This is a genomic window from Cyanobium sp. ATX 6E8 (assembly GCF_024346335.1).
Classification (GTDB): domain Bacteria; phylum Cyanobacteriota; class Cyanobacteriia; order PCC-6307; family Cyanobiaceae; genus Cyanobium_A.
In genome coordinates this window covers 1-108,767 of record NZ_JAGQCT010000001.1, presented here as the reverse complement: position 1 = coordinate 108,767, position 108,767 = coordinate 1, and the positions used below count along the sequence as shown (strand labels likewise).

Here is a 108,767-nt window from a genome sequence, read left to right as displayed (position 1 = left end):
GGATCTAAGCATCCGCATGCCCTTCTGGCAGTCCTATGACGGCCGCTTCGGCGAGGTGGTGATCGGCCACACCCCCGGCCCCCAGGTGCGGCGCCTCGGGCAGATCGTGATGGTCGACACCGGCGCCTGCTACGGCGGCGAACTCTCCGCCTACTGCCCCGAAACCGGCGCCATCCATGCTGTGCCAGGCCTGCGCGACCGCAGGCTCACGCCCTTCAGCAAGCAGCTGGCGGGCTGTCTGCCCTGATGCCCCCCCGCTGAGCCCAATCCTTGCTCACCGTTTTCCGGGGCAACCGGGCTGAACACCTGGCCGAACTGCTGGCTGCCCAGCTGCGGCTGAACCCGCCAGACCCCTTCGCGTCGGTGCAGGTGGTGGTCAACACCTGGCCCACCAGCCGCTGGCTGGGCGAACAACTGGCCGTGCACCTGGGGGGGATCGCCGCCAACATCCGCTACCCGTTTCCGGGCAGCCAGCTGCGCCAGATCGTCAATGCCGTGCTGGGCGATGCCCCCGGCGACGAGGATCCCTGGCGCGCCAACCAACTGGTGTGGCCCGTGTTGGAGCTGCTGCCCGAGTTGCTCGAGCAGCCCGAGGCCGAGGCCCTGCGCCACTGGTGGAGCCGCCGCCAGGGCAGCAGCCAGCACCTGAACCTGGCCCAGTGGCAGCTGGGCCGCAGCATCGCCGATGCCCTCGACGACGCGGCCCTCTATCGGCCCGACCTGCTGGCGGCCTGGTGGCACGGGGAGGAGCGCCCTCCCCTGCCCCCCGAGCAGGCCTGGCAACGGCGACTGGTGACGTTGTTGCGCGAGCGACTGGAGGTGAAGCCCTTTGGCCTGCGGGTGCGCGACGCCATCACCCAACTGCAGCAGGGACCACCACCAGCGGGAAGCCTGCCCGACCCCTTGCGCCTGTTTGGGCTCAGCAGCCTGGCGCCGATCCAGGTGGAGCTGCTCCAGGCCCTGGGCCTGCACACCCAGGTGGACCTGTATCTGCTCACCCCGTGCCGCGATCTATGGCAGCGCTGCACCAGCCGCCGTCAGCTGCTCAGCGACGCCATCGCCCTGCGCCAGCCCCTCGATGGCGACTGGCTGCTGCAGGCCTCGGGACTGGAAGCCCGCTTTGGCCGACTGGGCGGCGAATTCCAGCAGTTGCTCGAGGGCAGCGGCGAGAGCCACCAGGGGCAGTGGGCGGAAAAGGACCTATTTTTCGCGCCCGCCGCGGCCCATGGCGGCCCGGAGCCGGCGCCCCTGCTGCATCAGCTGCAGCAACAATTGGCGGATCCGGCTGAACAACCCCGGCTGCAGCGGGCCACAGGAGATCGCTCCCTGGAGTTCCATCGCTGCCCCGGCCCCCTGCGCCAGGTGCAGATCGTGCGCGACCGGATCCTGCAGCTGATGGCGGCCGACGCCACGCTCCAACCCCGGGATGTGCTGGTGATGACCCCCCAGGTGGATGGCCTGGCGCCGCTGGTGGCGGCTGTATTTGGCGACAGCGAGGCCACCGGGGTGGACCTGCCGTGGCGACTCACCGACCGCAGCCAGCAGAGCGAGGCGAGCCTCAGCCGCAGCCTGCTGGAGCTGCTGGCGCTGGCGGGGGAGCGGTTCACCGCCTCGGCGCTGGAAACCCTGCTGGAGAGTCCGGCGTTGCAGGAGCACTTCCAGCTCAGCGGCGCCGAGATGGCGGCCCTGCATCCGCTGCTGCAGCGCTGCGGCTTCCGCTGGGGCCTCGATGCCGAAGAGCGCGGCGGGCTGGCCAGCGGCAGCCTGGCCTGGGCCATCGACCGGTTGCTGCTGGGGCTGGTGCTGCCCGAGGAGTCCGGCCTGGCCCCAGCCGACACCGCCCCCCTGGCCTGCGGCGAAGGGCTGGAGCTGTTGGGCCGCTGGCTGCACCTGCTCACCCGGCTGCGCCACTGGCTCATGGAGCTGCGGCGGCCGCGGCGCTGCGAGGCCTGGGCCAGCTGCCTGCGGGCCCTGCTCACCGACCTGTTTGGTGAGGGCGGCGATCAGGCCTGGGAGCTGCCCCTGGTGCTGGCCGCCATCGACGCCTGGCAGCAGGCCGCCGCCGGCTGCGCGCTGGAGCTCGCCGCACCGGTGGTGGCGGCCGTGCTCGATGAACGGCTGGCGGCCGATTCGGGCCGCTTCGGTCACCGCAGCGGCGCCCTCACCATCAGCGCCCTGGAGCCGATGCGAACCATTCCCCACCGGGTGGTGGTGTTGATGGGGCTGGATGCGGGCGCCTACCCGCGCCAACGCCAGCGGCCCGGCTTCCACCTGCTGGAGCAGCAGCGGCAGCTGGGCGACCCCAACCCGGCCGACCAGGACCGCTACGTGCTGCTGGAGGCCCTGCTCTCGGCCCGCGACCACCTGCTGGTGACCTGGAGCAGCCGCGACCCGCGCAAGGGGGAGGAGCTGCCGCCGGCCACACCGGTGCGTCAGTGGCTCGAATGGCTGCAGGGGCAACTGCCCTGCCAGGGCCAGGGGCTGGTGGTGGAGCACCCCGCCAACCCGCTCGACCGGGCCAATTTCCAGCCCATCGGCGAGCGGCCGCCCGGCAGCTGCGACCGGCGCCTGCTGGAGGCCCGGCAACTGCTCGATCAACAGCTCGATCAACCGGGGGGCGGCACGCTGCAGGCACCCTGCCCCCTCGCCGCGAGCGTTGCCCCTGGCGACACACCCGACGAGGAGGCTGACGCCTACAGCGACCTGCGCGACTGGCTGCAAGCCCCCCAGGCCAGCTGGCTGGCGAGCCTGGGGCTGCGGCCGCGGGAATGGGCCGACAGCCTCGACGATCTCGAGCCCCTCAGCCTCGACGAACGCCATCGGGCGGCGCTGCTGCGCCAGGCCCTCGACCAACCGGCAGGCGCACCCCTGGAGGAGCCGGGCAGCTGGTTGGAGCGCCACCGGGGTCAGGGCCTGCTGCCGCCCCTGGCGGCCGGGGAGCTGGAAGCCCGCGGCCTCAGCCAGCGCTGGCGCAGCCTGCAGGAGAGCCTCGCGACCCTGGGGCCTGAGCGCCGCCTGCTGGCCACCTGGCAGACCTGGCAGCAGGAGTTGCTGTGGCGGGGCTCCTCGCTGCTGCTGCTGCACACGGCCCGGGCCCGCTACCGCCAGCGGCTGGAGCTGTGGCTGGCCCTGCTGCTGGCCTCAGCCGCCGACCAGGCCCCGGCTGACGGGGTTCTGGTGGCCCGCAGTGACCAGGAGTTCAGCGTGGCCCTGCGCCTGAAGGCCCCGGATCGCGACACCGCCCGAGCGGAGCTGGAGCGCCTGGCGGACCTGCGCGAGCACTGGCGCCAGCGCTGCTGGCCGGTGCCCCCGGAAACGGGCTGGATGCTGCTGGAGAAGGGGGAAGGGCGGGCAATCGACACCTGGGAGGGCAATGCGCTGGTGCCCGGCGAACGCCAGGAGCCCGAGCAGACGCTCTGCTTCGGCGCCGACCTCAGCGGCAGCGCCCTACTGGCCAGCGGCCTGGTGGCCGAGCAGGCGGCGGTGTTGCTGGGCCCGCTGCGGGAGCGGCTGGCATGACGCACACCCCCAAGCGCGAGCAGCCTTTTGAGGCCAATGGCTTTCCCCTGGAGCCCGGCATCCGGCTGCTGGAAGCCAGCGCCGGCACCGGCAAAACCTTTGCCCTGGCCCAGCTGGTGCTGCGCTACGTGGGCGAGGCGGAGCTGGGCCTGCGCCAGCTCCTGGTGGTGACCTTCACCGAAGCCGCCGCCGCCGAGTTGCGCGATCGCATCGGCCAGCGGCTGCAGCTGGCCCTCTCTGGCCTGGAGGATCCGGCCTGGGAAGCACCCGATCCCACCCTGGCCACCTGGCTGGAGCGGCAGCGGCCCCGGGCCGACAGCCTGCGGGCCCGGCTGCTGCTGGCCCTCGAGGAGCTCGATGCCGCCGATATCACCACCATCCACGGCTTCTGCCGCCGCACCCTGCAGCGCCAGGCCCTGGAGGCCGGGCTTCCCCCCGAGCTGCAACTCGAAGACGACCAGAACACCCTGGTGCGGCAGGTGGCCCACGACTACTGGCAGCGGCAGGTGCTGCCCCTGGACAGCCACCTGCTGGCGGGGCTGCAGCAGCGGGTCCAGGGCCCCGAGCTGCTGGAGCAGCTGCTGCGCCAGCTCGATGGCGATCCGGCCCTGCAACTCGACCCCCTGCCGCCCCCGCTGCAGGCCGATGCCCCCCTGGCCCCCCAGCTCACGGCCCTCTGGGCGGAGGCCTGGGGTGGGTTTCAACAGCTCTGGTCCGAACGCGGTCGGACCCTGGAGGCGGCGTTCTGCGCGGCGGCCGCCCAGTGGCGCGGGCAGGGCGTCAAAACCACCACCCCCTACAGCCCCAAACCCACCAAGGACCGCTGCGCCCTGGTGGAGGCCTGGATTGCCGCCCAGCCCCCCGGCGGCGACTACGGCGCCACGGCGGGCCGCAGCGGCGGAGCCTGGGGGTTGCTGCGCGACTACTTCCATCCAGGCAGCTTCCTCAAGCTGGCCCGGGGCCTGGACAGCAGCAGCGAGGGCCCGGAGCCATCCCTGCCGGAGCGCCCCCTGCTGGAGGCGATCGCCCAGCTGCTGGATGGGCCGGCGGAGGCCCTGCTGCTGCACGCCTGCCACTGGGGCCGGGGCGAACTCAACCGTCGCCGCCGCCAGAGCGGACGCCTCGGCTTCGCCCAGCTGCTGGAGGGTCTCGACCCGGGGGACCTGGCCAGCACACCGCTGCTTCAGGCGGTGGGAGACCGCTATGCGGTGGCCCTGATCGATGAATTTCAGGACACCGACCCGATCCAGTGGCGGATCCTGTCGCGGGCGTTTCAGCCCGAACGGCACCGGCTGGTGATGGTGGGCGATCCCAAGCAGGCGATCTACCGCTTCCGAGGCGGCGAGCTGGCCACCTACCTGCGCGCCCGGGCCACGGCAAGCCAGGCCGGCGGAATCAGCAGCCTCACCGACAACTACCGCTCCAGCGAAGCCCTGATCAGCGGGCTGAATGCCCTGATGCACCCGGGCCTGCGCCGCAGCGGCCTGGCGGTGCCGCAGGTGCATCCCCGGATGGGGGACGCCGGCCTGGTGCTGCCCGCGGGCCAGCACCCCCTGCAGTTGCTCTGGCTGGGCTGGAAGCGTCAGGCCGGCCAGAAACCGCCGAGCCGCAGCGCCCTAGAGCGGCAACTCCCCGGCCAGATCGCCAGCTTCACAGCCGCGCTGCTCAACCGGGGGCTGGTCGAGCAGCGTCCCAACGGCAGCCGCCCCCTGAACCCGAACGACATCTGCCTGCTGGTCAGCACCCACCGCCAGGCCGAAACCCTGCGCGGCGAGCTGGAGGCCTGCGGCATCGCCAGCCGCCTGGTGAGCCAGGGGGATGTGCTGGACAGCGCCGGGGCCACGGCGCTGCAGCGGCTGCTGGATGCCCTGGCCGAGCCGGGCCGGGCCAACCGGCTACGGCTGCTGGCCGCCTCCCCCCTGCTGGGTTGGAGCGCCGCGCAGATCGCCGGCGCCAGCCCGGAGGACTGGAGCACCCTGGCGGCGCGCCTGGCCCAGCTGGCCCAGCAGCTGCCGCGCCGCGGACTGCTCGGGGTGCTGGCCAGCCTGCTGGAGCAGCGGGGCTTGGCCCGGCTCTCCCTGGGGGGGCGGTTGCTGGCCGATCTGCAGCAGTGCGCCGCGTTGGTGGCGGAGCGCCTCCACGCCGACAAGCTGGGGCCGGCGGCAGCGGCCGACTGGCTACGGCGCCGGCGGCTCGAGCCCGACCGGGACGTACCCGAAGCCCACCAGCCCCACAGCGACGTGGTCGATGCGGCGGTGTCGGTGGTGACGGTGCACCGCAGCAAGGGCCTGGAATACCCGGTGGTGATCTGCCCCTACCTCTGGCAAGCCCCGGGAGACGGCCGCGGGCCCCAGCGGATCGGCGTGCGCTGGCAGCCCGGCGGCAGCGATCCCGTGCTCGATCTGCATCTCAACGGCCACTGGCGGGCTGGGTTTGCCGCCCGGCAGCATCAGTTGCAGGCTGAGCTGCAGGAGCGGGAACGCCTCGCCTACGTGGCCGCCACCCGAGCGCGGCTGCTGCTGGTGCTGGCCTGGGGGCCGGCCCAGGGGCAGCAGGGCAACCCCCTCCACCCCTGGCTGTTTGACCAAGACGAGCCCCCCGCCGCCGATCACGACCCCTACGCAGGCCGCAGCGATGCCGACTGGCGCGAGCGGTTGCAGCAGGCTCTAGGCCGCCGACGCCTGCCCCTCACCCTGCTGGATCCCCCCACCCCCGGCGAACGCATCCGGCTGCTGGCCTGCCACGACAGCAGCAACGCGCCCTTGGCGCGGGGGCCCGTGCCCCGCGCCCCCTTCGACACCACCTGGGGCCGCAGCAGCTACACCAGCTGGACCCAGGGCAGCCACAGCGCTGCTCCCACGGCGCTGGAGGAGGGCCGCGAAACCGATGCCCTGGTGGCCGAACTCGACGCCTCAGCCGAGCCCGGCGGCGAGGCGCCGCAGCCCTGGCCAGACGACGGGCCATTGGCGGCGTTTCCCCGGGGGGCCCAAGCGGGCGATTGCCTGCACCGCATCCTCGAGCAGCTCGACTACCGCCAACCCGTGGCGGCCCAGGCGGAGCTCTGTGCCCGGGAACTGCAGCGGGCCGGCATCGCCGAGCAGCACGGCGCGGCGGCGGTGCTGGGGTTGGAGCAACTGCGGCAGACCCCCCTGGGGGGCGCCCTGGGGAGCTTTCAGCTGGCCGAGCTGGAGCACGGCGATCGCCTCAACGAGATGAATTTCGATCTGCCGCTGAGCCTGGTGCGGGCCCGGGCCCTGGCGCGTCCATTTGCCGACCACCCCGAAGGTTGGTTTGGGACGGCCTACGCCGAGCAGCTGGCCCAGCTGGACGTGGCCAGCCAGGGCTTCCTCACCGGCTCGATCGACCTGGTGTTCCGCCACGGTGAGCGCTGGTGGGTGGCCGACTGGAAGAGCAACTGGCTGGGCGAGCGCGACGCCCAGGGCCAACCGCTGCACTGCGGTCCGCGGCACTACACCTCGCCAGCAATGGCCGCGCTGATGGCCGCCAACCACTACCCGCTGCAGGCCCACCTGTATCTGGTGGCCCTGCACCGCTACCTGCGCTGGCGCCTGCCCGGCTACCGCCCCGACCAGCACCTGGGCGGCTACGTCTATGTGTTCCTGCGGGGGGTGCCCGGCCCACGGCCGCCAACCGCAACGGGCGGCGACGTGCCCGGCATGTTTGTGGAGCAACCGCCGCTGGCGCGGTTGCTGCAGCTCGACCGGGCCCTCGGGGGCACGCCATGAGCACCAGCCCCGTTGCCGATCAACCCGCGTGGCTGCAGGCCCTGGCCGCAGCCCTGAGCGAAGCCTTGCCGCGGCTGCACGCCACCAGCCCCGATCCCCTCGTGGGCGAGCTGATCGAGGCCCTGGCTGCAGCCCTGGCGGAGGGCCAGCTGGAGATCGCCGTGCCCAGCCCGGAGCATCGCCAGGCCCTGGAGGCCTCACCGCTCAGCGCCGAGCCCAATGGCCCCCTGGCCCTGGAGGGCGATCGGCTGCTGTGGCGGCGCTGGCAGCGCCAGCGCGAGGGCGTGCTTCAGGCCCTGATCAACCGGGCCCAACGGCCGCTCGATTCAGCCACACCAGCGCCCGCCGTCGAGATCGAGGACAGCAGCGGGCTCGATGCCGACCAACAACGGGCCGTAGCGGCGGTGCTGCGGCATGGGCTGGTGCTGCTCGAGGGCGGCCCCGGCACCGGCAAAACCAGCACCGTGGCCCGCATGCTGGCGGCGGTGCAGGCCCAGCAACCCGGCAGCCGCATCCACCTGGCCGCTCCCACCGGCAAGGCCGCCGCCCGGCTGCGGGCCGCCCTGGCCAATGCCGAGCTGCAGCTGCCTTGCAGCACCCTGCACCGGCTGCTGGAGAGCCGCGGCGAGCGGTTTGGCCGCAATCGCCACCACCCCCTGGCCCTCGACCTGCTGGTGGTGGATGAGGTGTCGATGGTCGACCTGCCCTTGATGGAGGCCCTGCTCGACGCCCTGCCGGCCAGCTGCCGGCTGGTGCTGGTGGGCGACGCCGCCCAGCTGCCGCCGGTGGGCCCCGGCAGCGTGCTGCTCGACCTGCAGGCCCCCGAGCGCCGCCGGGCCCTGGGGCCTGCGGCCATCACCCTGCGCACCACCTACCGCAACAACGGCACCATCGCCGCCGTGGCCGCCGCCCTGCGCGACGGCGACCAGCCCCTCGAACCCCTGCTGACAGGCCTGCTCGAGCCCCTGGATCCAGACGCCAACCTGGCCTGGATCCAGGCGGGGCCGCGGATGCTGCCAGCCACGCTGCTGGAGCGGCTGCGGCGGCACCAGCAACAGCTCGAGCAGCTCTGTCGCCAGAACGACCCCAACGATCCCGCCACGGCGGCCAGCCTGTTGGCCGCCCTCGACGCCTGCCTGGTGCTCACCCCGCTGCGCCGCGGCCGCTGGGGGGTGGAGGCGATCCACCAGGCCCTGCTGGGGGAGGCCACCGGGCGCTTGCCCCAGCACTGGCCGCTGGGCACACCGGTGCTGTGTCGCCACAACCTGACGGAACTGGGCCTCGCCAACGGCGACGTGGGCCTGGTGGTGGAGGGCCCAGGGGTCACCCGTGGGGAGCGCCGGCTGCTGTTCAACACGCCCGGCAGCCCCCAGCCGCTCTGGATTCACCCCGCCCAGTTGCCCGATGCAGAACCGGCCCTGGCCCTCACCGTGCACAAAGCCCAGGGCAGCGAGGCCGATGAGGTGTGGGTGCTGATGCCCGACACCGGCCGCCCCCAACGGCGCCTGCTCTACACCGCCATCACCCGGGCCCGGCGGCAGGCCCAGCTGATCACCCCCTTGCGGGCCCCGTCCGACAGCGCCAGCCTGATGGCGTGATCCACCCCAACCCCCACAACCCGGAAGGCCGGGTGGAGCGCCCCTGGGGCTGGTTCGAAACCTTGGCCAGCGGTGAGCAGTATCGGGTGAAACGGCTGCTGATCCACAGCGGCCAGAGGCTGAGCCTGCAGCGCCACCAGCACCGTTGCGAGCACTGGGTGGTGGTGGCGGGCACGGGCGAGCTGCAGGTGGTCGACGCTGTGATCGCGGCGGTGCCAGGAATCAGCGTGTTCATCCCCCAGGGGGCGCTTCACCGGGCCCAGGGCGGCAGCGAAGATCTGGAGATCGTCGAGGTGCAACGCGGCGCCTGGCTTAGCGAAACCGACATCGAACGACTGGCCGACGATTTTGGGCGGCTGTGAATGGCGAGCCATTGCGAGTGATAAAGTTCTGGTTCAGCCTTTTTCAAGGGCAGGGCAGTTTTGTTAGGTGCGGGCCAGAGCAACTGATTACCGGGTTCGGCAGTGCAGCGTTTTGTTGCTCCGCCACTGCCCATCGTTTCAGTCTTTCTTGCCTCCATTGGGTTTCTGCCGGCCTGCGTTGAAGGACCTCACCAGCCAGGACTTCACCAAGTTCTGCTTCACCAGGCCGAATTGAATCCAGTGACCGAACTTTCCAACGGCGGCAGTTTCACCTGCTCCGTCCAAATCAATGCGTCTGTAGAGGCGTCGACGGAAGCGTCCGCGCAGGCCTGCGTCGATCCATCCAACGACGTCTCCGACACCCCGATCGAGACGCCCACCGCTACTGCTTCGGCCCAAGAGGAGTCGAAGGCCAGCCAGGGCTTTGCCCGCTTTGGCTTCGGGCCCGAGCTGCTGAAGGCCCTTGAGGCCATCGGCTATCAGGAGCCCTCACCGATCCAGAAGGCCGCCATCCCCGAGCTGCTGCTCGGTCGCGACCTGGTGGGCCAAGCCCAAACGGGCACCGGCAAAACCGCAGCATTCGCCCTGCCGATGCTGGCCGCCCTCGATCCCGCCGAACGCAAGCCCCAAGTGCTGGTGCTCGCCCCCACCCGGGAGCTGGCCCTGCAGGTGGCCGACGCCTTCAACAGCTATGCCACCCACCTGAGCGGGGTGCGCACCCTGGCGATCTACGGCGGCGCCGACTTCCGCGAACAAATTCACCAGCTCAAGCGTGGCGTACAGATCGTGGTGGGCACCCCCGGTCGGGTGATGGACCACATGCGCCAGGGGACCCTCGACCTCTCCAATCTGCGAGCTCTGGTGCTCGACGAGGCCGATGAAATGCTGCGCATGGGCTTCATCGACGACGTCGAATGGGTGCTCGAGCAACTACCTGAAAAGCGTCAGGTAGTGCTGTTTTCCGCCACCATGCCGGCCGAAATCCGGCGGATCTCCCAGAAATATCTCAACGCGCCCGCCGAGATCACGATCAAACAGAAGGCCGCCGATGCCAGCCTCATCCGTCAGCGCTTCCTGATGGTGCATGCGCCCCACAAACTGGCTGCGCTGGAGCGGGTGCTCGAGGCCGAAACCAGCGAAGGGGTGATCATCTTTGCCCGCACCAAGGCGATCACGATCACCGTGGCCGAATCGCTGGAGCAACACGGCTACGACGTGGCGGTGCTCAACGGCGACGTACCCCAGGCCCAGCGGGAGCGCACCATCGAACGCCTCAAGAGCGGCCAGGTGGATGTGTTGGTGGCCACCGACGTGGCCGCCCGCGGCCTCGATGTGGAGCGCATCGGCCTGGTGATCAACTACGACATTCCCTTCGACTCCGAGGCCTACGTGCACCGGATCGGGCGCACGGGGCGGGCGGGCCGCAGCGGCGACGCCATTCTGTTTCTCACCCCCCGCGAGCGGCGCTTCCTGGGCAGCCTCGAGCGGGCCGTGGGCAAACCGATCGAAGAGATGGAGGTGCCCAGCAACGCCACCATCAACCAGAACCGGCTGGACCGGATGCGCACCAAACTGACCTGCTGCCTGCAAACACCCTCCAGCAGCGATCAGGAACGGGCCCTGCTCAGCGAAATCCTGCAACGGGTGGCCCAGGAGCTGGGCTCGAGCCCCGAGCAGCTGGCACTGGCCGCTCTCGAGCTGAGCCTGGCGGGCAAACCGCTGCTGCTCCAGGGCGAAGAGAATTTCCACCAGGTGCGTCCGAGTGGTCCCGGTCGGGATGGCGGACGGGATGGAGGACGGGACTTCGGGCGCGATCGGGGTCGGGGGCGCGAGCTGGGACGCGATGGGGATCGGGGTCCCCGGGGTGAGCGGCCCATGGGACCGCCGGAAGATCACATGGAGCGCTTCCGCGTCGAAGTGGGCTGGCGCGACCGGATCAAGCCCGGCAACATCGTGGGTGCCATAGCCAATGAGGCGGGTCTGAACGGTCGCTCGATCGGCCGCATCCAGATCTTCGACACCCACAGCACCGTGGACCTGCCCAAGGGCATGCCCGATGAGGTCTTCCAGGGCCTGAGGCAGCTGCGGGTGATGAACAAACCACTCCAGCTCTCCCGGCTGCAGGGTTAACCGTCTCGGGCGCCAGACATGCCCACCGCCCGACCCTGCTCCATGTCGCCCAGTCCTGTGCGAATCGTCCCCATTGGCCTGCTGTGGCTGGGGCTGGCCGGGCTGGGTCCATCCAGCCGGGGCATCAGCGTCTCGGAGGTGGTGAAAGCCTTCTGCCTATCGGCCTATCAGGCTGATCTGCAAAAGCAGGGCAAAAGTGTCTCGCTGGCGCAGCTGGATCGCACCTGTGGTTGCGTTGGGGAGCGAGTCGCCCAAGGCAGCGACGTGGAGGATGCCCACGTGGTGTGTGGGCGCCCTCAGGCGCAGAGACTGGTCACGTCTCCCACACTCACACTGGTTAACCCAGGCACCGAGAGCCTTTCGACAGCGGCGATCAGCGAGACCTGAACGTCCAAGCTTTCGCTGGTCACCAGGGTCTGCAGCAGGTCGAAACGATCCTGGGGAGCCAGCTCTCCATCCTCGCGCCAGGCGAGGCTCCAAGGGACAGGGGCCGTCATCACGGGGTCGCAGTTGATCAGGATTTGCTGACAATGGAACGTTACTGGGGATCGCCCAGGGAACTCCAGAGTCTCTTCAGAAGGGCTTCACGGTTCTCCATGATTCCCGCTCTCACGCCTTGGTCAGGCCCAGCAAACCGGTAGGCTTGAGGGTGATTCCAAGGCGTTCAGGCTCCCATCGGCGCGCTCAGTTCCCACTGGCATTCCCGAGGAAGCGCAGCACCAACCGAATCAGTTCCAGGATTTGCTCCATTAATGACCATTTACGTTGGCAACCTCTCGTTCCAAGCTGAACGCGAGGACCTGCTTGATCTCTTCGGCCAATACGGAGAGGTGCGCCAGTGCAGCCTGCCCCTTGACCGGGAAACCGGTCGCAAGCGCGGCTTCGCCTTTGTCGAACTGGCTGACGATGCAGCTGAACAGAAAGCCATCGACGACCTCCAGGACGTCGAATGGATGGGCCGCATGATTCGCGTCAACAAAGCCACCCCCCGTGAAGGCGGCGGAGGTGGTGGTGGCGGCGGCCGCGGCGGCTACGGCGGCGGCGGCGGCGGCGGCGGTGGCGGTGGAAACCGTGGCGGCGGCGGAGGCTATGGCGGTGGTGGTGGCGGCGGCTACGGCGGCGGCGGCAACCGCTGGTAAGTCATCCGACCAGCCCTGACCCTGGACCCCTGGCCGTGGATCACCCCACGGCCAGGGGTTTTTTGCTGGCCGAGATCGCACGGATCAGCATCGGGGGGCAACATCGTCACCAAGTTGTTCCCCAGCCGGCCATGTCGCCCCAGACCGCCACCAGCCCCACCACCCTGGAGCGGCTGTTGCGCACCCTCCGGCCGCACCGACGCCGGGTGTGGCTAGCCACCAGCTGCTCGGTGCTCAACAAACTCTTCGACCTGGCCCCACCGGTGCTGATCGGCTTGGCGGTGGATGTGGTGGTGCAGCAGGACACCTCCTGGCTGGCGGCCCTGGGCGTCACCTCCGTGCCAGGCCAGCTGGGTGTGCTGGCGGGGCTTTCGTTTGTGATCTGGAGCGCCGAATCCCTGTTCGAATACCTCTACGCCCTGCTCTGGCGCAACCTGGCCCAAACGGTGCAGCACGAGCTGCGGCTTGAGGCCTACGCCCATCTGCAGCAGCTGGAGATGGGCTTCTTTGAAGCCAGCAGCAGCGGCAGGCTGCTCACGATCCTCAACGACGACATCAACCAGCTGGAGCGCTTTCTCGACCACGGCGCCAACGAGATCCTGCAGCTGATCACCACGGTGCTGGCGGTGGGCGCCGCGATGCTGTGGCTCTCGCCACTGGTGGCGGGGGTGTCGTTCCTGCCGATTCCCGTCATCCTCTGGGGGTCGCTGCGCTTCCAGAAGCGGCTGGCCCCCCGTTACGCCGAGGTGCGCGAGCGGGCGGGGGATCTGGCCAGTCGCCTGGCCAACAACCTCGGCGGCATGCTCACGATCAAGAGCTACACGGCGGAGACCTGGGAAACCGCACGGCTCAGCGAGCAGAGCCAGGCTTACCGCAGCAGCAATGCCCGGGCCATCCGGCTCTCGGCAGCCTTCATTCCCCTGATTCGCTTCGCGATCCTGTTCGCCTTCCTGGCGATCCTGGTGATCGCCGGCTTGCAGGCCTGGCGCGGTGCCATCGCGGTGGGCACCTACAGCTTCCTGGTGTTCATCACCCAGCGACTGCTGTGGCCCCTCACCACCCTGGGCCGCACCCTCGACGACTACCAGCGGGCCATGGCCTCCACCAACCGGGTGCTCAACCTGCTCGACACCCCGATCGCCATCGCCAGCGGCCAACAGAGACTGCCTTTGGGCCAGGTGAAGGGAGAGCTCCGCTTTGAGGGCGTCAGTTTTGGCTACGCCGGTCGCGAGCCTCTGCTGCGCCACTTCAACCTGACGATCCCCACCGGCAGCACCCTCGGCATCGTGGGTGCCACGGGCTCTGGCAAGAGCACCCTGGTGAAACTGCTGCTGCGGCTCTACGCCATCCAGGAGGGCCGCATCCTGCTCGACGGCATCCCCCTCCACAGCCTGCAGCTCGACGACCTGCGCCGGGCCATCGGCCTGGTGAGCCAGGAGGTGTTTTTGTTTCACGGCACCGTGGCCGAAAACATCGGCTACGGCAGCTTCGAGGCACCCCGGGGCGCGATCGAACGGGCTGCCCAATTGGCAGAGGCGTCGAGTTTCATCGAGGCCCTACCCCAGGGTTACGACACGGTGGTGGGCGAGCGGGGCCAACGGCTCAGCGGCGGCCAGCGCCAGCGCATCGCCCTGGCCCGCGCCATCCTCAAAAACCCACCGGTGCTGATCCTCGATGAAGCCACGGCGGCGGTCGACAACGACACCGAAGCCGCCATCCAGCGCTCCCTCGATCTGATCACCGCCGAGCGCACCACCCTGGTGATCGCCCACCGGCTCTCCACCGTGCGCCACGCCGATCGGATCGTGGTGCTGGAGCAGGGCCAGATCGTGGAAAGCGGCCGCCACGACCAGCTGATCGCTGCCGATGGGGCCTATGCCAACCTCTGGCGGGTGCAGGCCGGTCTGCGCAGCGGCGAACCCCTGCGACTCTGAGCCCTGATCGTGCAATAGGTTTTGGGGGATGAGAACCCCTCAGGCCAAAGGCCCCCGCAAGCGCAGCCGACGCGGCTCCGTGCTGGTGGCGATCGGCGTGGGCTTGGGCGGGGGACTGCTGCTGGCGGGGCCGCTCTGGGAGCTGCTCAGCGAGAACGGCGCGGCCACCAACAACGCCATCACCAATCCCTTTGCCGCCTGGAGTGGCATCACCAACCAGGACATCCTGCTGCTCGGCACCGATGTGGGCGGTGGCAACACCGATGTGATCGCCAGCCTGCGGGTGGATGGCGGCATCACACGAATCACCCAGGTGCCCCGCGACACCTACATCGAAGCTGAGGGCTACGGCCCCCACAAAATCAATGCCCTCTACAGCCTGGGGGGCACCGACCTCGTAAAACGGGAATTGGCCCGCAAGCTAGGTCGGCCGATCACCCACCACGTGGTGGTGAACCTGGCGGCGATCCGGCGCATGGCCGATGCCCTGGGCGGCATCGAGGTGGATGTGCCCAAACGGATGGCCTACACCGACCACAGCCAGGGGCTCACCATCGATCTGCAACCGGGCCTGCAGACCCTCAAGGGCCGCGACCTGGAGGGATTCCTGCGCTTCCGCCACGATGCAATGGGCGACATCGGCCGCCTGGAGCGCCAGCAGCTGGCCCTGCAGGCCCTGTTCCGCAAGCTCACCCGGCCTGAGCATCTGGTGCGACTACCGGTGCTGCTGGCAGCAGCCGGCAAGGACCTCAAAACCGATCTCGGGCCCATGGAACTGGGTGGACTGATCACGGCCATGAGCACGACCCAACTGGAGACCAAGCGGCTGGGCGGGCGGCCCTTCTACCGCAACGACATCAGCTACTGGGACGCCGAATGGCCCCAGCCGGTGCTGGACAGCTCGGCCAGCGATGGCTCCGGGGAAGACGGCCGCTACCGCTTCCTCTTCTGATCCGCCGCCGGATCAACGGCGGGCGTTGGCCCGCCGTTGCTGCGCTGGGACAGGGTGATCAAGGCCAGCGCCAAAGCCACACCCGCCAGCAAGGGGGTGGAGGCGGCCACGGTCACCCCGAGGGCAGCCGTAAACCAGATCGAAGCGGCACTTGTGAGTCCGTGCACCTCGGGCCGGCCTTTCTTGAGGCCACCAGGAGGCACCAGGATCTCTCCGGCGCCGAGGAAGCCCACGCCCGTGGCCACCCCCTGAATCACCCGGCTGCGGGACTCGGGATCGGGACCGGCCGCCAGCACCATCAGACAAGCACTCAGCCCCACCAACACATGCACCCGCAGGCGGTTGGGGTGGGTGGTGGTGCCGTGGTGGGCGCGGTTGATGCCCACCGCCAAACCGCACAGCACCGCCAGACCCAGGCGCAGCAGGATCTGCAAGTCGGGGGTGAGCGCCGGCAGCCAGCTCATGGCCGCCCCCTCACAACAGCCAAGCGCAGCATGGCTGTTCCCCATAAGCTCCTGGCAACTGAGCGTTGCCGCGGCCCGTGCAGAACCTGCTGCTGCGCAACAGCCTCAAGTTGTTCGTGGCCGTGTTCATCACCGCGGCAATCGCTTCCTGGACCGAGCGCATCCAGTTTCTCTGGTATCCGCTGATGGCAGTGGTGATCGTTGTGGATGACAACGACGATCACACCGTTCAGGCTGCCACAAGCCGCATCCTTGGCACGGTGATCGGGGGCCTGATCACCTTCCTGGTGCACACGATGCTGAGCGGCTGGATCGGCGTGCTGGTGTCGTTGCTGGTGATGATCCCAGTGCTGCAACGGCTGGGCTGGCAAAGCGCCCTGGGCACCGCCGGGCTCACCGCCGTGATGTTTCTGATGATTCCCAGCCACGCCTCTCTCAATTGGGATTACGTGTTCAACCGCGGCCTCGACACCGTGGTGGGCTGCGTGGTAGCCATCGTGGTGGGGCTGCTGTTCTGGCCGCAGAACAGCAGCAGTGAACTCACAGCTGCCGATCGCCTCCTACGCCGGTTGCTGCAGGCCCAACTGCAGGCCTACAGCGACTGGCTGGGCCAGCGTCGCAGTCGCCCTGAGCCGCTCGATCCGGCACCGCTCACCAACGCCCTGCAGCGCATGGAGCAGCTGGTGGCCCAGGAGCGCAGCGGCCCCCGCCATCAGGCCCTCAAACGCAGCGGCTGGGAGCAACGGCTGCGGCTCTGGCAGCTGGCCCACTTTCACTGGATTGCCTGGGAGCGGCTGCTGGCCGGGCTGCCGGAGCAGCAGAGCCTGAAGGCCGATCCGCTGAGGCATGCCGTCGGGGACCTGCAGCGTCAGCTCAGCGAAGAGCCCACACCAACACCGCCGCGGCAACCCCAGCGCTGGCAGCAGCTGGCCCAGCAGCTTCAACTGCCGCTGCTGCCGCTGCTGGCCCTGGCGGAGGAAGGGCGTCCGCTGCATGCCTGCCTGGGCGGGCTGAACCGGATGGCCCCGCCGTGAGCAACCGCAACGCCCTGCGCACCGCCTTCACCGCCGGGCTCGGCAACGCCTTCGCCAGCCTGTCGGGGTTGGCCGACAGCCAGTACGTGGCCCTGTCGGTGTTGGCGGTATCCAGCGGCACCTACGGCGGCGCACTTTCCCTGGGGAGGCAGAGGCTGCTGGGCACCGTGCTCGGCTCGGTGCTGCTGCTGATCGGCTACGAGGGGTTGCGCCTCCTGCCGATGCCGTTGGGGATCGCCATCACCCTCGGCGCCCTGCGCCTGCTGGGCGGCCTGCTGAAACTGCAGGTGGGCTACAAGGTGGGCGGAATGATCATCGTGATGGGCTGGCTCGTGCACGAGGGCGGCCTGGCCAGCTGGATCCCGATCCGCTTCCTCTGGACCTGCTTCGGGGTGCTGATCACCCTGCTGGGCTTACGGCTGTTCTGGCCTGCCCGCGGACTCGACAGCAACCTGACCCAGGTCGCCGATCTGCTCGTCCAGCTGCAGAGCTGCTTCCGCGACCTGGCGGCGCGGGTTGATCCCGCCATGACGGGCCAGGTGGCCAATCCGGTGGGGATCGGCCGCTACCGGGCCCTGCGCAACCAGCTCGTTGCCATCCGGCGGCAACGGCCAGCACTGCTGCAGGAGCTGGGTTCGCTGCCGGAGCGCCATCCAGCCACACTGCTGATGGCCAACTTCGAGGCCACCAGCTCCCGCCTGATCACCCTGGTGGGGGGCCTGGTGCGCGAGCCCCCCACCCTCCAGGATCCCCAGCTGGTGGTGCAGCTGCATCGGGCCGAAGCGGAGTTGCTGCAAGCCATGGCTGGCCATCTGGGCCAGTGGGAACAGCAGATTCGTGGTCGCCGGGGGCTGCCCAAACCACCCGAAACCGAACTTCAGCTGCCGCGCAGCTGGCACGAGCTGGGCCAGGAGCTCAACAACCCCACCGCCAACTCAGCTTCCCTGGAGAGGCTGGAGCGGATCGCCAGCCGGCTGATGCTCTGCAGCCAGGCCGAGCAGGCCATCCGCTCGGCCGAAGCAAACTGGGTGGCAATTCTGGCCCGGGCCTGAATCACGCCAATCACCGCATCACGCAGATGACCGCATCACGCCAATGACGATGTCCATTGTGAGCAGCCTGCTGCAACAGCGGCATGCCCTCTACCGCGGCCTTCTGGCGGTGGAGGTGGTGGCCCTGGTGGGACTGCGCGGCCTCCAGCAGGCACCACGGCTGGTGAGCGTGATGTACCTGGTAATCTCCGCTGTGGCCGTGCTGATGGACTCTCCGCTGCTTCGCCAGAACCGCCTGGATCCCTCAGCCGTGCAGGCGATGCCCAGCGCCCTCGGACAGCGGGTGCAGCGGGTGCTGCTGGGCCGGCAGCACCAGATGATCTTCTGGATCGTGGCCCTGGCCGTGGAACTGCTCTGGCAGGCCGCCCTGATGCTCAACCCCAGCTTGGCCGTGCGCCTGAGCGTGCTCCATCTGGTGGTGTGGCTGGGGCTGATGCTGGTGCTGCTGTGGAGCCTGGTGAATGCCCTGGCCGAAGAACCGGTGTTCAACGGCGACCTGCTGATGGGGGCCGCAGCCGGGTATCTGCTGGTGGGCTTCACCGGCGGCATCGTGCTCAATTCGCTGCTGGTGCTCGACCCGGCGGCCTTCAACCTGCCGCCCCATGGCCACACCCTGCCGGATGGCATCGCCCATGCACCCACCATGCTGGGCGCCGCCTTCGCCAGTCTCACCACCGTCGGCAGCCCGGTGCTGAAAAGCGGCAGCCTCACCAGCCTCACCGCCAGCGTGGGGATCACGATCGTGGGCCAGCTCTATGTGGCCATCCTGATTGCCGGGGTGCTGGGAAAACCAAGGGTGCTGGGCAATCAGGAGGTGGTGGTCACGCCGAGTCAACCCGCTGCCGCCCCGGAAGCTGAACACCCCCGGGGCCAAAAAGCTGCTGCGCGAATCAAACTGCGTCTACCCAGGCGCTGATCCGCATCACCGTGGCAATGCGCAACCGCGCCCTAGCCCTGTTGTGGCTGGGGCTGATCCCGGCCCAGCTGGCCCCGGCCGCGCTAGCCCAGAACACAGAGCTGCTGGAGCGCAGCTGGCAGCGGCTGGATGCGGAGCTGCGGGCGCTCGATCGGCTGCTCCCCATCGAGCCCGAGCCTCCGGTGGGCGACGTGCTCAGCACACCGGAGCTGCCCGCCAATCTGATCCGGGCCAACCAACCCGCCAGCGGTCCGATCCAACCCGCCGACGCCGTGGCCGGTCCGCCCCTGGATCTGCCCACCCCCCAGCAGCTTCAGGCCGGCGGCGTCGCCAGCCTCAGCCTGGAGCAGGCCCTGGCCATCGCCTTTGCCAACAGCGCCACCCTGCAAGCCCAGCGCGAGCAGGTGGCCGCCGCCCTGGCCAGCCTCCAGGCCGCCATGGGCAGCTACTGGCCCACCATCAGCGCCTTTGCCAACGGCGGCTACGAGGGCAGCCGCAGCACCACCACTTCCAACAAGCCGAACGACAACCTGGGCTTTGGCCCGCTGTTTGACCCTGCGGGGCTACTCGACTCCGCCGGACAACCCACCGCTGGCCCCTACTACGTGCCCAATGGCGGTTCCGAGGCAGCCACGTCCGGGGAATGGGGGTTTGAGGGTGGCCTGCAACTCAACTACGCCCTGCTCGACTTTGCCCGCACACCCAAGGTGCGCGCGGCCCGCGCCAGCCTGGAGCAGCAGCGCAACACCTACGCCAACCAGCTGCGCTCCCTGCAGCTGCAGGTGAGTGAGGCTTACTACAAACTCCAGCAGGACGAGCAGCTGGTGCGCGTCTACGACGCCAACCTGCGCAACGATCTGGTGATCCTGCAGGACAGCCTCGACCTCAAACAGGCGGGCCTGGTGCCCCGGCTGGATGTGCTGCGGCGCCGCGCCATCCAAGCCTCCGATGAAGAAACCCTGATCCAGGCCCTGGCCGACCGGGCGGTGGCCCGCCGCCAACTGGCGGTGCTGCTCAACCTGCCCGCCAGCGTGACGCCCAGCCCCAGCGACCCGATCGTGGTGCAGCCCCGCTGGCCCCTCGATCTGGATGCCAGCCTGCTGGCGGCCTACCGGGGCAATCCCGAACTGGAATCAATCCTGGCCACCCGCACGGCCCTGGCCCAGCAGAGCCAGGCCACTGCGGCAGGTCTGCTGCCGAAACTCTCCCTGTTTGCCAGCGGCGGTGGCAGCAGCTCCCAAACCAGCCTGACCAACTTCGAGATTGGCGGAGGGGGCTGCTGCGGCGCCACCGCCCTGCCCCTGAGCACCACCAACGGCTGGGACTGGTCTGCAGGACTCACCCTCACCTGGCTGCTGTTTGATGCCGGCACCACCGCAGGGCAGGCCCGGGCCCTGGCCAAGCGGGAGGCGGCCACGGCCCAGCAGTACGCCGCCACGCGCAACGACATCCGCCTGCGGATCGAGCAGGCCTTCTTCAACCACGAGGCCAGCCTCGCCAAGCTCAGCTCGGCCCGCCGCGGGGTGGCCGCAGCCCTGGAGGCTTTCCGTGATGTGCGGCTGCGCTATCTCACCGGCCTCGACAGCGAGCTCAATGTCTCCAACACCCAGGACCGTCTGATCAACTCCCTGGTGCAGCGGCTCAACGCCACGGTGGCCGTCAACATCACCTACGCCAAGTTGTTGAAGGAGCTGCTGCCGATGCCCCGGGATCCCAACGCGCCGATCCAGCCCCAATTGCAACTCACCCAGCTGCAGCTCAGCAGCGCCACGGGTCAACCCTGAGCCGGCACACCACCATGGCCTTCGCCCTGCCTGTGCTGAGCCCCCTTTGGCGCAACAGCCTGCGGATCTGGCTGGCCACCACCCTCTCGATCGGGATTCTGCTCTGGTCGGGGCGTGAACAGGTGCTGGGGGTGGCGCTGGTGATGGCGGTGCTATTCGTGAATGAAAACGACTTCACCCCCGCCCGCAGCATCGGCCAGCTGCTGGCCGGGGCCCTGATCGGCATCCTCACCGCCACCGTGTTGCACGAGCTCTCCACCAACTGGGTGGTGCTCGGGATCGCCCTGCTACTCACCGGTGTGCTGATACGCATCCTCGGACTGCTCAAGGGCCTGGGCACGGGCTACCTGGGCTGTTGGGCCCTTGATCTGATGCACCGGGGCAACCAGGTGAACTGGGGGGTGATCTTCGATCTGGCCTTTGCGGCGGTGGTGGGGATCCTGATGGCCCAGATGGCCACCTGGGCCCTCTGGCCACGCCGGCCCCTGCAGCAACTGCCTGCCCTGGAAGCCCGGATCGCCAGCCAGCTTGAGACCCAGATCCGGGCCCTGCAGCAGTGGTTGGGCAGCGGCGGCACGCCGCCAGCGGTCCTGCGCTCGCAGGATCTGCTGCCGAGCATCCAGCAGCTGCAACAGCTGCGCGACCAAGATCAGGGCGTCGCCATGCCCGCCCACACCAAACGGCTGCTCTCCCGCTGGGCCCAGGCCGGCAGCCTCTGGCGGCAAGTGTTGCGCCAGTGGTTGCTGCTGGAGCCGCTGCTGCGCCAGCTGGCCACCCCCCTGCTAGACGACGCCCCCCAGCCCCTGCTCCACAGCACGCTCACCGATCTCGCCGAGCGTCTGCAGGTGCAGCCCAGCCTGGCTGCGGATCTGAGCAACGCGGAGCCCAACAACGTTGAGCCAAGCAACGCGGGCACAGCTCAGCTCTAACTGGAGCAAGCCGGCAGCCTGGGCGCCCCCCAGCTCCTGACATTGCTGGCCATCGGCCAGCAATGTCAGGAGCTGCACCAGCTTCTCCGCAGCCGGGCCCTACTCAACGCCGCACTGGCGCGGCTCACGGCGTTGCAGCGATGAACAGCGCTGCCCTGCGGGACACCCTGCGCCTCGCCGCCACCGTGACCGTGGTGAATGGCTTCACCAGCCTCACGGGCCTTCCCTTCGGGTTTTATGCCTCCCTGGCGGTGGTAAGCGTGACCGTGGGCACCTACGGCAACACCCTTGAACTGGGCCGGCAACGGCTGATCGGTACCGCCGTTGGCGCCATTGTGGCGTTCTTCGGCTACCGGGCCTGGGGCCACCTGCCGCTGATGGTGGCCCTGCCACTTGCCGTGCTGCTGGCCCGGCTGCTCGCCGGCTCCTTGCGGCTCACCGTGGGCTACGGGGTGTGTTGCTTCGTGGTGGTGATGGGCTGGCTCACCCATGAGCAGCAGCTCGACAGCTGGATTCCCATGCGCTTGGCCTGGACCGCCTTCGGCATCCTGATGGCCCTGCTCAGCCTGCGGCTGTTCTGGCCGTCCCAGGCCCGGCTCCAGCAGAACGAGGGCCTGCTGCAGCTGCTGGTGGATCTGGGGCACACCCTGCTCCAGGTGGTGCAGCACGCGCCTGAAGACCTCCAGCCCCAGACGCAACGCCGCCGGGATCTGGGGCAACAGATCCGCAGCCTGCGCAGCACCCTGCAGGGCCTGCGCGACCAACGCCAGGGCGCCCTGCTGGAACTGGGCAGCCTGGCGAGCAAGCATCCGCTGGCACAGCTGTGGGTGCTGTTCGACCAGGCCTGTGAAGCCCTGATTCTCGATCTCGATGAGCTGCGGCGCCTGCCCCATCCCGAGTGGCAGAGTTGGGGGCTTCAGGCCGACTACGACGCCGGCGAGGCCTTTGTTCAGGCGGTGAGCCAGCGGCTGCTCGGCTGGCAACAGCAGCTGGGCAGTTCCTCCCGGCTGCAGCCACCGCCGAGCCAACCCCAGCCGACGCTGCCCCTAGAGGCCCTGCAGTCGCCCGAATCCCGAGCCGCCTACCAGCAGCTCAGCCCCAAGCAACCTCAATGGGTGGCCGCGCAATGGATGGTGCTCAACCGCATGGACCACACCATCGCGAGCACCGAGCGCCAATGGCGCGCCGTCTTGAGTTCAACAGCCCTGTGAGCTGAGGGATCAGGCGTTGGGGCGCGACGACCACCAGCGCTCGACGCGATAGAGCAGCACCACCACCAGCACCACCAGCCAGAACCACAGCTCCGGCGGGTTGGCGTTGAACAGGATCAGCAGCAACACCACCTCGCTGACCAGCCAGGGGAACTCTTGGCGCAGCAGGGGGTTGCGGATCTGGAAACGGGGCTTGGCGTCCACGGGGCGGGTCACGACACAGTGTTGGGCTGGCGCAGGAAGGGCAGGTTCCAGCGCAGATCGATCCAAGGGGTGCGGAAGCCGCCGGTGAGGGAGCGCAGGCCCGGAATCACATAACTGATCGGCGAGCGCCACTCCACGTAGGCATGGGTCGACACCGTGAGGCCATCGCGGATCGGGAACACGCCGCTGCCCCCCGAGAGGGTCCAGCGGTAGCCATCCACGCTGGAGGGATCCCGCTCCAGCTCGATTTCACTGCGCATCACCGGACCGTTCTTGGTCAGCGCCTGGGCCAGCTGCGCGTTGCCGGTGGTGGTGGAGATGTCGGCTTCGGTGGCGGGCAGGGTGAGCACCTGCGTCACCTTGCCGACGATGCCGCCGAAACGGCCGCGCTGGTTCCACTGCGGCACCACCTCCACGGGCAGCCCAAGGGGCAGGCGGCGGGCATCAGCGGGTGCGAAGTAGGACACCACCCGCAGCGGGCGGTCTTTAGCGCTGGGTTGCTCAGGCCGGCCGATCGTGCCCAGCCGCTGGCCGGTGCCCACGGTCTGGCCAGCGATCACCTGCAGATCCAACACCGTGCCGTCCCGATCGGCATGCACCTTGCCGTCGTAGCCGATCTTGGCTTCGGTCACCTGGATCTGACGCTTGAGATCGTCGATCTGGTAGCGGCGTTGCAGGGCCTGGGTTTCGATGGTGAGCTTCACCTGCTGGTAGTTGGTCACCACGTTCTTCTCGTTGATCTTCACGTCATCGAGATTCACGCTGGTGCTGGTGAGCCCCTGCTCCGCCGACACCACCTCAGAAGACAGCGGCGCCACCACCTCGCGCTGGGCCAGGAAGTCGAGATTGCGCAGTTTGCTGGCGTACGTGGACTGCAGTTCGCCGTAGCGACGGCGATCGTCGGAATACTTGGCCAGGGACGTGTCCAGGGCCCGCTTCTCGGTCAGCAGCCGCAGGGCATCCCGCTCATCGAGCATGGCGTTGTGCCGCTGCAGTTGGCGCAGGTTGCCGCGCTGCTGGTCGAGCTGGCGCTCCAGCACGGGCAGATAGAGCTGCATCAGCACCTGGCCGCGCGCCACCGACTCACCCTCCTTGACGAACACCTCCCTCACCTGGCCGCCAGCACGGGCGTTGAGGATGCCGGCGTTGTTGGGGTAAATCATCACGCCCATGCCTTCCACCTCTGTGGGCACGGGCCAGACCAGGGCCCACAGCACCAGCACACCGCCCACCCCCGCCAGGCTCACGCCCACCTGGTTGTGATCGCTCAGCCCCTGCCAGCGCGTCTGCACCTGCTGCCATTGCCGGCGTGGCCACGGCTGGGCAGGGGCGGGGGTGGCCTGGGTCATGGAGCCCAGCTTGCAGGATTCAGCGACACCTGTCAGCCCCCACATGATCGGGCCGCCCCAGGCCCAGTTGGAGCAGGCGCCGCGTCGCCGCTTCCGCCTGTGCTCCGCCCGACACCAGGGCCTGGGCCAGCAGTGGCGCCAACACCGGCACCTGGCTGAACCCCGCACTGAAGCCAGTGAACATCCACAAGCCAGGCGCCTCCGCCAGCGGACCCACCAGGGGCACCCCCTCGCTGCAGAAGGCCACGGCCGCCTGGTGCAGCTGGCCCGGCAGCACCGCGAGGGGCGCCCCCCAGGACTGGCCCGCCAGCCCCTGGCGCAATTGCTGCTCCACCTCCGCAGACGGCGGCGGTACTCCCAATTCCAGGCCCGGCCGCACCAGGGTGTGCTGGCCCACCAGGGCCCCTGCACCCCAGGGCACCAGGCCGCCATCCACCAGCCACTCCGGCTCGCTCAGGCTGGCGGCGCGGCGCTCGAGGGCGGCCCGCCCAAAGCTCACCGGCAGCCAGGCGGCGGCTTGGCCCAGGAGCGCCGGGTAGGACGGCAGCTCCAGCACCCCGGCCCAGCTGCTGCGCAGCCGCGAAGGCAGGCCCGGCCAGAGCTGGCGGCAGTGGGCACCAGCCGCCAACACCAGCTTCGGGGTCTGCAGGCTGGTGCCATCGCTGAGGTGCAGCGCCCAGCCAGCGGTTGGTTGGGGATCCAGGCGCTCCACACGGGCCGCTTGGCACGTCACACCCGCCGCGGCCAGCACCAGCGGCAGGCGCGCGACCAACACCGCGGAATCCACCTGGGCAAACGGCAGCGGCCACCAGGCACTCAGCGCCCCCAACCCGGCGACCCCGCCGTGCAGCCGCAAGCGGCAGGGCCGCCAGCCCAACGCACCATGGCGCCGCTGCAGCCGGCGCCAGCGCCGGGATGCTCCCGCCGCCAAGCGCGCCAGGGGTGTGGGGGCCAGGGGCCAGCCGGGCAGGGCGCCATAGCTGATCGCCGACGCTGAGCGCAGGCCAGCTTGAGCTGAGGTTGGAGAGGTGGCATCGACCACGGTCACCGATGCCCCGAGCTCCCGCAAGTCCAGGGCCAGCAGGCCACCAGCCACCCCACCGCCAACGATCACCACATCGGCGGCGAGGGGAGCGGCCGTCACACCAACAGAGTGAACGAGGTGACCACCTGGTGGAACATGTCCTTCACCTTGGCCCAGCGGATCTCATTGGTGCTGGCAGCGAAGGTGTAGAGGCGGCCGCGGTCGAGCACCACGGTGGCCAGCTCGTGGCGGTCGCGGTCGTCGAGGTGCACCGCGTATTCCAGGTCGTAGAAGGTGCGAGGTCCCTCCTGACGCTCCGACGCTTCCACCAGCTCAGCGGCCCGGCCGCTGCCCTCGGGAGCAATCACCGTGCGGCGCAACTGCTCGCCCACAGCCACGGCGCTGCCCAGCTTCTCCAGATCATTGGTGGGATTGACCTCTGAGATGACCAGGCTGAGGGTTTCATCGCTGTTGATCAGGTCGTGAAACACAACCTGGGGGCCGCCACTCACCTGCACCCGGGTCCAGCCGGTGGGATAGAGAAAGGCGTAGCGGCCATCGGGGCTCTGGAAGCTGTTGAGCCCAGCTGCAGCGGCGCTGCAGGACACCAGCACCCCCGCCAACAGCACAGCAATGAAGCGCGGCAAAAGGTTGCGGAGAACGGCCAGATTGCGGGAAACAGCCATGGCTCAGGGCACGATGCGTGGCGCCATTCTGCTGGGCCATCAGCATGGGCCCGATCCACCCATCGCAGTGATGCCCCGCCAGCAACGTTCGGCCCGTCGGCCACAGCCCGATGGCCCACGGCCACAAAACTGGGCCCAACGGCAGCAACGGCGTCACGACTCGCGTTTGTTCCGGCTGCTCGACGGCTCCTTTGCCTTTCGCCTCGCGCTGTCGGCCGGCAGTGCCCTGGCCCTGCTGCTGGTGGTGAACAGCTACGCCACCTGCCGCAACCAAAACTGGAGCCAGGGCTGCCTGTTTCGAGATGCCGAGGCCCTGATCAGCGTCGGCAATGTGGAGTCGCTCAGCATCGTGACCGCAGCCTTCCTCTATCTGCTGGAAGGCCACAAGCGACGCCAGCGCGAAAACATAGAGGCCTATGACCTGTTGCAAACCTGCAACGCCTCCGGGGCACGCTGGTTGATGGGTCGCATCCACGCCCTCGAGAGCCTCAACAGTGCAGGCCTCTCACTCGCCGGCCAGCAGCTCGCCGGCTTCGATCTGCACAACCTGCAGGCCCCCCACGGCGACTGGCAGGAGGTGAATCTGGAAAACAGCGTGCTGCGCCAGGCCAACCTGGCCGGCAGCGATCTGCGCGGTGCCAACCTGCGCGGCTGCGATCTGCAGGACGCCAATCTGCGTGGGGCGAATCTGCGCGACGCCAACTTGGACGGGGCGGACCTGACAGGAGCCCAACTGGAGGGTGCTGAACTCAGCGGCACCCACCTGGAGGCCGCCAGCACCCATCCCGCCTGACGGGCAGGCCTGCCACAATTCAAATCACTTGGAGCGGAACGCTGAGCGGCTTCACGCGCCCGTTGGCCCGGCTGATCGACCAATTCGAGCGGCTGCCCGGCATCGGTCCCCGCACAGCCCAGCGACTGGCCCTGCACCTGCTGCGCCAGCCCGAAGAACAGATCCGCAGCTTCGCCGACGCCCTGCTGGACGCCCGCAGCCAGGTGGGCCAGTGTCAGCGCTGCTTCCATCTATCAGCGGAGCCCGTCTGCGAGATCTGCCGCAACAGCGAGCGCGGCAACGGCCAGCTGTGCGTGGTGGCCGATTCCCGCGACCTGCTCGCCATGGAGCGCACCCGGGAGTTCAAAGGGCACTACCACGTGCTTGGCGGCCTGATCTCGCCGATGGATGGCATCGGGCCGGAGCTGCTCCAGATCCAACCGCTGGTGCACCGCGTGGATGCGGAGGGCATCAGCGAAGTGATCCTTGCCCTCACCCCGAGCGTCGAGGGCGACACCACCAGCCTCTACCTGGCCCGCCTGCTCAAGCCCTTCACTGCAGTGAGCCGGATCGCCTACGGCCTGCCCGTGGGCAGCGAGCTCGAATACGCCGACGAAGTCACCCTGGCCCGGGCCTTCGAGGGACGGCGCCGGGTCGAGTAGCTCCCATGTCGCGCTACAGCGCCATCCCCCCTGCTGAACGGCTACCTGAGTGGCTGCAGCGTCCCGTTGGCAACGCCTCCGCGTTGGAGACGGTGCAGGGGTTGGTGAAGCAGCAGCGGCTGCACACCATCTGCGAGGAGGGCCGCTGCCCCAACCGGGCCGAGTGCTACGCCGCCGGCACCGCCACCTTCCTGCTGGGCGGCCCGATCTGCACCCGCAGCTGTGCCTTCTGCCAGGTGGAGAAGGGTCAGGCTCCCCACCCCGTGGACGCCGGTGAAGCGGAACGGGTGGCCGAAGCGGTGGCCACCCTGGGGCTCTCCTATGTGGTGCTGACGGCCGTCGCCCGCGATGACCGGGCCGACCACGGCACCAGCCTGTTCACCACCACCATGGCCGCCATCCGGCGCCGCACGCCCGGAATTGGCATCGAAGTGCTCACCCCCGACTTCTGGGGCGGCCATCGCAACGAACAGGAGGGGTTGGCCGCCCAACGCCAACGGCTCGCCGCGGTGCTCGCCGCCGAACCGGCCTGCTTCAACCACAACCTGGAAACCGTGGAGCGCCTCCAGGGCGAGGTGCGCCGTGGCGCCACCTACACGCGCTCCCTGGGGCTACTGGCGGCCGCCCGCGAGCTGGCCCCCCAGACCCCCACCAAGAGCGGCCTGATGCTGGGGCTGGGTGAAACCCACGCGGAGGTGGTGCAAACGCTGCGCGACCTCCGCAGCGTTGATTGCCAGCGGCTCACCCTGGGGCAATACTTGCGCCCATCGCTCGCGCACATCCCGGTTGCTCGCTACTGGAGTCCGGCGGAATTCGAGCAGCTGGGGGCTATCGCTCGTGAACTGGGATTCAGCCGGGTGCGCAGCGGGCCGCTGGTGCGCAGCAGCTATCACGCCGCCTCTTAGATCTTTTCAGCCCCACTGCATGCGCCGTGATCAGTTCCAAACCTTGGCCGTGATGACGAACCAAGGGTTTCGCTTGGTTCGTCACATTGTTATTGCAATGCAATAAAAGAGCGCTCAGCACAATGTAAGAACTGCAAGGTATGAAGACCCGAGGGGAATCCATTACCACAAGGAAACAGGGCTCACCGAATCGCTGGCGCAAGTTGGGTGATGAAGATCTGGCTCACGCCGGTGACCATGAACTGAACTCCCATCGCGGCCACCATCAAACCCATCACCCGCATCAAGATGTTGAGCCCGATCGGACCCACAACGGCCTTCAGCCAACGGCCAGCAAGAAAAATTGCCAACACAACAACAGAGAGCAGGAACGTACCCAGCACCAGCGCAGCACCATCTTGATCAGCACGATCTTTAGCGGCATACAAGATCACGTTGGCGATCACACCAGGGCCCACCAGCAAGGGCATCGCCAAGGGAATCACAATCTTCTGAAACACCGTTTCCGCCTCTTTCAGCTCGCCCACTTCAGCGCCAGCCCCTGACGCCTGAATATCCGAATCGCCTCCATCCCCGGACACAATTTTCAATCCCATCAGCAACAGGAGAATTCCCCCAGCGATGCGAAAGGCATCCATCGAGACGCCGAGGAACTGGAGGATGCTCTCGCCAACAAACAGAAAGACCAGCAGCAGGGCCAGCACCGTGAGAGAGACAAACAGAGCCACGAGGCGCTGAACCCCCCGGTTCTCCCGTGCCGTGAGGCCAATGAAAATCGGCAGCACACCGAGCGGGTTAAGCAACGCAAAGGTGGTGACCATGAAATTGATCAATTCTGATCCGTTCATTGAGGCTCAGGCAATTAGCGCAAGTTAAGACAACCCTGCGTCAACCGCAAGGCCTAGCAAGATTAAGTGATAAAATGAGCACCAACACGCGCAACCATAAGCTTATCGCGTGTCTCGACACCAAGCGATTTCTATCTCGCCATGGCGTACGGGTGATCTTCAATTAACATGGTGCACGCGAAGCGTTGGCCTGCCTTGATGGCCTGCCTTCCGATAGCGGAATCAGCGAAACCGCCAAAGCGCTAGAGACACAAAATACTATCAACTGATTGATTGTTTTTAATCACAAACAATTCAACTGGACTGAAGGCAACCGATCATGCCAAACCCTGATTGCCAAAACCACAATATTCAGCAATAATCGGGACCTCTGGTCGTCCTATGCCAGCTGGTCAATGGCACACGGCAAGAATGTCCAATGGCCTCATTGGAATCTGAGGAAGCAGTTCGCTGTTTGTTTTTTCGTTTTATGCCAACTGCCAGGGTTTTGTCAGTCCAGTGATGAGACCACGGCGCCCAAGCCTCAGCCAGAGGAGCCAGCACAACGCATTCAAACCAATGGTTCTTCCCTAAACGGATGGATCAAGCCACCTGAATGGCTTGATCTGCAACTGCAACTGCAAGCCCAGCCCCTGGGCAACCCCAGCGGCGGCACCCAGCAGAGCGCCAGCTGGATGCAGCAGTTGACTCTGGATGTCGTGGTGGGCTCAGGCCACACCAAACCAGTGAAGCTGCGGCAAGAAGCGGATCACTGGCGTGGCCACGTGCAGCTGATGCTGTTCAGCGGCGATCCCAACTACAGCCAGAGCATCGGCGCCGCCTTCCCTCTCCAGAACAGCAGCGACCCCACAGGGCTGTGGCTCACGGAAGCAAGTGTGGAGCGGCAGATGGGTAGCGGCCCTCTGGCCTTCAAGGCCGGAGTGTTGTCGATCGATCCGGGGTTTGTGAGTGCACCGGTGCTGGATGCCTATGTGCACTCCGCACTCAACAACACCCTCAACCTGTATGTGAGCGGTCTGCCGATCAACCCCTACATCGCACCGGGATTGAAGCTGCGTTGGCGACCAGAGTCCTCGGGCCGCTGGGGGGAATGGCACTACGGCGCCTTCTGGCTGGATCCGGAATTCAATTTGGCGAGTCTGTTTGGTGTGAAGCCCAACCAGCCAGCGCTGAACGGCCATAGCCAGTTGCTGCAGTGGAGCTACGACGCGCTGCCAGGCGCCCAAGCCTTGCGGCGGCCGATTGCCCATGGTCAGGAGCTGATCCAGCGGCAGCTGCCGCCGCCCCTGCTCCAAATCGGAGGGGGCTATGTGGACAACCGCAGCAACGACACGCTCAACAGCTTCATCACCGCCACCCTCACCCTGGTATCTCCTCTGTCAGTTGGTCTCGACACCCGCCTCTGGCTCGGGGCGAATGCCGGCTTTGAGTGGGACACCAATCCCGTACCCCTGTTTCTGAGTGGCGGCTGGCTGACGCAGGGGGTGGTACCAGGCCGCCCACTGGATGTGCTGGCCCTCGGCGTTGGCAGCAGCCGCTTCAGCCCCACCCTCTCGCCCGGCCAGGGCAGCGAAACCGTGCTGGAGCTCAACTACAGCTGGCTGGTGAACAGCAACCTCAGCCTCCAGCCGGTGCTGCAGCTGATCCTCAATCCCAGCGGCAGCAACGCCGAGCCGATCCTGGCCGCCGGCCTGCAACTGCAGCTGCAGTTCTGACTCAGCCCATCAGCAGCCGGTAGGCCGCCTCCAGCTGGTGAAACGCCTTGGCGTCACCGCCCAGATCGGGGTGGTGGGCCTTGGCCAGGCGGCGATAGGCGCGCTTGATCATCAGCTGACTGGCACCGGGGTCCAATCCCAGCAGCCGCAGGGAGTCAGCGCGGGGATCCGCAGACGCCGCCTCGCGTTTGGCGTGGGATTGATGGTTGGTGTGGGAGTGGTTCTCGGTGCGGGTGCCACGGCTGCGCTGGCCGAGGCGCTCCTCGCGGCGCAGGAGCTCCTCCACCACCTGCAAGGGCGCCTCGCTCAACCACTCCGGCGCCCGTTGGCCATAGAGGGCAAAGGCCGCCCGCACAGCCCAACGGGCCCGACTGTGGGGCCCCCGAAGCGCCTCAGCCAGCTCAGTGCCCAGGCCGGGGGAGCGGCGATCGAGCTCCTGCTCCAGGCTGAGCTCCGGATTCCACCAGCGACAGCGCAGCTCCTCGATCACGCCGCGCAAGCCGGCCGGTGGTCCGATCCGCAGAGCCTGCCAGCGGGGATGGCGGGCCATGGCCTGGCTCCAGCGCTCCACCAGATCGGGACTCAGGCCGAAGGCAACCCGCGTGTCCTCCTCCTTGGGGTGTTGCCGTTGCTCCAGCTGCAGTTGCTCCAGTCGGCGCCTCAGCGCCCGTACCTCCCGACGCAGGGCATCGTTCTCAGCCAGGAGGGCGTCCACGTTGCTGGTGACGGCAGGGCTGCCGGGAGCTGGACGCCAGCGACGGGGATCAAAGCCCATCCAGCCCCCCGAGGCCCAACCGCCGCGCACTGCGCCTCAGAACTTTGCTGGCATCGGCCCGCATCAGCAGGCCGGCGCCGCCCCAGAGCAGCCGCGGGGCCAGATCGGCCGGGCCGGCACCGAGCTCGCGCAGGGGCGTGAAGCCCAGCTGGCGGAAGTAGCGCACCAAGCGGCGATGTTGCTTCTCACTGTCTCGGATCGCCAGGATCGTGGCGCGGCGGCAGGGGGTGGCCTCCAAGGCCCAGGCGAAGGTGGCAGCGCAGATCAACGGAGCCACCGCAGCGGTCTGCTCACCCTGCACCCGCATGGTGTCGAGCCGCAGGCCATCGGCCGTGGCCAGGGCCCAACCCTTGAGCTCGCCGAGCAACAGCAGCCCGCCGCAAACCTCCTCCGGCTGCGGGCGTCGCGCCACCCCCACCCGCAGGGTCCAGGCCACCCCAGCCGGCCGGCGCACCTGCAGGCGCAGCAGCAGGCCCTGACGGCTGGCCTCGGCCTCCAGATCGGCGAGGGTCGGCACTGGCGCTGCGTTGGTCATGGCCGCCAAGGCTCCGCCAGGCGCACCGCCTCCAGGGGCAGGGGGCCATACAGGTGCGGGAACAACTCCGCGCCACGGGTGCCGCCAGGGGAACCATCAGGAGGCGCCGCCGGTTCGTGACGCACGGCCAGGCCTGCGGACGCCAGGTGCTGGGGATCGATGCTGAGCAGCAGCACCTCACCGGCAGGCAAATCGCCATAGAAATGGGCGGCGGTGGCTGGCACCTGATCGGCAGCGCTGAGGTGGATGAAACCCACCTCCTCGAGCGCCAGGCCGCGGCTGGAACGGCGGTAGATCCCCTCGGCCCGAGCCGCCTGCCACTCCTGCCGCAAGGCCAGGTGATACAGCCAGTGCGGAGACCGCCACGGCATCCGCGCCGCCCAGGGGGGTGCGAGCGCTGCCGCCAGCTCCGGGCCGCCGAGACATCGGCCCAGCCAGGTCTGGAGGGCCACCAGCTGCGGCGCCGCATCGAAGCCCGCCGGATCAGCCAGGCGGAACTGGCGCACGAAGGGCAGTAGAGCCCAGTCGGCCAGGGATGGCCGCTCGCCCAGCAGCCAGCCCCCCGCCTCCAGGCGGTCGTTCCAGCGGCGCAGAATCGCGAGCCCGGCGAGACGATGCACCTCCCACGGCTCGCTCAGATAGCGATCGGGATATTTGAAGCGGTCGAGGTGGTGCTTGAAGGGGCCGTCATTTTCGGTGATCAGACCCTCCATCTCCGCCACCTGCGCCCCGCTCCAACCCGCCAGCCAGCCGTGGGGATCGCAGCGCGCCAGGGCCCAGCCCATGATCGCCAGGCTTTCCTCCAGCACCGGCTCCTCCTCGGGCCCAGCAGCCGCCCCCACCAGCACCGGCACCGTGCCCTTGGCCGAGGCCGCCAACAGCTCAGGCGGCTTGGCCTTGAGGCTCACCTCCCGCAGCTCCAACGTCTCCCCCGGCCGAAACCCCGCCGCCGCCAGGGCAAGCCGCGCCCTGATGGCATAGGGGCAGCGGCGGAAGCTGTAGAGAACCGGCCGCGCGTCAGCCACCGCTGCGCTCACCGAGTTGGCCTTCACGGAGTTGGCGTTCACCGAGATGGCGCTCACCCCGTCCTCGGGCCCGCTCCATCTGGCGTTGGCGCTCCGCGAAGCGCGCCCGATCGGCATCGCTGAAGCGATCGCGGCAGTGGCGACAGCTCACGCCCACCACATAGCTGGGGAGCTGGCGGTCGGCCGGTGAGAGCGGCAGACCGCAGGCGTGGCAGAGGCTGTGCTCACCGGGCTCGAGCCGGTGGTTCACGGCCACCCGCTGATCAAACACGAAGCACTCACCGCGCCAGCTGCTGCCCTGCTCGGGGATCTCCTCGAGGTAGCGCAGGATGCCGCCCTGCAGATGATGCACCCCGGCAAAACCCTGCTGCTGCAGGTAGGCCGTGGCCTTCTCGCAGCGGATGCCGCCGGTGCAGAACATCGCGATCGCCTTGGGCTGGCGCTCCGCCACCAGCGGCCTGAGCTCGCGCTCCACCCACTGGGGAAACTCGCGAAAGCTCTCGGTGCCCGGATCGATCGCCCCAGCAAAGGTGCCGATCGCCACCTCGTAGGCGTTGCGGGTGTCGATCACCAGGGTGTCGGGGTCGGCGATCAGGCCATCCCACTGCTCGGGCGGCACGTGGGTGCCCACCGCCGAGGCCAGATAGGGCTGCACCTCGGGCTGGCCAAGGGAAACGATCTCGCGTTTGAGCCGCACCTTGAGGCGGTGAAACGCCTGCTCCCCGGCCCGGCTGAACTTGGCCTGCAGCTGCTCCAGCCCCGCCACCTGCTGCAGCCGCTGCAGCACCGCCTGCACGCCGGCATCGGGGCCCGAGATGGTGCCGTTCACCCCCTCGCCAGCCAGCAGGATCGTGCCGCACACGCCAGCGGCGTCGCCCAGCTGCAGCAGCTCGCGGCGCAGGGCCGGCAACGCCGCCAGGGCAGCAAAGCGGTAAAACGCCGCCACCAGCACGCTCATCTCATCTGCACACCCGCAGCTGCCAGCAGCTCCCGGTCGGCCTCGACCGCCGGATTGCCCGTGGTGAGCAAGGTGTCGCCATAAAAGATCGAATCGGCCCCGGCCAGCAGGCACAGGATCTGGGCCTCCCGGTTGAGCTGCTCGCGGCCAGCGCTGAGCCGCACCCGCGCGATGGGCATCAGGATGCGGGCGACAGCCACCATCCGCACCAGCTCCAGCGGGTCCACCGGCGGCAGCGCTTCCAAGGGCGTGCCCTCCACCGCCACCAGGGCATTGATCGGCACGCTTTCAGGATGGGGATCGAGGTTGGCCAGCACCTCCAGCAGCCCGGCGCGATCGCTGGGGCTTTCGCCCATGCCGATGATGCCGCCGCAGCACATCGAAATCCCGGCGCTGCGCACCCGCTGCAGGGTTTCGAGCCGCTCCTGGTAGGTGCGGGTGGTGATGATCCGGTCGTAGTGCTCGGGGCTGGTGTCGAGGTTGTGGTTGTAGGCGGTGAGCCCCGCCTCGGCCAGGCGCTCGGCCTGGGCATCGCTGAGCATCCCCGCGGTCACGCAGGCCTCCAGCCCCAGCTCCCGCACACCCCGCACCATCGCCAGCATCGCCTCAAACGGCGCCCCGTCGCGGATCTCGCGCCAGGCCCAGCCCATGCAGAAGCGATGGGCCCCGGCCTGCTTGGCCGCCCGCGCCCGCGCCAGCACAGGTTCCACCTCGAGCTCCGGCCGGCCCGTCACGTCGCTGCTGTTGTGCAGCGACTGGGGGCAGTAGGCGCAGTCTTCTTCGCAGCCGCCGGTCTTGACGCTGAGCAGGGAGGCCAGTTGCACGTGGTAGCCGGGGTTGGCGGCACGGTGCACCCGCTGGGCCTGCCAGAGCAACTCCATCAGGGGCAGCTCCAGCAGCGCCTGGATTTCAGAACGGGACCAATCGTGACGCGTGATCACAGGCAGCAACGGAGACAGTGGGGCAGGGAAGCGTGGAGACAGACGTGGAGCCAGAACCGGTCAGGCCAGGGGCTCGACCCCGCCGAAACGGCGCTGGCGGCCCTGGTAGTCGAGCAGGGCACCCCTCAGGGCCGCCTCATCGAAATCGGGCCAGAGCACATCGGTGATGTGGATTTCGGCGTAGGCCAGCTGCCAGAGCAGGAAGTTGCTAATGCGGTGCTCACCGCTGGTGCGGATCAGCAGGTCGGGATCGGGCTCGCCGGCGGTGTGGAGCTCACTGGCAAAGCTTTGCTCATCAATGGCGCGGGGATCGAGCGCACCGGCCGCGCAGCGCTCGGCCAGCCGCTGGGCGGCCCGCACCAACTCGGCCCGGCCGCCGTAGTTGGTGCACACGTTGAAGTGGATGCCGGTGTTGGCCGCGGTGCGTTCGGTGGCATCGGCAATCAGCCGTTTCAGGCCTTCGGGCAGCGGCTCGAGATCCCCCAGAAAGCGGATCCGCACCTGCCCCTGCTCTAGGGCGTGCAGCTCGCGGGCCAGCACCTGCTCAAACAGGGTCATCAAGAAGCTGACCTCCTCGCCAGGACGGCTCCAGTTTTCAGTGGAGAAGGCGTAGGCGGTGAGGGCCCCGATGCCCCAGTCGCTGCACAGCCGCAGGGTGCACCTGAGCGCCTCGACCCCCTCGCGATGGCCCATCACCCGCGGCAGGTTGCGCTGCTTGGCCCAGCGGCCATTGCCGTCCATGATCACGGCCACATGGCCGGGCAGCCGCGCCGGATCGAGGCCGGGCGGCATGGCCTGGGGGGCAGTCGCAGTGGTGGTCGCCAGGGCGCGACTCATCCGCGTGAATCCGGCGTGTCCTTTGCCACGCTACGCCCTGTGGGCAAGGCCAGGGCCTGGCTGAGCAGATCGTGCAAACGGCTGCTGGTGATCGGGCGCTCCAGCCGCCCCTGACTCGCCAGCGACAGGGTGCCGGTTTCCTCCGACACCACGATCGCCAGGCACTGGTCGAAGCGTTCGGTGAGGCCCAGGGCCGCCAGATGTCTGGTGCCGTAGCGGTTGATGCCCTGGCGCGAGAGGGGCAGGATCACACCGGCGGCGACAATCCGGTTGGCCTTCACCAGCACAGCCCCGTCGTGCAGGGGGGTGTCGGCCGCAAACAGGTTGAGCAGCAGGTCCACCGTGAGCTTGGCGTCGAGGCCGATGCCGGGATTGAGGAAGTCCTCGGGCCGCAGGTCGCTGCCCAGATCCACCACGATCAGCGCCCCGCGACGGGACTGGGAGAGGCGCCCGGCAGCCTCACTGAGCACGGCCACCGAGCCGGATCCCAGCTGGTCGCGGGTCCGGCTGCCGAACAACACGCCGAGGCGGCCGGTGCCGAGCAGCTCCATCAGCCGGCGCAGCTCCCCCTGCCACAGGATCGCCAGGGCCAGGCTGCAGGCCAGCACCAAGGCGTCCACCAGCTTGCTGGTGAGCGGCAGGTTGGCGTAGCGCTGCACCACCCAGGCCAGGGCTACCAGCAGCAGGTAGCCGCGCAGCAACCACAGGGTGCGCGCTTCGGTCACCCGGCCGAGCACCAACACGCCCAGGCCGGTTGCAAACAGCAAATCCAGGACCAGGCGCGGATCGATCAGCCGAAGCAACTCACCCAGTTGCGGCCCGGTCACAACCCACCCACTCGATCAACTCAGCCTACCGAGCGCAGGCGAGCCGGCAGCACGTCGTAGCGCAGTAAGTCCTCCGGCTGCTCCCGGCGCTGCACCAGGTCGGCCACCCCGTCGTGCACCAGCACCGCGGCGGGCCGTGGGATGCGGTTGTAGTTGGAGCTCATCGAGGCGTTGTAGGCACCGGTGGCAAACACCGCCAACACATCGCCGCTGGTGGCCGGCGGCAGGGAGACGTCCTTGAGCAACACATCGCCGGATTCGCAGTGCTTGCCCGCCACGGTGACGGTTTCGCTGGCCTCGGCGGTGGGGCGATCGGCCAGCACCGCCGTGTACTGCGATTGATAGGTGATCGGCCGGGGGTTGTCGCTCATGCCGCCATCCACCGACAGGTAGGTGCGCAGGCCGGGGATGTCCTTGCGACTGCCGATCGCGTAGACGGTGACGCCGGCGGTGGCCACCAGGGAGCGGCCGGGCTCACACAGCAGCCGGGGCAACGCCAGCCCCCGCTCCTGGCAAGCCGCCACCACCGCACCGGCCACGGTGCTCACCCAACCATCAATGCTCGGCGGATCGTCGCTGGCGACATAGCGGATGCCCAGTCCGCCGCCCACATTGAGATCCACCACCGGGTGGCCCATCGAACGGGCCAGGGCCAGGGCATCAGCCATCACACCGGCCAGGTCGCGGTGGGGCTGCAGCTCGAAGATCTGGGAGCCAATGTGGGCATGCAGGCCCGTGAGGCGGGCCCAAGGGCAGCCCGTCAGGTGCTGCAACACCCCCTCCAGTTGGTCGGGATCGAAGCCAAACTTGCTGTCGAGGTGGCCGGTGCGGATGTACTCATGGGTGTGGCACTCGATGCCCGGCGTGAAGCGCAGCATCAGCCGCACGGGCTCCGCCAATCCAGGCGCCAGCTCCGCCAGCAACTCCAGATCGCGCCAGTTGTCGGCCACCACGGTGACGCCCCGCTCGGCCGCCAGGGCCAGCTCTTCGCGGCTTTTGTTGTTGCCGTGCAACACGATCCGCTCCGCAGGCATGCCGCCCTGGAGAGCCGTGAGCAGTTCACCAGCCGACACCGCATCGAGGCCCAGGCCCTCGGCAGCCACCAAGGCGGTAATCGCCAGGGAGCTGTTGGCCTTCGATGCATAGAGGGCCAGGGCTTCGCCGGGGTAGTGCTTGGCCAGGGCCTCGCGGTAGGCGCTGCAGGTGCCCCGCAGGGTGGCCTCATCCAGCACATAAAGCGGTGTGCCGTAGGTGCGGGCCAGGTCGCTCAGGGCACACCCCGCCACCGTCAGCCGACCGTCGCTGTCGAGGGCTGTGGTGAGCGGCGTGAGGTTGCGGTTGGGACTGAGCGCATCCCGATCCGCTTCAAAGGGTTGGGCCAACGCGACGGGCTCACGGGAGATCACCATGGCTGGAGCCGCACTGGGGGAGAAGAGAACATGAATGTACGGAACGCCCCCATGCCGCTGCGCCACAGCACTCTCACCCCCTCACACCTGGAGCACTGCCTCGCCCTCGATCAGGCCAGCCTGCAGGGCCTCTGGAGCCGCAGCCAATGGCAGAGCGAGCTGGCCGAACCGCGGCGCCCCGGGGTGGGGCTGTGGCACGGGAACACCCTGGTGGCCATGGCCAGTGGCTGGCTGGTGGTGGATGAGCTGCACATCACCCTGGTGGCGGTGGCGCCCGAGCGGCGGCGCCAGGGGCTGGGCCGCCAGGTGCTGCAGGCCCTGCTGGACCATGCTCAGCAGCAGGGGGCCGCGCACGCCACATTGGAAGTAGCACCCGGCAACGCCGCCGCCGTCGCCCTCTACCGCGGCCTGGGCTTCCAGGATGCGGGCCTGCGTCGCGGTTACTACCGCAACGGAGACGACGCTCTGATCCAATGGCTGCGCTTAGTCCCGATCAATGATGCGCAGCCCGGGTGTGGATAACCGGCTTTTCTTATTGCTGAAAACCAGCAATTGCTTGGATTGAGATGTTGCCGAAAACTGGCCGAGCCCCTGCTGCTGCAGTGGATCTGCCTTTGATAGGGCGTAAACCACACCTCACCCTTCAACCCTGGTAGCTTGGTTTCACTTGCACAAGGCACTGCCCCATGTTCGAGCGGTTTACCGAGAAGGCCATCAAGGTGATCATGCTGGCCCAGGAAGAGGCTCGTCGCCTGGGTCACAACTTTGTGGGCACCGAACAGATCTTGCTGGGCTTGATCGGCGAGGGCACGGGCGTGGCCGCCAAGGTGCTCAAGTCGATGGGCGTCAACCTCAAGGATGCCCGCGTTGAGGTGGAGAAGATCATCGGCCGGGGCTCCGGTTTCGTGGCGGTGGAGATCCCCTTCACGCCCCGGGCCAAGCGCGTTTTGGAGCTGTCCCTGGAGGAAGCCCGCCAGCTCGGGCACAACTACATCGGCACGGAGCATCTGCTGCTCGGCTTGATCCGTGAAGGCGAGGGCGTGGCGGCCCGGGTGCTGGAAAACCTCGGCGTCGACCTGGCCAAGGTGCGCACCCAGGTGATTCGCATGCTGGGCGAGACCGCTGAGGTAGCCGCTGGCGGTGGCAGTGGTAAGGGTTCAACCAAAACCCCCACCCTGGATGAATTCGGCAGCAACCTCACCCAGCAAGCCGCCGACAGCAAGCTCGATCCGGTGGTCGGCCGACAAAACGAGATCGAGCGAGTGATTCAGATCCTGGGTCGCCGCACCAAAAACAACCCCGTACTGATCGGCGAACCTGGCGTCGGCAAGACGGCCATCGCCGAGGGCCTGGCCCAACGGATCAACTCCGGCGACATTCCGGACATCCTCGAGGAAAAGCGCGTTCTCACCCTCGACATCGGCTTGCTGGTGGCCGGTACGAAGTATCGGGGTGAATTTGAGGAGCGCCTCAAGAAAATCATGGAGGAGATCCGCAGCGCCGGAAACGTGATCCTCGTGATCGACGAGGTGCACACCCTGATTGGCGCCGGTGCCGCTGAAGGCGCCATTGACGCTGCCAACATCCTCAAACCGGCCCTGGCCCGCGGTGAGCTCCAGTGCATCGGCGCCACCACGCTGGACGAATACCGCAAGCACATTGAGCGGGATGCTGCCCTGGAGCGCCGTTTCCAACCGGTGATGGTGGGTGAACCCTCTGTCATCGACACAATCGAGATCCTGCGCGGCCTCAAGGAGCGCTATGAATCCCACCACCGCCTCAAGATTGCCGACGAGGCCCTGATCGCCGCCGCCACCCTGGGCGACCGCTACATCTCCGACCGCTTTTTGCCCGACAAGGCGATTGACCTGGTCGACGAAGCCGGCAGCCGGGTGAGGCTGATGAACTCCAAGCTGCCGCCGGCGGCCAAGGAAGTCGACAAGCAGCTGCGGGCCGTGCAAAAGGACAAGGAGGTGGCCGTGCGCGAGCAGGACTTCACCAAGGCCGGCGAACTGCGCGACAAGGAAGTGGAACTGCGCGAGCAGATCCGCTCGATCCTGCAATTCCGCAAGGACGAGGAGCCCGCGGCCGAGGCCAAGGCTGGCGACACCGAAGCCGGCGGGGCGGTCAGCGTCACCATCGCCGATGCGCCTGCCGACGCCGAACGCACGCCGATGGTGACCGAAGAGGACATCGCCCACATCGTGGCCTCCTGGACCGGCGTGCCGGTTCAGAAGCTCACCGAAAGCGAGTCGGCCAAGCTGCTCAACATGGAGGAAACCCTCCACCAGCGCCTGATCGGTCAGGACGAAGCGGTGAAGGCCGTGTCCCGCGCCATCCGTCGCGCCCGCGTGGGCCTCAAGAACCCCAACCGGCCGATCGCCAGCTTCATCTTCTCCGGCCCCACCGGCGTGGGCAAAACCGAGCTCACCAAGTCGCTGGCGGCCTACTTCTTCGGCAGCGAAGAGGCCATGATCCGCCTCGACATGTCGGAGTTCATGGAGCGCCACACGGTCAGCAAGCTGATCGGTTCGCCTCCGGGCTACGTGGGCTTCAACGAGGGAGGCCAGCTCACCGAAGCGGTGCGGCGCCGTCCCTACACTGTGGTGCTGTTCGACGAAATCGAGAAAGCCCATCCCGACGTGTTCAACCTGCTGCTACAGCTGCTCGAAGACGGTCGCCTGACCGACTCCAAGGGCCGTACGGTCGACTTCAAGAACACCTTGATCATCATGACCTCGAACATCGGTTCGAAGGTGATCGAGAAAGGCGGCGGCGGCCTCGGCTTCGAGTTCGGCGGCGGCGATGCGGATGAAACCAATTACAACCGCATCCGCTCGTTGGTGAATGAGGAGTTGAAGCAGTACTTCCGCCCAGAATTCCTCAACCGTCTTGACGAAATCATTGTTTTCCGTCAGCTCACCCGCGACGAGGTCAAGGAGATCGCGGAGATCATGCTCAAGGAGGTGTTTGGCCGCATGCTCGACAAGGGCATTGCCCTGTCGGTCACCGAGGCCTTCAAGGAGCGACTGGTGGAAGAGGGCTACAACCCCTCCTACGGCGCTCGTCCACTGCGCCGTGCCGTGATGCGCCTGCTGGAAGACTCCCTAGCCGAGGAGTTCCTCAGCGGCCGGATCAGCGACGGAGATGCCGCGTTGGTTGATGTCAACGACGACAAACAGGTGGTAATCCGCAAGCAGGCCGCCCTGCCTGCTGAACCTGAGCTGGCCGCTGCCGGCGTCTGAAGCAAGGATCGGGGGCCGGACACCGGCCCCTACCATCGGTTGGGGATGACAGCCACACCGGGATGAGTACCCCCCTGAGTCAACACGCGATCGCCCCAGCCGAGGTACTGCGGGGCCCGGGGGCCTGGGCCGAGGGGCTCGTGCGCATCCAAGGCCTCTGCCGCCGGCCCCTGGTACTGGGTCGCAGTGCTGCCACCGCCACTTTGCGGCAGCAGCTCCTCACAGAGCTGTTGGAAACAGGGCTGGAACCCCAAAGCGCCGAGCTTCAGCACGACTGCTGCGAGGAGGACCTCAGCCGGATCGGCGCCGTTTGCCACGAACAGGGTTGTGATGCCGTGATCGCCATCGGCGGCGGCAAGGTGCTCGATGCCGGCAAGCTGTTGGCCCACCGGCACGCTCTGCCCTGCATCACGGTGCCCACCAGTGCTGCCACCTGCGCCGGCTGGACGGCCCTGGCCAACGTGTACACACCCCGAGGGGCCTTCCAGGGGGATGTGGCGCTTGCCCGTTGCCCCGACCTGCTGATCTTTGACCACACCCTGGTGCGCCAGGCCCCGGCCCGCACCCTGGCCAGCGGCATCGCCGACGCCATGGCCAAGTGGTACGAGGCCTCCGTGAGCAGTGGCGCCAGCGGCGATGGCCTGGTGCAGCAGGCCGTGCAGATGGCCCGGGTGCTGCGCGATCAGCTGCTGCTCGAAGCGGAGGAAGCCCTGCGGGATCCCCACAGTGCCGCCTGGGAACGGGTGGTGGAGGCCTGCGGCCTCAGCGCCGGGCTGATCGGCGGCATCGGCGGAGCCCGCTGCCGCACGGTGGCGGCCCATGCCGTGCACAACGGCCTCACCCAGCTGGAGGCCAGCCACGGCCACCTGCATGGCGAGAAGGTGGGCTTTGGCGTCCTGGTGCAGCTACGGCTCGAAGAGGTGCTCGGCGGCAGCCAGCTCGCCGGCCAGGCGCGCCGCCAGCTGTTGCCGCTGTTTCGCCAACTAGGTTTGCCGGTGACCCTCGAAGACCTGGGCCTAGGCAAGGCCGGCCTGCATGAGCTCCAGCACGCCTGTACCTTCGCCTGCCGCGACGGCTCCGACCTGCACCACCTGCCCTTCGCCGTGGGTCCCAACGATCTGCTGGCCGCCCTGGTGAGCACCTGCAGCAGCGAGCGCCAGCCCGCGTGAATTCCGTCCGTGAGTCTGGCCAAGACCTGGTGAGCGAGGCCGCCCGCAGCCTGCTGGATCCCCAGGGCCGGGAGTTGGCGGCCCAGGTTCAGTGGTGGCAGCTGCCCGATCTCGATGCCGGGGACGGCACAGAGCCCTGGCCCGTGGCGGTGCTGGGAGAAGGCCCACCGGTGCTGCTGCTGCACGGCTTCGACAGCTCCTTTCTCGAATTCCGGCGGCTCGCCCCGCTGCTGGCTGGCGGCGCCCAGCTGTTCATCCCGGACCTGTTCGGCTTCGGCTTCAGCCCCCGGCCCGCCGGCGGCGACTACAGCCCCAAAGGCGTGCTGCGCCACCTGGAGGCCCTGGTGCAGGCCATTGGCCAACGCAATCCGGCCCCCCTCGGATTGATCGGCGCCTCGATGGGGGGCTCGGTGGCGGTGGAGCTGGCCCGGCGCCTACCGGATCAGGTGGAGCGCCTGCTGTTGCTGGCGCCCGCCGGCCTCACCGGCCGACCGATGCCCCTGCCGCCCCTGCTCGATGGGCTGGGGGTGCGCTTCTTGGCCCTACCGGGCGTGCGCCGGGGCCTTTGTCGCACCGCCTTCGCTGATCCAGAAGCCTCCGTGGGCGCTGCAGAGCTGGAGATCGCCTCCCTGCATCTTCAAAGCCCCGGCTGGGCCGTAGCCCTGCAGCGCTTTGCCCGCTCGGGCGGGTTTGCCGGCAGCGGCGCCCCGCTGCCCCACCAGCCCATCTCGGTGCTGTGGGGCGCCGACGACCGCATCCTGCGGGCGCCCCAGAAACGCGCCGCCCTGGCTCTGCTCGGGGAGCGGGTGCGCGAACTGGACGCCTGCGGCCACCTGCCGCACCTCGACCAACCCGCCACTGTGGCCGCCACCTGGCTAGCCAGCCCCCGCCACCCATGAGCAGCCCCGACGCCCGCGGCAACGGACCGGTGATGCAGCTGCTAGCCACCGGCCTGCAGCTCTGGATCCGTCAGCAGTGCCAAGCGATTGGCAGCCTCGACATCCAGCTGGAGGGATCGGCCCTGCAGCTGCTGCGGGGCCGGCTGACGGGGGTGCAACTGCTGGCGCGCCGGGTCGTGTATCGCGACCTGCACCTCGAGCTGGTGGAGCTGCGCAGTGGCCCGATCCAGGTGCACATCGGCAACCTGCTCAAGGGCCACCCGCTGCAGCTTGAGCATGCCTTCCAGATCCAGGGGCAGGTGAGCTTCACCCCCGACGGCCTGACCCGCTCCCTCAGCGATCCGATCTGGCGGAGCCTGGGGGACAACCTCAGCGAAGAGCTGCTCGGCATCGCCCCGCTGGTGGAGCTGCGCATGCACCGCGACAGCCTGGTGTTCACCGCCCGAGGCCTGGGAGCCCGCGACCTGGTTGAGCTGGAAACCAGCGTGGCTGCGGTGGAGGGCAGCGTGGAGATCCGCTCCCGGGCGGGCAACGTCAGCAGCCGGCTGCCCATGGATCCCGGCATCACCATCGAGGACGCCCGCCTGGAAGGGGGCATGCTGCAGCTGCTGGGCATCGCCAGGGTGAGCGTGTGAGCGCGGCGGGCTGAAGGGGCTCTTCAGCGCTGCAACAGCGGCAACACCAGGGTGACCAGCGAGTACACCACAGCCGGCACGAACAGGTAGCTGTCGATGCGATCGAGGATGCCGCCGTGGCCGGGGATCACATCGCCGGAATCCTTCACACCGGCATCGCGCTTCATCATCGACTCGGTGAGGTCACCCACCAAGGCGAACAGGGCCACCACCGCCCCCAGCACCGCACCGATTAACCAGCCCCAGCTCCAGCCGATCAAGGTGCCGCCGAAAGCACCCACCGCCACCGCACAGGCCACCCCGCCCAGGGCCCCCTCCACCGTCTTGCCGGGGGAGATCGGCGACAGCGGGTGGCGCCCGAGGCGGCGGCCGATCACATAGGAGCCGATGTCGGTGGCGACGATCAGGAAGCAGGCCAGCAGGGTGAGGGCGAGGCCAGGCCCCTCGAGCTCGCGCAGACGAATCCAGTAGCTGGGCAGAAAGCCGAGATAGAAGAGCCCAAAGATCGAGGCGGCAATGTCGGCGATCGTGCCGGTCACCGGCTGCAGCAGCAGCCAGCCGCAGATCACCGCCCCGGAGGCGGGCAGCACTGCAGCCGCCACGTCGCCGGCAAACCAGCCACCACCCATCCAGCCACTGCCACTGGCCAGTTGGGTGCTGACCAGCAGCAACTGCACCGCCACCAGGGTGGTTTTGGTGGCGGGCCGGATCCCTTTGAACTGGGCCATCCGGAAAAACTCCAGCAGGCCCAGGTGCACGATCACCCCCACGGCCGCCGTAAACCACCAGCCGCCCAGCATCACCACCACGAAGCCAAAGGCACCCGCCGCCCAGCCGCTGAGCAGCCGGGGCAGGGAGGTGGCGGTGCGGGTGCGGAACCGAGGGATCAAGACGCGGTGCTCAGGACGGCTCGACGTGGGCAGAGCGCTCGGCGGCAATCAGAAACAGGGGCTCCGCCGCCGCCAGCTTGGCCTGGCTGCCGCGCCGCTGCATCCGGTGCACGGTGGCCTGCACCACCTGCACATCCCGGGCCGCCAACTGGCCCAGGGTGTCGGTGGCATCCACCAGACCCTCCAGGCTGGCGGTGCTGATCACCAGTCGCCCCTGGGGCACCAAGGCCTCCCACACCGCCAGCAGCACATCCCCCAGGGGGCGCCCCACCTCCAGCAACACCCGGTCGGGGTGGGCAGGGAGTTGGGCCAGATCGGCCGGGGCGGCGCCGGCATGAATGTGCAGGTTGGTGATGCCGAACCGTCGGCGGTTCTGCTCCAGCAGCTCGATGGCGTCCGGATCCCGTTCGAGGGTGTGCACGGCGCCCTTGGGCATCAAGCGGGCGATTTCCAGGGCCAGGGCCCCGGTGCCTCCACCCACGTCCCACACCAGGGAATCGGGCCGGGGACGTAGATGGGCCAGCAGCATCACCCGCAGCTCCATCGGCGTTGGGCTGAAGCCCGGAGCCTCATCAAAGGCGCTGTCCGGCAGCCCCGGGGTAACGAAATCCCACTGGTAGGGAGCCTGGTGGGATGAAGCCTGGTGGGAAGGCTGATCAGGAGCCACCGATGCGTGCGAATCCATCGGCCTCCGATCCGGCCACAACCCTCACGGTATCAGCGATCTGGCCGGGCCAAAGTCGGGCCTGCTGCTGCAGCCAGGCCGTCCGGGCCAGATCGATCCGCTCGCCCGGCACCAGCAGGGGAATGCCGGGGGGGTAGGGGCAGAGCGGTTCGGCGGCGATCCGCCCGGCGGCGGCCACCAGGGGTACAGCCTCGGCGGCAGAACGCCAGGCTGCTCCGATCGGGAGCTCCGGCTCCGCCACCAGGGGCAGCGGTGGCGGACTGAACGGCGGCAGGGGATCGCCCCCCAGGGCCCGCCGCAGCCGCTGCAGCTGACTGGGCAGCCGCCACACCACCCCCGCCGGCGGCCCCAGCCCCAGGCAGAAGGTGAGCGCCCCCGGCTCGGGCAACTCGGCGATCACCCCCCGCTCCAGCAACCAGGCATCGGCCTCGAGGCCGTTGATGCCCAGGGCGGCGGTGTGGAGCACCAGCCGCAGGGGGTCGTCGCTGGCGATCAGGGGCAGCCCCAGCGCCTGGCAACGGCGCTGCAGCCGCTTACCAACCCGCCTCGCCCACTGCCAGCGGCGCAGCCCGTCCGGGCTGGTGAGCTCGTTGAGGGCGGCTTCCGCGGAGGCCAGCAGCAGGGCGCTGGGGCTGGAGGTCTGCAGCCACAACAGGGCCCGGGCCACAGCACCCTGCCCAACCCGCTGGCCCTGGAGCAGCAGGGCCGCGCTCTGGGCCAGGCCGCCGCCAGCCTTTTGGGCGGAGAGCACCACCAGATCAGACCCAGCAGCCAACGCCTCGCCGCGGCCATGGGCCTGATCCACCAGCACCGGCAGGCCGCGCCGATGGGCCAGGGCCACCAGGGCCGGCAGATCAGCCCGCTGGCCCTGGTAGCTCGGCGACACCAACACCAGCGCGGCCACTGGATCTGCCGGCGCCGGCAGCCCCGCCCCGACCGCATCCAGCACCGCGTCCAGGTGGGCCGGGCTGGGGGGCAGCCACAGGCCCGTGGCCGGATCAAAGGGCAGGTCGTAGAGCAGGGGGCGCAGCTGGCCCAGCACGCAGCCGTGCAGCAGCGAGCGGTGCAGGTTGCGGGGCAGCAGCACCCGGCTGCCGGGCGGAGCCAGGGCCAGCAGGGCTGCCTGCAGCAGGCCGCTGGCGCCATTGACGCCAAACCACACCGCCTCGGCCCCCAGCTGGCGGGCGCAACGCCGCTGGGCCTCCGCCACAGCGCCGCTCTCGATCAGAGGGCCGCCAAGCTCCGGCAGTTCCGGCAGATCCCAGCTGCCAGGGCGCTGGCGCAGCAACCGTTGCAGGGCCGGCGACAACCCCCTCCCGCGGCCATGGGCCGGCAGATGCAGCGGCAGGCCCATGGGGGAGCGGATCGCGTTTATAGAGTCTGGCAATCAACTGGCTGCCCTGCCCGTGACCATCGCCGAAGCCGCCAGCGGGCCGCGCTACGAGCCGGGCCGGGATCTGCGCTGGCTGCTGCTGCGCCCCTGGGTGTTGGTGAGCCGGCTGACGGTGGTGCTCTGGCAACTGGGCAGCCTGGCTCTGGTGCTGGTGGTGCAGGGCAGCAGCAGCAACGCCCGGGTGCAGGAGCAGCTGGGCCGGCGCATCCTCACCACCCTCACCGAGCTCGGCCCCTGCTTCATCAAGGTGGGCCAGGCCCTCTCCACCCGCCCCGACCTGGTGCGGCGCGACTGGCTCGAGCAGCTCACCCAGCTGCAGGACAACCTGCCCGCCTTCCCCCACGCCATCGCCCTTGCAACGATCGAGCGGGAGCTGGGGGCACCGGCCGACGAACTGTTTGAGCAGTTCCCCGACTACCCGGTGGCCGCCGCCAGCCTTGGGCAGGTGTACAAGGCCCAGCTGGTCGATGGACACTGGGTGGCCGTCAAGGTGCAGCGCCCGAATCTGCCCACGATTCTGCGGCGCGATCTGGTGATCATCCGCTTGCTGGGGGTGCTGACAGCTCCCTTCCTGCCCCTCAACCTGGGCTTCGGACTGGGCGACATCATCGATGAATTCGGCGCCACCCTGTTTGAAGAGATCGATTACCGGCTCGAGGCCAACAACGCCGAGCGGTTTGCCGACCTGTTTGCTCGCCAACCCGAAGTGATGGTGCCGCGGGTGGAGCGGCTGCTCTCCAGCGAGCACGTGCTCACCACCCAGTGGATCAACGGCACCAAGCTGCAGGAGCGCCAGGCCCTTGAGGCCCGCAACCTCGATCCAGCCGCGCTGATTCGCACCGGCGTGATCGCAGGACTGCAACAACTTCTGGAGTTTGGCTATTTCCATGCCGATCCCCACCCCGGCAACCTGTTTGCCCTCTCCGGCAAAACCGGTGCCCTGGGCCATGTCGCCTACGTGGATTTCGGCATGATGGATTCGATCAGCGACAGCGATCGCCTCACCCTCACCGGCGCGGTGGTGCACCTGATCAACCGCGATTTCAGGGCCCTGGCCCAGGACTTCGTCACCCTCGGCTTCCTCAACCCCAAAGCCGACCTGGAGCCGATCATCCCGGCCTTGGAGGAAGTGCTGGGTGGCGCCCTGGGCGACAACGTCGGCTCCTTCAACTTCAAGGCGATCACCGACCGCTTCTCGGAGTTGATGTATGCCTATCCCTTCCGGGTGCCAGCCCGCTTTGCCCTGATCATCCGGGCCGTGGTCAGCCAGGAAGGCCTGGCCCTGCGCCTGGATCCAGGCTTCAAAATCATCAATGTGGCCTACCCCTACGTGGCCCGGCGCCTGCTGGCCGGCGATACCAGCGACATGCGCGAGAAGCTGCTGGAGGTGCTGTTCGACCGTGACGGCCGGCTCCGCCTCGAACGGCTCGAGAACCTGCTGGCGGTGGTGGAAAACGACACCAGCAACCCCAACCTGTTGCCGGTGGCCGGCGCCGGCATGAAGCTGCTGCTCGGCCCAGAAGGCGCCAGCCTGCGGCAACGCCTGCTGCTCACCCTGGTGCGCAACGACCGACTGCACACCGACGACCTACGCGCCCTGTTCAGCCTGATGCAGCGCACCTTCTCGCCCCAAAAACTGATGGGCGGCATGCTGGCCCGTCTAGCCCCCCAGGCGGCCTAAGGCTTACACCACCGAAGGAATGGTGATCCAGCAGATGGTGATTGCCGCACCCCCGACCAGCACCACAAGCAAGGGCCAGACATCATCCAAGCGGTGCAGATGACGCAGCAGGGATGCTTTGTCGGCAGAATCCTCCATCGCTTCCATGGCGGCGTAACGACGCCCGATCCAAAGCACCAACACAAAGGCGGCCAGGGTCACCCCATAGGCCACCACATACACCTGGTCTAGAAAGGTGAGGAAGGGCAGCTCTGGCAATTCGGCGCGGTAGGTCTGCTGCAGGAACACCAGCGTCAACAACACCGTGACAGGAATGCTGGCCCGAGCATCCTGCTCATCGGGGCGCACCTTGAACACCAGCAACACCATCGCCATCAGCACAGCCAGAGGCAGCAGCAGGCGCCAGAACGATGCCCAGGAGGAGGTGCCGTAGGAGATCTCGAAGAGAATCTGACTGTAGTCATTCTCATCGCCGCCCAAGCCGAAATTCGTGGCGTAGTGGTGCCGGTACTCAGCAATCGACCAACCTACGTTTAACCAGCCAGTAATCCTGGAATAGAGCCCCATACCGCTATTTTGGATTTCCGGAATCAGCCGTAAATCGCCATAACCCAATTCGCCGTCCACATCGTTGGCCTCAATTGCCAACGGCAGGCTGATTGTCATAAAAGGATAGCGCCGAAAATTCGCGTGATCGACATAGTAGCGGCCCACGTAATTAAACAGCTGATAATAGCTGCCATCAGCCAGCCTTATAGGCACTTCGCCCACGGAATCAAGAGCTGAGTCCTTATCCGAAAGCAAGGTGTTTAACAGGATAAATAAGCGGGAGATATTGCCACCGTGGCTTTCCACATAGCGCTGCATGGGCTCCTCCCAGCGCAGCCACACGTAACCATTGCCGGAATAGCTCGGTACCCTCAGATCCAGCTCATAATTGCTGGTGGAGTACACCCCAACCTCCACCTTGAAGCGGGCCTGTTCCAGCTCGGAGCGATCCACCCGCGCCTCCCCATCGCTCAGCTGATCGCCCCGCAAGGAGCTCCAAAGCCCGAGCGTTTGTTTCTCACCCAGGGGCAGGGTGGTGAGGGCACGGGACGAGGACGACAGGCGCAGGGAGTCGCGGTTCTGAACCGGGCTGACATCGATCCGCCCAATCCCGAGAATGGCGAGGATGGCCGCTAGAACAATGGCAACGATCGCCAGAAGATTCCACCCGCGTTGCTTGCGCAGCACCATGCCCCTCAGCCGCTGTCTGCCGAAGCTAGGTCTGCTGGGGAGGATCGGTCTGAGCATCGTTCTGACCGCAGGCTTGCCAGTGCTGGCCACAGCGGGGATGCCGGCCCGGGCGGCCGTGGAGTTGCTGCTGGGCCAGTCGGCCGCCCTCAGCGGCCCTTCCGCCATGCTCGGGCGCGAATACCGCGATGGGGCCCTCGCTTACTTCACCGAAGTGAACCGACGGGGAGGCGTGCATGGCCGTCGCCTGCGGCTCATCAGCCTCGACGACCGCTACGAGCCTTCCCTCACCCTGGGCAACACCCGGCAGCTGATCGAGCGCGACAGGGTGTTTGCCCTGTTCGGCTACGTGGGGACCCCGACCGTCAAGGAGGTGCTACCCCTGGTGGAGAGCAACAAAATCCCGCTGATCGCCCCGCTCACCGGCGCCCAGCTGTTGCGCCAGCCCCACCGGCCGCTGGTGTTCAACCTGCGCACCAGCTACCAGGTGGAGATCGATCGCATGGTCAACTATCTGGTGCGCAGCGGCCGGCATCGGATCGCTGTGGTGGCCCAGAACGATGCCTTCGGCCAGGACGGCCAACGCGCCGCCCACCAGGCTCTCAGGCGCCATGGCCTCAAACCGGTGGCCACCGCCAGCGTGGAGCGCAACTCCAGCCAGGCCGTCGAAGCGGCCCGCGCCGTGCAGGCTGCTAATGCCAATGGGGTGCTGATCGTGGCCGCCTATCCCAGCTCGGCCGCCTTCACCCGCGAGCTGCGCCAGCACGGCAGCACGGCCCAGCTGATGAACGTGTCGTTTGTGGGCACCAGCGCCCTACAGGCCGCCCTGCCCAGCAACCAGGCCAGCGGCATCGGCATTGCCCAGGTGGTGCCCTTCCCCTGGAACGAGCGGGTGCCGGTGGTGAAGGAGTATCAGCAACTGATGCGCCGCCGGCAGGGCAACCCCCAGTTCGGCTTCACCAGCCTGGAGGGTTTTCTGGCCGCCAAAATGACGGTGGAGGGGCTGCGGCGATCTGGGCCGGCCCCCACCCGCCAGCGCTTCGTGACGGCCCTGGAGTCGATGCGGGACGTCGATCTCGGCGGCTACCGGGTGCAACTCGGACCCCAGGACCACAACGGCAGCACCTTTGTGGAGCTCACCTTCCTGGGCTCCCAGCGCTGGGAACCCTGAGGGCCTAGGGTCTCGGCCATCTTGCCGAGCTCCAGCCGATGGCCAGCCTGCCCGATCTGTCCCTGGCCATGGATGCCGCGGAGGCCGGGGATGCGACGGAAGCCGGCGCGCTGGCAGGGAGTTGGATGTTCGGTGACCTGGACGCCAGCGACATCCTGCTGGAGTACGCGCCGATCCTGCAGCCTCCCTACGTGGTGGCGGGGGTCGGCCTGGCGATCGGTGTGCTGTGTGGCCTCACCTTCGCCAAGCTGGTGCAGAACCGGCTCGAGGGTTGGAAACAGGATCGTCTGGCCCTGCTTCCCCTCGGCAACGTCGCCATCACGCTGCCCTACATCGGCGTGGTCATTGGCGTCACCCTGTTCATCGGCGGCAGCCTGCAGGTGTTTGGCTTCTCCTCAGGGGTAGCTCTGCTGGTGTCGTTCGTGCTGTCGGTCGGCACCGCCGGCGCCCTGTGGGTGCAGTTGGAGCGGCTGATGGGCCAGGTTCAGGACGGCACCTTCAGCGCTGTCGACTTCGACAACTTCGACCAGTTTTTCTAAGCTCCCAGGCTGTCAAGCAACCAGATAGCCCTCCAGCATCCGCGATTGGGCGCGCACGCCTTCGAGGGCCTTGCGCTCCAGATTGCGGGTTTTGTCGCGGCTCATGCCCAAGTGCTTGGCGATGGCACTGAGGCTCATCGGTTCGGATCGGCCCGGCACCTGATCGCAAGGGATGCCGTAGCGCATCTTCAGCACCCGACCCTGCAGCTCCGGCAGCTGCTCCAACAACGCCCGCAGGTCGCCCTTCAGGCACTCTCCATCCACCCGGTCCTCCGGCAGTTCCGCGTCACCCGCCAGCAGGTCCAGCAGTTCGGTGTCGTCGCCGTCGCCCACCTTCGTCTCCAGGCTCACCGGTTGGCGTGCACGGCACAGCAGGTCCTTCACCTCCTCTTCGGGGAGCTCCACCGCTTCCGCCAGTTCCGTCACCGTGGGGGTGCGGCCCAGCAGCTGGCTCAGTTCCCGCTGACCTTTTTTGAGCTTGTTGAGGGTTTCGGTGATGTGGATCGGCAGCCGGATCGTGCGGCTCTTTTCCGCAATCGCCCGCGTGATCCCCTGGCGGATCCACCAATACGCATAGGTCGAAAACTTGTAGCCCCGCGTTGGGTCGAACTTCTCCACGCCCCGCACCAGTCCGATCGTGCCCTCCTGGATCAGGTCCAGCAGCTCCATGTTCCGCCGCGTGTACTTCTTGGCCACGCTCACCACCAGCCGCAGGTTGGCCGCCACCATCCGCTCCTTGGCCCGCCGGCCCGCCTGCAACCGCTTTTTCAGCAGCGGTGCACTGAGGCCCGCCGCCTGGGCCAGTTCCGCCTGGCTCGGCTTGTTGCCCAACCGGCTCTCCAACTCCAGCTCCAGCTCCTCCAGCGCCACCAGCTCCTGCACCTGGCGCCCCAGCGTGATCTCCTGCTCGTGACTCAGCAGCGGCACCCGGCCGATGTCCCGCAGGTAGCTGCGCACCAGATCGCCGCCGCCCTGGGCAGAGGAGCTTTCCGACCCTGAACTGGAGCCAAGAACGGGCAGAGCGGGCATGGGAAGCCGGGTTTACGAAACTCTTTTGTTTCGTAAACCTACCATCCTTTGCCGGGCGGCAGCATGGGAGCCATGGCCCACGAACGCCTGCAAAAACTGATGGCCGCCGCTGGCCTCTGCTCGCGCCGGCAGGCCGAATCCCTGCTGCGTCAGGGGCTGGTGCAGGTGAACGGCGCCGTGGCCCAGCTGGGGGACCGGGCCGACCAACAGCGGGACCGGATCACGGTGCGGGGCGAGCCCCTGGCGGCCCGGCCGGAGCCGCTGCTGCTGCTGCTCAACAAGCCGGCGGGGGTGGTTTGCAGCTGCCACGACCCCGAAGGACGCCCCACGGTGCTCGACCTGCTGCCGGCCGACCTGCGCCAGGGCTGCGGGCTGCACCCGGTGGGGCGTCTCGACGCCGAAAGCCGCGGCGCCCTGCTGCTCAGCAACCAGGGCGACCTCACCCTGCGCCTCACCCACCCCCGCTACGGCCACCGCAAGACCTACCGGGTGTGGGTGCAGGGCCGGCCCGACGCCCCAACGCTGCAGCGCTGGGCCGCCGGCGTGCCCCTCGACGGCCAGGCCAGCCAACCGGTGGGGCTGCAAGTGCTCAGGCGCACACCACAAACCACCGAACTGGAGCTGCACATGGGGGAGGGGCGCAACCGCCAGATCCGGCGCACCGCCGCGCTGCTCGGCCATCCGGTGCGGGATCTGCAACGGCGATCGATCGGACCGCTTCAGCTCGGCGACCTGCCCGAGGGTCGCTGGCGGCGCCTCGATCGCCAAGAATGGGCAGCACTGACAACCCAGCCCTGACCCCCACCCCCCCGCTGCCACCCAAGCGCCCGCGGGGCCGCCTCGGCCGCTGGTGGCAGCGGGGTCCCCTGCCGGCCAGCAACGCTGCGGCGGAGCCGCCTGCCGATCCTCTGCTGGCAATTGGGCAGACGCTGCGGCAGCGGCGCGAAGAGCGCGGCCTGACCCTGCGGCAATTGGCCCTGGACACCCGCATCAGCACGGCGGTGCTGGAAGCCCTCGAGCGGGGCTGGCGCGACCGGCTGCCGGAGACCACCTACCTGCGCACCATGGTGCCGCTGATCGAGCGGCACCTCGACCTGCCCGCCGGCAGCCTGGAGACGGTGCTGCCCGACAGCGAACGGCTGCCCCAGGACCAGCGACGGCAACCGCTGCTGCGGCGCTTCACGCCGGGCAACATCGACGTGTTTACCACCTGGCAGGGCACGCTCCTCTACGGCGTGCTCACCCTGGGGCTGGTGTATGCGCTGAACCTGCAGCAGCAGCAGCTGGCTCTGCGGGGCCTGCTGGCGGTGCGGCCGATTCCACCCCTACCGGCGCAGGAGCAGGCCAAGCCGCCGCGGCCCGAGCAGGCCCTGCTGACGCTTTATCCCGAGCTGCGGCCGCTGGAGCTGGCCGCCCGAGGGCAGGGGGTCGCCCAGCTGCGGCGCACCAAACCCGCAGCCTCGCTGCGCTCAGGGCTGCTGGAGCTGGAGCTAAGCCAGCCCAGCCAGCTCAATCTGGAGAGCGCCAGCGGGGTGCGCACCAGCCTGCGCAACGCCAGCGGAAGCCTCAGCCTGCCCCTCAGCGGCGGTTTCCGTTTGGAGGTGCAGCCGGCCCCCGGCCCCGGCGACCGACTGAGCTGGAACGGGGCAGCACTCCAGCCCGTGAAGGGGCAGCCCGGCAGCTTTGCCGAGCCTTAAGCCCAGGCCCTAAGAGGTTGCTCGGCCGTAGCGGGCAGCCATGGCGCCATAGCCCTGAAGGGCCCCATCCAGGCTGGTGATGGGCTGCTCGAGGCGCCAGGTCCAGTTGCCGGAACTGGTGCCAGGGGTGTTGAAGCGGGCCCGGTCGTCGAGCTCGAGCAGATCCTGGAGGGGCGCCACGGCCAGATCGGCGGAGCTGGCCAGAGCCAGCTCGAGCAGCTGCCAGGCCGGAGCCGTGATCGGCACCCCCACCGCCTCGGCCACGCGCCGCCGGCCGCCCTCGTCGAGGCTCTGCCACCACCCCACGCTGGTGGCGTTGTCGTGGGTGCCGGTGTACACCACCCAGCGGCGGCCGCGGATGTTGGCAGGCAGGTAGGGGTTGGCAGGGTCACCATCGAAGGCGAACTGCAGGATTTTCATGCCCGGCAGGCGGAAGCCATCGCGCAGGGCTTCTACCGCCGGGGTGATGACGCCCAGGTCTTCAGCGATCAGGGGTAGGTGCAGGCCGCGCCGCAGCCACAGCAGCGCCAACAACGGCCAGCCCGGAAACCAGCGCCAGCGGCCATGTTCAGCGGTCGCGGCATCGCCGGGCACGCTCCAGAAGGCCTGCAGGGCTCGGAAGTGGTCGAGCCGCAGCCGATCAAACAGCTCAAATTGACGCTGCAGGCGAGCCAGCCACCAGCGAAAGCCGCTGAGCAGATGCATGGGCCAGCGGTACACCGGCGTGCCCCAGAGCTGACCGGTGGCGGAGAAATAGTCGGGCGGCACACCGCTCTGGGCGGTGAGGCTGCCATCAGCACGCAGGGAAAACAGGGCGCGGTGGGCCCACACGTCGGCGCTGTCGTGGGCCACGTAGAAGGGCAGATCACCGAGCAGTTGCACACCGGCACGCTCGGCCTGCTGGCGCAGCTGCTGCCACTGGCGCTGCAACTGCCACTGCAGCAGCTCCTCCTCCAGCAGCCAGCCGGCTTGCTCCCGGGCGATGCGGCGCAGGGCGGAGCGGCGGTGGCGGGCCAGGGGAGCCGGCCACTGCCACCAGGGCTGACCGCCCTGGAGCCGGCGGATCACCATGAACAGCGCATGGTCGGGCAGCCAGCCGCGCTCGCGGCGGCGCCAGCGGCGAAAGGCGCGCTGCTGCTGCACCGGCTGACCCGGCCAGCGGCGGGCCAAGGCCTCACCAAGCGCCCGGCTGCGGGCCGGCATCATCGCCAGATCCATCGGGCCAGGGCGGGCGGCGGCGCCGGGGAGGGCCTCGAGATCCGAGCGCTGCAAAAAGCCAGCCTGCACCAGGGCTTCGGCGTCGAGCAGCCAGGGATTGAGGGCCGAACCGCTGGGGGAGCTGTAGGGCGAGCCCGTGCTGTCGGTGGGAGCCAGGGGCAGCAGCTGCCAAACACCTATGCCATGGCGGCCAAGCAGCGCCAACCAGTCGTGGGCCGGCTGGCCAAAGCCGCCGCAGCCCCCAGGCCCCGGCAGGGACGTGGGATGGAGCAAAACGCCGGCGAGCCTCACGCTTCAGGCAGCCGGTAGCGGCTGATGATTGTCTGGGCGAAGGCCGGGATGTGGGCCGCCACCTTCTCGGGGTGATTGCGGCGCAGCCACAAGGCGTTGCGGGTGAAGTGGGAGTCGATCGAGAAGCGGCCGTATTCCAAGCCCTTCGGCCCCAGGCGCCCCACCACACAGCCGATCAGGTTGGCCAGCCAGAGGGGCAGCTTCACGGCCTTGTCGTAGGCCTCGATGCCCTGCTGCACCGCCGCCTGGCGGCTGCCGCTGCTGGTCACCGGCGCCACATCGAGCTCGCTCTCCACCAGATCCAGCAGCACCTGGCCTTTCGGGTTGCGCACTGTGAGCCATTGGCGCCCAAACGTCGCCCCCATGTAGCCCACCACCAGATCGGCTCCGGCGTTGGTGTAGTCGAAGCAGCTCAGACAGCTCGGCGCGAAGACGTCCTTGAGCTTGGGCGTGTCGAGCCCGAAGAAGGGCACCGTTTCCTCGCGGCCGTCGCTGTGGCGGAAGTGGATGCGGAAGTCCTGCATGAACTCGTAGTGCACCACCGTGTCGGGCGAGCTCACTGTGCTCTCCAGGAAGGTCTGCAACCCGGCGCGAGAGACGTTGTCAACGCAGGGCAACCCCAGCACATAGAGCTCATCGAGGGGCAGGGTGGACTGCACGGCTCGCAGGGCCTGGATCTGACAGCCCACGCCGATCGCCAACAGCCGGCGGATGCCGCTGCCCGGCAGCTGCTCAAGCACCTCCAGATTGGACGAGAGGGTGGGCTTGTTCACCCGGGCGCTGAGCACCTCCTCCGGCGTGCGGGCCAGCCGCGGCACAGGCGTGAAGCGATCCTCGTCGCTCTGGCCCACGCACAGCACCGCATCCACCAGGCCCGTTTCCAGGGCGCGCACGCCGATGCGGCTGACAATCCCGGTCCACTGGGCGCCGTCGATCGGCGGGGCCAAGCGGGCGGTGAGCATGCGCTGCTGCACGCCGAAATAGAGCTCGTCGTCGTTGTCCAGGTCGCGGCTGCGGCCATGGGCCAGCTCCTCCATCGCCTCAAAGCGCTGCTCGAGGAAGGCGCAGCTGTCCTTCACATAGGCCACCCAGCGGCTGTCGCAGAGGCCGCACTGGCTGCAGAGATCCTTGGCGGGGTAAACGCTGCCCTTGGCCAGGGGGCGGGCCCGCTCGTGGGGGGCCGGCGCGGTGGACGAGCCGCTTTGCGAAGAGCCGCTTACCGAAAACAGTGCTGCCATCAGCGGGTTCCCTCGCCCCATCAGCCAGGGCACAACCTATCGGGTTAGGCCAAAGTGAGTTGCCGCCGAGCCCCGATGCCCCGTCGTCCCGCCCAGCCCAAGCCCCGCCTGGGGCCCACCCTGCTGCGGCTGGGGGCGGCTGCCGCCGGAATCACCGCGGGCTTGGGGCTGCTCGGCCTGATCTGGCCCGAGCCCGATCGCGCCACCGAACCGGTGCGGCAGCTCAGCCCGGCCGACCTGGGCAAGGCGCCGAGCCGCAGCATCACTCTGCTGGTGATCGGTCTCGACAGCGAGCAGCCAGGCGATCCGATCAACCAAGCCGCCCCCCGCGGACCGGCCAATGCCGATGCCCTGCTGCTGGTGCGGGTGAACCCCCAGGGGCCGCTCCAGGTGCTCACCCTGCCGGCCAACCTGGCGGTGCAGCTGCCCGGCCAGACACGGCCCCAGAGCCTGGGCAGCCTCTACCGCCTTGGCGGCGCCGCCCTCACTGCCGATGCCGTGCGCAACCTGGTGGGGCTCGACTCCGGCGAACCGGATCGCTATCTGGTGCTCGGCCGAACGAGCCTGCGCAGCCTGGTGGATGGTCTCGGCAGCATCGCCGCCAACCCCACCCGGGCCCTGCGATACAACGACAAAAGCCAACGCTTCACCGTTGATCTGCAGGGTGGGCTGCAGCGGCTGAAGGGCAACGAGGTGGAACAACTGGTGCGCTACCGCGATCCCGCCCGTCCGGAGGACAGCCGCCAGGACAACCACCAGCTGGTGGTGCGCAGCCTGCTGCGAGAAATGGCACTGCCGGAGCAACTGGGCCGGCTCTCCTCACTGCTCCAATCTCTCCAGAACAAGGGCGTCGTCACCAACCTCAGCCAACCGGAAACCCTGAGCCTGCTGGCCTCCGGCCTGAGCCACGGCGAAACGGTGCAGTTCACCAGCGTGCCGCTGGCTCCCAGCAAAGCTGGCCAGCCCCTGCGCCAGATCGCCAGCAGCGCACCGAGTCCCCTCTGGCAGGCCCCGGGTGTTTCAGCAGCAGACCAGTAACGCAGGCAGACGCAAGGGGACTGAGTCGGGACCTAATTAGAGGCGATCTGACGCCAGCGCAGCGCCAGGGCGGCCGCCAGGGTTCCGGCCTCACCAGTTGCCGGATCGAGCCCACCCAGCCAGGGCAGACCATCGCCGCGGCGGGCCTCCGGGTCCCAGGCCCCATCGCATTGCACCAGTCCCACCAGCGGCACCTGCCACTGGTGCAACAGGGCCACCATCGCCGCCGGCAGGCCACTCTCCAGTTGCTCGCCCGCCAGCAGCAGCAGCACCGGCTGGCGCCAGGCCCCTAGGGCCTCAGCCCAGTGGCCGGCGCCGTTGAGGGGCAAGCCGGGATCGACCGGCAGGGGCACCAGGCACGGCCCCTGCGCGGCCAGGCCAGCCAGGGCGCGCTGGGGCTCCAGAGGATCCAAAGGGGCGCTCAAGGGCATGCCAAGGGCCCTGGCCAGCTGGGGCCCCAGTGGGTGCTGCAGCGCGACGACGGCTGCCGCGGGCCCAGCGGCCACCAGCACCAGCGACCGCGGCAAACCAGGCTTGGAAAGCGTCATGGATGTTTGCACTAGGGAGGGGGCCACGCTTCTACGATCGGGTTTCAGCCGACGCATCCGCGCCCGCCGTGACCAGTTTCTTGACCGCTGATCGCGTGGCGCCCCAAGGCAGCGCGACCCAGTCGACTCACGACACCCGCCGGCTGCGCCTGTTCAGCGGCACCGCCAACCAGGCCCTCGCCCGCGAAATCGGCGCCTACCTGGGCGTTCCCGACGGCCCGCGGGTGATCAAGCGCTTCGCCGATGGCGAGCTCTACATCCAGATCCAGGAATCGATTCGCGGCTGCGACGTGTTCCTGATCCAGCCCACCTGCGCTCCGGTGAACGATCACCTGATGGAGCTGCTGATCATGGTGGATGCCTGCAAACGGGCCTCCGCCCGTCAGATCACCGCCGTCATCCCCTACTACGGCTACGCCCGCGCCGACCGCAAGACGGCGGGCAGGGAGTCGATCACCGCCAAGCTGGTGGCCAACCTGTTGGCCAAGAGCGGCGTGGATCGTGTGCTGGCCATGGACCTGCACTCGGCCCAGATCCAGGGTTACTTCGACATCCCCTGCGACCACATCTACGGCTCGCCGGTGCTGGTGGATTATCTGCGCGCCCGCGACCTCGGCGAGGTGGTGGTGGTGTCTCCCGATGTGGGCGGTGTGGCCCGGGCCCGGGCCTTCGCCAAGCAGATGAACGATGCCCCCCTAGCGATCATCGACAAGCGCCGTTCGGGCCACAACGTGGCCGAAAGCCTCACGGTGATCGGCGATGTGGCCGGCAAGACGGCGATCCTGATCGACGACATGATCGATACCGGCGGCACCATCTGCGCCGGCGCCAAGCTGCTGCGCGATCGGGGCGCCATCCGGGTGCTGGCTGGCGCCACCCATGCCGTGTTTTCACCACCGGCGATCGAGCGGATGTCGGAGCCGGGCCTGTTTGAAGAGGTGCTCGTCACCAACAGCATCCCCCAGAACCACGATGGCCGCTTCCCCCAGCTGCAGGTGCTGTCGGTGGCCAACATGCTGGGCGAAGCCATCTGGCGCATCCACGATGAGAGCTCGGTGAGCTCGATGTTCCGCTGAAACCCGTTCCGCTGATATCCATTTCCCAGCTACGACCAGCCCGGTTGTGCCGCTTCGCCCGGTTCAAGGCCCTGCTGCCTGCGGCGGTGAGCGTGCTGCTCACCGTGCCCTGGGCTGCAGCCCAGCCGCTGCAGGCCCAACCCCTGCAGATCCCTCAGCGCCGGATCGGCGTGTGGCTCACCAACAGCCCCAGCCCCCTCTACTACGACTCCAGCCGCATCGACCGGGCGGTGAGCGAGCTGGCCAACGCCGGCTTTAACACCCTCTATCCCAACGTGTGGAGCCGGGGCACCACCTTCCACCGGTCCCGCCATGCGCCGCTGGAGCCGGCGCTGGAGAAGGCCAGCCCCAACCTCGATCCGATCTGCCGCTTCACCCGCGCCGCCCATCGGCGCGGGCTGCAGGTGATCCCCTGGTTTGAGTACGGCCTGATGGAGCCGGCCGATGCCGCAGTGGTGCGCCAGCACCCGGAGTGGGTGCTGCAACGCCGCGATGGCAGCAGCGAAATGGCCATGCACGGCAAGCCGATGGTGTGGCTCAACCCCGCCCACCCCGGCGTGCGCGAGCGCTTCATCGGCCTGATCACCGAGATCGTGCAGCGCTGCAGCGTCGACGGCATCCAGCTCGACGACCACTTTGCCTGGCCGGTGGAGCTTGGCTACGACCCCTTCAGCCGCGCCCTCTTCCTCAAGGACACCGGCCGCGAGCCCCCCGACAACCACACCGATCGGGCCTGGATGCGCTGGCGGCGCCAGCAGCTCACCGGGCTGCTGCGGGAGCTGCGGGGGCGACTGAAAACCCTGGAGGCCCCGGCGGGCTCCGTGCCCAAGCGCACGATCATCAGCCTGTCGCCCGGCCCCTTCCGCTTCGCCTACAACCACTGGCTCCAGGACTGGGAACTCTGGGCCCTCGGCGAGCTGATCGACGACCTAGTGGTGCAGAACTACGCCTACTCGGTGAAGGGCTTCGAGAAGGACCTCAACCAGCCCGCCCTGGTGAAGGCACGCAGCTGGGGCATGCCCGTGGAGATCGGAATCCTGGCCGGCTTCGGCGGTCGCACCCCCGACATGGCCACCCTGGCCCAGAAGACCCAACTGGCCACCAGCCGCGGCCACGGCGTGATCTATTTCTATTGGGAAGGCCTGTGGGGGCTGCACGCCGGAGCGGAAGGGGCGACCTACCGCCAAGCCGCCTTCCGCCAGCTGCACCAGAGCCTCAACGGCCCACTTCGCCCCCCACCGCCCCTCCCCCTGCCGGGCCAGCGCCGCTGAAGGGATTCAACAGGCGAACCCCACAACCCGCGAAGTCATGGGAGTTGCGGGTCACCACCGTGAGGCCATGCAAGAGGGCGATGGCGGCGATCTGCTTATCGATGGCGTGGTGGGGATCAGGCACCCGCAGACGCCCCCAGAGCTGAGCCGCATCTCCATCGAGCACCAACACCCGCTCGCCGTAGTGCTGGAGCACCTGCCCAAGCCAGTCTTCGAGCAGATCAGCCTGTTTGAGGTCGCCTCGATGGCGGATGAGATCCACGCCGCGGCGCAGTTCACCGATGGTGACGGCCGCCAGAAACAAGGGCGTGTTGCTGGCTGTCACCTCGGCCCAGAAGGCCATCACGCCTGGATCAGCACGACGCCCCTTGCGGGCTTCGCTGATCACATTGGTATCAACCAAAAACATCGGCGTCGCTACTGCTGTCGATCGGCCGCTGGAAATCGGCATCGCAGCCCACATCTGGCATGGCCGCCAACAGTTCAGCCAGGTCGCGCCTCGGAGGGCTCAGCAGTGCGTCGACCAGAAGTGCTCGATGTTCGGCCTCGGCACTGCGTCCATGGTCTCCCGCCCGCCGCTTGAGGGCCTGCACAATCGCCTCGTCCACCCCACGCACCAGCAGATCCGCCATCAGCCAAGCTCGCCTGATATCAATGCTATCGCCTCTGCCCAGCCGCGGCTTGCCGGCTCAGCTCCCCAGGCACTGCTGCACCACCTCGCCGGTGTTGGGCGAAAGGGGAGCGGCGGCCAGCTGCTCGAGGGCGGCATGCATGGCGGCCGCGCGAGCCGGGCCGTAGCTCTGCCAGCGGCTGAACACCTTGGCCAGGCGCGAAGCCGTGATCGGGTTGCGCTGGTCGAGCTCGGCGATCCGCGCCGCCATGAAGCGGTAGCCGGCGCCATCGGCGGCATGGAACACCGGCGCGTTGCCGGCCAGGCCGCCCAGCACGGCCCGCACCGAATTGGGCGCGGCCGGATCGAAGCGCGGGTGCTCCAGCAACCGCGCCACCCGCTCCAGGCCATCGGCAAAGGGGGCCGAAGCCTCCAGGGCAAACCAGGCATCGAGGATGACGGGCTTGTCCTGCCAGCGCTGGTAGAACGCCTCCACCGCCTGCTGGCGCTCCGGGATGGGATGGCACTGCAAGGCCCGCAGACCGGCGCGGGCCAGGGTCATCGAGGGGCCCCGCACCGCCGCCGCCGCTGCCGCGCAGACGGCCGAGTCGCCAGCCGCCACCCGCCAGCTCCACACCGTGCCGGTGAGCAGCCGGTCGCCGTTGCCCTCGGGCCAGGCCAGGCCCCATTGGGGGGTGCAGCGCTGCAGGGCCATCGCCAAGGGCTCAGCCAGGGCGGCACCAAAGCGCTGCTGCAGGGCCATCAGGGCCGCAAACAGGGCCGGCGGATCGGGCTCGCCACCTGCTGCAGCAGCGGCATCCTCGAGCTCGGGCAGACCTGGCAGCGCCATCAGCACGCTGCGGCTGGCCTCCGACAACGACGGGTCGGCCAGGATCCGGCCGAAGGCATCGATCAGTTCCTCCTCCAGCAGGGCGTCGGCCGCGCCGGCGGCGCGGGCCAGCACCGCCTGACGCAGCAGCACCTGGCCCGCATCCCAGCGGGCGAAGGGGTCGGCATCGGCGGCCAGCAGATGCACCAGCTCGGCGGTGGGGCGCCCCATCTCCAGGATCACCGGCGCCGAAAACCGGCGCAGCAGCGACAGGGCCGGCGGATGGTGCTGCCGCGGCAACCCCACCAACCGCAGGGTCTGCTGGGGCCGATCGATCACCACCAGGCGGGTGCCATCGCCGGCGTGCACGGCGGGCTTCGCCTCCCCCTCCAGTTGCACAGGCAGGGGCTCCCCGGCCTGGTCGAGCAGGCCCAGGGCCAGGGGAATCACCAAGGGCTGCTTATCGCTTTGGCCGGGGGTGGGCGGGGTGTGCTGCTCCACCTGCAGCTCCAACGCGCCGGCCTCCCCATCCCAGTGGCGCTGGATGTGCACGCGGGGGGTGCCGGCCTGGTGATACCAGCGGCGGAACTGGGCAAAATCAAAGGCAGGGATCGGGGCTCCCGATGCCCTGGCCTGCTCTCCGGCGTCCTGCATCGCCTGCACAAAGTCTTCGCAGGTGGCGGCGGTGCCGTCGTGACGGCTCACATACAGCGCCATCCCCCGCATGAACGTCTCCTCCCCAAGCAGGATGTGCAACATACGAATGAGTTCCGATCCCTTTTCGTAGATCGTGGTGGTGTAAAAGTTGTCGATCGCCTGGTAGGCATCGGGCTGCACGGGGTGGGCCGTGGGACCCGCATCTTCGCGGAACTGGGTGTTGCGCAGCATCGCCACGTTCTCGATGCGATTGAGGGCCGCGCCGTGCAGATCCTCCGTGAAACTCTGATCGCGGAACACCGTTAACCCTTCCTTGAGCGACAGCTGGAACCAGTCGCGGCAGGTGATGCGGTTGCCGGTCCAGTTGTGGAAATACTCGTGGGCAATCACGCTCTCGATGCGCTCGAGCTCGCCGTCGGTGGCGGTTTCGGCATCGGCCAGCACGAGCTTGGAGTTGAAGATGTTGAGGCTTTTGTTCTCCATCGCGCCCATGTTGAAATGGCGCACCGCCACGATGTTGAACTCATCGAGGTCGTATTCGAGGCCGTAGCGCTGCTCATCCCAGGCCATCGAGCGCTGCAGCGAGGCCATGGCGTGGGCGGTGTAGGGCGCATCGCCGGGCTCCACATGGATGCGCAGGGCCACCGGCCGGCCACTGGCGGTGGTGAAGCTGCCGCGCACCTCCTCCAGCTGGCCTGCAACCAGGGCAAACAGATAGGAGGGCTTGGGGAAGGGATCGTCCCAGATCGCATAGTGGCGCGCTGCCCCCGTGGCCGGATCGGGGAGCAGCACTCCGGTGTCGATGCAATTGCCGTTGGAGAGCAGCACCGGGCAGCTAGCGCGATCCGCCTCGATCCGCACCCGGAAGCGGCTGAGCAGATCGGGGCGGTCGGGATGGAAAGTGATGCGGCGGAAGCCCTCGGCCTCGCACTGGGTGGTGAACAGGCCGCCGCTCACGTAGAGGCCTTCGAGGGTGCTGTTGGTTTCCGGATGGATGCGCACCCGGCTCTCCAGCACAAACGGGCCCTGGTGCGGATGAACGATCCGCAACTGCTCTGGCGTGAGCTCGTAAGCCTCCGCGGCCAGGGGCACGCCATCGAGGCGCAACTCCAGCAACTCCAGATCCACACCCTGCAGCACCAGGGGCTCGGGCGACGGGGCCTCTGGGGAGGGGGCCTCTGGGTTGGGCACAAAGGCCAGCCGGGCCGCCACCTCGGTGTGGTCAGCCTGCAGCTGCACCGTCAGGTCGGTGCGCTCCAGCAGGAATGGCGCCGGGCGGTAATCGGCGAGGCGCACCAGGGCCATGGGGAATTACTTGCTGGGGGAGGGCTTGCTAGTGGAAGGTTTCGAAGGGGAGGGCTTGGCAGCGGGGGCAGGCTTAAGGGCCTCCTGCACCTTCGCCATCACATCGGCCGGCACCTCCTTGGGGCAGATCTCAGCAGCCCCGAGCACGGCGGAATTGATCGAGCCCTTGCGCAGGTCGTCGAGGCTGAGCGGCTTGGCTCCCACCTGGGTGATCACGCCGTCGTGCTGACCCTGAATCACCTGGGCGATGGTTTCGCCGGCGATGCCCACCGCCTTGTCAAAGGGCACGCCGGCCCCACGGGCAATGCAGACATTCACCGCCGCAATGCGGGTGTAGAGGTTCATGTCCGCCTCCGTGGCAGGGGCCGCCTGGGCCGCCGCCGGCGCCAGCAGCAGGGGCAGCACCAACAGCGGAGCCACCAGCCAGGAGGCAGCCAAGGGAGCGGAACGGCGGGAGGTCACAGCAGGAAACGGGTGTCTTGAGATGCAGCCATGCTGCTGCATCAGGCCAGGGCGTCGTGCGGGAGCGCAGCCCCGGCCTCCTCCACCCGGATTTCGTGGTGGGTTTCGGCCAGCTCCAGCGCGCCGTCCTTCCAGGAGTAGATCGAGCGGGCGCGGTAGCGGTCCTGGTCGACCAGGCGAACGTGTTCAAGGATGTCCCACTCCTGGTAGTGCGACTCAAAAATCAGCTCGTGCTCGTCCACCTGACGGATCTGGGTTTTGGTGGGCGTGCCACAGATGTAACCGCGGCTGCGCCACAGCTGATGCCCGCACAGGTAGGCCTCCATCGTTCCCGTCGGCACGAAACGGGGTTTCTTGTCGAAAAACTCGAACTCCTGCTCCGGCCACCAGGTGAAGCGATAAGCCGCATCGCCCTCCACCGGCTCGCTGAAGGTTTCCACTCGCAGCATCATGTCGACGCGCAGCGACTCGCCGTCGTCAAAGAAATACAACCGTCGCGAGCGCCACAAGCCAAGGTTGCGGGCAAACCAACGACGCAGGTTGCTGTCGAGCTGAATCCGCGGCCGAGCTGGGGTGGGGAGATCCGAAAGCATGCTCATGACATCCCGGCCCTTGGGCGCACGGCACTGGTTACCTCTGTCATAGCGAGGTTGGGCGGGTCTGGCCAAATCCCCATAGGGTGAACCACGTGAAGGCCGAGCAACCCACCACCGAAGCCCTGGCTGACGCTGCCGTCGCAAACAGCGCCGCAGCAGGCAGCGCCGCAGCAGGCAGTGCCGCAGCTGCTCGTGCGACGGAGCGTCAGGCCTTGAAGCTGCTGCTGGTGGCCGCCCAGCACCACCTGGCCAGCCCGGATCTGCGCAACCTGATTCAGTTCCTCAAAAGCGAGGAGTGCCGCTTCACGGTGAGCTTGGAGCTGGCCGACCCAGCCCGCCAACCGGAACTGCTGGAGCTGCATCGGCTGGTGGCCACACCGGCCCTGGTGAAGCTCGGCCCTCTGCCGAAGCAGGTGATCGCCGGCAATGCGATCACCCAGAAGCTGCGCAGCTGGCTGCCGCGCTGGCAGCAGATGGAGGTGGTGACCAGCCTGGGCATGAGCCTGCGGCCCGCCGAGATCGATGGCAGCCGTACCCGGCGGGAGCTGCAGCTGGAAGACCAGCTCCTGGTGCTGCGCCAGGAGAACGAAACCCTGATCGAGCGGCTGGGGGTGCAGGAACGGCTGCTGCGGATGGTGGCCCACGAACTGCGGACGCCCCTGACCGCGGCCAAACTCGCCCTGCAAAGCCACACCCTTGGCCAGATCGATGAGCCCCGCTTCCGCGACGTGCTCACCCGCCGCCTCGACGACATCCAGGAACTTTCCAAGGATCTGCTGGAGGTGGGCACGACCCGCTGGGAGGCCCTGTTCAACCCCCAGCGTCTGTCGCTCGGCAAGGTGGCCGCCGAGGCGATCCTCGAGCTTGAAAAGCTGTGGGTGGGTCGCGACCTGGAGCTGATCTCCGATATCCCCGCCGACCTGCCCGATGTGTTCGCCGATCAGCGGCGCATGCGCCAGGTGCTGCTCAACCTGCTGGAGAACGCCCTGAAATTCACCCCCAATCGGGGCCGGGTGCACCTGACCCTGCTGCACCGCACCGATCAATGGGTGCAGGTGAGCGTCTGCGACAGCGGACCGGGGATCCCCAAAGCCGAGCAGCAGCGAATCTTCCTGGATCGGGTGCGTCTGCCGCAAACCTCCGGCACCACCTCGGGCTACGGCGTGGGGCTGTCGGTGTGCCGACGCATCGCCGAGGTGCATGGCGGCCGCATCTGGGTGGTGTCCGAACCCGGTGAGGGGGCCTGTTTCCACGTCAGCGTTCCGGTCTGGAGCGGTCAGGCCCAACCCGCCTTGACGAAGGGTCCCCCTGACCCGTAGCTTCCAACACAGCAACGCCGAACAGCGTTGTGGCCTCGCCCCCATCGTCTAGAGGCCTAGGACACCTCCCTTTCACGGAGGCGACAGGGGTTCGAATCCCCTTGGGGGTATCACCAACCAAACAACGGCCCAAAGAGTTGCTTTTCGCAACGCTGAAGCCGGATCTCTTGACGAGCGATCGTGCTTCTCAAAGAGACATTTTTTTGCCGGTGTCGCGCTTGCCGACATCCACCCCAATCAAGCTGTTGAACAGGTTGTTCAACAAACAGAAATCCGCACAACCAACAGCACCTCCTGCCCAGCAGGGATGGTTCAGGACAAGGCGGCGCGGCGCTCGGCTTCGCGCTGCACCCCGCGCAGGTTGTTGGCCAGGTCTTCGCGCAGGCGCTGCTCGATCAGCCCGATCGGCATGCCCGGGCGACCCTGCACGGTGAGCTCATAGAAGAGATGGGTCACCCCGCCGGAGCGGCCGATCTGCCAAATGCCCTCGAACCGACGGAAGTCGCCGCGGCACATGCAGAACCGCAACTCGCCGGCGTCCCGATCTTCGACCAGCTCCAGTTCCACCTTGGCACTGAAGCTCAGACCACAAAATTGCTGGGTGCCCACCTGCTCAAGACCCACCCGGTTGCCCCGACGCCAGAGCTCGCGGGAGGAGGCCAGGTTGGGGATGTAGAGGTTGAGATTGGCGTAGTCGGTGAGCACGGCCCAAAGCCACTCCGGGTCGAGGGGCAGCCGCAGCTGCACCGCCAACCGCCGGGCTCCCTGGGGCAGCCGCTCCATCACCTGCTGGATGGTGTCGAGGCTGCAGGCGTCACTCACGACGGCCGAAGACGGGTCGCTGGGGGGCGGGTCGGAAGGGCGGGCCTGGGCGAGGAGCTGGGCCAAAGGAGCACTGTCGAAGTGTGCTAGCGCACAAACCTAGCGGTGTCTCCTGGAAAACCGCAGCGGAAAGGTTCCGTATGATCAGCGCGCTTTTGAGGTGGCTGAGTCTGCATGCGTGTTTCCACCGGTCGCGCCATCCAGTCGGACAGCCGCATGTTCACCGTCGTGGTGGAGGGCTTCGGCATCGGTCGCCAGCGCCAGGCTGAACGTCGCTTCACCGTGCCGTACAACCAGCTCCAGGGCTTGATGCAGTCCATCGCCCAGCAGGGCGGTCGGATCCGTGCCGTGCTGGCTGCCGACGGCCCCGGTGGCGACACGCCTGCCGCTGCACCAGCCCCGGCCGCACCCGCCCCCAAAGCCAAAGCCGCTCCTTCGAAACCCGCTGCCGTGTCCCACGCCGACGTCCCCGTCAACCTCTACAAGCCGAAGGACCCGTTCATCGGCACGGTGACTGAGAATTACAGCCTGCTTGCGGATGGGGCGATCGGTCGGGTCAACCACATCACCTTCGATCTCAAGGGTGGCGATCCCCAGCTGCACTACGTCGAAGGCCAGAGCATCGGCATCATTCCCGATGGCACCGATGCCAACGGCAAGCCCAACAAACTGCGCCTCTACTCGATCGCCAGCACCCGCCACGGCGACAACTTGGCCGGTGACACCGTCTCCCTGTGCGTGCGCCAGCTCCAGTACGAGAAGGACGGCGAAACGATCAACGGCGTCTGCTCCACCTTCCTCTGCGACATCGAACCCGGCGCCAAGGTGAAGATCACCGGTCCGGTGGGCAAAGAGATGCTCCTGCCTGCCGACGAAGACGCCAACGTGATCATGCTGGCCACGGGCACCGGCATCGCCCCGATGCGCACTTACCTGCGGCGCATGTTCGAGCCGTCCGAACGCGAAAAGAACGGCTGGACCTTCAAGGGCAAGGCCTGGCTGTTCATGGGCTCACCCACCACGGCCAACCTGCTCTACGACGACGACTTCAACCGCTATCAGACGGAGTTCCCCGACAACTTCCGCTACACCAAGGCCATCAGCCGCGAGCAGCAGAACGCCAGCGGCGGCCGGATGTACATCCAGGACCGCGTCAGCGAGAACGCCGAGGAGATCTTCTCCTGGATCGAAAACCCCAAGACCCACGTCTACATGTGCGGTCTGCGGGGCATGGAGCCTGGCATCGACGAAGCGATGGCCACCGCCGCCGCCGCCAAGGGACTGAACTGGGCCGAGCTGCGTCCCCAGCTCAAGAAAGCCGAGCGCTGGCACGTCGAGACCTATTGATATCGGGATGGACCCCCGGCAACGGTCGTCACCACCTCCCCTCAGCCCGCCTCCCCGGCGGGCTTTTTTTTGGCCAATCCCACACAGAAACCATCACAAAGTGGGCCAGCCGGTGGGCAGCGCCGCCTGGCCGGTTAAACCATGGGCACCGCGAAGGCATCCATGGGCAGCGTGCTCACCAATCCACTGCGGGTCGGCCTCCGCCAGGAGCGGGTGATTCCGCCCCAATGCCTGGTGATCTTCGGAGCCAGTGGCGACCTCACCCACCGCAAGCTGATCCCGGCACTCTTCGAGTTGTTCCGGCAGCGGCGCCTGCCCAGTGAATTCGCGGTGTTGGGCTGCGCCCGCCGCCCCTGGAGCGACGCAGAATTCCGCCAGCGCATGGCCGACGCGATGGCCAGCGAGGTGGCCGAGCACCGCATGGCCTGGGAGCAGTTTGCGGCGGGCCTCTTCTACGAGTCGGTGGATCTCCAGGATCCGCCCACGATGGTGCGGCTCGGCCAGCGGCTCGAAGGCATCGACCGGCAGCGGGCCACCCGCGGCAACCGCACCTTCTACCTGTCGGTGTCGCCGAATTTCTACGGCAGTGGCTGCCGGGCCCTGGCCGCCGCTGGGCTGCTCAGCGATCCCGCCCGCAGCCGGGTGGTGATCGAGAAGCCCTTCGGTCGCGACTACGGCAGCGCCCAGGAGCTCAACCGGGTGGTGCAGACCAGCGCCCAGGAAAACCAGATCTTCCGGATCGACCACTACCTGGGCAAGGAGACGGTCCAGAACATCCTGGTGATGCGCTTCGCCAACACGATCTTCGAGCCGATCTGGAACCGCAACTACATCTCCAGCGTGCAGATCACGGCGGCCGAAACCGTGGGTGTGGAGGAGCGGGCCGGCTACTACGAAAGCTCGGGCGCCCTGCGCGACATGGTGCAGAACCACCTCACCCAGATGCTGGCCCTCACCACGATGGAGGCGCCGGGCCGCTTCGATCCTGAGTCGATGCGCAACGAGAAGGCCAAGGTGATCCAGGCCGCGCGCCTGGCCAACGAGGACAAACCCTGGAAGTGTTGCGTGCGGGGCCAGTACGGACCCGGCGGCTCCAGCACCCGGCCGATCGCCGGCTACCGCCAGGAGCCGGGGGTGAATCCCGAGAGCACCACGGAGACCTACGTGGCGATGAAGCTGTTCATCAACAACTGGCGCTGGCAGGGTGTGCCCTTCTACCTGCGCACCGGCAAGCGGCTGCCCAAGCGGCTCTCCGAGGTGGTGCTCACCTTCCGGGAAGCACCGGTGCACCTGTTTGATGCCGCCGGCGGTGCCCCCACCCCCAACCAGCTGATCCTGCGGATCCAGCCCGATGAAGGGGCCGAATTCAAGTTTGAGGTAAAGGCCCCTGGCTCCGGCATGCGCAGCCGGCCGGTGGATATGGCCTTCTCCTACGACGACAGCTTCGGCGAGCCCAGCGATGAGGGCTATGTGCGTCTGCTGGCGGACGCCATGCTGGGGGATCCCACCCTGTACACCCGCAGCGACGAAGTGGAAGCCGCCTGGCGGCTGTACACCCCGTTGCTGGAGCTGATCGAAGACGCCCCGAACCAGCTGCCGGTGTACCCCTACGAGGCCCGCACCTGGGGCCCCGGCGCCGCCGACAGTCTGGTGGCCGAGGACGGCCTGGCCTGGCGTCGCCCCTAAGTTTTTTTCACCCCCTGCCCCCATGTCGACCCAGCTCACCCTCCAGGCCCCACTCGCCCTGCCGCCTGACGAGGTACCCAGCTACCTGGAGCGCCTCTGGAGCCAGGAACTGGGCAGTTCCCACGGAGCCGCCACCTTCACCCTGGTGGTGTGGGAGGGCTCCTGGCTGGAGCAGCAGCTGATGCGCTGCGGCCGTCTCGACGGCCCGATCACCGGCCTGCTCAACGAGACCGTGCTGGAGGCGGCCCGGGCCGCCGCGATCAGCTGCGGGCTGCCGCTGAGCACCGCGCCGATGGATCCCCAGCTGGCCTGGGCGATTGGCAAGCTGGGCGGCGACCACCACGCCGAAGACCTGCGCGGGCAATTTGTGGAGGGGGCGATCAGCGCCCACATGCCGCGGCGGCTGATCACCCTGGCCCCCACCCTCGATGGCGGCCATCCCCTTGAAACCCTGGTGGCCGCCTACTGCCCCCTGCCGGAGGAAGGCAGCGGCGGCGACGCCTACGGCGATGTGGTGGTGCTGCGTGGCGGCACCGGCGCCCTGAGCCAGAGCCTGGAGTTGGTGCAGCCGCTGATCAGCCCCGACCTGCCCTGCTGGGTGTGGTGGAACAGCAGCCTCGATGAGGCCCCGGAGGTGATGGCAACCCTGGCCAGCGGCCATCGGCGCCTGGTGGTGGATTCGTCGCTGGGCGATCCACGCCGCTGCCTCGACCTGCTGGTGGATCGCATCGATGCCGGCCAGCCCATCAACGACCTCAACTGGCTGCGGCTGCGCAGCTGGCGGGAGTCGCTGGCGATGGTGTTTGACCCGCCGTCGCGGCGGGATGCCCTTAACCACGTGGTGCAGCTCGACCTCGACGTGGAGGGCAGCAACCCGGTGAAGGGGCTGCTGCTGGCAGCTTGGCTGGCCGACCGGCTGGGGTGGCACCTGATCTCCACCTACCCAGTAGACGGCGATGGCGCGGGCCAGGGCATCGGCGCTGAATTCGAGCGCACCGATGGCGAAACCGTGCGCTTCCGGCAGATGCCAGTGCCGGTGGGCGTGCCCAAAACCCATCCGGGGGCGATGGTGGGCCTGCGGCTGATCTGCCAGAGCAGCCAGGGCTCCCCCCTGTGCGTGATTCTCTGCTCCGAGTCGGGCGGCTGCATGCGGCTCGAATCCGGCGGCATGGCGAGCATGGAACTGGCCGAGGAGGTGGTGCCGCTGCCGATGGAAAGTGAGGAGATGGAGATGGCGCGGCTGCTGTCGGGCGGCCACGACTCCACCAACCCCCTGCTGGCCGCCGCCGCGCCGATCGCCGCCAAACTGCTGCCCTGAGCCTGCTGCCCTGAGCACCCCTGAATGGCCTGTCTGATCGCCGCGCCCAGCAGTGGCAGCGGCAAGACCCTGCTGTCGCTGTGCCTGGCCGCCTGGGCCCGGCGATCGGGCCGGCAGCTGCAGCCCTTCAAGGTGGGGCCCGACTACCTCGACCCCCAGTTGCTCAGCCGGGTGAGCGGCCACACCTGCCGCAACCTCGATCCGCTGCTGTGTGGCCCGGAGTGGGTGGAGCGCTGCTTTCACTGGCACGGCAGCCGGGCAGACCTGGCCCTGGTGGAGGGGGTGATGGGCCTGTTCGATGGCCGCGGCCCCAGCAGTGAGGGCAGCTCGGCGGCGGTGGCTGCCCAGCTGGCGCTGCCGGTGGTGCTGGTGGTGGAAGCCTCTCGGCAGGCGGGCTCCCTGGCGGCCCTGGTGCGGGGCTTCCGCGACCATGGCCCGCCGCCGGTGACCCTGGCCGGCGTGGTGCTCAACCGGGTGGGCAGCGAACGCCACCACGCCCTGCTGAGGGAAGCGCTGGAGAGCATCGCCGTGCCACTGCTGGGGGTGCTGCCCCACCACCCGAGCCTGGAGCTGCCGTCGCGCCACCTGGGACTGCTGCCGCCTGGGGAGCTTCACGATCTGGAGCAGCGCCAGGAGCAATGGGCTGAGCTGGCCGCCCGCCACCTCGATCTTGCGCGCCTGGAGCCGCTGCTGGCGCCGCCCAACCCCCAGGCCGGCGCCGAAGATCCAATCCACTGGTGCCTGAGCCAGCACCGCCCCAGCCCACCCGAGCAGGCACCGGAGCAGGGGCCAGAGCAGGCGCCGCTGCCGGTGGCGATCGCCAGCGACGCGGCCTTCCACTTCCGCTATCCCGAAGCCGGCGAGCTGCTAGCGGCGGTGGGGCTGGAGCCGGTGGCCTGGAGCCCCCTGGCCGATGAAGCCCTGCCGGTGGGCTGCCGGGCGGTGCTGCTGCCCGGGGGCTATCCCGAGCTCCATGCCGCCCAGCTGGCGGCCAGCCGCCGCAGCCTGGGCGAGCTGGCCCGGGCGGCGGCGGCTGGATTGCCGCTGGTGGCCGAATGCGGCGGCCTGCTGCTGCTGGGCGAGCAGCTGGCCGATGGCGACGGGATGCTGCAGCCGATGGCGGGGGTGCTGCCCTTCCGGGCCCGCAAAGGGGCGCTTAGCCTCGGCTACCGCGAGGTCAAGGCCACGACCAGCGGGCTGCTGGTGCGGCCCGGAGAGCACTTCTGCGGCCATGAATTCCACCGCTGGCAGCTCGAATCTGTGGCCAGCACCGGCGGGCTGTGGCAGCTTGAAGGTTGGGGGACGCCAACCCGGAGCGAAGGATGGACAGCGCCGAACGTGCACGCCAGCTGGCTGCATCTCCACTGGGCTGGATGCCCGGTGATTCCCTCTCGCCTGGCCGCCGCAGCCGGGCGCGCCGCGCCGCTGCCGACGAGCGCCGCTTCATCCAACCCCACGAGCCCAAGCCCCAGATTCAGCAGGAACGCTGGCAGCTGATCGTGAGCGGCCAGGTGCAGGGGGTGGGCTACCGCGCCGCCTGCTGCACCCGGGCCAGGGATCTTGGCCTGAGCGGCTGGGTGCGCAACCGCCCCGATGGCTCGGTGGAGATTGAAGCGGAGGGTTCGCCCCAGGAGCTCACCGAACTGCGCATCTGGTGCGAGAAGGGTCCGGTGCTAGCGATGGTCAACAGCGTCGCCTCCAACCAGGTGCCGGCCACCGGCGCCGACTGGTTTGAGGTGCAGCGCTGATGCGTGGTGGCGAGGGGTGCCAAACGCGTGAATGACTGTGTTGAACAACCTGTTGCACAACCTGAGATCACCGGTGTGAACACTCCTCCCCAGCTCGAGCTGTGGCTGCTGCGCCACGGCGCCACCGAATGGGCCCTCAGTGGGCGCCACACGGGACAGACCGACCTGCCCCTGCTGCCGGAAGGGGAGGCGGAGGCCCGGGCCCTGGCACCGATGCTGGCCCGGCAGCGCTTTGCTGCCGTGCTGGTGAGCCCGCTGCAGCGGGCGCGGCGCACCGCCGAGCTGGCCGGCCTGGGGGCGCAGGCCCGCATCTGCCCCGACCTGCAGGAATGGGACTACGGCCGCTACGAGGGCATCACCACCGCCACGATCCGCGAGCAGGTGCCCGGCTGGACCGTGTGGAGCCACGGCTGCCCCGACGGCGAAAGCTGCCCCCAGGTGGAGGAGCGCTGCCAACGGGTGATCGCCTTAGCTGAATCACTGGCCGCCCCCCAGGCCCCGGCGGTGGCCCTGGTGGCCCACGGCCATATCCTGCGCAGCCTCGCGGGCACCTGGCTGGGGCTCGGAGCGGCCAGCGGGGCGCTGCTGAATCTGAACACCGCCACCGTCTCAGTGCTCGGCCATGAACGGGAGCGGCGCACGGTGGTGCGCTGGAATGCCCCGGTCGTGCCCGCCACGTCATGACTGATCGAAATGACTGATCCACATGGCTGATCCACAGACCGCTGCCAACGGCCTGAGCGCCCTGCTGGGGGAGCTGGCGGCCTTCGGGCTGGCGATCGGCTTCTCGCCGCTGCACATCGGCCTGCTGCTGCTGCTGCTGCTCGGCCCCAAACCCCTGCAGCGCGGCGGCTGGTTTGTGGCGGGCTGGCTGGCCACGGCGGCCCTGGCGGTAACGCTGCTGCTCACCGTGGGCCACGGTCTGCTGCTGACGATGGACAAAGGCACCAGCCACCGCACTGGCCTCGACCTGCTGGCGGCCGGCGCCCTGCTGGGGCTCGGCCTCAAGGAGCTGCTGACCAAGGAGGAGGAGGGGGCTGCTCCACCGGGCTGGACACGCAAGTTGGATCAGTTCTGCGCCATGCCCCTGCCGCTGCTGCTGGCAATCAGCGCGGCCCTTGAGGTGGCCAGCCCCGACGATCTGTTTCTGTTTGCCAAAACTGCCGGCAGCCTGCTGGCGGCAAACCTGGGCCGGGGCACGGAGGTGCTGGCCACCGGCGTGTTCAGCCTGGTGAGCGCCAGCCTCCTGCTAGTGCCGCTGCTGGCCCTGCTACTGGCCGGCCCGGAGCGGATCCTGCCGCTGCTGGAGCGGGGCAAGCAGTGGTTGTTTGCCAAGGGCGACCTGCTGGTGGGCCTGGTGAGCGTGGCCCTCGCCGTCTACCTGGGCTGGCAGGGCATCGAGGGCCTCATGCTGGCCTAGCCCGAAGCTGGCCTGATCAGAGATCGGCCTGGAGCCACTGGCTCCAGAGCTGCTGCTCGGCAAGGGCGCCGGGGCCGGCGGCCGGCGGCCCGGCCTGGAGCGTCACCGCCTGGCTGGCGCGGCTCACCGCCACGTACACCAGCTGGCGGCGCAGCACCGGGTCGCTGGGCCAGAACACATCGGCATCGACGAACACCTCAGCAAAGGTGCTGCCCTGGCTGCGGTGCACGGTGAGAACGGCGGCCGGACCGAGGGAGGCAAAGGCGTCCCGCACCAGGAAAAAGCGGCGCCACAGGCCCTTGCCCTCCTGCTTGCCGGCATCCCTGGCCCGTTGACGCAGGCGGGCCAACACCGCCTCGAGGGCGCTCCGGGCCGCCGAGCCCAGGGGCGGCAGCAGCCTCAGGCTCAGCTGGCTGTCGCCGGCCTCCACCCGGGCCGTGAGGGTGTCGATCACCGCCGCATCAGCCACGCCGAAATCGGCCAGGTCGCAGCGCTCGGGGATGACATCGCGCACCACCAGCTCCCGGTTGGAGCCCAGCAGCGTGTCGGGCTCCTCGGCGGCGTCCTCACCCTCGCGGCAGGCGGGGGCCATCACGGCAGCGCGGGTGATCAGCACCTCGCCGGGCAGCACCGGCAGCTGGTCGGCCATCTCGCCGTGCAGGGCGCGGCGGGCGATCGGCACCAGCTGCTCGAGGGAGCGGTTTGTGTAGCAGAGGATGCGGGCCAGGTCTGGGTTGTCGGTGTCGGCGCTGCGGCGCAGGGCGGCCTGGGCGGCCTCGAGCCACTCACGCCGCTCCAGCAGGGCCACCTGACCGGCGGCGGTGCGGATCGGCGGCAGCGGCGGCGGCCGGCGGCAGGGCAGATCCCCCTGGCGCAGGCCCGAGGCCAGGCGCAGCACCGGCCCCTGGTGGCGCACCACCTGGCGCAGTTCGGCCCGGCAGGCCCGGCCCAGGCTGAACACCGGGCTCTCGGGCTCCCCCACGGGCGGCAGCTGGGCCGGATCGCCCACAAACACCAGCCGGGTGCGAAAAGGGTGGGCGCAGCGCAGGCTGATCTCCAGCAGGGTGGAATCCACCATCGAAGCCTCATCGATCAGCACCAGACCCAGGTGCTCGAGGGCCATGGCGGTCTGCTCGGTCTCCTCGCAGCGTTCGATGTCGCGCTGGCGCTTGAGCTTGAGGCGCAGCAGCCGGTGGATGGTGGAGGGAAACCAGGTGGGCGCCAGGCCCGCCAGGGCCAGGTGGGAGCGCAGCACGCCCACGGCCTTGTGGGTGGGGGCGACGACGGTCCAGCAGAGGCCGGTGGCCTCCACCTGGGCCAGAAAGCGCATCGACAAAAAGGTTTTGCCGGTGCCGGCGTAGCCGCTCAACACAAACGGCGTGCCGTCAACCGGGGCGGCCAGCCAGTCGGCAAAGGCAGCGGCCGCGGCCTGCTGATCGGCGGTGAGGGCCGCGGAGGGGCCCGATGCTGCGGCGTCAGCCAACCGCGTCAACCAACCGCGGTGAACCAGCCCAGCCCCTGGGCCAGATGCAGCGGAGAACCCAGCAGCACCAGCCCGGGCAGTGCCACCAGCGGCCCCATCAGCGCACCGATGAGCACCTCCAACCGGGTGTGGCCGAGGTTTTCCTTGAGGGGCTTGGGGGCGGGATCGACTGGGGCCATCGCGGTGTCACCCATCGCATTCACCCGGGCGGCAGTGAGGCCGGCGGCGCGGCGCACTCCGGAGGCGTCGTAGAGCACCACGAAACAGAGCACGGCCGCCAGGGCAAACAGGGGTCCGTCAAACCCCTGCACCCAGCCGAGGGCGGCGGTGGTGCCGGTGAGCAGGGCCGAGTGGCTCGATGGCATGCCGCCGGTTTCCACCAGCACCCGCGGATTCCAACGGCGGTGCACCACCAGCTCAATCACCAGCTTGGAGAGCTGGGCCACGCCGCAGGCCGCCAGCCCCCACCACATCACGCCGTTGTCGAAGATCCCAGCAAGGGGGGCGCTCATCGGTCGCGGCTCGTGATGTAGTCGGCCAGGGCCAACAGGGGCGCGGCACTGGCGTGCCAGGGGGCCAGGGCCGCCTTGGCCTCGGCCACCAGGGCATCGGCCCGCTGGCGCGATTCCTCCAGGCCGAGGAGCTTGGGGTAGGTGGTCTTGTCGGCGGCGAGGTCCTTGCCGGCGGTCTTGCCCAACACCTCGCTGCTGGCGGTGACATCAAGGATGTCGTCGATGATCTGGAAGGCCAGTCCGATGCCGCGGGCGTAGGTGCGCAGGGCCGCCAGCAGGTCGTCGGAAGCGCCGGCGATCAGGGCACCGGTGAGCACGCATGCACTCAACAGCGCACCGGTTTTGTGCAGGTGGATGTATTCGAGGGTGTCGAGATCGACGCTCTTGCCCTCGCACTCCAGATCCACCACCTGGCCGCCCACCAGACCGGGGGCACCAGAGGCCAGGCTCAGCTCACCCACCACCGCCAGCAGCCGCTCAGCCGGCACGCCGGGGCTACGCAACGCCACCATCTCGAAGGCGCGGGTAAGCAGGGCGTCGCCAGCCAAGATCGCGTTGGCCTCGCCGTACACCTTGTGGTTAGTGGGGCTGCCGCGGCGCAGATCGTCGTTGTCCATGGCGGGCAGGTCGTCGTGGATCAACGACATGGTGTGCACCATCTCCAGCGCCACCGCCGTGGGCATCGCCAGATCGCTCTCGCCGCCCGCCAGCTCACAGGCCGCCAGGCAGAGGATCGGCCGCAGCCGCTTGCCGCCGGCCAGTAGCGAGTAGCGCATCGCCTCCCGCAGCGATTCGGGGCGCTCCGGCCCGAGGGAGCCGTCCAGGGCCGCCTCAACCCGTAGGCGGCTCGCCTCCAGATAGGCGGCGAAATCAAAGGAGGTGGATACCGCCGCGGTCATGGGGGCTGGGCCTCTGGCCATTCCTGGCGGGATTCTCTCAGGCGAACCGCCGGCCCAGCGCTGGCGGGTGTTTGTTGCAGAGCGATTTGGATGTGTGAAACAGAACGTTCAACAACGCGCGAGGCACCAACGCGCAACGACCCGGCGGCCCGTCAGGACATCAGCTCAGGGCACCAGATCAGGGCACCAGATCGCCGAGGCCGTGGTCGACGCCGGCGCGGCGGCACCAGGCCACCACGGTGTTGACCAGCAGCATGGAGACGGTCATGGGGCCAACGCCACCGGGCACCGGGCTGATGGCGCTGGCGATCGGCTCCACCTCCTCGAAGCGCACGTCGCCGCAGAGGCCGCTCTCGGTGCGGTGAATGCCCACATCCACCACCACGGCACCAGATTTCACGTGCTCAGCGCCGATCATGCGCGGCCGGCCGGCGGCCACCACCAGCACATCGGCCTGGCGGGTGAGGGCAGCCAGATCGGTGGTGCGCGAATGGGCCACCGAAACGGTGGCATCGGCGGCCTGGAGCATCAGCGCCATCGGCTGGCCCACCAGGATGCTGCGGCCCACCACCACCGCGCGCTGGCCGGAGAGCGTCACCCCCTGGCGGGCCAACAGCGCCATCACGCCGGCGGGGGTGCAGCTGCGCGGGCCGGGTTCGCCCTTGAGCAAGCGGCCCAGGTTGAGGGTGTGCAGCCCATCGGCATCCTTCTCCGGATCGATCGCCAGCAGCAGCGGCGCCTCATCGAGGCCGTCCGGCAAGGGCAGCTGCAGCAGGATGCCGTCGCAGGCGGGGTCGGCGTTGAGCCGCTGCACGGCCGCCAACACCTCTGCTGCCGGCGTGCCGGCCGGCAGATGGGCGCCCAGGCTGGTGATGCCCACCCGGGCGCAGGCCTTCTCTTTGTTGGCCACGTACACGCCGCTGGCGGGGTCGTCGCCCACCCGCAGCACCGCCAGGCCGGGCGGGCGCCCCACCACGGGGAGATGCTCGGCGATCACCGCCTGGAGCCGGGCTTCTATCTCGCCGGCCAGCTGGCGGCCGTCCAGACGGAGGGCCATGGAGCAAATCAAGGCTGCGCAACACCAGCTTGCAATCCCGCCCGCAGGCAGGCCCGCTAGCGTTTTGGAATGGTGTTAAGGCAGCTGCGATCCCTGTGGCGGAAGCTGCTGCGGCTGGAACGCCCGCGGCAGCCTCCCGGCATCTGGCGCAGCCGCGACACGGCCTCGGTGCTGCTGGTGTGCGCCCTGGTGGCGCTGGTGGCCAGCTGGCCCTGGCTGGTGGAGCCCAACCTGCGCCCCGGCATGAGCGCTCCCTTCACGGCTCGAGCACCGAAGGCAGCCCGGGTGGTGGACAGCACAGCCCTGGAGGAGCGGCGTCAGGAGATGGTGCCGCGCACCACCGTGCAGGTGGTGGACCAGCAGACCAACCAGCTGCTCCAGCAACAACTGGAGAGGGGCCTGCAGGCGGTGGAACAGCAGGCCAACGCGGAGCAGCCGCGGGTGGAGCCAGTGGCGATCACCGCCGAGGAGCGAGCCTGGCTGAAAACCGTGGGACCGGCTGAGCTCACCGCCTGGGGGCGGGAGGTGCGTCAGGCCCAGCTGCGCATGCTCAGCCAGGGGGTGGCCCCCGGCCTAGCCGAAGGGCAACTGCTGCAAGCCGCCACCCTGCAGCTGGAGCCGCTGGCGTCGGTGCCGCGGGGCCTGGGGGCCCGGTTGCTGACCAATGCACTGCAGGGGCACTCCAACCTGCGCAGTGATCCGGGGCTGAGCCAACGGCGCATTGAGGCGCTGATCACCCAGCAGGGCATCCCCACGATCGTGGTGGAGCAGGGCGATCTGATCACCCGCCAAGGGGAGACGATCAGCCCCCAGGCCTTAGACGTGCTCGATTACTTCGGTTTGGTGAACCGCAGGCCCAGGCCGCTCACCTGGCTGGGCCATTTCCTCGAGGCTCTGGCGGTGGCGGGGGTGTTGGTGCTGGTGCTGCGGCGCTGGCGGGCCTGCCTGGAGCCGCGGCAGGCACTGCTGGCCCTCGGTGCCCTGCTGGTGATGCAGGGCTTCACCTTGTGGCTGGGGCCGCTGGCCAGCCCCCTGGTGCTGCTGGTGCCGCCGGCCCTGCTGCTGGCCCAGGGTCTGGGCACCCCCTGCGGCCTGGCCTGGCTGGCGGCGGGCACCTTGCTGTGGCCCCTACCGGTGACGGCCCTGACGGCCGTGCGGCTGCTGGTGGCAGCGGCGGTGGGCAGCGTGGCGGCGGTGGCGGCCGGACGGCAGCGCAGCCGGGCCGAACTGCTGCAGCTGGCGGTGTTGCTACCCGGCGCCGGACTGCTGCTCCAGTGGCTGCTGCTGCAATGGCTGCTGCGCCCAACCCTGGGCCCGGCAGCCCAGGTGGATGTCCTGAGCGAAGCGCTGCTTCTGGGCGGGCTGCTGATGGCCGGGCTGCTGCTGGCGCCGCTGGTGGAAACCTTCTTCGGGCTGGTGACCCGGGCGCGGTTGATGGAACTGGCCGACCTGCAGCGGCCGCTGCTGCGGCGGCTATCGGTGGAGGCACCGGGCACCTTCGAGCACACCCTGATGATCGCCGGCCTGGCCGAGGAGGGAGCCCGGGCGATCCAGGCCGACATCGACCTGGTGCGCACCGGGGCGCTGTATCACGACGTGGGCAAACTGCACGGCCCCCAGTGGTTCATCGAGAACCAGGGCGAGGGCAGCAACCCCCACGACGCCCTCAACGACCCCTTCGCCAGTGCCGCGATCCTGCAGGCCCATGTGGACGAGGGGCTGAAACTGGCTCGCCGCTACCGGCTGCCGCGGCCCCTGGCCGACTTCATCCCCGAGCACCAGGGCACCTTGAAGATGGGCTACTTCCTGCACCAGGCGCGGGAGCGGGATCCGGCCATCGCCGAGGAGCAGTTTCGCTACCGGGGGCCGACGCCCCGCAGCCGCGAGACGGCGATCCTGATGCTGGCCGACGGCTGTGAGGCGGCCCTGCGCTCCCTGCCACCGGGCACCAGCGAAACGGAGGCCCAGCAGATGGTGCGCCGCATCGTGGAAGCCCGCCAGAACGACGGGCAATTGGCCGAAAGCGGCATCGGCCGGGCCGAGCTGGAGTTGCTGATCCGGGCCTTTGTGCGGGTGTGGAAGCGGATGCGTCACCGCCGCATCCCCTACCCCATCCCAGCCCGCAAGGCTTTTAGCGCCTAGCGCGCAGCTTGCGCTCCAGCACGATGCCGGCGGGCACCAAGGTGATCAGGTTGGCAGCGATCAGGGGGCCATCGCCGGTGCAGACGCCGTAGACGGCCCACAGGGCGATGCCGGCGGTGAAAAGGCCATACATGCGCAGGGAGATGCCGCTGGTATCGCCGCTGCGCAGGGTTTTGAGGGCCTGGGGGAAGAAGCTCACGGTGGTGAGCAGGGCCGCGACATAGCCCAGGGCACGCACGGCAGGAGGCACCAGGGGGGCGGCCATGGGCTGCAGCGCAGAGTGTGGCCAGCATGGTGGACAGGCCCCGATCCTGCACCTGCCGCCATGACGCCGCTCAGCTTCCGCGAGCTCCAGGCCCAGCTGCAGCCGGAGTGGAGCCGGGTCAACCAGGCCCAGGGGCCCGATATGGACGTGCTGATGGTGCCGTCGCTGTCGATGGACCAGAGCCAGATCGACCTGGTGACGGGCGCCCACCACTACGAGGAGCGCCAGTTGTTTTCGCTGATCCGGCTGCGGGATCCGGGGGTGCGCATGGTGTATGCCACCAGCAAACCGCTGGGGGAGCTGGTGGTGGATGCGGTGCTGGAGCTGCTGCCGGGGGTGCCCACCTCCCACGCCCGGCGGCGGCTGCACCTGGTCGACACCGACGACGCCTCCAACCGGCCCCTTACCGCCAAGCTGCTGGAGCGGCCGGCCCTGCTGGCGCGGATCAGCGAGCTGCTGCGGCCGGGGCGCAGCTTCATCAATTGCTTCGTGGTGAGCGACCTGGAGCGCCAGCTCTCGGAGCGGCTGCAGGTGCCGCTGCTGGGCACCGATCCGGCCCTGGGCTACTGGGGCAGCAAGGCGGGCAGCCGCGAGCTGTTCGCCCGCTGCGGCGTGCCCCATCCGCCCGGCTCGCCCCTCACCCACAGCCTCGACGACCTCACCGAAGCCACCGCCGAGCTCTGGGAAGCCCATCCCGAGCTGCGCCAATGCGTGGTGAAGCTCAATGAGGGTTTCAGCGGCGAAGGCAACGCGCCGCTGGCGCTGGAGCCGCTGCAGCTGGAGGAGTGCAGCGGTGCCGAACGCCGCCGGCGGTTGCGCCAGGCCCTGGAGGCGCTGCCGATGCCATCACCCGGCTGGAAGGAGCAGCTGGGACCCCAGGGAGCGCTGGTGGAGGCTTGGCTGGAAGGCGGTGAGGAGCTCTGCTCACCGAGCGTGCAGGGCACGATTCATCCCGGCACAGCCGGCCAAGTAGAGGTGCTCTCGAGCCATGAGCAGGTGCTGGGCGGCGCCAGCGGCCAGACCTACCTGGGCTGCAGCTTCCCGGCGGCCGAGCCCTACCGGCTGGCGCTGATGCGCCACGGCCAGGCGGTGGGGGAGGCGCTGGCGGCAGAGGGGGCGCTGGAGCGCTACGCGGTGGATTTCATCGCCCGGCGCTTCAACGACCGCTGGGACCTGCAGGCGATCGAGGTGAACCTGCGCCAGGGGGGCACAACCCACCCCTACATGGCCCTCAGCGCCATCACCAGCGGCGCCCTGGATCCGGCCAGCGGGCTCTACCGCGCCCCCAGCGGCCAAGCACTGCACTACAAGGCCACCGACAACCTCACCGCCCCCCACCTGCGCGGGCTGCTGCCGGTGGACCTGATCGACATCGTGGCCGAGGCCGGGCTGCATTTCGACCCGGCCCAGCTGCGCGGCAGCGTGTTTCACCTGCTGGGCTGCCTGTCGGAATACGGCAAGCTCGGCATGACCTGCATCGGCCGCAGCACCGAGGAAGCCGAAGAGGTGTATGCCGCCACCGAAGCCGAACTGCTGCAAGCGGCCCGGCGGCTCGGCCACTGATCCGGCTCGGCCACTGATTTGGCTTGACAGGCGCCGCGCCATCCAGTTGGTTGGAAGCGGTTGTCGATCCCCCAATGCAGCGGACGGAGGCCTGCTCCATCCTTCGCCAGAGCACCCAGGCCAGCACCTTGGTGGTGGTCGCTGCGGCGACCCTGCTACTGCTGGGCTGCAACGGGTTCGGGTGGGGTGAGGCTGAGCGCCAGCGGGCGGCGGCGGCGGCACGGCAACAGCAGCTGGATGGCCTGGTGAGCCGGTGCCGCCAGCAACAACCGGCGGTGCAGAAGCTCGTGCTGGAGCACGATCGCAGCGTCGCCGCGCTCAGCCAGCTGAACCAGCAGCGCTTTGTGCCCTTGGCGCGGCCGGCGGCGCCCGATCCGGCGGTGATGGACCGCTTCACCCGCGAGGACCAGGAGCTGGAGCAGGAGCGTTATGCCCAGGCCCTGGCCCGCTGGCGGGAGGCCGATGGGGCAGAAAGGCGCCGCTGGGAAGCCGGGCAGGAGGCGCGGCGCCAGGAGCTGACGGCCCGCCAGAGCGAGGCACGCGAGGCGCTCGCCAAACTCGATGTGGCGGCCACGGAGGCTGCTCGCGCCGCCTGGAGCGGTTGCGATCGGTCCCAGCTCTCAGCCTTCAGTTGAGCCAAAGGAGGTCGGACTGGAGCTCTTGGGCCATGCGGCTCGAACCGCTAAACAGCTGCTCAAGTTCGGCGGGGGTGAGCACCAAGGCATCACAGCTGAGCGGCAGACGCTCAAGCGGCCAGTCGCAGAGGCGCCGGTGCTGGGGACCATCGACGGCTTCATCGATCAGCAGCAGATCCAGATCACTGCCCACCGAAGCGGTGCCCCGGCCATAGCTGCCGAACACATCAATCCGCCGCAGGCTCGGCCGCAGACGGCGCTGCTCATCTGCCCAGGCGCGCGCCTCGTGCAACACCTGCTCAGGCTGGGGCCAACGCAGCACAGATTGCGTCAACGAGCGCACGGGCATGGCTGAGGGCGTCTTGGCTTTGCAGCCGGCCGAGCGGTTCATCGGATGCTGTTCAACGCTTCATTTTGAGCCAACAAGCTCGCGGCCGCACGCGCCGAATGGCGCTACTTTCAATTCAGCTAATGCTGTCCCTTGAGCGACACACCCCGACGCTCCCGCCGGCCCCAACGCCGCCAGCTGTGCTGCCCGGCCCATCCGGAGCAACTGATTGAGGGCAACGGCAAGAAGTATTTCCTGCACCTGCTCACGATCGAGCAGCTGAAGGCCAGGGGCATGGCCGACAAGAGGGCCAAGCTGGTGATCCAGGCTTACCCGGTGCTGGTGCTGAGCAACGAGTGGCTGGAAGAGCTGTTTTGCCCGGCCTGCGGCAGCAGCCGCTGGTGCCATGTGATCAAGCACGACCGGGTGGAGCACACGGTGCGCTGGGCGCCGCGGGATCTGTGGGAGCAGGTGGCCCATGTGGATCCGGTGGTGGGCAACCCCACGGTGAGTGAATTCACGCGCAGGGAAGCGAGGCGCCACAACCAGAAACGAGCCGACGGCAAGCGGGTGTTTGACGCCGGCTGAGGCAACGCAGGGCTGCCCAGGCCAGTTTCTCGATCAGCTCCAGGCCGCTCTCGGCGCAGGGGTGGGGATTCTGGAATCAGGAATACTGGCTGAAGTCGAGCATGCCCTGAGCAGCTGGCTGGAGCTGCCCTGACCGCAGAAGAGCACTTCACCAACCGACAAACACAGGCGGGGCGGGATCCGCCAGCGAAGCCCATTCCCGGTCGGGACAATCAGGCGCCAACTCGCCCTAGGATCCGGCAATGATCCCGAACGGTAATTTCCAAAGAACCATGGCGTCTTTGCGTCTTTTTATTCCCGTACGGGACCAAGAGGGGCACCGGTTATGACGGCAATCCATGCCGTGCATGATCTGGGGGCCGCCTTGCGGGTGGCGCGCAAAACACTGCGGCTCACCCAGGCGGATCTTGCCCTGGCGGCTGGGGTGGGGTTGCGCTTTTTGGTGGAGCTGGAGGCTGGCAAACCAACAGTGCAGCTGGAGCGGGTATTGCGGGTGATCGACGCCCTGGGTGGAACCCTGCATCTGGACACGGAAAGCAGTGGCCAGTGAAATCACCACCAGCCTGGAGGTGTGGCTGCTCAACCAGCGGGCAGGCACGCTCTGGCTGAATGCCGGGGAGCTGCAATTTCAGTACTGCGCACTCTGGCTGGAGCAACCGCAGGCGATCGCGCTGTCGCAAAGCTTGCCGCTAAAGGCAGAGCCGTTTGGCGATCAGGCCTGCAGGCCCTTTTTTGCTGGATTGCTGCCCGAGGGGCAACTCAGGCAGCGGATTGCCCAGCAGTGCCAGATCTCAAGGTCCAATGACTTCGGCCTGCTGGCCGCGATCGGTGGTGATTGCGCTGGTGCAGTGAGCCTGATAGCGGGCGATCAAGTCACTGAGACAGAAGCTGTGGAGTGGCTGGAGCAGGATCAGCTGATCGCCCTGCTCAATGACTTGCCCCAGCGGCCAATGCTGGCGCAGCGCGATGGTCTGCGGCTGTCGCTGGCTGGCGCCCAAGACAAGTTGCCGGTGGTGTTTAACGGGGCCCGCATCGGCTTACCCCTTGGCAGCACGCCCAGCACGCACATCCTCAAACCGGCCATTGCGGCAGTGGAAGGCAGCGTGCTCAACGAGGCGTTCTGCATGGCCTTGGGGCAAGCCATGGGGCTCCGGGTGGCTGACGCCGAGATCCTGACGGCCGGAGAGCGGCAGGTGTTGGTGGTGCATCGCTACGACCGAAGCCGCAGAGACGATGAGAGGTGGTTACGGCTGCATCAGGAAGACTTCTGCCAGGCGCTAGGCATTCCGCCCGAGCTGAAGTATCAGAATGAAGGGGGCCCTGATCTGAACGCCTGCTTTGGACTTTTGCGTAGAGCCACTAGACCCAGCGCTCCGCAAGTGATCCGTTTGCTGGATGCAGTGGTGTTCAACGCCCTAATCGGCAACAACGACGCCCACGCAAAGAACTTCTCATTGCTCTACACCGAAAGAACGCCAACGCTCGCGCCGCTCTACGACCTGCTGTGCACAGCGGTGTGTCCCACGCTCACTGCAAAGATGGCGATGAAGCTGGGCAGCAAATATCTATTCGGTGAGGTGCAAGAACGCCATTGGGAACAATTTGCCAAGGCAACAGGTTTGTCGTGGGCGCAGACCAGAAAACGGGTGCTACGGATGGCTGCGCAACTTCCTTTGGTCGCCTTCCGCCTGCAAGCCGACGAGGCTTATCGAGATGAGGCACTGATCGGGGACATCGCCAACCTGATCGAGCAGCGCTGCGATCTGACCTTACGCCGATTCAACGCCAGAACTGTCCAGACCTCCGCTGAGCGAGCTGAGAAAGCAGGCGTAGCAGAGCCGATGTTCAGTGGCCAGACGCCTCAACAATCCATTCCAGCCGCTGGGATGGACCGAGGGAGAAGCGCGCCCGAATCGGAGCAGAGATCACGGTTTGCCCCCGGGCATGGGCGTGGGGATACACGCAGAAGGCACTAGGATGTTTAACAAATCGTTTAACAAAATCCAGGATGGCGATCGGCGTGCGGGTAGAGCCCGAGCTGGAGCAAAAATTAGATAAGTTGGCGCGCAGCATGGGGAAAAGCCGTAGCGCTTGTGTGCGTGAGGCGATCGCGCAGTATGTACAGCGCTTTAGTAACAACGATGAAGCTCAACGTCAGTCGGCCTTGATTGCTGAACACAGCGGCACACCCAATTGGAGTGAGCAACTTCCGGACTGGCCTGATTGGACCGTATGACAGTGGCTCTACAACGGGGTCTGATCGTGACGATTACCATCTCTGGGGTGTACTCAGGCAAGCCAAGACCAGCCGTGGTAGGGATTCTGGAATCAGGAATACTGGCTGAAGTCGAGCATGCCCTGAGCAGCTGGCTGGAGCTGCCCTGACTAGTTAAGGGTGAGCATGCCGTTAGCCATCACCAGGCCATTCGGAGAGGTAGAGCTGGTGCCTGTGCTGGACAAGATTGCACTGAGCTTGCTGTTCTATAGCGGCCGTCGCCACGGCGGCAGCGATGCATGGAAATCCTGCTTGCTGTGGTAGATCGACGGAAGCGGCTCCCAGGAGGTCGACATAGGCGTCATTGGCAAAAGAAGCTCTGAGACAACAGCCGTGAAGCGATGATCACCAGCTAATCGCTTCACCAGGCAAAGCGATTAGAGTGCGATGATGGCTTCATCCTGGATCTGGCAGCAGGCGGACTGGCCCCAGTTCCGCTGGGAGGGCTCCGCTCTGGAGGCGCTGCTGGAGCAAGCCCGCGCTGCACGCCAGGAGCTGCTGAGCCGGCTGAAGACGCTGGAGCCCCCGCTCGATCGCGAAGCGATCTCCGCCTTGCTGGGCCGCGAGAGCCTGGGCACGGCCGCCATCGAAGGCGAGCTGCTGGATCCCGGCCAGGTGCGCTCCTCCATCGCGCGCCGGCTGCAGCTTCCCTTGGCCGAGGGGCAGCCGGCCGCCAGCGCCCAGGTGGAGGGCCTGCTGGATGTGTTGCTGGAGGCCACCAGCGGCTTGGATGAGCCCCTCACCCTGGCCACGCTGAACCACTGGCACCAGCGCCTGTTCGCCGCTGGCCCGGATGGCCTGCGCGCCATTCGGATCCGTGAGCTGCGCGATGAGGCTCAGATGCAGGTGCTCTCCGGCGCCATCGGCCGTGAGCGACTGCACTATGAGGCGCCGCCTCGAGACCAGCTCAAGGAGCAGCTGGAGACCTTCCTGGATTGGGTCGCCTCACCTCCAGCGCAGCTGGACGGGCTGTTGCGCGCGGGCCTGGCCCACCTCTGGTTCCTCACCCTCCACCCCTATGAAGACGGCAATGGCCGCTTAGCCCGTGCCATCACCGATCGGCTGCTCGCCCAGGACTGCAAGGCTCAGGCCCAACAGGCGCTATCAGGCCGCGCCTTGGGCCTCTCCGCCCAGATCCTGAGGGAGCGGCAGGGCTACTACACGGCACTGGAGCGCTGCCAGCGGGGAGAGTTGGATGTCACGGATTGGCTGCGCTGGTTCCTGGAGCAGCTCACGGCAGCGGCGCTCACCAATGGCGCCGTTATCGATGCGGTGCGGCGCAAGGCGGCCTTCTGGTGGAGCCACCGGCACAGCGGCTTCAACAGCCGTCAGCAGAAACTGCTCAATCGATTGCTGGATGCCGAACCGGAAGGTTTCACGGGCGGCATGACCCTGCGCAAGGCCATCGGCCTCAGCAAGGTGAGCCGCGCCACAGCCTGGCGCGATCTGGCCGAGCTGGTGGAGCTGCGTGCGATCGAGCCGATCGGCGAGGGCCGCAGCCGCGCCTATCACCTCCGTTGGCCAGGTCTGTGACCGGTGGGAGCGATGTTGCAATGCACTTTCCAGACAACGTCTGTCGGGGCGCTTGATCGCTTGCTCGATCGCGTAGCGCTCCACGTCGACGTCGATCGTTGGATGCCAAACGGGCAAGCCCATCTGACGATCAACCGAGCCATTCCTGCGGAAGGTTGGCGATGGCACGAAACTCAGGATCCTTGTGCAGCAGGGTGGCGCCCACCTGCTGCGCGGCCGCCGCGCTCGTCTTCGTCTTTCCAGACGCGGTGGAGAACCTCCATCCGGCTGAGAAAGCAGGCGTAGCAGCGCCCTGGCTGCTCAAGCGCCTCTTCAACCCGTCCGGCACCGGCTTCGTCGTCGCGCAGGGTGAGTAGCGCCGATGTGTCGAGCAGGAGTAGCGATCCCATCTGGGAATCAATCCGTTTTGCAGGAAATCAGTGGCCAGACGCCCGCTCGGCCTGCCGCTCGGCTTCGCGATCAGCAAGCAAGCGCTGGCTGGAGCCACCACGGCGGCCCATGCCGCGAAAGGCTTTGACCGGCGATAGATCCACCGGCACCACCCGGATGGAGCCATCAGCCTCCACGGTCCATTCCAATCGCTTGGAGGGGCCCAGCGAAAGCCATCCCGGATGGGGGCAGGGATCACGGTCTGCCCGCGGCTGGTAATGGTGCTGCGCATAGAGGGCACCCCGGCGGGTAAATTACCAAATCTCATCCATGATCATTCACGCTGCCGCCTGCCCGTTGATGAACGTCGGCGACCTGGGCCCGCAGCCGGCCACAGCTATCGAACGCTTTGGCGAAAGAAATCCCGGCTTTAACGAAGCATGGCCCATGGGAAGCGATTGTGGACACCATCACGACCCAGGCGTGCATGCCCTCGCAGCTGCAAGCGCCAATCACCCGTCTATGCGCAAAAAGGCATTCTTGAAGCAACAAAACGCTGATGCCCGAGCCGATCCGTAGCTGCGTGTAGCCAACGCTGTCCTCCTTTTGACGTGTGTTAAGGGGTGTCAGCGGCGCAGCATGAACCAGGAGGTCCGATCGCAGCCATGGCAGTGATGTGCGGTGGGTGAGGCGTTCAGCCCGCCCAGATCTCGGCCAGCTGCAACTGCAGGCCGGGGAACTCGGGGCCCGCTTGCAGCAACGCGATCTGCTCCAGGCGCTGCGATTCACCGCTGGCGGGCCACACCTCCACAGCCCGCTCATGGGGAATGAGCAACCAACCCAGACGGGCACCATTGCTTTGGTACGCATCCATCTTGCGGCGCAGAGCGGTGAGGCCACGCGGACCTTCGTCGGTAGGGCTGGCGAGCTCAACCACTAGCTCGGGGCAGAGGGGAGCAAAGCATCGCTGCTGATCGGGCGTGAGGGCCTGCCAGCGCTCGAGGCGCACCAGCGAGGCATCCGGGCTCAGCACAGATCCATCGGGCAGGCGAAATCCCCCCGAACTTTCGAAGACCTTCCAGCCGCCTTATTGATCCGCCCACAGCAACAGCCGCATCACCAACCGGCTGTTGCGGCCACTGGTTTCGCTGCCTGTTGGCGTCATCGCGATCACGGTTCCATTAGCAGCCAGCTCGAGCACCGCTTCGCGGTTCTCGGCACACACCAGCTCGAACTGCTCGGGCGTCAGCCGCAATGCTGCCGGCAGGCGCAGCGGCGCCAAGGCATCGAATGACGCACCAGATGCTGGAGAAACGGTGGTGAGCGTCATTGCCGCAGTTCGGCGGGCCTTTTCATGCTGTGGCGCCAGGCCTAAATCCATCAAGAAGGCCGCTTCAAGGCAAAACCGACGGCTCCTCCAAGAACCAACTGGAGAACCCGGCAATGGCACCGATCAACCAAACCGCACTTTTTTCAAGGCGGTGCCGTTGCCGGCGGTCGTCTGGATGTTCAGCGCTTCTCACCTGAACACAACCTGTGAGCTCAAGAAGCGTCTTGAAATCAGCGTTGGGGTCGCTCATTCAGATGCTGACCAGTGTTTCTCGCTGGTCGTTCTTTACGAACTGGAGGGTGGCACCAGCCTCTTCTCGCTCCTTCACCAACAAATACAACGCGAGAGCCCTGCGGAAAACATCGGTTTTTGTGAGTCCCTCGGAGGAGGCCAGCGACTCAAGGCGCTCGCTCAGGCGATCAGGCAGGCGCACTTCCAATCGAGAGGCACTCATGGGCGGCACAGGAGGCATTACAGTTGATTGTACGAGAAAAACCAGGGTTTTTCCGGCAAAAGTGCCCATACAAAGGCTTCGCCGCAGCCTGCACTGAGACAGCGGGCAAGACTCACCTCCCGGAATGGAACGTGGGTTGAGCCTGATCGTCAGGCCTTTCGCTGCTTCTCGATCAATTCCACGTCGTCGCCGAGGCCGCGGAAGTCGGCATCCATCGTGTGAAGCCGGGCCTGATGGGATCGGGCCGTGGCCAAGATGATGCTGTCGGCCATCGGCAGACGATGGGCGTGGCTGAGCTGGGCCGCTGCGATCGCGAGCGTGCTGTCGAGATCCACCACAAGCCCTCTCTGCATGGCGGCGACCGCCTGGATGGCCTGGGCCTCGCTGTGCTCACGCAGCACCCACTTGAACACCTCAAGAATGCTGATCACCGGCACCACCAGGGTTGCCGCAGAGTCGAGCACGGCCACAAAGCGGCTGGCTTGGGGGCCATCGGTGAACACCTCAATCCACCCAGAGGAGTCAACCACCGCTGGCTGGACACTCACAGCCGGTCAGCCTCTCGCGCAAAGGTGTTTTCCCCATGCAGAAAACCTCGAAGGGCGACAGGGGGCTGGCTCGGCACCAACTCAATCCGCCCCGGCAGGGCGATCACCTGCAGCTGCTGACCGGGGCTCAAGCCAAATTGCTCGCGCACCCGCTTCGGAATGACGACCTGGTACTTGGGGGATACGGTTGCGAGATCCATAAATCTACCTTAGCCCAGATCGACGATCGATCAGAAGAACGACCCCTCCACAGGTCGGTCGCTTCGACGCCAATCTGCACGACGCTGCGCTCTGGGGACCAGGCTGGCGACAACATGATTGCCACTTTGTGGTCATAAACGCATAATTTACCCACAACAAAAAGCAGCGAGCTGCAGCCTTGCGTTATTCACGCTCCGCTGCGCTGCCACTCGGGCACGAGCTGGGCCAGCAGCTCCAGGGCTGCGTTTGCATTTTGGCTGGCGATGGCCGCGTCGAGGGCATCGAGCTGGGGCCAGAGCTGCTCGGGGGGGAGGGCGGCTTCGCGGGCGCGATAGATGAGTGGATGGGCTGTGGATTCAGAACTGGCCTCGATCAGCAGTTCCTCGTAGAGCTTCTCGCCGGGGCGCAGGCCAGTGCAGCGAATCTCGATGTCGCCATCGGGGTGGTGGGAATCGCGCACGCGCAGGCCACTGAGGCGCACCATCTGGCGGGCGAGATCAAGGATCCGCACCGGCTCGCCCATGTCGAGCAGAAAGAGATCACCACCTTCCGCGAGGGCAGCAGCCTGGAGCACCAGCTGGGCGGCCTCGGGAATGGTCATGAAATAGCGAATGATCTCCGGGTGGGTGAGGGTGATGGGTCCACCGGCGGCGATCTGCTGACGAAACAGGGGCACCACCGAACCGGAAGAGCCGAGCACGTTGCCGAAGCGCACCATCGCGAAGCGGCTGGAGGCAGCCTGGCGGCTGGCCTGCTTGGCAAAGCCCTGCACCACCAGCTCGGCCACCCGCTTGCTGGCGCCCATCACGTTGGTGGGGCGCACGGCTTTGTCGGTGGAAATCAGCACCACCTGGCTCACCCCGCAGCGCTCGGCCGCCTGACACACCACGCGGGTGCTCTGCACGTTGTTGGCCAAGCCCGCCAGGGGATTGGCCTCCACCAGGGGCACGTGCTTGTAGGCGGCGGCGTGGAACACCACGTTCACGCCCTGCTCAGAGAAACAGCGCTGCACCAGGGCGGCATCGGCGGCATTGCCAAGCACGGGCACCAGGCGGAGCTCAGCGGGCAGGCGCTGCTGCAGCTCCTGGTGGATGGCGTAGAGAGCCGGCTCGCTGCGCTCGAGGAGCACCAGGGCCTTGGGGGAAAGCCGCAGGATCTGGCGGCAGAGCTCGGAGCCGATTGAGCCGCCGGCACCGGTGACGCACACCACAGCAGCGCGCACACCGGGACCGAGCAGCTGGGGATCGGGCGGCACGGCATCGCGACCCAGCAGTTCTTCGATCGCCACCGGGCGCAGGGTGTTGATACGGGCCCGGCCACTGGTGATCTCCTCCACCGAGGGCACCTGAAGAAGCGACGCACCGAGCTGCTGAATGTCTTGAACAATTTGACGGCGCTTGCTGCGGCTGAGGGAGGGGATGGCCAGCAGCACCTGGCTCACCTGGTGGCGGCTGATCAGCTCGGCAAGCAGCTGGGGAGGGTGGATCGTCACGCCATCGAGTTCGCGGCGCCAGAGCTCAGGGGCATCGTCGATGAAGGCCACCACCGTGTGGCTGCGGCCCAGGCGCAGGGCGGCGGCCAGCTGAGCCGCAGCTGCTCCGGCGCCGTAAATCACCACCGGCGACCGGTTGGCGCTGGGCGGCTGGCTGGCCTGCAGCAGCAGGTCGCGCAGCACAAGGCGCACACCCCCGGTGAGGGCGGTGAGCAGCAGCCACAGCAGGGGCCAGCTGCTGCGGGGCGGCATCTGCACCGGCAGCAGGGTGCCGAGCAGATACACCAGCAGCACCAGGGCTGCATTGCGGGCTGCCACCGCATAGAAGGCGGTGCTGCTCACGTAGCGGGTGAGGCCGCGGTATTGGCCGCTGAGGGCGTAGACGCTGAGGCCCACAGCCCAGGTGGCCGGCAACAGCCAGAGGGTGCTCGATAAGGCCTCGCTGAAGGGATGGGCGGTGCGCAGCCAGAAGCTCAGCCAGATCGCCAGGGGGATCAGCAGCACATCGATGGTGCCGAGCAGCAGGCGGCGGCCCAGGGGGGGCAGCTTCATCAAGGCGCGACGCAGAGCCGCGGGGCTTTGCATGGTGCCGGCATTGCGGGGCTTGGCAGTGCTAGTCAACGGATTAATTAGCCGCACAGACTTGAAGCGCTGCACAACACCGTATCGCTGAACTTTGGCAGCATAAATTAAAAACAATAAGAGAATTGATGGGCACACCTCAGCCACACCGGCAAGTGCAGCAGCTTGGGAGGAAACGAACGGAAAGCCATAAAAAAAGCCCCCGCCGCAATCGCGACAGGGGCTGAGAGGGTGGGTGATGGAAGGGCTACAACAGCCCACAGGCTGCGCGTTTGCGGGCAACAACCTGGGGAACCAGCCAGGCGCCTGTGCCCTAGTCGCCCGCTAGAGGCTGAGGTGCCTGCTCTGGCATCCATGCTTCCTTCGCCGGCGGGGATATTAGGAGTCGAAAGGGGTGGCATTTGCTGCAGCTTGAAACTTATGAATCATTTCCTCCCGTAGGTCGTGTCGTGATCCGGAGCAATAGTGAGTAGCCGCATGTACTCACCCTCACGATGCGCTGTTGCCCTGGGTGAACGGCTAATCCGCAGAGAGTAGACGGCATCGATTCCAGCCGGTGGCTTGATGCTTGTGATCTTCTCCCACTTGATCCCTGGGTCGCGATAGAGCTGGTTCCAGGTGAGCTGGCGGATCTTGTTGAGGGTGTCGAGTGCCGCATGGCGCTCAGCCTTCTGCAGCGTGAGCAACTGCTCCTGAAACACCGGGTTGTTCAGATCCAGCCTGATGCAGCCTTCATGCTTCATCACAGCCAAGGCGCGTCAGGGTTTCAACCAGATCGGCATCCGCTGGTGGGTGACTGGCGGACCAGACCATCGCAGCCTGCAGGGCTGCTGCGGCAGCGGGTTCGTGTAACCAGCGCTCATTGTCTGGAATCACTGTGGCGGTGCGAACGATCCAGACACCCGGCTCAGGCTCTTCCACCAGAACATGGCGGCCGGCGTACTGCTTGCCCAGCGAGATCTGGCCATTGCTGCCGACGAGCTTGATGGCGGGCGGATGGAGCGCGGAAGCCATGGCGAGCGAGGGCGACAGCATTCAGTCTATCGCGACTTTCGTGCGGCACCAATGGGGGGCCTGAGCGCCGCGGCAGGTCTAGGGGCCTCAAGCCATTCCCCCGTACAACTTGAGCAGTGAAATCACGGAGAGGCCCAGCCAGGTGCTGCACCAACTACACCCCACAATCCGCCCGTTTGCGGGCAACAACCTGGGGAGCCAGCCAAGCGCCGGTGCTGCCAGTGGCCCGCCAAAGAGTGAGGCGCAGGGCATCGCGAAGCAGCTTGCGGCGTTCAGCGGAGCTGGAGGTAGGCCAATCGGCCGGGCCAATGCGAATGCCCTGGCCGCCGAGGGCAATGCGGGCAAGGTCTACGGCACGGGCGGTGTGATCGGGATCGGTGGCAATCCACACCCGGGCACTGCGAGCGAGGGCTGGTGGCGCAACCAGTGGGCGAGGGCGGTGATCTGGGTGGCGGTGTCGAAGCCCTGCAGCAGCTCGGGCAGGGGCTGGAGCCGCATCAGGCCGGGTACTGCCAGCGGCATGGATCGCAGATCAAGTGCCGAAGGCCTTCAGGGTGCAGCGGATGTCCTTGAGCAACAGCACCAGATGGAGGGGATCCGTGGGTGAGCGCTGGAACTCTGGAATCAGATGCTCGTAGAACCCCCGGGCTTGCTCTGATTCGGCATGCACCAGCAACGCGCGACAGCCAATGGCATCGCTGATGCTGGCCACGCGTGTGATCACATCAGCCAGCAGGGCGGCTCCAAGACCTTGACCTTCATGGCGTTGATCCACCCCCAGGCGCGCCAGCAAGGCCACGGGCTGGGGATAGCGGCCGGCACCGCGGCGCAGCCGCTCAGGCAGATCGGCGATGGCCACGCTCGCCATGCACCAGGCGTAATAGGCCACCACGGCCGGCTGATCGACGGGAGACACAACGAACACCCTGGTGGTGCCGGTTCCATGGGCCTGCCGGGCCATCTCCACCAGCCAGGCTGTTTGCGCCTGGGAGCGACATTGGAATCCGCCGAGCTGATGGCTGGCCGCCAGCAGCACCGGCGGCCGGTATCCACTCATGCCTGCGGCACAAAAGGTGAAGGCCGCTCCAACAAACGCTTCAGACCAGGCAGGACGCGGGCGGGGCAACTGTTGATCCGCTCCCATTCCTGTTGGGCAGCGGCATCGAGAACAAAGTGCTCACGATCAGCCAGCACTTGATGGGCTGCCAGGCGGCCTTGGCTGAGCAAAAAGGAACTGCGATCGGTGCTGAGAGCAGCAGCGGCCCGATCCAGCAGATCTCGATCGGCCTGACTGGCCCTCAACTCAATGCGGCTCGCCTTGAGCGGCCGGGAGGACGGAGGCGGGACTCGAACCATGGAACGCAGCGAGCAAGAAAACGTACGGACATTGTACGGCATCTGAAGCGCGGTGCTTGCCATCACGCTGCAAACCCACCGTATCCATCTAGCAGGGAAATCACATCTCGGACACGTTGGGTGTTGGGTCGCTGGGCTCGAGTTGGTGGCGGAGCTGGACGAGATTGCACTGAGCTTGGCGTTGAGCTCGGCGAGCCGTTCGTTCTCGCTCTCGATCAACGTTCAAGCGGCTTTCACGAGGCTGCAGGCCTACACCCCCTACACCCCACAATCCACCCGTTTACGGGCAGCAACCTCGGGAGCCAGCCAGGCGCCGGTGCTCCCAGTGGCCCGCCAAAGGGTGAGGCGTAGGGCATCCCGAAGAAGCTTGCGGCGTTCAGCGGAGCTGGGGGCAGGCAAATCGGCCGGGCCAACGCGAATGCCCTGACTGCCAAGGGCAATGCGGGCGAGGATCACGACGCGGGCCGTGTGATCGGGATCGGTGGCAATCCACACCCGGGCACTACGGGGCAAGGGCTGGTGGCGCAACCAGTGGACGAGCGCGGTGATCTGGTTGGCGGTGTCGTAGCGCGGCGGCAGCGGATCAGCAGGCGCTCCCCGGATCCTGCAGCAGTTGCCGCCGGTAACACTCGGCCTGGTTTAGCGGGTGGGCGTGCCATCGAGCACCACGATCAGTTCCCGCGGGCAGGTCCTGATCGGCCAGCCAGCGAGCTGGGGCTGGGGCTGGGGCTGGGGCTCAACAGGATGGCGCGAGAGGGCTGGATCATGAGGGCGAACCGCCAGCGAGATCAGCGAGCTCGGTAGCAATCAGCTGCAGGAATCTCCTGTGGAGGGGGGTGGGGTCGAGCCAGACAAGTGCTCCCGCTCGAAGCGCTCGAGCCTGGAGTTGATCTGCGCGAGCCGCGCGTTCTCGCTCTTGAGCCGTTGCAGCCTCTGCTCGATCGCGTAGCGCTCCACGTCGACGTCGATCGTTGGATGCCAATTGAGCTTCTGCAACAGCCGTCGCCACGGCGGCAGCGATGCAAGGAATTCCTGCTTGCTGCGGTAGATCGAAGGAAGCGGCTCCAAGGATATCGACATGGTCGTAACTCGTGAGCAGGGTGATCAGGGCAAGGAGCAGGCCGGCAAACACCGTGATCCAGCCTTGACGGTCAAATCCCAAATCCACCGTAGCCAGCCCAAACCCTGCAAGCAAAATAGTACAGGCAAACTAGCGAAGCATCCGTGGAATCACGGGTTGTCCGCCGCCGGCCTACACCTCCTAAACCCCACAATCCGCCCGCTTGCAGGCAACAACCTGGGGAGCCAGCCAAGCGCCGGTGCTGCCGGTGGCGCGCCAGAGGGTGAGGCGCAGGACATCCCGAAGCGGCTTGCGGTGCTCGCTAGGAGCGTGTCGCACATAGATCAGGGCGCGGCCTCTCCACAGACGCCCTGAAATCTGCCCAGATCCAAGTGGCAGCAATGGATCTGGGCGAGAGAATGGGGCATGGTCAAGCCCAAGTCCTTCCGCCCCTGGAACCCCGAGCAGACGCTGCTCTTTCCGCCGTCACCAGTGGAGTGGCTGCCAGAGAACCACCTGGTGTTCTTCCTGCTGGATCTGGCCTCTGAGCTGGATCTTGAGGCGATCTACGCCGTTTACCGGCAGAAGGATCCCCGCGGAGAGAAGGTCTACGACCCGCGGATGATGGTGGTGTTGCTGCTGTACGCCTACTGCGTCGGGCTGCCCAGCTCCAGAAAGATCGAGAAGGCCTGCTGGGAGGACGTCGCCTTCCGGGTGCTCACCGGCAACCAAAAGCCTGACCACAGCCGAATCAGTGACTTCCGCCGACGGCACCTGGATGCCCTGGCTGGCCTGTTTGTTCAGGTGCTGCGGCTCTGCCAGAAGGCGGGTCTGGTGAGCCTTGGCCAGGTGGCTCTGGATGGCACCAAGATCCGCGCCAATGCCAGCAAGCACAAGGCCATGAGCCACGAGCGGATGCTGAAGTCCGAGCGGCAGCTGGAGGCTGAAATGCGGGCGCTGCTGCGCAAGGCCGAGATCATCGACGCCCAGGAGGACGGGCAGGTCGGCAAGGGCAAGCGGGGCGACGAACTCCCCGAGGAACTGCAGCGACGCTCCAGCCGGCTGGAGTGGATCCGCAAGGCCAAGGCGGAGCTGGAGGCCGAGGCTGCTGCTGCCAAAACGCGTCAAAGGCAAGCTGAGGCAGAAGCGGCTGAGCAGGAGGCGGAAGCAGCCGAGGCCAGTGGCGACGAACAGCACAGCAAGCGGGCGGCACGCCGCAGCCGTGGTGCGCGCAAGCGTGCAGATGATGCTCAGAAGTTGGCATTCGAGAAGGCCGAGGCCGCGGGCCCGGAGCTGAGCAGCGTTGCCGCTGCCGAGACCGATCCATTGGCGATGCCGCAGCGCACGCTCCCCACCGATGCAGCCGGCAACCCCAAACCGACCGCGCAGCGGAATCACCGCTGCGCGGAAGGCTTCGCCTACACCGACCCCGACAGCCACATCCTCAAAGGCGCTGACGGCTGGATCCAGGGCTACAACGCCCAAGCCGCCGTCGATGGCGACCACCAAGTGATCGTGGCCATCGGCGTCAGCAACCAGCCCAGCGATGCGGTGCACCTGCTGCCCATGCTGGAGCTCATCGAGGCCAACACCGGGCAGTTGCCAGATGCCTTGATCGCCGATGCCGGCTACTGCAGCACCGCCAACCTGGAAGCCTGTGAGGAGAAAGGGCTGCAGGCATACATCTCCACCAGCCGGCAGCAGCACGGCCAGAGGCCCAGGCCCTCACGGGGCCGAGCACCCAGAGATCTTGATGCCCGCGGACGGATGGAGCGGAAGCTCAGATCCAAAGCCGGCCAAGCGATCTATGCCCTGCGCAAGACGGTGGTTGAACCAGTATTTGGCCAGATCAAAGGGGCCAGAGGTCTGGATCGCTTCCGATTGAGGGGGCTGGAGAAGGTGAATGGGGAATGGGCGCTGATGGCCACCACCCACAACATCCTCAAGCTGTTCAGGGCAAGCGCGGCAGCGGCCTGAGGGCCTGATTCGCCAAAGCTGTGATCGGGTGTCCCTGAATCACAGAGGCTGATTCACCACTTCCTGGCCTCGGCCCAACGTGCGACACACTCCTAGGGCTGGGGGTAGGCAAATCAGCCGGACCAACGCGAATGCCCTGGCTGCCGAGGGCGATGCGGGCGAGGATCACGGCGCGGGCGGTGTGATCGGGATCGGTGGCAATCCACACCCGAGCACTGCGGGGCGAGGGCTGGAGGCGCAATCAGTGGGCGAGGGCGGTGATCTGGGGGCGGTGTCATAGCGCGGCGGCAGCGGATCAGCAGGCGCTCCCCGGTTCCTGCAGCAGTTGCTGCCGGTAACACTCGGCCTGGTTTAGCGGGTGGGCGTGCCATCAAGCACCACGATCAGTTCCAGCGGGCAGGCCCTGATCGGCCAGCCAGCGAGCTGGGGCTGGGGCTGGGGCTCAACACGATGGCGCGAGAGGGCTGGATCACGAGGGCGCCCCACCAGCGAGATCAGCAAGCTCGGTAGAGATCAACTGTATAAATCTCCTGTGGAGGGGGGTGGGATCGAGCCAGACAAGTGCTCCCGCTCGAAGCGCTCGAGCCTGGAGTTGGCTTGCTCGAGCCGCGCGATCTCGCTCTCGAGCTGTTTCATCCGCTTCTCGTGCTCGATCTTCCTGTTCTCGTGCTCGATCTTCCTGTTCTCGTACTCGATCTTCCTGCGCTCGAATTCGATCTCGCGAATCTCGTATTCGACGACGGGATGCCAATTGAGCCTCGACAACCAGCGTCGCCAGCGAGGCAGCGAGGACAGAAACTCCGATTTGCTTATTGAGCTGGAGGGTTGGGCCCCAAAAGAAGTCGACATGGCCATAACCCGTAAAAAGTGTGATCAAGGCGAGCAGAAGGCCGGCAATGAGCGTGATCGCGCCCTGTAGGTCAATTCCCAAAACCACCGTAGCCAGCCCAAACCCTGAACACAGGATAGTACAAGCAAACTAATAAAGCATCCGTGGAATCACGGGTCCCGCCGCCGGCCTGCACCCCTAAACCCCACAATCCGCCCGTTTACGGGCAGCAACCTCGGGAGCCAGCCAGGCGCCGGTGCTCCCAGTGGCCCTCCAAAGAGTGAGGCGCAAAGCATCGCGAAGAAGCTTGCGGTGCTCGCTAGGGCTGGGTGTAGGCAAATCGGTCGGGCCAACGCGAATGCCCTGGCTGCCGAGGGCGATGCGGGGCGAGCGCTGGTGGCGCAACCAGTGGGCGAGGGCGGTGATCTGGGTGATGGTGGGAAGCTAAAAACATCAGGGCAGTTTCACCAAAAAAGCGGGCTTCAAGTAGCGGGTCGGCGGGGGCGAGGCCCTTCCGGCCCGTGGCAATGGTCAGCAACGCTGCCGAGCAGGAACTGGTTGAGGAAGGGCAGCTCAGTTCGCTAGAAACGTCTCCACACTGATGCCTGCTTGGTGCAGGATGGCGCGAAGGGTTCCCTCTGGCATGTCACCGGGGTGGTTCGGGATCGTGGTGTAGCGATTGCCGGAATGTTGGTACCAGATCTCGTGGGAACCAGCTGCTTGGCGGTCAAACGCAAAGCCGAAGAGCTTCAAACGCTTGGTGACATCCCGATACCGATAACCAGACAGACGACCCACTACGCGCTCAGAACAACGGGAAGCTCAAAGGACTGCGCGAGGGGAGCAGAAGCTTCAAGTTCACCCCGATCAAGCCGCGCTTCGCGAAGCTTTTTGGCCACATCACGGGCAATCTCGAGGGTCTCCGCCACGGTGCGCCCCTGGGCGATCAGACCAGGAATGCTTTCACAGGTGGCAAGAAAGCCGCCCTCAGGAAGCTGCTCCAAATGAAAGTTGACGAGCCATTCAGCCACGGCGGAGGTCCCGGAGGGTCAGTTCAATTTAGGAAAACATTTGTTCCCGGTAGCTGGCGGCAAGGAGCAGGGCAGCGAAAACCGTAATCCAGCCTTGACGGTCAAGTCATAAAACCACCTTAGCCAGCAGAAACCTGAACACAGGATAGTACAAGCAAACTATCAAAGCATTCGTGAAATCACGCAAAGGCCAGCCAGGTGCTGCACCAACTACACCCCACAATTCGCGCGTTTGCGGGCAACAACCTGGGGAGCCAGCCAAGCGCCGGTGCTGCCAGTGGCGCGCCAGAGGGTGAGGCGCAGGGCATCCCGAAGCAGCTTGCGGTGCTCGCTAGGGCTGGGGGTAGGCAAATCGGCCGGACCAACGCGAATGCCCTGGCTGCCGAGGGCAATGCGGGCGAGGACTACGGCGCGGGCGGTGTGATCGGGATCGGTGGCAATCCAGACGTGGCGGGGCCCGGGGGCGGGCTGGGCGCGAAGCCAGGCGGCCAGGGCGGTGATCTGGGTGGTGGTGTCGTAGCCCTGGAGCAGTTCGGGCAGGGGCTGTGGCGGCGGAGTGGTGCGGGGGCAGCGGATCAGCAGACGCTGCGGCGGCCGTGAACAACACCGGGACAGCAGCCAGGAGCTGGAGCCGCATTAGGCCGAGTGCAGTCAGCAGCAAGCCCGCAACACCATCGACCACACAGCCTCGGCGTAGCCGGACATTTGCTCGGGGGTGATGGTGGGATGCAGCAAAAACATCAAGCTGGTCTCCCCCAGCTCTCCGCCCACAGGCAACCGCTCAGCCGCCACATCACCGAAGCGGCCCACGGACTGACTGGAGCCGAGGGGCAATGAACAGAAAAAATCAAATCACGCTGGTGAACAAGACAGGCTCAGACCTCGGAACTCTTTTGCAGCAGGCGAACCAACATGCGGCGCTGGTGATCTTGGCCACCGAAGAACACAGCAAGCACCTGGATGTCCCGCTGCTGAGCGCGTGGCCGAAACCAATAGACCGCGCGATCGAGAGCCAGATGTCGAAGGCCAGGCATCAGATCATCGTGCGATTCTCCGCGCCAAGGAGCGGTGGCTAACCGTTCAGCGGCAGCAATAATGGCCTCGATGCGCGCTTGTGCGTGTCGATTAGCCTCGGCCGGTGATTCCCCAAAACTACAATAGGCCTGAGTGAGGGACTCAGTGATCAGCAACAGATCGTTGATGGGCTCTGCGGCGAAGACAACCGTCCATGGAGCCTCGCTCATCGGGGCTGCGCCGCCAACTTGGCCCGCAGTTGATCGGCAGAGATGAAGGCCCCATTCGCGCGCTGCTGAAGCAAGACCTGCAAAGCCGCTCGATCGGCTTGGGCATCAGCCTCCTGCTGCTGCAGCAGCTCAAGGCCCTGCTGCAGCACAGCACTCACCGACGGGAAGCGACCAGCGCCCACCAAGGCCTTGGCAAAAGCATGCTGATCCTCGCGGAGAGACACGGAACTCTTGACGACCACGAGAGCAGCACCCACAAGCACAACCTAGTGTGACTGAGTAACACCAGATCGTCAAGGGTCCTGGCCCTTGCTCTCGAGCCACCCCGCCGCAGCCAAGACCTGGGCCACGCTGGCTTGAAGCGCCACAGACACCACACCCGCGGCCAGAAAGCCGCGTTGGCAGCTACCCCCTACAGCCCACAGGCCACCCGCTTGCGGGCAACAACCTGGGGAACCAGCCAGGCGCCGGTGGACCCAGTGACGCGCCAGAGGGTGAGGCGCAGGGCATCCCGAAAGAGCTTGCGGCGTTCACCGGAGCTGGGGGTAGGCAAATCGGTCGGGCCAACGCGAATACCCTGGCTGCCAAGGGCAATGCGGGCGAGGACTACGGCGCGGGCGGTGTGATCGGGATCGGTGGCAATCCACACCCGGGCACTGCGGGGCGAGGGCTGGTGGCCCAACCAGTGGGTGAGGGCGGTGATCTGGGTGGCAGTGTCGAAGCCCTGGAGCAGTTCGGGTGTGGGCTGGGGTGGCGGCGTACCCGTGGGGCAGCGAATTAACAGGCGCGGGGGGAAAGCCGTGTTGACAGAACCCCTCCAACGCCCTATCCGCCCGTTTGCGGGAAACAACCTCGGAAAACAGCCAGGCGCCCGTGCTGCTCAGCTGAATTCGCCGTATTCAAGCAGGAAGCTGATCAGCCCTCGGAGTTGTTGGGTGTGTTCTGGGGTGGGGGCGAGCTGGTGCTGGAGCTGAACAAGAGCGCATCGATTTTGGCGTTGAGCTCGGCGAGCCGCTCGTTCTCGCTCTTGAGCTGCTTCATCCGCTGCTCGTGCGCGATCTTCCTTTGCTCGTCGTCTTTCCTCAGCTGCGCGTCCTCGCTCTCGAGCTGCCTCATCCGATGCTCGTGCGCGATCTTCCGCTTCTCGAACTCGCGCTCTCTCCGATCGAACTCGATCTCTCTCAGCTCGTAGTCGACAACGGGTCGCCAGTTGAGCATCGCCAACAAGCGCCGGAACCAGGGCAGCGAGGAGTAGTACTCTGACTTGCTGATCAAGGGCGACGGTGCCGTAGAAGGGGATGAGGACATGGCGGTATGACGAGAAAAGAGTAATCAGCGCCAGAAGACTTCCAAGGATGAGGGTGATCCAAGCCTGGATGTCGAATAAAAAAATACTACCCACGCCGGGCCGTCGCTGCTCTTTAAATAATACACCTGTACTGCACCATTGCTTCGGCCGTGGGACGGGGTGGGTTTTGTGTCGATTTTGCGTCCTGTACGGGCCGTACGGAATGGCGAATCGGCCTCAACCGCAATAGCCCCTTCACCCACGGCCTGAAAGCCGCGTGGACTGCAACCTGCCTACACCCCACACTCCGCCCGCTTGCGGGCCAGAACACGCGGAACCAGCCAGGCGCCGGTGCTACCGGTCGCTCGCCACAGCGTGAGCCGCAAGGCATCGCCCCAGAGCTTGCGGCGTTCGCCAGCGCTGGGGGCTGGGGGCTCAGCAGGACCCACGCGTATGCCCTGGCTGCCAAGGGCAATGCGGGCCAGGAGCACGGCGCGGGCGGTGTGATCAGGGTCTGTGGCGATCCACACCCGGGCCACAGGGGGCGGGGGCTGCTGCTGCAGCCATTGGGCGAGAGCGGTGATCTGGGTGGCGGTGTCAAAACCCTGCAGCAGTTCGGGCCATGGCTGCGCTGGGGTTGCATCGCGGGGACAACGGATCAGCAGGCGCTGGGGCGGCTGGGCTAGAGCAGCGGCAATGCGATCAGCAACCGCAAAGCGGGCAGCGCCACCATCCAGGATCACCAGCAAATCGCGATCGGCAGCGGACAGCGGAACCGAAAGCACGACGGCGGGGGCGATCCATGGCCAGGCCAGCCATACCGCTGCGCACGTGGCACTAAGCACAAGAGAGACCAGCATCTGGGGACGCATCCACCCCCTCAAGCAAACCCGCCGTATTCCTCCAACAGGGAGATCACATCTCGGACTCGCTGGGCGTTGGATTCGCTGGGCTCGAGTTGGTGACGGAGCTGCACGAGATTGCACTCAGCTTGGCGTTGAGCTCGGCGAGCCGCTCGTTCTCGCTCCTCAGCTTCTTCATCCTCTGCTCGTGCGCGATCTTCCGCTGCTTGAACTCGATCTCTCTCAGCTCGTAGTCGACAACGGGTCGCCAGTTGAGCATCGCCAACAAGCGCCGGAACCAAGGCAGCGAGGAGTAATACTCCGATTTGCTGATTGAGGGCGATGGCGCCGAGGAAGGGGAGGTGGACATGGCTGTACGACGTGAAAAGTGTGATCAGCGCGAGCAGGCCGCCCAGGAGCAGGGTGATCCAGCCCTGGATGTCGAATAGCCAAATCCTACCCACGCCGGACTCTCGCCGATCAGCTAATAATACGCCTGTACTGATGGGCGGTGGTGCTTGCCCTCGGAGCCGCCAGCGGACCCCGCCCGAACCAGGCTCTGGCCCACCTGCAGCTCAAAGCTCATTACGCCATCTGCGCCCTCACGAGCTGCAGCCGCAACAACGTCCGAGCGGCTTTCACAAGGCCGCCGGCCATAATCGCCAGAGCCACCACACCCGCGGCCTGAAAGCCGCAATGGCATCAGCACCACGCCCTACCGGCAAGCGCGCTTCACCACCGACCGCACAGCCTCGGCGTAGGCGGCCATCTGCTCAGGGGTAATGGTGGGATGCACCAGGAACATCAGACTGGTCGCCCCCAGCTCACGAGCCACAGGCAACCGCTCAGCAGGAGCCAAGCCAGCCTCCTGAAAGCACTTCTCCAGATAGATCTCGCTGAGGATGCGATCGCGTCTCCAGCCTTCGGCCAGGGCTTCTGGCTTCACGAAGACATAGAACTTGTACCAAGCGTGGATGATGCCCTCCGGCGGCAGGGGCATACGCACGACGGGGCAATCGGCCAGGGCTTCGGCGAGCATTACTTCGCCAACGGCAGCAAGGCCTTCCCCAAAGAACGCCTCGCAGTATTCGTCGCCGGCAAGGTGCTGCAGCTCGACAACTACCGCAAACTCCAGGCCTGGGGCATCCCCGGCTTCCGCACCCGCCGCCGCCTCTCCCAGGGCAAAGGCCAGGTGGCCTGCTGCTCAGTCTTCCTCGAGGCGATCGAAACCGGCGGCCCGGCGCCGATCCCCACCGCCGAGCTCTTTGAGGTGCAGCGCTGGCTGCTGCAGGCGGTGGGGCGGTAGTCCACCTAGTGGTTCGCCCCTGACTGCCAAGAAATCGAGCCTCACCTATGGTTCATCCCATCCCCACTTCACTGCTCGGCTTCGCCCAGATCCCTGCTCAGCTCCACACGGATTGTTTCCCCAGGTCTCCCGATGACCCCATCAACCACGCACCAACCCTCGTCTCAGTCATCCTCCCCTCTCTCAGAGGTCGAAGAGATTGCTCTGTTTGAGCGCACCTGTGCCCGTCTGATAGCCGATCCCGAGCGTCTGAAGGTCGTGATTCGTAAAGCTGGTATCACAGACAATCTCGGCCGGCTGACCAGGCGCTATGGCGGCAGCTAATCCCTCCCTCTACGAGTTCCTCCCTGGATTCCTTCTTGGTTTTCATTGAACTAAGAAAGATGTTGCAAAGAAAGTTCTCGAAGGCAAAGACGTTCTTCGGAAAACTGCCAACGATTACGACTGGCTTGGGGCGGGTATTTACTTCTGGGAGTCCAGCCCTACCCGCGCCCGCGAGTTTGCGGTCGAATCCTTTGCTCGCCGCAAACCGCCATATCTCGGTGAAATCGGTGTGGTTGGCGCCATCATTGATCCTGGTAAGTGCCTGAATCTTTTGGAGTCATCGGCTATTGCGCAAGTGAAGGTCGCGTACTCAGCTGTGTGCGCTAACTTTGCCGAGGGCACGATGCCCTGCAATCAGGGAGGTGGGGATTTGCTGAAGCGCTATCTAGATTGCGCTGTTATCCAGACGCTTCATCAAATTCGGGAAGAGGCCTCGAGTACGGGCGAGGTTGGGAAGCTCCCTCCGTATCAAACAGTCAGAGCTGCCTTTCGGGAAGGAGATCCGCTATACAAGGATGCAGGCTTCCATGAGAAAACACACATCCAGATCGCGGTGCGCGATCTTTACTGTATCAAGGGTTTTCAGGCCGCTTTAGCCACTGGAAGCACTTATTCTTATGTTGGCGCTGCTGCTAGCCGTTTTTTACGGAGCTGAGTATGGCTATCTACTCTCCGTGCTCAGGCTGCTCAGGCAGAGAGAACAGGAAAATCTGCCGATCGCCGCACAGCTGAAGCAGAAACGCTTGAAGATCGAAGCCGAAATCGCCGAGATCGAATGCGAGACCAAGCAGCTGCGCGCCGGGAACGCCCAGTGCCAACCCTGTAAATGGGTGTAAATGGGTGTAGTTTTGGCGCATGCTCAATGCCGACGCCCTTCGGATCACTCCGGAAATCCTCCGGCTTATCGCCAGGATCGATGAATTCAAAGGCGCCTGGCGTTCACTGGATACGTTGGCGCCTGAGCGTCTCTCGGCCCTCAGGCGGGTGGCCACCATCGAGAGCATCGGCTCCTCCACGCGCATCGAAGGCAGCCGTCTGAGCAACCGTGAGGTGGAGCAGCTTCTCGGCAACCTCGAGATCAAAGCCTTTGCGACCCGTGATCAGCAGGAGGTGGCAGGCTATGCCGAGGTCATGGAGCTGGTGTTTGCGTCCTGGCAGGAGATTCCCTTCAGCGAAAACCACCTTCAGCAATTGCATCAGATTCTGCTGCGCTACAGCGAGAAAGATGCCTGGCACCGTGGTCGCTATAAAACCAATCCCAACAGCGTTGCCGCTTTCGACGACACAGGCACTCAGATCGGTATCGTTTTTCAGACTGCATCGCCGTTTGACACGCCACGTTTGATGGCCGAGCTGGTGGTTTGGGTTCAGCAGCAGCGCAGCTCAGGCCAGCTTCATCCATTGCTGATCATCGCCATCAGCATCGTTGTTTTTCTCGAGATTCATCCGTTTCAAGATGGCAACGGACGACTCTCACGGGTCATCACCACCCTGCTGCTTCTGCAGGCGGGTTACGCCTACGTGCCCTACAGCTCCTTGGAGAGCGTGGTCGAGAAAAGCAAGGAGGCCTATTACCTGGCGCTGCGTCAGACCCAGGCCACGATTCGAACCGAGCTTCCCAACTGGGAGCCGTGGCTTCTGTTTTTCCTGCGCTCCCTTACCGAACAGATCCGCCGGCTCCAGGTCAAAGTGGAGCGCGAGCAGCTCGTGTTGGCAGCCATGCCGGAGCTGCAGTTGCAGATCGTCGAGTTTGCCCGCGAACACGGCCGGGTCACGATCGGTGAGGCCATCAGGCTCACGGCTGCAAGCCGGAACACCCTGAAGCAGCATTTCCGCCTGTTGGTGGAACGCGGCACGCTGAGCCAGCATGGCCGCGGCCGTGGAGTTTGGTATGCATTGCGCTGAAACCTCAACGGCCCCCGCCCCAGCGGGGCTTTTTTTATGCCCGAACGCAACCACTTGACTTCCACCTACTGCATCCTCGGCCTCGGCTACATCGGCCTGCCCACCGCTGCTGTGGCCTCCGGTGCCCTGAGTGCCCAGCTCACTTCGGCGCCGTCCATCGTGTTCCTGATCGCTGTTCCCAAGCCCTTTAGCAGCTGATCTTGCGGCCTTCCAGCAGCTGCCGGTTGGCGATAGCTCAAAGCTCATTATTCCATCGGCACCCTCACGACCTGCAGCCGCAACCACTCCCGAGCGGCTTTCACAAGGCCGCCAGCCTAAACCGCCACAGCCAGCACACACGCGGCCTGAAAGCTGCGTTGGTATTAGCAGAGCGCCCTACCGGCAAGCCCGCGCCACCACCGACCGCACAGCCTCAGAGTAGCCGGCCATCTGCTTAGGGGCGATAGTGAGATGCACCAAAAACATCAAGCTGGTCGCCCCCAGCTCACGAGCCACAGGCAACCCCTCAGCAGGAGCCAAGCAAGCTTCCTGAAAGCACTTCTCCAGGTAGATCTTGCTGCAGCTGCCGGAGAGAGCTGGATAGCAGAGGGCAGCGATCTCACTAAGGATGCGGTCGCGGCTCCAGCCGTCCGCCAGGGCTTGGGCGAGGAGCAGGGCATTGCGGCTGCGGGCGACGGTCCATATGGGCAGCCGCTGCAGCTGGATGCGGCCGATGGCACTCTGCAGTTCGGTGAGGCGGAAATTGGAACCGTAGCCGCAGGCCCGCGAAGCGGTAGCGCTCGTGCAGCCAGCGAAAGCCGGGGGGATGCTCCCGCCCGAAGACCGCCTCCTGGGTTTTGCCGTGGTCTTTAAGAGTTTGCTGAAAAACCAGGCCCACGCGAGAATGGCGTAGCTGCTCTGACGTGGACCCCGGCAATCGGTCCAGGGTGAATGAGAGTCCTCAGCCGGCCAGACTGGGCCGGGGACTTCACCATGAAACGCACCAGGCACACCGCGGAGCAGATCATCCGCAAGCTGAAAACGGC

At 67.2% G+C, this 108,767-nt stretch carries 118 protein-coding genes, 1 tRNA gene and 1 pseudogene (1 of these 120 running past the window's edge); 56 read left to right on the top strand and 64 right to left on the bottom strand.

Translation table 11 applies throughout. The features are described from left to right. The 6 genes from KBY70_RS00595 to KBY70_RS00570 form a co-directional block, all read left to right on the top strand. Positions 1–247, top strand: partial view of a metallophosphoesterase gene (locus tag KBY70_RS00595; RefSeq protein ID WP_254986991.1) — the 3' portion only. The gene continues 413 nt to the left of window position 1, outside the view; the window shows 247 of its 660 coding nt (coding positions 414–660); its start codon lies beyond the left edge, outside the window; it ends in the stop codon at positions 245–247. Positions 248–270: 23 nt separating this feature from the next. Further along, positions 271–3,519 carry an exodeoxyribonuclease V subunit gamma gene (locus KBY70_RS00590; RefSeq protein WP_254986990.1) on the top strand — a complete coding sequence of 1,083 codons (3,249 nt, stop codon included), beginning with the start codon at positions 271–273 and terminating at the stop codon, positions 3,517–3,519. Next, positions 3,516–7,265 (top strand): UvrD-helicase domain-containing protein, encoded by a 3,750-nt coding sequence (locus tag KBY70_RS00585; protein WP_254986989.1) that lies wholly within the window; start codon positions 3,516–3,518, stop codon positions 7,263–7,265. Before KBY70_RS00590 ends, KBY70_RS00585 begins: the two co-directional genes overlap by 4 nt. Beyond that, on the top strand, positions 7,262–8,863 hold the full coding sequence (locus tag KBY70_RS00580) for an ATP-dependent RecD-like DNA helicase (RefSeq protein ID WP_254986988.1): 1,602 nt from the start codon (positions 7,262–7,264) through the stop codon (positions 8,861–8,863). The genes KBY70_RS00585 and KBY70_RS00580 overlap by 4 nt, the downstream gene beginning before the upstream one ends. Beyond that, on the top strand, positions 8,860–9,225 hold the full coding sequence (locus KBY70_RS00575; RefSeq protein WP_094559375.1) for a phosphomannose isomerase type II C-terminal cupin domain: 366 nt from the start codon (positions 8,860–8,862) through the stop codon (positions 9,223–9,225). Before KBY70_RS00580 ends, KBY70_RS00575 begins: the two co-directional genes overlap by 4 nt. A 240-nt stretch (positions 9,226–9,465) precedes the next feature. Then, positions 9,466–11,355, top strand: a complete 1,890-nt coding sequence (locus KBY70_RS00570) for a DEAD/DEAH box helicase (RefSeq protein WP_254986987.1) — start codon at positions 9,466–9,468, stop codon at positions 11,353–11,355. A gap of 296 nt (positions 11,356–11,651) precedes the next feature. Here the strand turns inward: KBY70_RS00570 and KBY70_RS00565 are convergent, their stop codons facing one another. Beyond that, positions 11,652–11,852: a hypothetical protein gene (locus tag KBY70_RS00565; protein WP_094559376.1), complete on the bottom strand. Its 201-nt coding sequence runs from the start codon at positions 11,850–11,852 to the stop codon at positions 11,652–11,654. A 255-nt stretch (positions 11,853–12,107) separates the two neighbouring features. Here KBY70_RS00565 and KBY70_RS00560 point away from each other — a divergent pair, with 255 nt between their 5' ends. The 3 genes from KBY70_RS00560 (at position 12,108) to KBY70_RS00550 (ending at position 15,380) form a co-directional block, all read left to right on the top strand. Further along, a complete protein-coding gene (locus tag KBY70_RS00560) occupies positions 12,108–12,494 on the top strand; it encodes an RNA recognition motif domain-containing protein (protein WP_254986986.1) in 387 nt (128 codons plus the stop codon). A gap of 131 nt (positions 12,495–12,625) precedes the next feature. Continuing rightward, entirely contained in the window at positions 12,626–14,428 is a 1,803-nt protein-coding gene (locus KBY70_RS00555) for an ABC transporter ATP-binding protein (protein ID WP_254986985.1), read from the top strand. Between the two features lie 28 nt (positions 14,429–14,456). Then, complete coding sequence (locus tag KBY70_RS00550) at positions 14,457–15,380, top strand: LCP family protein (protein WP_254986984.1); 924 nt, start codon at positions 14,457–14,459, stop codon at positions 15,378–15,380. Here the strand turns inward: KBY70_RS00550 and KBY70_RS00545 are convergent. Continuing rightward, complete coding sequence (locus KBY70_RS00545; RefSeq protein WP_254986983.1) at positions 15,362–15,844, bottom strand: MgtC/SapB family protein; 483 nt, start codon at positions 15,842–15,844, stop codon at positions 15,362–15,364. The genes KBY70_RS00550 and KBY70_RS00545 overlap by 19 nt on opposite strands. A gap of 77 nt (positions 15,845–15,921) precedes the next feature. Here KBY70_RS00545 and KBY70_RS00540 point away from each other — a divergent pair, with 77 nt between their 5' ends. From KBY70_RS00540 to KBY70_RS00515, 6 genes are all read left to right on the top strand, one after another. Beyond that, on the top strand, positions 15,922–16,878 hold the full coding sequence (locus KBY70_RS00540; protein ID WP_198953828.1) for an FUSC family protein: 957 nt from the start codon (positions 15,922–15,924) through the stop codon (positions 16,876–16,878). Continuing rightward, entirely contained in the window at positions 16,875–17,930 is a 1,056-nt protein-coding gene (locus tag KBY70_RS00535; RefSeq protein WP_254986982.1) for an FUSC family protein, read from the top strand. The genes KBY70_RS00540 and KBY70_RS00535 overlap by 4 nt, the downstream gene beginning before the upstream one ends. Before the next feature lie 43 nt (positions 17,931–17,973). Continuing rightward, positions 17,974–18,846, top strand: coding sequence for a hypothetical protein (locus tag KBY70_RS00530; RefSeq protein WP_254986981.1), 873 nt, complete (start codon positions 17,974–17,976; stop codon positions 18,844–18,846). 17 nt (positions 18,847–18,863) lie between these two features. Continuing rightward, positions 18,864–20,630 (top strand): TolC family protein, encoded by a 1,767-nt coding sequence (locus KBY70_RS00525; RefSeq protein ID WP_254987190.1) that lies wholly within the window; start codon positions 18,864–18,866, stop codon positions 20,628–20,630. A gap of 14 nt (positions 20,631–20,644) precedes the next feature. Beyond that, entirely contained in the window at positions 20,645–21,559 is a 915-nt protein-coding gene (locus KBY70_RS00520) for a hypothetical protein (protein ID WP_254986980.1), read from the top strand. A 140-nt stretch (positions 21,560–21,699) separates the two neighbouring features. Continuing rightward, entirely contained in the window at positions 21,700–22,770 is a 1,071-nt protein-coding gene (locus KBY70_RS00515; protein ID WP_254986979.1) for an FUSC family protein, read from the top strand. Between the two features lie 9 nt (positions 22,771–22,779). Here KBY70_RS00515 and KBY70_RS00510 read toward each other — a convergent pair whose 3' ends face one another. Genes KBY70_RS00510 through psbP form a run of 4 tightly spaced genes read right to left on the bottom strand, consistent with a single transcriptional unit; the run spans position 22,780 to position 26,033 of the window. Beyond that, positions 22,780–22,986 carry a hypothetical protein gene (locus KBY70_RS00510; protein WP_094559388.1) on the bottom strand — a complete coding sequence of 69 codons (207 nt, stop codon included), beginning with the start codon at positions 22,984–22,986 and terminating at the stop codon, positions 22,780–22,782. Further along, positions 22,983–24,323, bottom strand: a complete 1,341-nt coding sequence (locus KBY70_RS00505; RefSeq protein WP_254986978.1) for an NHLP bacteriocin system secretion protein — start codon at positions 24,321–24,323, stop codon at positions 22,983–22,985. The genes KBY70_RS00510 and KBY70_RS00505 overlap by 4 nt, the downstream gene beginning before the upstream one ends. A 19-nt stretch (positions 24,324–24,342) precedes the next feature. After that, positions 24,343–25,467 carry an FAD-dependent oxidoreductase gene (locus tag KBY70_RS14380; RefSeq protein ID WP_315859664.1) on the bottom strand — a complete coding sequence of 375 codons (1,125 nt, stop codon included), beginning with the start codon at positions 25,465–25,467 and terminating at the stop codon, positions 24,343–24,345. Continuing rightward, positions 25,464–26,033, bottom strand: coding sequence for a photosystem II reaction center PsbP (psbP, locus tag KBY70_RS00495; RefSeq protein ID WP_094559391.1), 570 nt, complete (start codon positions 26,031–26,033; stop codon positions 25,464–25,466). Before psbP ends, KBY70_RS14380 begins: the two co-directional genes overlap by 4 nt. On the opposite strand from psbP, the gene KBY70_RS00490 reads away from it, so the two are divergent. The 3 genes from KBY70_RS00490 to lipA all read left to right on the top strand — a co-directional run bounded on the left by KBY70_RS00490 (position 26,032) and on the right by lipA (position 28,372). Beyond that, complete coding sequence (locus tag KBY70_RS00490) at positions 26,032–26,826, top strand: pentapeptide repeat-containing protein (RefSeq protein ID WP_254986977.1); 795 nt, start codon at positions 26,032–26,034, stop codon at positions 26,824–26,826. The genes psbP and KBY70_RS00490 overlap by 2 nt on opposite strands. A 62-nt stretch (positions 26,827–26,888) precedes the next feature. Further along, positions 26,889–27,467 (top strand): recombination mediator RecR, encoded by a 579-nt coding sequence (gene recR, locus KBY70_RS00485; RefSeq protein WP_409995998.1) that lies wholly within the window; start codon positions 26,889–26,891, stop codon positions 27,465–27,467. A gap of 5 nt (positions 27,468–27,472) precedes the next feature. Beyond that, the gene (lipA, locus tag KBY70_RS00480) at positions 27,473–28,372 is read left to right on the top strand and encodes a lipoyl synthase (RefSeq protein WP_094559393.1); all 900 of its coding nucleotides are present in this window, start codon (positions 27,473–27,475) and stop codon (positions 28,370–28,372) included. A 182-nt stretch (positions 28,373–28,554) separates the two neighbouring features. On the opposite strand, the gene KBY70_RS00475 is transcribed toward lipA, so the two are convergent. Next, on the bottom strand, positions 28,555–29,220 hold the full coding sequence (locus KBY70_RS00475; protein ID WP_254986976.1) for a MarC family protein: 666 nt from the start codon (positions 29,218–29,220) through the stop codon (positions 28,555–28,557). A 674-nt stretch (positions 29,221–29,894) separates the two neighbouring features. On the opposite strand from KBY70_RS00475, the gene KBY70_RS00470 reads away from it, so the two are divergent. Next, a complete protein-coding gene (locus KBY70_RS00470) occupies positions 29,895–30,935 on the top strand; it encodes a carbohydrate porin (RefSeq protein WP_158217024.1) in 1,041 nt (346 codons plus the stop codon). A gap of 1 nt (position 30,936) precedes the next feature. Here KBY70_RS00470 and KBY70_RS00465 read toward each other — a convergent pair whose 3' ends face one another. The 8 genes from KBY70_RS00465 to lysA form a co-directional block, all read right to left on the bottom strand. Then, positions 30,937–31,710: a J domain-containing protein gene (locus KBY70_RS00465; RefSeq protein ID WP_143592833.1), complete on the bottom strand. Its 774-nt coding sequence runs from the start codon at positions 31,708–31,710 to the stop codon at positions 30,937–30,939. After that, positions 31,700–32,245: a hypothetical protein gene (locus KBY70_RS00460; RefSeq protein ID WP_254986975.1), complete on the bottom strand. Its 546-nt coding sequence runs from the start codon at positions 32,243–32,245 to the stop codon at positions 31,700–31,702. Before KBY70_RS00460 ends, KBY70_RS00465 begins: the two co-directional genes overlap by 11 nt. After that, positions 32,242–33,270: a DUF952 domain-containing protein gene (locus KBY70_RS00455; RefSeq protein ID WP_254987188.1), complete on the bottom strand. Its 1,029-nt coding sequence runs from the start codon at positions 33,268–33,270 to the stop codon at positions 32,242–32,244. The genes KBY70_RS00460 and KBY70_RS00455 overlap by 4 nt, the downstream gene beginning before the upstream one ends. Continuing rightward, entirely contained in the window at positions 33,263–34,228 is a 966-nt protein-coding gene (locus KBY70_RS00450; protein WP_254986974.1) for a rhodanese-related sulfurtransferase, read from the bottom strand. Before KBY70_RS00450 ends, KBY70_RS00455 begins: the two co-directional genes overlap by 8 nt. Next, a complete protein-coding gene (gene bioB / locus KBY70_RS00445) occupies positions 34,225–35,109 on the bottom strand; it encodes a biotin synthase BioB (protein WP_409996003.1) in 885 nt (294 codons plus the stop codon). Before bioB ends, KBY70_RS00450 begins: the two co-directional genes overlap by 4 nt. Before the next feature lie 120 nt (positions 35,110–35,229). Beyond that, positions 35,230–36,006 carry an isoprenyl transferase gene (locus tag KBY70_RS00440; RefSeq protein ID WP_254986972.1) on the bottom strand — a complete coding sequence of 259 codons (777 nt, stop codon included), beginning with the start codon at positions 36,004–36,006 and terminating at the stop codon, positions 35,230–35,232. Beyond that, a complete protein-coding gene (gene cdaA, locus KBY70_RS00435; protein ID WP_198953818.1) occupies positions 36,003–36,833 on the bottom strand; it encodes a diadenylate cyclase CdaA in 831 nt (276 codons plus the stop codon). The genes KBY70_RS00440 and cdaA overlap by 4 nt, the downstream gene beginning before the upstream one ends. Before the next feature lie 20 nt (positions 36,834–36,853). Further along, the gene (gene lysA / locus KBY70_RS00430) at positions 36,854–38,242 is read right to left on the bottom strand and encodes a diaminopimelate decarboxylase (protein WP_254986971.1); all 1,389 of its coding nucleotides are present in this window, start codon (positions 38,240–38,242) and stop codon (positions 36,854–36,856) included. 51 nt (positions 38,243–38,293) lie between these two features. On the opposite strand from lysA, the gene rimI reads away from it, so the two are divergent. The 5 genes from rimI to KBY70_RS00405 all read left to right on the top strand — a co-directional run bounded on the left by rimI (position 38,294) and on the right by KBY70_RS00405 (position 44,190). Next, positions 38,294–38,764, top strand: coding sequence for a ribosomal protein S18-alanine N-acetyltransferase (rimI, locus tag KBY70_RS00425; protein ID WP_254986970.1), 471 nt, complete (start codon positions 38,294–38,296; stop codon positions 38,762–38,764). A gap of 164 nt (positions 38,765–38,928) precedes the next feature. Then, the gene (locus tag KBY70_RS00420; RefSeq protein ID WP_254986969.1) at positions 38,929–41,487 is read left to right on the top strand and encodes an ATP-dependent Clp protease ATP-binding subunit; all 2,559 of its coding nucleotides are present in this window, start codon (positions 38,929–38,931) and stop codon (positions 41,485–41,487) included. Between the two features lie 62 nt (positions 41,488–41,549). After that, positions 41,550–42,656: an iron-containing alcohol dehydrogenase family protein gene (locus KBY70_RS00415; RefSeq protein WP_254986968.1), complete on the top strand. Its 1,107-nt coding sequence runs from the start codon at positions 41,550–41,552 to the stop codon at positions 42,654–42,656. Next, the gene (locus tag KBY70_RS00410) at positions 42,653–43,555 is read left to right on the top strand and encodes an alpha/beta fold hydrolase (protein WP_254986967.1); all 903 of its coding nucleotides are present in this window, start codon (positions 42,653–42,655) and stop codon (positions 43,553–43,555) included. Before KBY70_RS00415 ends, KBY70_RS00410 begins: the two co-directional genes overlap by 4 nt. Then, positions 43,552–44,190, top strand: coding sequence for a DUF2993 domain-containing protein (locus KBY70_RS00405; RefSeq protein WP_254986966.1), 639 nt, complete (start codon positions 43,552–43,554; stop codon positions 44,188–44,190). Before KBY70_RS00410 ends, KBY70_RS00405 begins: the two co-directional genes overlap by 4 nt. 23 nt (positions 44,191–44,213) lie before the next feature. Here KBY70_RS00405 and KBY70_RS00400 read toward each other — a convergent pair whose 3' ends face one another. From KBY70_RS00400 to KBY70_RS00390, 3 genes are read right to left on the bottom strand one after another with little or no spacing between them, the layout of a single operon-like run. Then, on the bottom strand, positions 44,214–45,080 hold the full coding sequence (locus KBY70_RS00400; RefSeq protein ID WP_254986965.1) for a phosphatidate cytidylyltransferase: 867 nt from the start codon (positions 45,078–45,080) through the stop codon (positions 44,214–44,216). A 10-nt stretch (positions 45,081–45,090) separates the two neighbouring features. Next, on the bottom strand, positions 45,091–45,747 hold the full coding sequence (gene cbiT / locus KBY70_RS00395; protein WP_254986964.1) for a precorrin-6Y C5,15-methyltransferase subunit CbiT: 657 nt from the start codon (positions 45,745–45,747) through the stop codon (positions 45,091–45,093). Continuing rightward, positions 45,737–47,119: an aminotransferase class I/II-fold pyridoxal phosphate-dependent enzyme gene (locus KBY70_RS00390; protein ID WP_094559408.1), complete on the bottom strand. Its 1,383-nt coding sequence runs from the start codon at positions 47,117–47,119 to the stop codon at positions 45,737–45,739. Before KBY70_RS00390 ends, cbiT begins: the two co-directional genes overlap by 11 nt. Here KBY70_RS00390 and KBY70_RS00385 point away from each other — a divergent pair. Beyond that, positions 47,118–48,839 (top strand): ABC1 kinase family protein, encoded by a 1,722-nt coding sequence (locus KBY70_RS00385; protein WP_254986963.1) that lies wholly within the window; start codon positions 47,118–47,120, stop codon positions 48,837–48,839. The genes KBY70_RS00390 and KBY70_RS00385 overlap by 2 nt on opposite strands. A 3-nt stretch (positions 48,840–48,842) precedes the next feature. Here the strand turns inward: KBY70_RS00385 and KBY70_RS00380 are convergent, their stop codons facing one another. Beyond that, positions 48,843–50,078, bottom strand: a complete 1,236-nt coding sequence (locus KBY70_RS00380; protein ID WP_233128435.1) for a hypothetical protein — start codon at positions 50,076–50,078, stop codon at positions 48,843–48,845. Between KBY70_RS00380 and KBY70_RS00375 the strand changes: the two genes are divergently transcribed. Together KBY70_RS00375 and KBY70_RS00370 are read left to right on the top strand one after the other, a co-directional pair. Beyond that, entirely contained in the window at positions 50,077–51,246 is a 1,170-nt protein-coding gene (locus KBY70_RS00375; protein ID WP_254986962.1) for an ABC transporter substrate-binding protein, read from the top strand. The genes KBY70_RS00380 and KBY70_RS00375 overlap by 2 nt on opposite strands. 68 nt (positions 51,247–51,314) lie before the next feature. Beyond that, positions 51,315–51,785 (top strand): hypothetical protein, encoded by a 471-nt coding sequence (locus KBY70_RS00370; RefSeq protein WP_254987187.1) that lies wholly within the window; start codon positions 51,315–51,317, stop codon positions 51,783–51,785. A 12-nt stretch (positions 51,786–51,797) separates the two neighbouring features. On the opposite strand, the gene KBY70_RS00365 is transcribed toward KBY70_RS00370, so the two are convergent. Then, positions 51,798–52,814: an RpoD/SigA family RNA polymerase sigma factor gene (locus tag KBY70_RS00365; RefSeq protein WP_094559411.1), complete on the bottom strand. Its 1,017-nt coding sequence runs from the start codon at positions 52,812–52,814 to the stop codon at positions 51,798–51,800. 72 nt (positions 52,815–52,886) lie between these two features. Between KBY70_RS00365 and KBY70_RS00360 the strand changes: the two genes are divergently transcribed. Together KBY70_RS00360 and KBY70_RS00355 are read left to right on the top strand one after the other, a co-directional pair. Then, entirely contained in the window at positions 52,887–53,612 is a 726-nt protein-coding gene (locus KBY70_RS00360; protein ID WP_254986961.1) for a pseudouridine synthase, read from the top strand. Beyond that, a complete protein-coding gene (locus KBY70_RS00355) occupies positions 53,585–54,511 on the top strand; it encodes a helix-turn-helix domain-containing protein (protein ID WP_094559477.1) in 927 nt (308 codons plus the stop codon). The genes KBY70_RS00360 and KBY70_RS00355 overlap by 28 nt, the downstream gene beginning before the upstream one ends. 9 nt (positions 54,512–54,520) lie before the next feature. Here the strand turns inward: KBY70_RS00355 and malQ are convergent, their stop codons facing one another. After that, positions 54,521–56,020: a 4-alpha-glucanotransferase gene (malQ, locus tag KBY70_RS00350; protein WP_254986960.1), complete on the bottom strand. Its 1,500-nt coding sequence runs from the start codon at positions 56,018–56,020 to the stop codon at positions 54,521–54,523. Continuing rightward, positions 56,017–57,258 carry a Coenzyme F420 hydrogenase/dehydrogenase, beta subunit C-terminal domain gene (locus KBY70_RS00345; RefSeq protein ID WP_254986959.1) on the bottom strand — a complete coding sequence of 414 codons (1,242 nt, stop codon included), beginning with the start codon at positions 57,256–57,258 and terminating at the stop codon, positions 56,017–56,019. The genes malQ and KBY70_RS00345 overlap by 4 nt, the downstream gene beginning before the upstream one ends. 75 nt (positions 57,259–57,333) lie before the next feature. Between KBY70_RS00345 and KBY70_RS00340 the strand changes: the two genes are divergently transcribed. Beyond that, complete coding sequence (locus KBY70_RS00340) at positions 57,334–58,296, top strand: LCP family protein (RefSeq protein ID WP_254986958.1); 963 nt, start codon at positions 57,334–57,336, stop codon at positions 58,294–58,296. A gap of 32 nt (positions 58,297–58,328) precedes the next feature. On the opposite strand, the gene KBY70_RS00335 is transcribed toward KBY70_RS00340, so the two are convergent. Continuing rightward, positions 58,329–58,844 carry a hypothetical protein gene (locus KBY70_RS00335; RefSeq protein ID WP_094559416.1) on the bottom strand — a complete coding sequence of 172 codons (516 nt, stop codon included), beginning with the start codon at positions 58,842–58,844 and terminating at the stop codon, positions 58,329–58,331. A 68-nt stretch (positions 58,845–58,912) separates the two neighbouring features. Between KBY70_RS00335 and KBY70_RS00330 the strand changes: the two genes are divergently transcribed. Further along, positions 58,913–59,920, top strand: a complete 1,008-nt coding sequence (locus KBY70_RS00330) for a ribose-phosphate pyrophosphokinase (protein ID WP_094559417.1) — start codon at positions 58,913–58,915, stop codon at positions 59,918–59,920. A gap of 44 nt (positions 59,921–59,964) precedes the next feature. Beyond that, positions 59,965–61,191 (top strand): glycoside hydrolase family 10 protein, encoded by a 1,227-nt coding sequence (locus KBY70_RS00325; protein ID WP_409995996.1) that lies wholly within the window; start codon positions 59,965–59,967, stop codon positions 61,189–61,191. Here the strand turns inward: KBY70_RS00325 and KBY70_RS00320 are convergent. The 5 genes from KBY70_RS00320 to KBY70_RS00300 form a co-directional block, all read right to left on the bottom strand. Beyond that, positions 61,136–61,600 (bottom strand): type II toxin-antitoxin system VapC family toxin, encoded by a 465-nt coding sequence (locus KBY70_RS00320; RefSeq protein WP_254986957.1) that lies wholly within the window; start codon positions 61,598–61,600, stop codon positions 61,136–61,138. The two genes, KBY70_RS00325 and KBY70_RS00320, sit on opposite strands and share 56 nt — an antisense overlap. Beyond that, on the bottom strand, positions 61,587–61,823 hold the full coding sequence (locus tag KBY70_RS00315; RefSeq protein WP_094559420.1) for a FitA-like ribbon-helix-helix domain-containing protein: 237 nt from the start codon (positions 61,821–61,823) through the stop codon (positions 61,587–61,589). The genes KBY70_RS00320 and KBY70_RS00315 overlap by 14 nt, the downstream gene beginning before the upstream one ends. 57 nt (positions 61,824–61,880) lie before the next feature. Beyond that, positions 61,881–64,592, bottom strand: coding sequence for an aminopeptidase N (gene pepN / locus KBY70_RS00310; RefSeq protein ID WP_094559421.1), 2,712 nt, complete (start codon positions 64,590–64,592; stop codon positions 61,881–61,883). A 6-nt stretch (positions 64,593–64,598) separates the two neighbouring features. After that, on the bottom strand, positions 64,599–65,030 hold the full coding sequence (locus KBY70_RS00305; RefSeq protein ID WP_094559478.1) for a cAMP phosphodiesterase: 432 nt from the start codon (positions 65,028–65,030) through the stop codon (positions 64,599–64,601). A gap of 65 nt (positions 65,031–65,095) precedes the next feature. Next, the gene (locus KBY70_RS00300) at positions 65,096–65,653 is read right to left on the bottom strand and encodes a hypothetical protein (protein WP_254986956.1); all 558 of its coding nucleotides are present in this window, start codon (positions 65,651–65,653) and stop codon (positions 65,096–65,098) included. An 80-nt stretch (positions 65,654–65,733) separates the two neighbouring features. Between KBY70_RS00300 and KBY70_RS00295 the strand changes: the two genes are divergently transcribed. Both KBY70_RS00295 and KBY70_RS00290 read left to right on the top strand, forming a co-directional pair. Beyond that, positions 65,734–66,969: a histidine kinase gene (locus KBY70_RS00295; RefSeq protein WP_254986955.1), complete on the top strand. Its 1,236-nt coding sequence runs from the start codon at positions 65,734–65,736 to the stop codon at positions 66,967–66,969. Between the two features lie 37 nt (positions 66,970–67,006). After that, positions 67,007–67,079 (top strand) — tRNA-Glu (locus KBY70_RS00290). 202 nt (positions 67,080–67,281) lie between these two features. On the opposite strand, the gene KBY70_RS00285 is transcribed toward KBY70_RS00290, so the two are convergent. Beyond that, positions 67,282–67,752 carry an SRPBCC family protein gene (locus tag KBY70_RS00285; protein ID WP_094559480.1) on the bottom strand — a complete coding sequence of 157 codons (471 nt, stop codon included), beginning with the start codon at positions 67,750–67,752 and terminating at the stop codon, positions 67,282–67,284. Positions 67,753–67,965: 213 nt separating this feature from the next. On the opposite strand from KBY70_RS00285, the gene KBY70_RS00280 reads away from it, so the two are divergent. The 7 genes from KBY70_RS00280 (at position 67,966) to KBY70_RS00250 (ending at position 75,310) form a co-directional block, all read left to right on the top strand. Next, entirely contained in the window at positions 67,966–69,138 is a 1,173-nt protein-coding gene (locus KBY70_RS00280; RefSeq protein WP_254986954.1) for a phycobilisome linker polypeptide, read from the top strand. A 162-nt stretch (positions 69,139–69,300) separates the two neighbouring features. Further along, the gene (gene zwf / locus KBY70_RS00275) at positions 69,301–70,824 is read left to right on the top strand and encodes a glucose-6-phosphate dehydrogenase (protein ID WP_254986953.1); all 1,524 of its coding nucleotides are present in this window, start codon (positions 69,301–69,303) and stop codon (positions 70,822–70,824) included. Positions 70,825–70,846: 22 nt separating this feature from the next. Continuing rightward, on the top strand, positions 70,847–72,142 hold the full coding sequence (locus KBY70_RS00270) for a glucose-6-phosphate dehydrogenase assembly protein OpcA (protein WP_254986952.1): 1,296 nt from the start codon (positions 70,847–70,849) through the stop codon (positions 72,140–72,142). Positions 72,143–72,166: 24 nt separating this feature from the next. Beyond that, complete coding sequence (locus tag KBY70_RS00265; RefSeq protein ID WP_254986951.1) at positions 72,167–73,639, top strand: cobyrinate a,c-diamide synthase; 1,473 nt, start codon at positions 72,167–72,169, stop codon at positions 73,637–73,639. Between the two features lie 2 nt (positions 73,640–73,641). Further along, entirely contained in the window at positions 73,642–73,890 is a 249-nt protein-coding gene (locus KBY70_RS00260; RefSeq protein ID WP_254986950.1) for an acylphosphatase, read from the top strand. Positions 73,891–73,965: 75 nt separating this feature from the next. Beyond that, positions 73,966–74,574 carry a histidine phosphatase family protein gene (locus KBY70_RS00255; protein ID WP_233128437.1) on the top strand — a complete coding sequence of 203 codons (609 nt, stop codon included), beginning with the start codon at positions 73,966–73,968 and terminating at the stop codon, positions 74,572–74,574. 22 nt (positions 74,575–74,596) lie between these two features. Next, positions 74,597–75,310 carry a GAP family protein gene (locus KBY70_RS00250; RefSeq protein WP_254986949.1) on the top strand — a complete coding sequence of 238 codons (714 nt, stop codon included), beginning with the start codon at positions 74,597–74,599 and terminating at the stop codon, positions 75,308–75,310. Positions 75,311–75,326: 16 nt separating this feature from the next. Here the strand turns inward: KBY70_RS00250 and KBY70_RS00245 are convergent, their stop codons facing one another. From KBY70_RS00245 to folD, 4 genes are all read right to left on the bottom strand, one after another. Next, positions 75,327–76,793, bottom strand: coding sequence for an ATP-dependent RecD-like DNA helicase (locus tag KBY70_RS00245; RefSeq protein WP_254986948.1), 1,467 nt, complete (start codon positions 76,791–76,793; stop codon positions 75,327–75,329). A gap of 5 nt (positions 76,794–76,798) precedes the next feature. Beyond that, complete coding sequence (locus KBY70_RS00240; RefSeq protein WP_254986947.1) at positions 76,799–77,305, bottom strand: divergent PAP2 family protein; 507 nt, start codon at positions 77,303–77,305, stop codon at positions 76,799–76,801. Next, positions 77,302–78,204 (bottom strand): geranylgeranyl diphosphate synthase CrtE, encoded by a 903-nt coding sequence (gene crtE, locus KBY70_RS00235; protein WP_094559430.1) that lies wholly within the window; start codon positions 78,202–78,204, stop codon positions 77,302–77,304. Before crtE ends, KBY70_RS00240 begins: the two co-directional genes overlap by 4 nt. A gap of 178 nt (positions 78,205–78,382) precedes the next feature. Beyond that, the gene (gene folD, locus KBY70_RS00230) at positions 78,383–79,261 is read right to left on the bottom strand and encodes a bifunctional methylenetetrahydrofolate dehydrogenase/methenyltetrahydrofolate cyclohydrolase FolD (protein ID WP_254986946.1); all 879 of its coding nucleotides are present in this window, start codon (positions 79,259–79,261) and stop codon (positions 78,383–78,385) included. A 69-nt stretch (positions 79,262–79,330) separates the two neighbouring features. On the opposite strand from folD, the gene KBY70_RS00225 reads away from it, so the two are divergent. Next, the gene (locus KBY70_RS00225; protein ID WP_254986945.1) at positions 79,331–81,403 is read left to right on the top strand and encodes an HDIG domain-containing metalloprotein; all 2,073 of its coding nucleotides are present in this window, start codon (positions 79,331–79,333) and stop codon (positions 81,401–81,403) included. Here the strand turns inward: KBY70_RS00225 and KBY70_RS00220 are convergent. Next, positions 81,393–81,668, bottom strand: coding sequence for a SemiSWEET family sugar transporter (locus KBY70_RS00220; protein WP_254986944.1), 276 nt, complete (start codon positions 81,666–81,668; stop codon positions 81,393–81,395). The two genes, KBY70_RS00225 and KBY70_RS00220, sit on opposite strands and share 11 nt — an antisense overlap. Positions 81,669–81,728: 60 nt before the next feature. Here KBY70_RS00220 and KBY70_RS00215 point away from each other — a divergent pair, with 60 nt between their 5' ends. Both KBY70_RS00215 and KBY70_RS00210 read left to right on the top strand, forming a co-directional pair. After that, positions 81,729–83,231: a peptide ligase PGM1-related protein gene (locus KBY70_RS00215; RefSeq protein WP_254986943.1), complete on the top strand. Its 1,503-nt coding sequence runs from the start codon at positions 81,729–81,731 to the stop codon at positions 83,229–83,231. Positions 83,232–83,305: 74 nt separating this feature from the next. Continuing rightward, positions 83,306–83,866, top strand: a complete 561-nt coding sequence (locus KBY70_RS00210) for a hypothetical protein (protein ID WP_254986942.1) — start codon at positions 83,306–83,308, stop codon at positions 83,864–83,866. On the opposite strand, the gene KBY70_RS00205 is transcribed toward KBY70_RS00210, so the two are convergent. After that, entirely contained in the window at positions 83,859–84,215 is a 357-nt protein-coding gene (locus tag KBY70_RS00205; protein ID WP_254986941.1) for a nucleotidyltransferase domain-containing protein, read from the bottom strand. The two genes, KBY70_RS00210 and KBY70_RS00205, sit on opposite strands and share 8 nt — an antisense overlap. A 132-nt stretch (positions 84,216–84,347) precedes the next feature. Here KBY70_RS00205 and KBY70_RS00200 point away from each other — a divergent pair, with 132 nt between their 5' ends. From KBY70_RS00200 to KBY70_RS00180, 5 genes are all read left to right on the top strand, one after another. Then, positions 84,348–84,782 carry a hypothetical protein gene (locus KBY70_RS00200; RefSeq protein WP_094559436.1) on the top strand — a complete coding sequence of 145 codons (435 nt, stop codon included), beginning with the start codon at positions 84,348–84,350 and terminating at the stop codon, positions 84,780–84,782. Between the two features lie 325 nt (positions 84,783–85,107). Then, positions 85,108–85,332: a helix-turn-helix transcriptional regulator gene (locus KBY70_RS00195; protein ID WP_094559437.1), complete on the top strand. Its 225-nt coding sequence runs from the start codon at positions 85,108–85,110 to the stop codon at positions 85,330–85,332. Continuing rightward, positions 85,322–86,758, top strand: coding sequence for a type II toxin-antitoxin system HipA family toxin (locus KBY70_RS00190; protein ID WP_254986940.1), 1,437 nt, complete (start codon positions 85,322–85,324; stop codon positions 86,756–86,758). Before KBY70_RS00195 ends, KBY70_RS00190 begins: the two co-directional genes overlap by 11 nt. A gap of 32 nt (positions 86,759–86,790) precedes the next feature. Beyond that, on the top strand, positions 86,791–87,018 hold the full coding sequence (locus KBY70_RS00185; RefSeq protein WP_254986939.1) for a ribbon-helix-helix protein, CopG family: 228 nt from the start codon (positions 86,791–86,793) through the stop codon (positions 87,016–87,018). A 429-nt stretch (positions 87,019–87,447) separates the two neighbouring features. Continuing rightward, the gene (locus KBY70_RS00180; protein ID WP_254986938.1) at positions 87,448–88,590 is read left to right on the top strand and encodes a Fic family protein; all 1,143 of its coding nucleotides are present in this window, start codon (positions 87,448–87,450) and stop codon (positions 88,588–88,590) included. A gap of 173 nt (positions 88,591–88,763) precedes the next feature. Here the strand turns inward: KBY70_RS00180 and KBY70_RS00175 are convergent, their stop codons facing one another. Together KBY70_RS00175 and KBY70_RS00170 are read right to left on the bottom strand one after the other, a co-directional pair. Beyond that, positions 88,764–88,979 (bottom strand): PIN domain-containing protein, encoded by a 216-nt coding sequence (locus tag KBY70_RS00175; protein ID WP_233128439.1) that lies wholly within the window; start codon positions 88,977–88,979, stop codon positions 88,764–88,766. Between the two features lie 27 nt (positions 88,980–89,006). Next, complete coding sequence (locus KBY70_RS00170; protein ID WP_233128440.1) at positions 89,007–89,168, bottom strand: AbrB/MazE/SpoVT family DNA-binding domain-containing protein; 162 nt, start codon at positions 89,166–89,168, stop codon at positions 89,007–89,009. A gap of 121 nt (positions 89,169–89,289) precedes the next feature. Between KBY70_RS00170 and KBY70_RS00165 the strand changes: the two genes are divergently transcribed. Beyond that, entirely contained in the window at positions 89,290–89,538 is a 249-nt protein-coding gene (locus KBY70_RS00165; RefSeq protein ID WP_254986937.1) for a hypothetical protein, read from the top strand. A 115-nt stretch (positions 89,539–89,653) separates the two neighbouring features. On the opposite strand, the pseudogene KBY70_RS14445 reads toward KBY70_RS00165, so the two are convergent. The 15 genes and pseudogenes from KBY70_RS14445 to KBY70_RS00095 form a co-directional block, all read right to left on the bottom strand. Next, positions 89,654–90,022: pseudogene (locus tag KBY70_RS14445) on the bottom strand (Uma2 family endonuclease); the annotation flags it as partial. Between the two features lie 24 nt (positions 90,023–90,046). After that, a complete protein-coding gene (locus KBY70_RS14440; RefSeq protein ID WP_315859663.1) occupies positions 90,047–90,241 on the bottom strand; it encodes a Uma2 family endonuclease in 195 nt (64 codons plus the stop codon). Between the two features lie 112 nt (positions 90,242–90,353). Further along, positions 90,354–90,539 carry a hypothetical protein gene (locus tag KBY70_RS00155; protein WP_254986936.1) on the bottom strand — a complete coding sequence of 62 codons (186 nt, stop codon included), beginning with the start codon at positions 90,537–90,539 and terminating at the stop codon, positions 90,354–90,356. Continuing rightward, on the bottom strand, positions 90,540–90,812 hold the full coding sequence (locus tag KBY70_RS00150) for a ribbon-helix-helix domain-containing protein (protein ID WP_254986935.1): 273 nt from the start codon (positions 90,810–90,812) through the stop codon (positions 90,540–90,542). Positions 90,813–90,892: 80 nt separating this feature from the next. Continuing rightward, the gene (locus KBY70_RS00145) at positions 90,893–91,273 is read right to left on the bottom strand and encodes a type II toxin-antitoxin system VapC family toxin (protein ID WP_094561701.1); all 381 of its coding nucleotides are present in this window, start codon (positions 91,271–91,273) and stop codon (positions 90,893–90,895) included. A gap of 14 nt (positions 91,274–91,287) precedes the next feature. After that, positions 91,288–91,491: an AbrB/MazE/SpoVT family DNA-binding domain-containing protein gene (locus tag KBY70_RS00140; protein WP_094561702.1), complete on the bottom strand. Its 204-nt coding sequence runs from the start codon at positions 91,489–91,491 to the stop codon at positions 91,288–91,290. 188 nt (positions 91,492–91,679) lie between these two features. Next, the gene (locus tag KBY70_RS00135; RefSeq protein ID WP_254987185.1) at positions 91,680–93,569 is read right to left on the bottom strand and encodes a nucleoside-diphosphate sugar epimerase/dehydratase; all 1,890 of its coding nucleotides are present in this window, start codon (positions 93,567–93,569) and stop codon (positions 91,680–91,682) included. A 422-nt stretch (positions 93,570–93,991) separates the two neighbouring features. Continuing rightward, positions 93,992–94,309: a hypothetical protein gene (locus KBY70_RS00130; protein WP_094561703.1), complete on the bottom strand. Its 318-nt coding sequence runs from the start codon at positions 94,307–94,309 to the stop codon at positions 93,992–93,994. Next, positions 94,299–94,580 carry a hypothetical protein gene (locus tag KBY70_RS00125; protein WP_094561713.1) on the bottom strand — a complete coding sequence of 94 codons (282 nt, stop codon included), beginning with the start codon at positions 94,578–94,580 and terminating at the stop codon, positions 94,299–94,301. The genes KBY70_RS00130 and KBY70_RS00125 overlap by 11 nt, the downstream gene beginning before the upstream one ends. A gap of 154 nt (positions 94,581–94,734) precedes the next feature. Continuing rightward, positions 94,735–94,971 (bottom strand): hypothetical protein, encoded by a 237-nt coding sequence (locus KBY70_RS00120; RefSeq protein WP_254986934.1) that lies wholly within the window; start codon positions 94,969–94,971, stop codon positions 94,735–94,737. After that, positions 94,929–95,102, bottom strand: coding sequence for a hypothetical protein (locus tag KBY70_RS00115; RefSeq protein ID WP_254986933.1), 174 nt, complete (start codon positions 95,100–95,102; stop codon positions 94,929–94,931). The genes KBY70_RS00120 and KBY70_RS00115 overlap by 43 nt, the downstream gene beginning before the upstream one ends. A 10-nt stretch (positions 95,103–95,112) precedes the next feature. Next, on the bottom strand, positions 95,113–95,637 hold the full coding sequence (locus KBY70_RS00110; protein WP_094561705.1) for a GNAT family N-acetyltransferase: 525 nt from the start codon (positions 95,635–95,637) through the stop codon (positions 95,113–95,115). Then, positions 95,634–95,999 carry a DUF1778 domain-containing protein gene (locus KBY70_RS00105; RefSeq protein ID WP_233128792.1) on the bottom strand — a complete coding sequence of 122 codons (366 nt, stop codon included), beginning with the start codon at positions 95,997–95,999 and terminating at the stop codon, positions 95,634–95,636. Before KBY70_RS00105 ends, KBY70_RS00110 begins: the two co-directional genes overlap by 4 nt. Positions 96,000–96,194: 195 nt before the next feature. Further along, the gene (locus KBY70_RS00100) at positions 96,195–96,449 is read right to left on the bottom strand and encodes a hypothetical protein (protein WP_254986932.1); all 255 of its coding nucleotides are present in this window, start codon (positions 96,447–96,449) and stop codon (positions 96,195–96,197) included. 294 nt (positions 96,450–96,743) lie between these two features. Further along, positions 96,744–97,016 (bottom strand): hypothetical protein, encoded by a 273-nt coding sequence (locus KBY70_RS00095; RefSeq protein WP_254986931.1) that lies wholly within the window; start codon positions 97,014–97,016, stop codon positions 96,744–96,746. 406 nt (positions 97,017–97,422) lie between these two features. Between KBY70_RS00095 and KBY70_RS00090 the strand changes: the two genes are divergently transcribed. Next, positions 97,423–98,973, top strand: a complete 1,551-nt coding sequence (locus KBY70_RS00090) for an IS1182 family transposase (RefSeq protein WP_254986930.1) — start codon at positions 97,423–97,425, stop codon at positions 98,971–98,973. Positions 98,974–99,486: 513 nt separating this feature from the next. Here KBY70_RS00090 and KBY70_RS00085 read toward each other — a convergent pair. The 3 genes from KBY70_RS00085 to KBY70_RS00075 form a co-directional block, all read right to left on the bottom strand. Continuing rightward, the gene (locus tag KBY70_RS00085; protein WP_254986929.1) at positions 99,487–99,822 is read right to left on the bottom strand and encodes a hypothetical protein; all 336 of its coding nucleotides are present in this window, start codon (positions 99,820–99,822) and stop codon (positions 99,487–99,489) included. Between the two features lie 553 nt (positions 99,823–100,375). After that, positions 100,376–100,600, bottom strand: coding sequence for a type II toxin-antitoxin system HicA family toxin (locus KBY70_RS00080; protein WP_254986928.1), 225 nt, complete (start codon positions 100,598–100,600; stop codon positions 100,376–100,378). Continuing rightward, positions 100,600–100,833 (bottom strand): type II toxin-antitoxin system HicB family antitoxin, encoded by a 234-nt coding sequence (locus KBY70_RS00075; protein WP_254986927.1) that lies wholly within the window; start codon positions 100,831–100,833, stop codon positions 100,600–100,602. Before KBY70_RS00075 ends, KBY70_RS00080 begins: the two co-directional genes overlap by 1 nt. Before the next feature lie 198 nt (positions 100,834–101,031). On the opposite strand from KBY70_RS00075, the gene KBY70_RS00070 reads away from it, so the two are divergent. Next, a complete protein-coding gene (locus KBY70_RS00070; RefSeq protein WP_254986926.1) occupies positions 101,032–101,433 on the top strand; it encodes a hypothetical protein in 402 nt (133 codons plus the stop codon). A 51-nt stretch (positions 101,434–101,484) separates the two neighbouring features. Here the strand turns inward: KBY70_RS00070 and KBY70_RS00065 are convergent, their stop codons facing one another. From KBY70_RS00065 to KBY70_RS00030, 8 genes are all read right to left on the bottom strand, one after another. Continuing rightward, on the bottom strand, positions 101,485–101,667 hold the full coding sequence (locus KBY70_RS00065; RefSeq protein ID WP_254986925.1) for a hypothetical protein: 183 nt from the start codon (positions 101,665–101,667) through the stop codon (positions 101,485–101,487). Between the two features lie 41 nt (positions 101,668–101,708). Then, entirely contained in the window at positions 101,709–102,077 is a 369-nt protein-coding gene (locus KBY70_RS00060) for a type II toxin-antitoxin system RelE/ParE family toxin (protein WP_254986924.1), read from the bottom strand. Further along, a complete protein-coding gene (locus tag KBY70_RS00055; protein ID WP_233128804.1) occupies positions 102,074–102,301 on the bottom strand; it encodes a type II toxin-antitoxin system ParD family antitoxin in 228 nt (75 codons plus the stop codon). The genes KBY70_RS00060 and KBY70_RS00055 overlap by 4 nt, the downstream gene beginning before the upstream one ends. 188 nt (positions 102,302–102,489) lie before the next feature. Beyond that, entirely contained in the window at positions 102,490–102,927 is a 438-nt protein-coding gene (locus tag KBY70_RS00050) for a YdcF family protein (protein ID WP_254986923.1), read from the bottom strand. A 65-nt stretch (positions 102,928–102,992) separates the two neighbouring features. Beyond that, entirely contained in the window at positions 102,993–103,385 is a 393-nt protein-coding gene (locus KBY70_RS00045; RefSeq protein ID WP_254986922.1) for a hypothetical protein, read from the bottom strand. Positions 103,386–103,658: 273 nt separating this feature from the next. Beyond that, complete coding sequence (locus KBY70_RS00040; RefSeq protein WP_254986921.1) at positions 103,659–104,150, bottom strand: YdcF family protein; 492 nt, start codon at positions 104,148–104,150, stop codon at positions 103,659–103,661. Between the two features lie 130 nt (positions 104,151–104,280). Continuing rightward, positions 104,281–104,577: a hypothetical protein gene (locus KBY70_RS00035; protein ID WP_254986920.1), complete on the bottom strand. Its 297-nt coding sequence runs from the start codon at positions 104,575–104,577 to the stop codon at positions 104,281–104,283. 345 nt (positions 104,578–104,922) lie between these two features. Then, entirely contained in the window at positions 104,923–105,207 is a 285-nt protein-coding gene (locus KBY70_RS00030) for a hypothetical protein (RefSeq protein ID WP_254986919.1), read from the bottom strand. Here KBY70_RS00030 and KBY70_RS00025 point away from each other — a divergent pair. The 4 genes from KBY70_RS00025 (at position 105,178) to KBY70_RS00010 (ending at position 107,940) form a co-directional block, all read left to right on the top strand. Further along, complete coding sequence (locus tag KBY70_RS00025) at positions 105,178–105,513, top strand: hypothetical protein (protein ID WP_254986918.1); 336 nt, start codon at positions 105,178–105,180, stop codon at positions 105,511–105,513. The genes KBY70_RS00030 and KBY70_RS00025 overlap by 30 nt on opposite strands. Before the next feature lie 944 nt (positions 105,514–106,457). Next, positions 106,458–106,673 carry a hypothetical protein gene (locus KBY70_RS00020; RefSeq protein WP_254986917.1) on the top strand — a complete coding sequence of 72 codons (216 nt, stop codon included), beginning with the start codon at positions 106,458–106,460 and terminating at the stop codon, positions 106,671–106,673. Between the two features lie 19 nt (positions 106,674–106,692). Further along, complete coding sequence (locus KBY70_RS00015) at positions 106,693–107,742, top strand: Fic family protein (RefSeq protein WP_254986916.1); 1,050 nt, start codon at positions 106,693–106,695, stop codon at positions 107,740–107,742. Positions 107,743–107,796: 54 nt separating this feature from the next. Further along, positions 107,797–107,940 carry a hypothetical protein gene (locus tag KBY70_RS00010; RefSeq protein ID WP_254986915.1) on the top strand — a complete coding sequence of 48 codons (144 nt, stop codon included), beginning with the start codon at positions 107,797–107,799 and terminating at the stop codon, positions 107,938–107,940. Positions 107,941–108,117: 177 nt separating this feature from the next. Here the strand turns inward: KBY70_RS00010 and KBY70_RS14435 are convergent, their stop codons facing one another. Next, the gene (locus KBY70_RS14435) at positions 108,118–108,732 is read right to left on the bottom strand and encodes a DegT/DnrJ/EryC1/StrS family aminotransferase (RefSeq protein ID WP_254987184.1); all 615 of its coding nucleotides are present in this window, start codon (positions 108,730–108,732) and stop codon (positions 108,118–108,120) included. Between the last annotated feature and the right edge of the window lie 35 nt (positions 108,733–108,767).

What these genes read in the sequence shown, in the direction of transcription:
- KBY70_RS00365 (WP_094559411.1), bottom strand. Translation starts at nt 52,814, where the DNA reads ATGCCCGCTCTGCCCGTTCTTGGCTCCAGTTCAGGGTCGGAAAGCTCC.
- KBY70_RS00140 (WP_094561702.1), bottom strand. Translation starts at nt 91,491, where the DNA reads ATGGATCTCGCAACCGTATCCCCCAAGTACCAGGTCGTCATTCCGAAG.
- KBY70_RS00545 (WP_254986983.1), bottom strand. Translation starts at nt 15,844, where the DNA reads ATGAGCTGGCTGCCGGCGCTCACCCCCGACTTGCAGATCCTGCTGCGC.
- KBY70_RS00090 (WP_254986930.1), top strand. Translation starts at nt 97,423, where the DNA reads ATGGTCAAGCCCAAGTCCTTCCGCCCCTGGAACCCCGAGCAGACGCTG.
- folD (WP_254986946.1), bottom strand. Translation starts at nt 79,261, where the DNA reads ATGGCCCTCCGTCTGGACGGCCGCCAGCTGGCCGGCGAGATAGAAGCC.
- KBY70_RS00265 (WP_254986951.1), top strand. Translation starts at nt 72,167, where the DNA reads ATGGCCTGTCTGATCGCCGCGCCCAGCAGTGGCAGCGGCAAGACCCTG.
- KBY70_RS00220 (WP_254986944.1), bottom strand. Translation starts at nt 81,668, where the DNA reads ATGGCCGCCCCCCTGGTGCCTCCTGCCGTGCGTGCCCTGGGCTATGTC.
- KBY70_RS00345 (WP_254986959.1), bottom strand. Translation starts at nt 57,258, where the DNA reads ATGGCAGCACTGTTTTCGGTAAGCGGCTCTTCGCAAAGCGGCTCGTCC.
- KBY70_RS00555 (WP_254986985.1), top strand. Translation starts at nt 12,626, where the DNA reads ATGTCGCCCCAGACCGCCACCAGCCCCACCACCCTGGAGCGGCTGTTG.
- KBY70_RS00125 (WP_094561713.1), bottom strand. Translation starts at nt 94,580, where the DNA reads ATGGCTTCCGCGCTCCATCCGCCCGCCATCAAGCTCGTCGGCAGCAAT.
- KBY70_RS00110 (WP_094561705.1), bottom strand. Translation starts at nt 95,637, where the DNA reads ATGAGTGGATACCGGCCGCCGGTGCTGCTGGCGGCCAGCCATCAGCTC.
- pepN (WP_094559421.1), bottom strand. Translation starts at nt 64,592, where the DNA reads ATGGCCCTGGTGCGCCTCGCCGATTACCGCCCGGCGCCATTCCTGCTG.
- KBY70_RS00515 (WP_254986979.1), top strand. Translation starts at nt 21,700, where the DNA reads ATGAACAGCGCTGCCCTGCGGGACACCCTGCGCCTCGCCGCCACCGTG.
- KBY70_RS00030 (WP_254986919.1), bottom strand. Translation starts at nt 105,207, where the DNA reads ATGCCCCTGCCGCCGGAGGGCATCATCCACGCTTGGTACAAGTTCTAT.
- KBY70_RS00150 (WP_254986935.1), bottom strand. Translation starts at nt 90,812, where the DNA reads ATGGGCACTTTTGCCGGAAAAACCCTGGTTTTTCTCGTACAATCAACT.
- KBY70_RS00475 (WP_254986976.1), bottom strand. Translation starts at nt 29,220, where the DNA reads ATGAACGGATCAGAATTGATCAATTTCATGGTCACCACCTTTGCGTTG.
- zwf (WP_254986953.1), top strand. Translation starts at nt 69,301, where the DNA reads ATGGGCAGCGTGCTCACCAATCCACTGCGGGTCGGCCTCCGCCAGGAG.
- KBY70_RS00240 (WP_254986947.1), bottom strand. Translation starts at nt 77,305, where the DNA reads ATGAGCGCCCCCCTTGCTGGGATCTTCGACAACGGCGTGATGTGGTGG.
- KBY70_RS00440 (WP_254986972.1), bottom strand. Translation starts at nt 36,006, where the DNA reads ATGAGTCGCGCCCTGGCGACCACCACTGCGACTGCCCCCCAGGCCATG.
- KBY70_RS00210 (WP_254986942.1), top strand. Translation starts at nt 83,306, where the DNA reads ATGCAGCGGACGGAGGCCTGCTCCATCCTTCGCCAGAGCACCCAGGCC.
- KBY70_RS00085 (WP_254986929.1), bottom strand. Translation starts at nt 99,822, where the DNA reads ATGTCGACTTCTTTTGGGGCCCAACCCTCCAGCTCAATAAGCAAATCG.
- KBY70_RS00465 (WP_143592833.1), bottom strand. Translation starts at nt 31,710, where the DNA reads ATGGGCTTTGATCCCCGTCGCTGGCGTCCAGCTCCCGGCAGCCCTGCC.
- bioB (WP_409996003.1), bottom strand. Translation starts at nt 35,109, where the DNA reads ATGGAGTTGCTCTGGCAGGCCCAGCGGGTGCACCGTGCCGCCAACCCC.
- KBY70_RS00195 (WP_094559437.1), top strand. Translation starts at nt 85,108, where the DNA reads ATGACGGCAATCCATGCCGTGCATGATCTGGGGGCCGCCTTGCGGGTG.
- KBY70_RS00115 (WP_254986933.1), bottom strand. Translation starts at nt 95,102, where the DNA reads ATGCCGCTGGCAGTACCCGGCCTGATGCGGCTCCAGCCCCTGCCCGAG.
- KBY70_RS00175 (WP_233128439.1), bottom strand. Translation starts at nt 88,979, where the DNA reads ATGGGATCGCTACTCCTGCTCGACACATCGGCGCTACTCACCCTGCGC.
- KBY70_RS00360 (WP_254986961.1), top strand. Translation starts at nt 52,887, where the DNA reads ATGGCCCACGAACGCCTGCAAAAACTGATGGCCGCCGCTGGCCTCTGC.
- KBY70_RS00420 (WP_254986969.1), top strand. Translation starts at nt 38,929, where the DNA reads ATGTTCGAGCGGTTTACCGAGAAGGCCATCAAGGTGATCATGCTGGCC.
- KBY70_RS00215 (WP_254986943.1), top strand. Translation starts at nt 81,729, where the DNA reads ATGACGCCGCTCAGCTTCCGCGAGCTCCAGGCCCAGCTGCAGCCGGAG.
- KBY70_RS00015 (WP_254986916.1), top strand. Translation starts at nt 106,693, where the DNA reads ATGCTCAATGCCGACGCCCTTCGGATCACTCCGGAAATCCTCCGGCTT.
- KBY70_RS00525 (WP_254987190.1), top strand. Translation starts at nt 18,864, where the DNA reads ATGCGCAACCGCGCCCTAGCCCTGTTGTGGCTGGGGCTGATCCCGGCC.
- KBY70_RS00580 (WP_254986988.1), top strand. Translation starts at nt 7,262, where the DNA reads ATGAGCACCAGCCCCGTTGCCGATCAACCCGCGTGGCTGCAGGCCCTG.
- KBY70_RS00335 (WP_094559416.1), bottom strand. Translation starts at nt 58,844, where the DNA reads ATGACGCTTTCCAAGCCTGGTTTGCCGCGGTCGCTGGTGCTGGTGGCC.
- KBY70_RS00135 (WP_254987185.1), bottom strand. Translation starts at nt 93,569, where the DNA reads ATGCAAAGCCCCGCGGCTCTGCGTCGCGCCTTGATGAAGCTGCCCCCC.
- KBY70_RS00380 (WP_233128435.1), bottom strand. Translation starts at nt 50,078, where the DNA reads ATGGTGCTGCGCAAGCAACGCGGGTGGAATCTTCTGGCGATCGTTGCC.
- KBY70_RS00415 (WP_254986968.1), top strand. Translation starts at nt 41,550, where the DNA reads ATGAGTACCCCCCTGAGTCAACACGCGATCGCCCCAGCCGAGGTACTG.
- KBY70_RS00560 (WP_254986986.1), top strand. Translation starts at nt 12,108, where the DNA reads ATGACCATTTACGTTGGCAACCTCTCGTTCCAAGCTGAACGCGAGGAC.
- KBY70_RS00470 (WP_158217024.1), top strand. Translation starts at nt 29,895, where the DNA reads ATGCAGCAGTTGACTCTGGATGTCGTGGTGGGCTCAGGCCACACCAAA.
- KBY70_RS00285 (WP_094559480.1), bottom strand. Translation starts at nt 67,752, where the DNA reads ATGGAGCGGCTGCCCCAGGGAGCCCGGCGGTTGGCGGTGCAGCTGCGG.
- KBY70_RS00105 (WP_233128792.1), bottom strand. Translation starts at nt 95,999, where the DNA reads ATGGCAAGCACCGCGCTTCAGATGCCGTACAATGTCCGTACGTTTTCT.
- KBY70_RS00320 (WP_254986957.1), bottom strand. Translation starts at nt 61,600, where the DNA reads ATGTTTTTGGTTGATACCAATGTGATCAGCGAAGCCCGCAAGGGGCGT.
- KBY70_RS00450 (WP_254986974.1), bottom strand. Translation starts at nt 34,228, where the DNA reads ATGAGCGTGCTGGTGGCGGCGTTTTACCGCTTTGCTGCCCTGGCGGCG.
- KBY70_RS00460 (WP_254986975.1), bottom strand. Translation starts at nt 32,245, where the DNA reads ATGACCAACGCAGCGCCAGTGCCGACCCTCGCCGATCTGGAGGCCGAG.
- KBY70_RS00375 (WP_254986962.1), top strand. Translation starts at nt 50,077, where the DNA reads ATGCCCCTCAGCCGCTGTCTGCCGAAGCTAGGTCTGCTGGGGAGGATC.
- KBY70_RS00300 (WP_254986956.1), bottom strand. Translation starts at nt 65,653, where the DNA reads ATGAGCATGCTTTCGGATCTCCCCACCCCAGCTCGGCCGCGGATTCAG.
- KBY70_RS00270 (WP_254986952.1), top strand. Translation starts at nt 70,847, where the DNA reads ATGTCGACCCAGCTCACCCTCCAGGCCCCACTCGCCCTGCCGCCTGAC.
- lipA (WP_094559393.1), top strand. Translation starts at nt 27,473, where the DNA reads ATGTCGCGCTACAGCGCCATCCCCCCTGCTGAACGGCTACCTGAGTGG.
- KBY70_RS00250 (WP_254986949.1), top strand. Translation starts at nt 74,597, where the DNA reads ATGGCTGATCCACAGACCGCTGCCAACGGCCTGAGCGCCCTGCTGGGG.
- KBY70_RS00045 (WP_254986922.1), bottom strand. Translation starts at nt 103,385, where the DNA reads ATGTCCTCATCCCCTTCTACGGCACCGTCGCCCTTGATCAGCAAGTCA.
- KBY70_RS00355 (WP_094559477.1), top strand. Translation starts at nt 53,585, where the DNA reads ATGGGCAGCACTGACAACCCAGCCCTGACCCCCACCCCCCCGCTGCCA.
- KBY70_RS00225 (WP_254986945.1), top strand. Translation starts at nt 79,331, where the DNA reads ATGGTGTTAAGGCAGCTGCGATCCCTGTGGCGGAAGCTGCTGCGGCTG.
- KBY70_RS00095 (WP_254986931.1), bottom strand. Translation starts at nt 97,016, where the DNA reads ATGTCGATATCCTTGGAGCCGCTTCCTTCGATCTACCGCAGCAAGCAG.
- KBY70_RS00530 (WP_254986981.1), top strand. Translation starts at nt 17,974, where the DNA reads ATGACGATGTCCATTGTGAGCAGCCTGCTGCAACAGCGGCATGCCCTC.
- crtE (WP_094559430.1), bottom strand. Translation starts at nt 78,204, where the DNA reads ATGACCGCGGCGGTATCCACCTCCTTTGATTTCGCCGCCTATCTGGAG.
- KBY70_RS00505 (WP_254986978.1), bottom strand. Translation starts at nt 24,323, where the DNA reads ATGACCCAGGCCACCCCCGCCCCTGCCCAGCCGTGGCCACGCCGGCAA.
- KBY70_RS00585 (WP_254986989.1), top strand. Translation starts at nt 3,516, where the DNA reads ATGACGCACACCCCCAAGCGCGAGCAGCCTTTTGAGGCCAATGGCTTT.
- KBY70_RS00185 (WP_254986939.1), top strand. Translation starts at nt 86,791, where the DNA reads ATGGCGATCGGCGTGCGGGTAGAGCCCGAGCTGGAGCAAAAATTAGAT.
- rimI (WP_254986970.1), top strand. Translation starts at nt 38,294, where the DNA reads ATGCCGCTGCGCCACAGCACTCTCACCCCCTCACACCTGGAGCACTGC.
- KBY70_RS00520 (WP_254986980.1), top strand. Translation starts at nt 20,645, where the DNA reads ATGGCCTTCGCCCTGCCTGTGCTGAGCCCCCTTTGGCGCAACAGCCTG.
- KBY70_RS00205 (WP_254986941.1), bottom strand. Translation starts at nt 84,215, where the DNA reads ATGCCCGTGCGCTCGTTGACGCAATCTGTGCTGCGTTGGCCCCAGCCT.
- KBY70_RS00280 (WP_254986954.1), top strand. Translation starts at nt 67,966, where the DNA reads ATGCGTGTTTCCACCGGTCGCGCCATCCAGTCGGACAGCCGCATGTTC.
- KBY70_RS00385 (WP_254986963.1), top strand. Translation starts at nt 47,118, where the DNA reads ATGGGGGAGCGGATCGCGTTTATAGAGTCTGGCAATCAACTGGCTGCC.
- KBY70_RS00340 (WP_254986958.1), top strand. Translation starts at nt 57,334, where the DNA reads ATGCCCCGTCGTCCCGCCCAGCCCAAGCCCCGCCTGGGGCCCACCCTG.
- KBY70_RS00315 (WP_094559420.1), bottom strand. Translation starts at nt 61,823, where the DNA reads ATGGCGGATCTGCTGGTGCGTGGGGTGGACGAGGCGATTGTGCAGGCC.
- KBY70_RS00155 (WP_254986936.1), bottom strand. Translation starts at nt 90,539, where the DNA reads ATGAGCGACCCCAACGCTGATTTCAAGACGCTTCTTGAGCTCACAGGT.
- KBY70_RS00390 (WP_094559408.1), bottom strand. Translation starts at nt 47,119, where the DNA reads ATGGGCCTGCCGCTGCATCTGCCGGCCCATGGCCGCGGGAGGGGGTTG.
- KBY70_RS00035 (WP_254986920.1), bottom strand. Translation starts at nt 104,577, where the DNA reads ATGTCCACCTCCCCTTCCTCGGCGCCATCGCCCTCAATCAGCAAATCG.
- lysA (WP_254986971.1), bottom strand. Translation starts at nt 38,242, where the DNA reads ATGGTGATCTCCCGTGAGCCCGTCGCGTTGGCCCAACCCTTTGAAGCG.
- KBY70_RS00370 (WP_254987187.1), top strand. Translation starts at nt 51,315, where the DNA reads ATGGATGCCGCGGAGGCCGGGGATGCGACGGAAGCCGGCGCGCTGGCA.
- KBY70_RS00405 (WP_254986966.1), top strand. Translation starts at nt 43,552, where the DNA reads ATGAGCAGCCCCGACGCCCGCGGCAACGGACCGGTGATGCAGCTGCTA.
- KBY70_RS00490 (WP_254986977.1), top strand. Translation starts at nt 26,032, where the DNA reads ATGGCTCAGGGCACGATGCGTGGCGCCATTCTGCTGGGCCATCAGCAT.
- KBY70_RS00565 (WP_094559376.1), bottom strand. Translation starts at nt 11,852, where the DNA reads ATGACGGCCCCTGTCCCTTGGAGCCTCGCCTGGCGCGAGGATGGAGAG.
- psbP (WP_094559391.1), bottom strand. Translation starts at nt 26,033, where the DNA reads ATGGCTGTTTCCCGCAATCTGGCCGTTCTCCGCAACCTTTTGCCGCGC.
- KBY70_RS00060 (WP_254986924.1), bottom strand. Translation starts at nt 102,077, where the DNA reads ATGAGCGAGGCTCCATGGACGGTTGTCTTCGCCGCAGAGCCCATCAAC.
- KBY70_RS00130 (WP_094561703.1), bottom strand. Translation starts at nt 94,309, where the DNA reads ATGAAGCATGAAGGCTGCATCAGGCTGGATCTGAACAACCCGGTGTTT.
- KBY70_RS00165 (WP_254986937.1), top strand. Translation starts at nt 89,290, where the DNA reads ATGATCATTCACGCTGCCGCCTGCCCGTTGATGAACGTCGGCGACCTG.
- KBY70_RS00550 (WP_254986984.1), top strand. Translation starts at nt 14,457, where the DNA reads ATGAGAACCCCTCAGGCCAAAGGCCCCCGCAAGCGCAGCCGACGCGGC.
- KBY70_RS00180 (WP_254986938.1), top strand. Translation starts at nt 87,448, where the DNA reads ATGGCTTCATCCTGGATCTGGCAGCAGGCGGACTGGCCCCAGTTCCGC.